Genomic DNA, 115,343 nt, shown 5'->3' with positions numbered 1-115,343 from the left:
GCGAGGAAGACGGCAAATTTTTCGACGCGGAAGGCACGCCGACCTTCAAGATCGAGAACGGAACCGTCGACTGGTATACGTTCAGCGGTTACCGGCGTTATCATTCGGACTGTCATGTCTGTCATGGCCCTGACGGGGTCGGTTCCAGCTACGCGCCTGCTCTGGCGGAGAGCATGAAGAACATGGACTATCCGACCTTCCTCTCGATCGTTGCCGAGGGAAGGCAGAACGTCGGAGGCGGCAAGGAAAACGTAATGCCGGCATTCGGCGACAACAAGAACGTCTACTGCTATCTCGACGACATCTACATCTATCTGCGGGCACGTGCCGTGGACGCGGCACCGCGGGGACGTCCACCCAACAAGGCGGACAAGCCTCAGGGGGCGAAGGATTATGAAGCGTCTTGCATGGGTGGGTGAGATGGCCAGTACGTCCTCCCCCAGCCTCCTGAAGCCAGTCCTCCTTGCCTGTGCCCTGCTTTTACCATTGCAGGCGCAGGCCCAGACCGCGGGACTGGGTGCCGCCGGCGAACTGGTCGACCCCGACGTCCTGCGCGTCTGTGCCGACCCGTCCAACATGCCCTTCACAGACCAGAGCGGCGAAGGCTTCGAGGACAAGCTTGCAAAAATGGTCGCGACCGCGACGGGACGAAGCTCGGTGGCCTATACCTGGTTTCCATCGATCACGGGCTTCGTGCGCAATACTCTGGGGGCCAATCGCTGCGACATCATCATGGGTTATGCGCAGGGGGATGAACTGGTCCAGAACACCAATGCCTATTACCGCTCCTCCTATGTACTGGTCTACAGGAAGGACGGAGACCTAGCGGGGGTCGAGACGCTGACAGACACTCGTCTCGCCGACAAGCGCATCGGGGTTGTGGAGGGGACGCCTCCCTCGGCGAACATGGCCGCTGCCAAGCTGATGCGCAAAGCCAAGGTCTATCCGCTGATGGTCGACACACGGATCGCCCCGTCCATGGCCGAAGTGATGATCGGCGACATGCTCAAGGGTGTGATCGACGCCGCAGTGATCTGGGGGCCGATGGCCGGCTACTATGTCGAGAAATCCGGTGCCGATCTGGCCGTGATCCCTCTCATCAAGGAGAGGGGCGGCCAGCGGATGACCTACCGGATCACCATGGGTGTGCGGCCATCGGATCAGGAGTGGAAGCGAACGCTGAATGCATTCATCCGCGAGCACCAGGCGGACATCAACAAGCTGTTGTGGGAATACGGCGTGCCGCTGCTCGATGAGAAGGATCATTCCATAACGCAATAACAGGACGGCGCCTCTGCAGAGGCTAGTCCGGTGCTGCTTGCATGGCGAGGCTTGAGGGTCGGTCAGATGGACCGGTACGAGCCACCCGATCGAAACATCAGGAGGGGATGAGATATGGACGTTCGCGCCGCCGTTGCCGTTCAAGCCGGCAAGCCGCTGGAGATCATGACGGTTCAGCTCGAGGGGCCTCGGGCGGGCGAGGTGCTGGTGGAGGTGAAGGCGACCGGCATCTGCCATACGGACGACTTCACCCTGTCGGGCGCCGATCCGGAAGGCCTGTTCCCGGCGATCCTCGGGCACGAGGGTGCAGGCGTGGTCGTCGACGTCGGCCCCGGCGTCACCTCGGTGAAAAAGGGCGACCACGTCATCCCGCTCTACACCCCCGAATGCCGCGAATGCCCCTCCTGCCTCTCGCGCAAGACCAACCTGTGCACCGCCATCCGCTCCACCCAGGGCCAGGGCGTCATGCCGGACGGCACCTCGCGCTTTTCCATCAACGGCGAGAAGCTGCACCACTACATGGGCTGCTCGACCTTCGCCAACTATACGGTCCTGCCGGAGATCGCCGTCGCCAAGGTCAATCCCGACGCCCCCTTCGACAAGATCTGCTATATCGGCTGCGGCGTGACGACCGGCATCGGCGCCGTCATCAACACCGCCAAGGTGGAGATCGGATCGACCGCGATCGTCTTCGGGCTTGGCGGCATCGGCCTCAACGTCATCCAGGGCCTGCGCCTTGCCGGCGCCGACATGATCATCGGCGTGGACCTCAACAACGACAAGAAGGAATGGGGCGAGCGCTTCGGCATGACCCATTTCGTCAACCCGAAGGAGGTGGGCGACGACATCGTCCCCTATCTCGTCAACATGACGAAGCGCGGTGCCGACCAGATCGGCGGGGCCGACTACACCTTCGACTGCACCGGCAATACGAAGGTCATGCGCCAGGCGCTGGAGGCCTCGCATCGTGGCTGGGGCAAGTCGGTCATCATCGGGGTGGCCGGTGCCGGCCAGGAGATCTCCACGCGACCCTTCCAGCTCGTCACCGGCCGTACCTGGATGGGCACGGCCTTCGGCGGCGCGCGCGGGCGAACCGACGTGCCGAAGATCGTCGACTGGTACATGGAGGGCAAGATCGAGATCGACCCGATGATCACCCACACCATGGGCCTGGAAGACATCAACAAGGGCTTCGAGCTCATGCATGGCGGACAGAGCATCAGGAGCGTCGTCGTCTATTGAGGAAGACGGCCGGCGCGCGACTTCAACGTCGAAGCAATCCTAGAAGGGGCTTGCTTCGGCTCAACAGGGGAGGTGGCATGCCATGGAAAGTGCAATCCGCATACATCCGGCCGTGGATAATGGTATCAAGCCGGCCGATCCCGGCTTTTCGGGCGGGACGCTCGTCTGCGCCTGCGCGGACCGGCCGGTCAAGGTGAAGATCGAGGGGCAGGTCGCACATAACCATGTGTGTGGCTGCACGAAATGCTGGAAGCCGAAAGGGGTCGTCTTCTCGGTCGTCGCTGTCGTACCGCACGACAAGGTGACCGTGCTCGAAAACGGCGACAAGCTGCAGGTCGTCGACAGCTCCGCGCTGATCCAGCGCCATGCCTGTCGGGAATGCGGCGTGCACATGTACGGGCCGGTCGAGAGGGAGCACGCCTTCCAGGGACTTGATTTCGTGCATCCGGAGCGTTTCCAGGAGTCGGGCTGGGCTCCACCGGAGTTCGCGGCTTTCGTGTCCTCGATCATCGAGGCTGGTGTCGATCCCAGCCAAATGGATGCGATCCGGGCGCGCCTGCGGGAGTTGGGGCTGGAGCCCTATGACTGCCTCTCGCCGGCGCTGATGGACTACGTCGCGAGCTGGGTGGCGAAGAAGTCCGGAGCGCTCGCAGCCTGAGAGCGTTCTCCGGCTGTCGAAACTATGTCGTATCGACAGCCGGGGCATTCGGTGTTCGCATCATCGAGTCGGTTGAGGTGGGAGCGGACGTGCCAAGGCTGCAGCGGCTTCGCGTGTTACTGAGGGGCGCCGGCGCCACCTTCGGGTCGAACGGGTCGGCGAATTTGTCTGATGTGCGACACTGCAACGGGTCCGACATCTCGGCGCAAGCTCGGCAGCGGGAAACGGTGCTACCCTGCTGCGGGCAGATGTGATATTTTAGTACATGCTGATCGAAGGGTTTGATCCTGTCGACTGTGCCGGACAGTCAGCCACCGCCGGGCGCTTCACACGCCGTGAAGCCCTGGCCCTGGGTCTCTGTCTGTGCTGTTTCCCCCGAATTGGGTTCGGCACTCAATTTGGGAGATTGAAGGAACTCGGTAACGGTGTCTTCATCCGTGAGGCGCCACATGAGGAAGCTTCGCCGATCAACAAGGGAGGCATTGCCAATATCGGGTTCATCATCGGACGCGACAGCGTGCTCGTAACCGATCCCGGCGGCAGCCTGGCGGATGGGGAGTGGCTCAAGGCGCGGATCAGGGAGCGAACCACCAAGCCGATCCGGCATGTGGTCCTGACACATGTCCATCCCGACCACTGCTTCGGCGCTGCTGCCTTTGTCGAGGAGCAGCCTCAGTTTGTCGGCCATCACACCCTGAAGACTGCCCTGGATGCGCGCGGAAGCTACTACCGGCAGCGCCTTGCAGAGGTCCTCGGAGCGGAGAATGTCGGCGACATCATCTATCCGACGCTGGAGGTCGACGACGTCGCGGAGATCGACCTCGGCGACCGCCGCCTGCAGATCAGGGCGCATCGGACGGCACATACCAATTGCGACCTGTCGATGCTCGACCTGTCGTCCGGTCTGCTCTTTCCGGCAGACCTGCTTTTCGTTGATCGTGTGCCTTCACTCGACGGCAGCCTGTCGGGATGGTTGGCGGAAGCGGAACGGTTGAAGGGGCTCGGCGCGGTTCGAGCCGTACCGGGCCACGGTCCGGCGATCGTGGAATTCGAGGCGGCCATGGACAGGCAGATTGGCTATCTGACAGCTCTCCATGAGGAGACCCGAAAGGCGATCGAGGAGGGGCTATCGATAGACGAGGCCAGCCGAAGCGTCGCTGCCGGGGAAGGAGCCGGTTGGGCGCTGTTCAGCGACTATCATGGCCGCAACGTGATCCAGGCCTACAAGGAACTTGAATGGGAATAGTCTCACCTAACGCAGGGAGGAGAATATGATGCCGATGATGCGACGAACCTTTGCGACGGGTCTGCTGACGATGTTCTGTGTCGGTTCTGCGCCCGGCGTACATGCGTCCGAAGCGGACGCCGAGCGCGAAGAACGCTGGCAGCAGATCGCCGACTACATTTTTGAGGACCGCGAGGTGGTCCCGACGGACTCGCTGATCAAGATCGATGCGCCGAAGCGTGCGCAGGATGCTGCACTCGTGCCGATCACCCTCACGATGCCGGAGAAGGACAAGATCAAGTCGGTCTATCTCGTGATTGACGAGAACCCGATTCCCTTGGCCGCCCATGTCACCTTTGGCCCGGGCGCCGATGCCGGCGCGCTACATCTGCGCGTGCGCGTCGACACCTATACCAACGTTCACGCCGTTGCCGAGACGACCGATGGAAAGCTGTTCTCCAACGCCGTCTTCGTGAAAGCGTCCGGTGGGTGCTCAGCCCCGTCAGGGCCGAGTGACGCCGAAGCGATGAAGGGCATGGGCGAGATGCGGATGAAGTTCGCGGAGAATGTCCAGCAGGGAAAGCCCACGGAAGCGACCCTGATGATCCGCCACCCGAACTTCAGCGGCATGCAGATGAACCAGCTCACCCGCCTCTACACGCCGCCGCGCTATGTGGAGAAGGTAACTGTCTCTCAGGGCGATCGAACCGTGATGGAAGTGACCGGGGACATTTCCCTCTCCACGAATCCAGCCATAGGTTTCAGCTTCGTGCCGGCAGACCAGGCGCCGATCCGGGTGGTTGCGTCCGACAACAAGGGTGGACAGTGGGAGGAGAGCTTCGACGTCCCGCTGGCAACCAACTAGGATCCGAAGACATGCGGGGAAGCTCACGGTTTTTCCTCTTACTTGCCGTCGCCGTGGCTCTGGCTGCCTCCGGTGGAGGCCGCATGTTCGCAGAGGTGATGGAGCCGGAAGGTTTGTGGTCGGGGCCGATGCGGAGCGAGACCCCCAGCACCCTGCAGGGCGCCGTGGTGATTGATCTGGCCGGTCTCGAGGCCCTGCTGCCAAGGGATCCGCTCCTGGTGGATGTTGGCCCTGCCGACAAGAAACCTGAGGGGTTCTCGGAGGATCGGCTCTGGTTGCCCACTCATCGTTCCATTCCGAAGGCCGTCTGGCTTCCCGGCGCGGGAGCGGCAACCCTGGAGGCGGCACAGGAAGAGGCTTTCTTCCGGCGCGTGGAAGAACTGACCCAAGGCGACCACACCAGGCCGATCGTGGTCTTCTGCCAGCCGCGATGCTGGGGGAGCTGGAATACCGGAAAGCGTTTGGTCACGAACGGCTATACCGGCGTCCACTGGTTCCCCGGCGGCGTCGACAGCTGGCAGGAAAAGCACGAGACGGTCGTGGTCGATGCCGATGAGGAGTGGCCGGTGGCCTCGGCGAAATGATTGGGGGGCTCTGACAAAAGGTGTTGTGGGTGGCCTGCGCCGCGCGTCGTTCCTGCTCGGACGGGCCGGCTCCATCGGCATGCACTTCTTGATGAAGATCAGAGTGAGGGAATCTCTGCAGATTTAGCAGCAACAATCTCCGTACATACTGTACTCGGTCGAAGCGCCATTGTACGTCCCAATCGTCGCGCGCTCTTAAAGCCGCGTGGAATAACGGGACTGCGTGTCACGCGACTGCAAGTTCCGGTGCGGTCAGATTCCGCAACCGATGACAGGCGGAACGAATCTCCTGCCCTCAGCGTCTTCCTTTCCAAATCAGCGCATTCACTCTATTTCATAGGCCGCGATGGAGGATGTATGACAGACAGTTCAAGCGCGAAAGCAAAGACCGGGGTGGAGGGACTGGACGACATTCTGTCCGGTGGGCTCTCCCGCGGTCACGTCTTTCTTCTCGAAGGGGCGCCAGGCTCGGGGAAGACGACGATCGCATTGCAGTTCCTTCTGGAAGGCGGAAGCATCGGCGAGCGCTGTATCTACATCACGCTTTCGGAGACCGAGGAAGAACTGCGTGACAGTGCGCTCTCGCATGGGAAGGATATTGGCGATCAGGTGGAGATCTTCGAGCTTGTTCCGCCGGAAAGCCTGCTCGATGCCGACCAGCAGCAGAGCCTCCTGTATTCTTCCGACCTGGAACTAGGCGAAACCACAAAACTCATCTTTGAAGCCTTCGAGCGCGTGAGGCCCCATCGGGTGGTGATTGACAGCCTCTCCGAAATCCGGCTGCTGGCGCAGAGCTCACTACGCTATCGCCGCCAGATCCTTGCAATGAAGCACTTCTTCTCCCGCTCCGATGCGACGGTGCTGCTGTTGGACGACATGACCTCCGAAGCGATGGACAAGACAGTCCACAGCGTCGTGCATGGTGTCATTCACCTGGAGCAGCTTGCCCCGGACTACGGCTCCGAGCGTCGACGGCTCCGGGTTCTCAAGTACCGCGGCCAGTCCTTTCGCGGTGGTTACCATGACTTCATCATCAAGACCGGCGGCGTCGCCGTTTTCCCGCGGCTGCGCGCTGTCGAGCACAGGTCGGGGTTCGAGCGCTCCTCGCTGGCGAGTGGCATCAGCGCATTCGACGCGCTTCTCGGCGGAGGCATCGCCCGCGGCTCCAGTACGCTGCTGATCGGCCCTGCCGGTACCGGCAAAAGCCTTTTCGCATTACAGTTCGTCGAAGCCGCCATCCGGCGTGGGGAGCGGGCCGCGATCTTCATTTTCGACGAGGAATTAGGCCTGCTGTTTTCCCGCACGAAGGAGATGGGGCTTGACCTTGAGGACTTGCTCGACAAGGGGCTGATCCACATCGAACAGGTTGACGCGGCCGAGTTGTCGCCCGGCGAATTTGCCCAGCGGGTAAGGGACAGGGTAGCGAGCTTCGACGCCAAGACCGTGGTGATCGACAGCATCAACGGCTATCAGGCTGCGATGCCCGAGGAAAACGCACTGATCCTGCACATGCACGAGCTGCTGCAATATTTGAACAGGCAGGGTGCCAACACCTTCATCACCGTGGCGCAGCACGGGCTCGTCGGCGACATGAAATCGCCGGTGGACGTGACATATCTTGCAGACACGGTCATCCTGCTGCGCTACTTCGAGGCCGAAGGTCGCGTCCGCCGAGCGATCTCGGTGATCAAGAAGCGGACCGGGCAGCACGAAGATACGATCCGCGAGTACACGATCGGCAGTAACGGACTAACGCTGGGCGAGCCGCTTTCAGGATTCCAGGGCATCCTGCGTGGTGTCCCTATCTTCGTGGGGGACCGACAGCCCCTTTTGCAGACACTCGATGAGGATGGCGCCAATTCCTGAGCGTGATGTCATTGGCCTGATCCATGCTCCGCTGGGCCGCGATGCGCAGATCGCCGCGGCGTTGCTACAGGAAGCGGAGCTGCCCGCACGGATTGCCTCGACACTGGACGCGCTGGTTGCGGGGCTGAACGAGAACGTCGCCTTCGCTGTGATGACCGAAGAGGCGTTGCGGTCGGTCGATCTTCGTCCATTTGTCTCGTGGATCGAGACCCAGCCGAGCTGGTCCGATCTTCCGTTTATCATTCTGACGGCCCGCGGCGGTGGTCCTGAACGCAACCCCGCCGCTGCCCGTCTGTCGGAAGTCCTAGGCAATGTCAGTTTTGTCGAGCGGCCCTTCCACCCGACGACATTCATCAGTGTCGTCCGTTCCGCAATGCGGGCGCGACGGCGCCAATACGAGGCCAGTGCCCGCATGGAGGCGCTGGACGAAGGGGAGCGTCGTCTGCAGACGGCCTTGGAGGCCGGCCGCCTCGGCGCCTGGGAGCTCGATCTCGCCACCAACGTCTTGACCACGTCGGCGACCTGCAGGGGGATCTTTGGCCGCGGCCCCGAAGACGGCTTCACCTACGAGGATTTGCTGCAATCGATCCATCCCGAAGATGTGACGCGTATGCAGGAGGCGGTGCGCAAGACGATCGAAACGGGTGCAGACTATGCCATCGCCTACCGTACGGTGTGGCCTGATGGTTCGGTCCATGGCGCTGAAATCCGTGCCCAGCTCCACCGGGACCGCACCGGCAAGCCGATCAAGCTGGTGGGGGTTTCGGCCGATATCACCGAGCGGCTGCAGGCGGAAGAACAGCAGCGTCATCTCAACGAGATGCTCGAGGAACGCGTGGCGGAGCGGACGCGTGAGCTGCAGGAGGCGCACAGGCTCGTGCTGGCCGAGGTCAGCCAGCGGGAACGGGCGGAGGAGCAGCTTCGCCAGGCCCAGAAGATGGAAGCGATCGGCCAGCTTACCGGCGGAGTGGCCCACGACTTCAACAATCTCCTGATGGCGGTGCTCGGCAACCTCGAGCTCCTGCGCAAGCATGTTGCCGGCGATGCGAAGGCAACGCGGCTGATCGACGGAGCCCTGCAGGGCGCCCAGCGCGGCGCGTCGCTCACCCAGCGGCTGCTGGCATTCGCCCGCAGGCAGGACCTGCAGGTGGGTCCGGTCAATCTTGCCGGGCTGGTGACGGAAATGGAGGATCTCCTGCAGCGGTCGGTCGGCTCCAGGATTGCCATAGAGGTGGCCGTTCCGGAACGCCTCCCGCCCGTCTCTGCCGATGCCAACCAGGTCGAGCTCGCCCTCCTCAACCTCGCCGTCAATGCCCGCGATGCAATGCCGGATGGCGGAACGATCCAGATCGCACTGAACGAGGCGGAGCAGCCGGCGGGCTCAGATACGCTTGCACCCGGCCGCTATGTCGTCCTCTCAGTGATCGACCAGGGGCTGGGCATGGACGCCGAAACGCTGCAGAAGGCGGTCGAGCCGTTCTTTTCCACCAAGGAACTCGGCAAGGGCACCGGCCTCGGCCTTTCCATGGTGCATGGGCTGGCACTTCAACTGGATGGCCGTTTGCAGCTGAAAAGCGCGCCGGGTCAAGGAACCACGGCGGAACTGTGGATCCCTGTGTCGACCACGGACGTCGAGGACCAGGCGCAGGATGTCGCGCCGGCGGGACCTCGCGATGATGCCGGGCCGAAGCGGATCCTTCTCGTCGACGATGATGTCCTGATAGCCATGAGTTCGGCTGACATGCTGAGCGATCTCGGCCACCAGGTCGTCGAAGCTCATTCCGGAAAGGAGGCGCTCGCCTTGATCGACGGGGGCGCCACCTTCGACCTGTTGATCACCGATTATTCCATGCCCGGCATGACGGGTGCGGAGCTGGCGAAGGCTGTCCGCGACCGCGTGCCGGGACTGCCGATCCTGCTGGCATCAGGCTACGCCGACCTGCCTTCGGGCGTGGAGATGGACGTCGCCAGGCTGGCAAAGCCCTATTCCCAGGACCAGTTGGCTTCGGTGCTCGACAAGATCTTATAGCTTCTGACGGGGCGAGACCGCCAAGAGCTAGTCTAAGAAGCCGAAACGAACGGTGTGCGCAACTTTTCTGCGTATCCGCATGGAGACGATTGGTCGGCATGCCCTATCAGAGCTGTGCCAATGTCCGCAGATCCTCGATGGCCCCGGGACCGGCGGCCAACACCGGCGCGCCCTTGGTCAGGCGCTCGCCTTCGACCGGAAAGGGCAAGAACCACCCTCCGGCCTCGCGCACCAGGCAATATCCGGCGAGGCAATCCCAGGCATGCATGTAGGGCTCGTAATAACCGACGAGACGTCCGGCGGCTACGTATGCGAGCATGAGTGCGCCGGATCCGTTGCGGATGAAGGTGCCGCCTTGCGTCAACAACGCCTCCACGAAATCGGCGACGGTGCGTGGAGGAACGTGATGGTTTGCGCCGACCCCGGTGACGGCATTGCGTATCGTCCGGGAGCCATCGATGCGGAGGGGCTTGCCGTTCAGTCGAGCGCCCAGTCCGTGGGCGGCCGAATACAATTCGTCCTGACAGGGAGCGGCAATCACGCCGACGACCGGCTCGCCTTCATGCAGCAGCGCAATCGATACGCACCAGGTCGGCATTCCGTTGACGAAGGGGCTCGTGCCATCGATGGGATCGATGACCCAGGTGAAGCCGGAACTGCTCTCCGCCATTCCATACTCTTCTCCAAGCACGCCGTCCTTGGGATAGGCCTCGGCGATCTGCTCTCGGATGAGCGTCTCCACGGCCCGGTCGGCGATCGAGACGACGTCCTGCGGGTCCTTCTTGGTTTCGATGACAAGCGTTTCTCTGCGCAAGAAGTAGTCGAGCGCCAGTGCGCCCGCCTTGCGGGCGACGTTCTCGGCAAATTTCTGCCGGACTTCATAGCCGGTCGTGGCATGGGAGGTCATGAGTTCCTCGTTCGGGTTGTGCCGCTGTCGGTCAGCGGGTGATGATGGCGATGCCACGGGACCTGAAGGCAACGGAGACGGGCGTAGACGCCGGCAGCATCCGATCCACGGCCGGATCCACGACGAACAGGCTACCGCCTTCCGTTTCCACCTCGTACTCGACATGGCCTCCTAGGTATGCCGCGTGGGTGATGACGCCCCCGAAGGGGGCATCATCGGCGGGTTCCAGAATGATGGCGTTGGGTCTCACCGCGAGCTTCGCCTCCCCCGGCTGGGCGACGTCGCGTCTCGGCACCCGCTGCGTCAACGCTCCCAGGCGGATCAGCGCGTCATCGCCTTCAATGCCAATGACATCGCATGACATGACGTTAGCCTCGCCCATGAAGTCGGCAATGAAGGAGGAAGCAGGTGCCTCATACAGGGCGCGGGGGGCACCTTCCTGTTCGACGCGACCGTCCTTCATGACGATGATGCGGTCGGAGACTGCAAGGGCCTCATCCTGATCGTGCGTGACATAGACGGCGGTGAAGCCGAGCCTCTGCTGCAGATCGCGAATTTCGGTCCTCACGCGACGGCGCAGCCGCGCATCCAGATTGGAGAGAGGCTCGTCGAGGAGCAGAACCTGTGGCTCGAGGACGAGCGCGCGGGCGACGGCAACCCGTTGCTGCTGGCCACCAGAGAGCTCGGCCGGTATCCGATCGCCCATTCCGGCGAGACCGACGAGCGCCAGCCCCTCTTCGGCCCGCTCTCGCGCTTCGTTTGGCTTAACGCCTGATGATCCGAGGCCGTAGGCGACATTCTGGAGAGCCGTCATATGCGGGAATAGCGCGTAGGACTGAAACACCATGGAGACGTCGCGCTCGTTCGCCGGCAGCATCGTCACGTCTTTCCCGCCAATCAAGATGCGGCCGGCGCTGGGATGCTCCAGGCCCGCCAGCATGCGAAGCGTCGTGGTCTTGCCGCAGCCCGAGGGGCCAAGCAGTGTCACCAGAGTGCCCGGCTCGATCGTGATCGACAGGTCGTGGATCGCGGTAAACGAACCGAAGCTCTTTTTGACGTTCTGGAATACCACCGAGCCTGGAGTCTTCATGCTGTTTTCTCCTTCGCGACCGAAAGGGGCATCGAGCCGGCGATGCGATTGGCACGGCGGAGGCGACGCTCGCCGACCAGGAGTTGGAAAACGGCGATGACGGCAATCATCACCACGATCAGGGCGGAGGAATAGGCGATGGCGACGCCGTATTCACCATTCTCCACCAGGCCGACGATGTAGGACGTCGCCATGTTGTGCTCGGCACTCACGAGGAAGATGACGGCACTGATCGACGTGATTGCGCGAACGAAGGAATAGACGAGCGCTGCCGTGATTGCCGGCCGCAGCAGCGGCAGGATCACCTTGCGCAGTGTGCGGAAGCTGTTGGCTCGCAAGGTCAGGGAGGCTTCGTCGAGGCTCTGGTCGAGCTGCTTCATGGCGGCCACTCCGCCGCGCACTCCGACCGGCATGTTGCGGAAGACGAAGCAGGCAATCAGGATTGCGGCCGTACCGGTCATCTCGAGCGGCGGCAGGTTGAATGCCATGATGTAGCTGATGCCGATTACGGTCCCCGGGATCGCAAAGCTCATCATAAGGGCGAACTCGAACAGCTCCCGGCCTGCGAACCGCTGGCGGACGATGAGATAGGCCGTCATCAAGCCGACTGCTGTCGTCAGGGGCGCGGAGATCAGGGCGATCCTCATGGTCGTCCAGAAGGAGTTCCACGCCACGCCGGTCCAGGCGATGCCATCCCCCGTGAAGCTGATGGAGAAGGCGCGGACATAGTGGTCGAGCGTGAAGCTGTTGTCCAAGCCCCAGGTCTTCATGAAGCCGCCGGCGATGATCATGCCGTAGACCACGATCGTGAACATCGCCCAGGGAATCACGATCGCGTGGACGCCGATCGCAACGGAACGGGGCAGGGCGGCGTGAACACCGTTGTCGCCCTTGCCCGTTACGGTGGCGAAGTTTCTCTTCCCGAGCCACAGGCGTTGGGCCAGGAAGGCCGACAGCGTGAAGCAGAGCAGGATGATCGCAAGCACCGCAGCGCGCGAGGGATCGTTCTGCGAGCCGACCACGGCGAAGAATATCTCGGTGGACAGCACCCCATGACTCCCGCCGAGCACCAGAGGGTTGCCGAAGTCAGCCATGCTCTCGATGAAGCCGATGAGGAAGGCGTTCGCGAGACCCGGCTTCATCAGCGGGAGCGAGACGTGCCAGAAGGTCCGCCAGCGGTCGGCGCGCAGCGTCTGTGACGCTTCCTCCATCGAGGGGGACACGCCTTCTACTACGCCGATCAGGACGAGGAAGGAGATCGGAGTGAAGGACAGGACCTGCGCGATCCAGATACCGGTCAGGCCGTAAAGCCAGCGACTGGGCTCGATCCCGAACAAGTCGGAGAGCCCGACGGTGACGAGCCCTGCGCGGCCGAACAGCAGCGTCAGCGCAAGGCCGACGACGAAGGGCGGCGTGATGATCGGCAGGATGGTGAGGAGCCGCAAGCCCTTCTTGAATCGGAACCCCGTCCGGGTTGCCACGAGAGCGAAGGCAAGACCGAGAAGCGTCGAGCCGGTCGCGGTCATGATCGCAAGGAAGAAGGTTCGCCACGCGACACCGCAGCGTCCTTCGCCGATCACGCAGTTCAGGCTCCAGATGGAGGGATCGACGATGTTTCCGAGAAAACCGTCCGGGTTAAAGGATCCGTCGAAATCCTGGAAGGCTCCGACAAACATACTGGCGATCGGATAGAAGACGAATACAGCGACCAGGAAGACCAGCAGCGCAATGGCGCCGACGACGAAGGCGTCGCCCTTCATCACCCCGCATTCCGCGCGGCCGAAGGAGAAGATCAGAATGAAGATGATCGAAAGGATGATCGCGCCGGTGCCCATGGAAGGCTGACCGGTCGAAAGCGTTCCGAAAATTGTCTCGGTCATTGTCCAGGACCAACCGGAAAAGCTGATCGCCAGACCCTGCAGGGCGAGGAAAAGGATGCCAAGCGCGCCGATCCATGTCAGCATCCGGCCGCGCTGTTCAGATTGGCGATAAAGGCTCCGCACCAGAATGGCAGCTACGAGCAGAAGAAGCGCGATGGCCAACCACCAGCGGCCGTGAAGAACGGCCTGAAGAAGGCCAGGGGCGACATCGGTGCCACCGGGGAAGTCGGACAGCCATGACAACCCAAAAAAGCCGCCTTCGATCCGGTACCAGGGAAGGAGGAGAAGGGCGACGGTACCAAGCCCCAGGGCCCAGTCCAGTCGACGATCACTAGTTGTCATGAGACTTCCTGCCGCGCCGATTTATGCGAGATTGCGTGCAGGTGGCCGGTTTCTCAACCGGCAACCTGCGGTTCACGCCGATGAGGCGGTAGAGGTCAGTTCGCCTTGGCGCCGATCTCCCTGTCCCAGCGCTCAAGTAGCGCCTTGCGCCGTTCGGGCTCGCCATAGGTCTTGAAGTCGTAGTCGATCAGCTTGATGTCCTCGAAGCGCGGTGCCTCCTTGGGGATGTCCGCGCTCTTGTTGGAGGGTAGCTGGAAGGATTTGGCGTCCTTCATTCGGGACTGCACCGGCGCAGAAAGTGCCCAGTCATACCACTTCTTGGCGTTCTCGACGTTCTTTGCGCCCTTCACCATCGACATGGAGCCGATCTCGTAGCCGGTACCTTCGCACGGAGCGACGGACTTGACGGGGAAGCCTTCTGCTGTCTGGGACACTGCGTCGTGCATGAAGACGATGCCGAGCCCGGTTTCGCCGCGCGCTGCCGCTTTCACCGGGGCGGATCCAGACTTGGTGTACTGGGAGATATTGGCGTTCAGCTTCTCCATGTAGCCGTAGGCCTCGTCCTCTCCCATGATCTGCACGAGCGAGGCGAGAGCCGTGTAGGCCGTTCCCGACGAATTGGGGTTCGCCATCTGGATCTCACCCTTCAGCGCGGGATCCAGCAGATCGGCCCAGCATTTCGGCTCCTTCCACCCCTTGGACGCGAAGATCTCCGTGTTGTATCCCCAGCCCAGCGCACCGGCATAGATGCCCACCGTCTTGTAGCCTGCGCTTTCTGCCTGCTTGACAGCCCAGGCCTGCAGTTCCCCAAGCATCGGCGACTTGTATTCCTCGGTCAGATTCTCGGCCGCAGCCTGGAGATGAGGGTCTCCCGTACCGCCCCACCAGATATCCGTCTTCGGATTGCGGGCTTCTGCCCGGATCTTGGCGTAGGTCTCTCCGGACGAGAGCCGGACCATGTTAACCGAGATCCCGGTTTCCTTCTGGAAGTCCCCCTGCATCTGTTCGCAGATCACGACGTCTGCCGAGCAGATCAGATTGAGACTGCCATCCGCCTTGGCGTTGAAGGCAATAAGCGATGCGCTCGCGGCAAGCCCTGCCGCGATCAACTTGATCGAGTTCATGTGGTCTCCTCCGGTGTACGGACGCCTCCACGTCCGCCGCTATGCAAGCGTGTGCAAATGCTGCATGATAATTTTCCTGCTGTCAAACCGTAACGCTCCGCGATTAAGGTTTGGCATGCTACGAGACCCGTGCACTCCCGTGCAAGAAGCAGATCGGAACGACGTTGAGCCGAAAAGTTTTCGTAAGTGCCCAGGAGGTGGCGGCCAAGGCTGGCGTTTCACGGTCGGCGGTGTCGCGTACCTTTACGCCGGGGGCCAGCGTTTCGAAGGAAACGCGGCTACGGGTCCTGCAGGCGGCAGAGGAACTCGGATATCACGTAAATCACCTCGCCCGGGGACTCACGCGCCGGGAAAGCGGCATCGTTTGCCTGATCGTTTCGGACCTCGCCACGCCCTATCGATCGAGCCTGCTACGCACATTGACCGACCGGCTTCAGAACTCCCGCCGGGTTGCCATGGTGATCAACACCGATCGCTCCGACGGAAGCGTCGACCGTGCGCTCCAGCAGGCGATACGCTACCGAGCCGAAGCATCGATCATCCTGTCCGGCATGCCGGACAGGTCCATCATCGACCTTTGCCTCAGGAATGGCCAGCGCCTCGTACTCATCAATCGGGACGAAGAGCAGGAAGGCATCCTGCGCATCAATCTCGACGACGCCGTGGCGGCGCAGACCGCCGTCCAGGCATTCTGGAGGGCGGGGTGCAGGCACCTCGCATTCGCCAACTCCGCCGCAGGCACACCCAGCCTGCTGGCGAGGGAAGCAGGGTTCGTGGCGGCAGCCGCGGCACGGGGGCTTCCGGTTCTGGTGGAACGGCAGGGCGCTACCGGATACGAATGCGGGCGTGCGATCGCGCGAAGAATGATGACCGGACGCCAACGCCCCGACGCAGTCTTTTGCGCCACGGATCTGATAGCCTGCGGGTTCATGGATGGCGTACGACACGAGTTCGGCCTCTCCATACCCGCTGATGTCTGTATTGTCGGCTTCGATGATATCGAGCAGGCCTCCTGGGGCTCCTATGATTTGACCACCTTCGCCCAGCCGGTTGATGAGATTGCTCTCGAAACCGTCAGTTGGCTCGGCGCCCACGACAATCTGGCCTCCGGTGAGCGGTCCCTGCTGACACTGCACGCCGAAATGATCTGGCGCAAAACGGTTCGCGCCGGCTGAAGGGCTTTACAGTCTCGACTCCGTTCCAGGCGCGGCCGCTCACGACGGATACGAATGCTGCTACCCCGGCAGGGGAGTACGGCAACGCCTAACGCAATTCAGGCGTCCCGTTTCGCGATCCAGTCATGGTTCGGATGGTTCTGGAAGCGCCATTTGCGGAGAGGGCCCGCCATGACATTGAGATAGTACATGTCGTAGCCGTAAGGAGCAGCGCAGGGGTGGTGGCCTTTCGGGACCAGCACGACATCGTGGTTGGAGACGCTCATCGTCTCGTCCAGCGTCCCGTCCTCGGTGAATACACGTTGATGGCCGTAGCCCTGTTCGGGGTTCAGGCGGTGGTAATAGGTCTCTTCAAGGTAGGTCATCTCCGGAAACCGGTCCTCGTCATGGCGATGCGGTGGGTAGGATGACCAGTTGCCGGCGGGCGTGAACACTTCCGTCACGAGCAGGCTGTCGGCGACATCCGATTCCTCCATGGCGATCGGAAAGATGTAGCGCGTATTGGCGCCCTTGCCGCGTGTCACAAGGTCGGGCACGTCGAGCACCCGAGCCTTGTAGCTTCCCCGTCCAGGTGCTGTGCAGACTGCGAAGGTGCAGTCGGTCACGGCAGTCGCGGTCCAGCTGCTGCCATTCGGTATGTAGGCGCAGGCAGGCTTCTTGCGCTCGAACACGTTCATCCGCTCGCCAAGGACCCCCAGGCTCGCGTCCGCTGCCGCGATCTCTGCCTTGCCTTCGACGAGCACGAGGATCACCTCCCTGTCACCCGTCGCTTCCTCGGCACGTTCCCCCGCCTTCAGTCGGTAGAGCCCGAAGCCGACATAGGACCAGTCCGGCGACTTTGCGCTTCTGGCCTTCTCCACCGTGATGTCGTGCAGCTTTCCGGCTGTGCCGCGTGGCTTGATCAAGAGTTCCGACATTCGTTCTTCCTTCCATCTGGCGATGTGAGCGGCGCTTCAGCGCGGTCGTGGAAGTCTGCTCAATCGCGATCGGCAACCGTGAGCCCGGCCTTGGTGCAAACCGCAAGGATGTGCTCGTAGCCCATTTTCGAATAGTCATAAGGGGGCGCCTTGGCCGGGTCCTGCTCGGCCTCCACGACGATCCAGCCGTGATAGTCCATGCCCTTCAGCCGCTGTGCGACGTCGAGGAAGTCGATCGCTCCATCCCCCGGCACGGTAAAGGCGCCGGCTACAACGGCGTCGAGGAAGCTCCGGTTGTTCTCCCTGACGTACCGGACGACGTCCGGGCGGATATCCTTGAAGTGAACATGATGGATGCGGTCGCCCCAGCGGTCTATGGTCTTGGCAATGTCGCCGCCGCCAAAGACGAGATGGCCGGTATCGAAGCAGAGGGTCACTTCAGGCCCGGAGGATTCCATCAGCCAGTCGATGTCCTCCTGGTCCTCGATGAAGGCGCCCATGTGGTGGTGATAGGAAAGGGTGACGCCCTGGCCGGCCGTCCATTTGGCAAGTTCCGTCAGCTTTCGACCATAGGCATGCACCTCATCGCGGGAGAGCTTGGGCCGGTCGTTGACGGGCACCCCGATCTGCCCCTGCACCGTGTTGGAGCATTCGGCATAGACGATGCAGGGCGCCTGCAACGCCGCGAACTGCTCGACCTGCGGGAAGATCCCCGCCTGTTCCGCGGCGACATCGGAGACCAGGAGATTGCCGGAACACCAGCCGCCGCAAAGGGCGATGTCGAACCGTTGGAGGAACAGCCTCAAACCTTCCGTGTCCTGCGGCATGCGGCGGCCACGCTCGACACCGGTATAGCCGATCTCGCGCGCCTCCTCGAGCGCCTGTTCCATTGTGTAGGCGGCGGTGAGATCCGGCAGGTCATCGTTCTGCCAGGCGATGGGGGAGATGCCGATCTTGACACTCATCTGCTTATCCTTTGCCGCGCGGGGTGGCGATGTTGTTGTGCTTCATGTTCACGGGAGATCGAGCCTCAGTTGACCCGCTGTCGCTTGAGGTTTTCCAGGTAGCGCTCCCGCGCCTTTCGTACGGGCTCGCGGGCCGAGACCTCCGGGACCGCGACGTCCCACCAACTGCCGCCTGCTTCCGTCGATGGATAGGGATCGGTGTCGATGACGACCACGAAGGGTCCGGGCGCCTCACGTGCTTCGACGAGCGCGGCCTCGAGTTCCGCGATCGTGGCGACCTTCCGTGTCTCGGCCCCCATGGAGGCGGCGTGGGCGGCAAAGTCGATGCGCGAGGGATTCACGTGCTGGGCGTGGTCGAGAAGATTGTTGAACTCCGCTCCGCCGGTGCTCATCTGCAGCCGGTTGATGCATCCGAAGCCGCGATTGTCCGTTAGCACCACCGTGATCTTGACGCCCATCATAACCGCGGTCGCCAGTTCGGAATTCGCCATCATGTAGGACCCGTCGCCGATCATGCACACGACATCCTGATCCGGCTCCGCCATCTTGATGCCGATCGCCCCAGCGATCTCGTAGCCCATGCAGGAGTAGCCATATTCCATGTGATAGGACATCGGCCGGCCGGCTTTCCAGAGCTTGTGCAGTTCTCCCGGCATGGTGCCGGCGGCGCACATCACCACGGTCTTCGGACCTGCCGAACGCTGTACGGCGCCGATCACCTGCATGTCGGTCGGCAGCGCGTTCTCTTCGGGGTCCGGCGCGTCTGTGACCCTGTCCGCTGCCGCGAACCAGTCCGCCTTCAGCGCAGGATCGGCTGCGGCGAAACGAGCGTCACCGAGAGCCTGCGCAAGGGCAGAGAGCCCGGCCGCCGCGTCGGCGCACAGCGGCTCGGCACCGTGCTTTGACGCATCATAGGCCTGGACGTTGAGGCTGATCAGCTTGCGGCCGGGATTGTTGAAGAGGGCCCAGGAGCCGGTGGTGAAATCCTGGAAGCGCGTTCCGACGCCCAGAACGACGTCAGCGTCAGCGCAGACGGCGTTGGCGCTGGATGCGCCGGTCACGCCGACGGGGCCGAAATTGAGCCGGTGATCCCAGGGAAGCGAAGACTTGCCCGCCTGCGTCTCCACGACCGGAATGTCGAAGCGTTCGGCAAATGCCTGCAGGTTGGCATGTGCCTGCCCATAGTGCACGCCGCCGCCTGCAATGATGACCGGGTTCCGGGCCGTCCTGAGGATGGCGGCAACCTGCCGGACTTCGACGAGATCCGGCTGAGGGCGGCGGATGCGCCATGTCTTCTGCGCGAAGAAGTCCTCCGACCAGTCGTATGCCTCGGCCTGCACGTCCTGACAGAAGGCGAGGGTAACCGGTCCGCAGTCGGCAGGATCCGTCATCGTACGGAAGGCCCGGGGCAGGGCCGTCAGCAATTGCTCCGGCCGCATGATCCGGTCGAAGTAGCGGCTCACAGGGCGGAAGCAGTCATTGGCTGAGACGGTGCCGTCATCGAAATCCTCGACCTGCTGCAGAACGGGATCCGGTCCGCGCCCGGCAAAGACATCGCCTGGCATGAGAAGAACGGGAAGCCGATTGACATGCGCCAGTGCCGCCGCGGTCACCATGTTCGTGGCACCGGGGCCGATGGAGGACGTAACCATCATCGCCCGACGTCGTCCAAGCTGCTTGGCGTAGGCGATTGCAGTATGCGCCATGGTCTGCTCATTGTGGCCGCGCCAGGTCTGGAGGCGTTCGCGCTCACTGTGCAGCGCCTCGCCGATGCCGGCCACGTTGCCGTGCCCGAAGATGGCCCAGCAGCCGGCGATGAAGGGCTCGCCGTCCTCGTTCAATTGGTTGGCGATATAGCGGATGGCGGCCTGTGCCGCAGTCAGTCGGATCGTCTTCATGCTGTCTCTCCGGCGTATGTGGAGCCTGTTTCCGTTGCTGCGGCCCGGGCCTCGTCCCAGATCCGGCAGAGGCGGCCGTAGCGCTCCTGCATCATGGCGATTGCTTCGGCGTCGCTGATCTCCCCCTTCAGCCAGCGTCGCGCAGCATCGGCGAAGATCGTGCGCCCGACGGCAAAGCCCTTGACGAGGTCGAACTGTGCAGCTGCCCGGAAGCTTTGCTGCAGGTCCGCCTCCGGTGCATCAAGGCCCAGGATCACGATGCCGCGGATATGCGGGTCGTTTTCCTCGATAGCCTGGCAGGCGGCTTGCCATGCGGCAGGCGAGTGCATCGGCTCCAGCTTCCACCAGTCGGGGTAAATCCCGATCTCATAGAAGCGGCGAATGAGATCGGCGGTTGTCCGATCATCTACCGGACCGGCCTTGGAGGGGATGATCTCCAGCAGGAACTCCAGGTCGTTGCGTCGGGCGGCGGCGAAGAGGCGAAGCAGTGTCTCCTCCTGCTGCTGGCGCAGTTCCGTGCTGTCGCCGGGATGGCAGAAGCACAGGACCTTCACCACGTGGTCCTTCGGCCAGTTTTCCAGTCCGCCGCAGTCCGGCCCGAGATACGGCTCCAGCGTCAGCGGTCGGGAGCCCGGCCATTCGGTCGGCCGGCCAATCCAGAGGCCGGTGCCAGTAGCTGCATGCAGCGCCTTGCGGCCCAGCCGGTCATCGCAAAGTATGCCGTAGCCATGGTGGCCACCTGCAACCTTCAAGGCAGATTGCAGGCAGAGGGTCTTGAACTGACCGATCCGGCTCATCTCCGCTCCCGCCTCCTTGGCGAGGGTTTCAAGTTGCATGCGGTGGTCGAAGGCGAAGATTCGCATCTGGGGCCAGTCGCCCTTGCGGTTGGTGGACCAATGGACCTGCTCCAGTGCCGCATCGTTGCGCAGGTCCGGGCGCTTGACACCTCGTTTCAGGAAGAACTGCAACTCCTCCCATGAGGGATAGGCGGGCGTGCAGCCATGGCGGGAAACGGCAAAGGCGCCGCAGGCATTGGCGTAAGTCAGCGCCGTCTCCCAGCTTTCGTTTCTCAACCAGCCGCGCAGCAGGCCGGACATGAAGCCATCCCCGGCGCCCAGCACGTTGAAGACCTCGATCGGGAAGCCGGGGCCCGATCGCCCATCGTCCAGCCGACCGCCGATCTCGGACTCGAACGCGACGGCACCCATGGGACCGCGCTTGCAGACGAGGGTGGCAGACGAGACCTTGCGCACGTTGCGCAGGGCCTCGATCGTATCGGTCGAGCCTCCGGCGATGTGGAACTCCTCTTCCGTTCCGACGATAAGGTCGAAGAGGTGGAGCGTGGATTGCAATTTTGCGGTCACCGCCCCGGATTCGATGAAACGGCTTTCGCCCGCCCCATGGCCGGCGAGGCCCCACAGGTTGGGGCGGTAGTCGATGTCGAGCGCCGTTCGGGCGCCATGCTTGCGGGCGAGGTCGAGGGCCTTCAGGACCGCGGCTTCCGTGCGCGGATGGGAGAGGTGCGTTCCGGTGGCGCAGACACAAGCCGCAGAGCCTATGAAGTCCTCGTCAATGTCATCCTCGCAGAGCGCCATGTCGGCGCAGTTCTCACGGTAGAAGATCAGCGGGAAACTGTGCTCGTCCCGGATACCCAGAAGCACCAGTGCCGTCAGCCGCTCGGGATCGGTCTTCACCCCCGTCACGTCGACGCCCTCCGCGACCAGCTGTTCGCGGATGAAACGCCCCATGTGCTCGTCGCCGACCCGGGTGATCACCGCCGACTTCAGGCCCAGCCGCGCCGAGCCCGCAGCGATGTTGGTGGGGCTGCCCCCGATATACTTGGAGAAGGAGCGCATGTCCTCAAGCCGCCCTCCGACCTGATCGCCGTAGAGATCGACCGATGAGCGACCTATGGTGATGAGGTCGAGCGGCTTCGTGCTTTGCTTCCGCATGACGTCGGTGTCTCCCTAGGTTCTCATTGCATGTGTCGGCGCCGCTCGGCGATCGCCACCGGCAAGGCGGAAACGATCGCCATGGATGCGGCGATCGAGCGGAAGCCCGCATAGTCGTTCTCTGCGATCTCGAGCCAGACCTTGGACAATGGAGCGAGAGGCGAGAGCGGAGAGTCCGTCAGCGATACGATCGGCACACCACGGTCGTGCAGGCGCGCTGCCAGGTCCACGGTGTCCGAGGCATAGGGCGCGAAGGAGCAGATGAAGGCCGTATCGTCGGCCTGCGCCATGTCGGCTATCTCCTCATCTATCCCGTTCGTGGAGCCGACCATGATGGCGCGGATGCCAAGCTTGCCGAACGCATAGGCAAGATGTGCGGCGAGCGGATAGGAGCGCCGACGGGCGATGAGATAGATGGTGCGAGCGCGTGCCAGCACCGTCACGACCTTGGCGAATTCCGCATCCGTCACCTGCGCGGAGAGCTTGTCCACGGAGTTTCGCGCCGCATCGATGAAGCCATGCATGACCGTGCCGTCGAACGTCCCGGGGGAGGCCTTTGCTTCAAGCCGGCTGAGGCGCTCTTCGTAGCTGGATGCGCGCTCCATCAGCCGCTCGCGGAAGACCTGCTGCAGGTCGGAGAAGCCTTCGTACCCGAGATGGTGTGCAAGCCGGACCAGCGTCGATGGTTGTACCTGCGCCGCCTTGGCAATGGAGGCTGTCGTGCCCAGCGCAATCTCGTCGGGATTGGCCAGGACATAGCCTGCCGCTTCCGCCAGGCGTTTGGGCAAGGTGTCCTGCGCACCGACGATGCGGCTGCGCAGGATCTCAAAACTGTTCTTGGCCTTGACCATAACATCCTCAGAGCACGACCACGACGCCCTGCTTTGCCGAACGCAGAGCCGCATCCGCGAGTTTGAGGGCGCGCAGGCCATCTTCGCCGCTCGGGGAGGGGGACGCCCCGTCCTTGAGTACGGAAACGAAGGCGGCAATCTCCGCCGCGTAGGCCTCCACATAGCGGGTCATGAAGAAGTCGTGCAGGGGAGGTCGGGTGAAGCCGTCGCCGGCCGCGAGTTCGATCGTCACGGGGCGCTGGTTCTCAACAGAGACGGCGCCCTTCGAGCCGTGCACCTCCACCCGCTGGTCATAGCCGTAGGTGGCGCGTCGCGAGTTCGAAATCGTGCAGTGCTTGCCCGACGCCGTGGTCAGAGTGACGGAGGCGCTGTCGTAATCGACGCCTTCGATCGTCTTGTCGGTCAGGACCGAGCCGGTGGCGTAGACGGTCGCGGGTTCCTCGCCCAGGAGGAAGCGGGCCATGTCGAAGTCGTGGATGGTCATGTCGCGAAAGATGCCGCCGGAGGTCTTGATGTAGTCCATCGGCGGGGCGCCCGGGTCACGCGAGACGATCTGGATCATCTCGACTTCACCAATGCGTCCATCGGAGATGGCCTTCTTGACCGCCGCGAAGTGCGGATCGTAGCGGCGCTGGAAGCCGAGCATGAGCTTTGCGCCGGTGTCGCGAACGACCTTGAGGCAAGATTCGGCACGGGCGACATCGAGGTCTACCGGCTTTTCGCAGAAGATCGCCTTTCCGGCGCGTGCGAACATCTCGATCAGGTCTGCATGGGTGTTCGTCGGCGTGCAGATGATCACCGCATCCACCGTCGGATCGGCGGCGATCTCGTCGATCGTCGAAACTCGGCAGCTATATTGCTCGGCTATCGCCCTGGCTGCGTCCGCGACGGGATCGGCAACGAAGGCGAGTTCTGCATCTGGATTGCCGGCAATGGCCCGCGCATGCACCTTGCCGATGCGACCAGCGCCGAGTAGGGCGAATGTTAGTGTCATGTTGTCCTCTTGTCTGGGAGATGAGCGGTTTACGCCGCCGTATCCTTAAATTCGGCGCCTGTCTTGGCGCCCGTGATGTATGCCACGACATCCTGACCGTCGGTCTCGTCCTTCTTCAGGTCGGCAACGATGCGCCCCCGCCGAAAGACGACAATACGATCGACAAGATCGAAGACCTGCCGCATGTTGTGGCTGATGAGGATCAGCGGTTCTCCCTGTTGCTTCAGGGTCCGGATGATGTTCTCCACCTGGGCGGTTTCCTGAACGCCCAGTGCTGCCGTCGGCTCGTCCATGATCGTCAACTTGGAATGAAAGGTGGCCGTGCGTGCGATGGCCACGCATTGCCGTTGGCCGCCCGACATGTTTCGGATCGTGTTCCTCAGATTGGGAATTTTCACCGCCGTCTTCTCCAGCGCCTCCAAGGTGCGCTGCCGCATGGCCTTGTAGTCAAGGATGGAGAAAGGCCCGAAACGGAAGCGGACCAGTTCGCGGCCAAGAAAGAGGTTGTCGGGAACGTCCAGTTCGTCCGCAAGCGCAAGCGACTGGAACACGGTTTCAATGCCCGCCTCGCGCGCCTCCATCGGATTCTCGAACGCCACAGGTTCGCCGTTGAAGATGATCTGGCCCCGGGTCGGCCGCTCGACACCGGTGATCTGCCTGACGAAGGTAGATTTGCCGGCACCATTGTCGCCCATGATGGCGACATGTTCGCCCGCGTGGATCCTGAAGTTGGCGCCCTCTAGCGCATGGACGCCGCCATAATGCTTCGTCAGGCCGACCGTTTCGAGGATGGTGTTGCTGCTAGTCATGACGTCCTCCCTCATGGACCCCAGGCGGCCCGGCGCTGGCGCCACTGGTCCAGCACCACTGCGGCGACGATGATCCCGCCCTTCACCATCTCCTGATAATAGGCATCGAGCCTCAGGAAGGTGAAGCCGGAGATGATAACGCCGAAGATGAGTGCACCGAGCACGGTGCCGACGATCGAGCCGCGGCCGCCTGACAACGAGACGCCGCCGATAACGGCCATGGCGATGGCGTCCAGCTCGTACATCACCCCCATTCCCGCCTGGGCAGTCAGGTTCTTCGAGGACAGGACGATCGCTGCCACGCCGGCGAGCATTCCGGCGATGGTGTAGACGAGAACCTTGTGTCGGCCCACCTTGATCCCCGACATGCGGGCGGCGTCTTCATTCGAGCCGATGGCGTAGGTGTGCTTCCCGTAAACGGTGTGGCGCAAGACCAGATGGAAGAGGATCGCGAGAGCCACGAATATGATGACAGGCATGAGCCCATCGCCGACGGCACGGTAACCTTCGGTCGGGAACGAGATCGGCCTGCCAGCGGTCCACCACTTGGCGATGCCGCGAGCCGTTACCATCATTCCCAATGTCGCGATGAAGGGCGGTATTCCGGTGTAGGCGATCAGCGCGCCGTTGATGATCCCTGCGAGGAGGCCGAACAGGAGTGCAACTGCAATCGGTACAAGGACAGGAAGGTCCGTGGCCCATGGGCCCAGTGCCAGCGTCGGGTTAGCATTGCCGTTTACTTCCGCGACCTGGGCAAAGCTCATTGCGATCATGGCGGCGGCACCCACCACCGAACCGGACGACAGGTCGATACCGCCAGAGATGATGACCTGCGTCACGCCGATGGCAATGATGCCGACGATCGACACTTGAAGGATGATGATGCGCAGCCGCTGCTCATTGAAGATCGAGCTGCTCCGGCCCGAGCTGTCGAACAGAAAGCTCTGTCCCATCATCAGGTGGCCGAGCAATTCGAAGATGCCGATGATGAGGATGAGCGCGATCAGCACGTTCATCTCGTTTGGCCATCGGCGCTTCGAGCCGTCGAAGGTAAGGCCGCCGACGCCGTGCAGGTTGGAAGTCGCCATCGCTCAGACTCCGAAGTTCAGCAGCAACAGATGGGGGGCTGGTCGTTGTGGCGAGGGCAGCCGAGACGACCCTCGCCAGTTTGGCGCGACACTCAGTTCTTTGACTTGTAGTCGGCGATGTTGTCGGGTGTGACCAACTGGAACGGGATGTAGACTTTCTGATCGACGCTTTCGCCCTTGGCGAGTTTCAGGGCGGCGTCGACTGCTCCCTTGCCTTGGCCGGCCGCATCCTGGAAGACGGTGACATCGAGGTCACCAGCTTCCATCGCAGCCAGTGCATCCTGGGTGGCGTCGACCCCGCCGACGATGACATCTTCCATCGACACGTTTGCGGCCTTCATTGCCTGGATTGCGCCGAGCGCCATCTCGTCGTTGTTGGAGATCACCGCGTCGAATTTCTCGCCCGTGGAGAGCCAGTTGGTCATCAGGTCCTGCGCCTCGTCGCGGGACCAGTTGGCGGTCTGCTCATCGATGATCTGCAGTTCAACCTGGCATTCGCCCGACTTCATCACGTCCTTTATATCCTGCGTCCGCATAACCGCGGCCTGGTTGGAAAGCTCGCCCATCATGACGTAGATGCGCGCGGGGTTCTTTCCCTTCCCGCTAAGCAGTCGGCAGACCTCCTTTGTCTCGAGCGTACCCGACTCCTGTTCGTTGGAAGCGACAAAGGCCTGGTTGTCCGGCAATGAGTCCACGTTGATCGGCTCGCGGTTGACATAAACCAGCGGCACACCGGCGGCTTCGGCCGCCTTGGTCATGGCTTCGGTCGCCGAGGTATCAACCGGATTGACAATGATGGCGTCGACGCCAGAGGCGACGAAGTTGTTGATCTGGTCGAGCTGCTTTGCGACGTCATTCTGAGCGTCCTCGATTTGCAGCTCTACCCCGTCCAGTGTCTTGACGTAGTCACTCATGCCGTTGCGCAGGACGGTCAGGAAATTGTCGTCGAACAGGGCCATCGATACGCCGATGTTCTCGGCATGGGCAGCAGTCGACATAAGGGCCGCCATTATAGCGCCCAGAACGAGCTTCTTCATGATCTTTCCTCCTCTGCGGGTGCCGGTTCACCCGTGATAGCCCGGATCGGCGGTCCTTGGTGGCCGCGCCTAATCTTCCCACCTCCCCGTGGAAAGTTTAGTCCTTCAATGCTTCACAATGAAATGATTATTCCATTTTTGCGCGGAGTCAACCCGTCTCTTCCAGCGTGAAAAGCATGCATTTCCCGGTTGAATTCTGATCAGGCAGTGACGGCGCGTCGCAGCCCCTGCCTGCGGCCTCTCAATTTTGCTTGACCCCCAGCCACTCATTCAGCTCGGCTTCGGCGCGTTCCAGCGCGCTGTAGTTGATCAGCTTGCGCAGCAAGGCGACGGCGACGGCCCGGCCGCGAAGGTTATAGCGACCCTCTTCCACGTCTTCGCCGACGCGTTGATAGACATTGAGCTTCTCGTAGAGCTGTTGCAGCCGATTCTGCACGCTTCTGAGGGACAGATTGTGACGGCGGGCAATCATGCGGTCCGTCAAGCCGAGTGCTATGTCGATCAGGATCTCGTATTCGACATCGGTAAAGCCGTTGACGTGGCCAAGGCTCTTCTGCTGCATGCCGCGGACTTCCCGGTCGATGACGCATTGCGCCTCCATGAAGATGCTGCGGAGCGCGAGCTTGAGCCGGTCATCGGAGGCCGACTTCAAGACATAGCCGTAGGCCGCACCTTCGGGCACGATGCGCGACACGCCTCGTACATAGGCTTCATCGGCATAGTTGGACCAGAAGAGTATGCGCGTATCCGGTCGCTCCTTCCAAATGGTCCGGGCAGCCTCGATGCCATTGCGCTCCGACATCTGCAGGTCCATGACGATGTGCGCCGAGCGGTGCTGCCGTGCCAGACCTTCCCCGACCCTGCCGTTTTCGGCTTCCAGCACCAGATCACATTCGGGCAAGGCAGCGCGAACCGCGTCGTGCAGATACGAACGGTGAAGCGGATCGTCTTCGACGATGAGAACTTCCATCATGTCCTTCCTGTCGGTTGCTGCCTCGGGTGTCCCAGTGGAAGCCAGAGCTTCACCTGTGTACCGGGGCCATCCGGCCTGCAGCCGATCTCGAAACGGGCGCCGATAAGGCGGGCCCTGGTGCGCATGTTGTCGATGCCGTGACCGACCTGTTCCTGCGGATGTCCGATGCCGACGCCGTCGTCGTTCACGATCACCCAAAGGCCGCTACCAACCTTCTGCAGGTTCACAACGATCTCCGAGGGCTGGCCGTGGCGCACCGCGTTGTTGATCGCCTCCTGCACGATGCGGAACAGCGCCGTCGCGACGGTTTCGTCGAGGGTCGCGAGGCTTGTGCAGCTGTCGTCGACAACCTGGCAGCGGATTTGCCCTCCCGTCTCCCGCACCGAGCGCTCGAGATGATTTTCTATGGCCTCGGTCACTCCGAAGAGTTGCAGCACCGACGGCTTGGCCTCTTCGATGATCTGGCGCAGGTCGTGCATACAGTGCTGCAGGCTTCGAAAAACCGGTTCCAGCGTCTCACCCGGCACGTCTGGCAGATGCGTTAGACGCTCCAGGCGTCTTGCGAGCCTTGTCAGGTCGGCAAGGGTCTGATCGTGAAGATCCATGCCGATCCTCTGGCGTTCGGCTTCGAGTGCTTCGGTGAGCTTAAGGGCTCCTAGACGAAGGCCCTCCTCCCGTGCACGCGCTTCCGTCTCGACGACAGCGGATCGCTTCGCCTGATCCGCTGCACGTAGGGCGAAGAAGTAGGGCGCCAGAAGATCCGCTATCGAACGGGCATTCTCCACATCTTCCAGGGTGTAGTGATCGAACCGGTGGCTGGAGCAACTGAGAGCTCCAATAATGTCTCCCTGGACCCGCAAGGGAACATGCAGCCGGCTGTGCAATGAAAGGGCGATGATCGGGCTGGAGAAGGCGCCATCGAAATGAAAGCGCGGGTCGGTGCAGGCGTCGCCGGAGAGAAGATAGTCGACTTCGCCCGAGAGCAGGCTGCGGATCGGGCTTCCGCTCAGCAGGGCCGGGGGATGCTGGCTCCAGGCTGTCTCAAGGCCGCTCTCGTAGGCAATATGGTACTTTCCGTCGATCATCTTGATACAGACGTCGAGATGGTCATGCGGAATGATGTGACCGATCTCGACCGCGACCGCCTGGATGATCGAGTTGAAGTCGAGCTGTCCCGCCAGTAGCCGCGAGATACCAAGGTAATGGTCGAAGAGCGCGTTTCTCGTCGGGTTCAGCATTGGCGACGTCCTCCCCGTCGGCATCGGCGCGCGCAAGGCGCCAGGTTCATTAAGCGCCGTCCGGCGACGCTTGTCTTGCGGGATCCCGCATATTTAACGCGATCCTCCGCATCAAGCTTGCTCGGATACGCCTTTGCAACGCCGATCTTCTCCTTCATTCTTTCCAAACTGACGCCTGGGCGCCAGTAGAAACATCAGCCGACGGGGCCGTTGAGGAGCGGGCCTGATAAATGAGCCCGCGGGGCACAGGGAGGAAATCATGACGATCAGGAAGATGCTTCTGGCATCGATCGCGCTTGCGGTCGTAGCCGTACCGGTCTCCGCTTCGGCCGAGACCGCTGACAAGAAGATTGCGCTGTCCAACAACTACGCCGGCAATTCCTGGCGCCAGGCAATGTTGACGAGCTGGGACAAGATCACCAAGGAGGCCGTCAGCCAAGGCACTGTCGCCGCGGCGGACGCCTTCACCACTGCAGAAAACCAGGCAACGGAGCAGGCGGCGCAGATCCAGAACCTCATCCTTCAGGGGTATGACGCTATCGTTCTGAATGCCGCATCTCCGACGGCCCTCAATGGCGCCGTCAAGGAAGCCTGTGATGCAGGGATCATCGTCGTCTCGTTCGATGGCATCGTCACCGAGCCGTGTGCATGGCGCATTGCGGTGGACTTCAAGGCGATGGGCGAGAGCCAGATCGAGTACCTCGCCGAAAAAATGCCCGACGGCGGAAACCTGCTGGAGATCCGCGGTCTCGCCGGGGTCTCGGTTGATGACGAGATTCACGCAGGCATCCAGGCGGGCGTCGAGAAGAACCCGCAGTTCAAGATTGCGGGCTCCGTCAATGGCGACTGGGCGCAGGACGTGGCCCAGCGTGCAGTCGCCGGCATCCTGCCGAGCCTGCCGGAGATTGCCGCAGTCGTGACCCAGGGTGGTGACGGCTACGGCGCCGCACAGGCCTTTGCCGCGGCCAACCGCCCGATGCCGACCATCATCATGGGCAACCGCGAGGACGAGCTGCGCTGGTGGAAGGAACAGAAGGACGCGAACGGCTACGAGACGATGTCCGTTTCGATCGCGCCGGGCGTATCCACGCTGGCGTTCTGGGTCGCGCAGCAGATCCTCGATGGCAAGGACGTGAAGAAGGATCTCGTCGTGCCATTCCTGCGGATCGACCAGGATAATCTCGAGAAGAACCTCGAGAACACCGAGAAGGGCGGCGTCGCAAACGTCGAGTACTCGCTGGAAGATGCGCAGAAGGTAATCAGCGCAGAGATGTAGGAGCGGAGCTCCTCCTCCCGGACCGGATGCGGCTGATCATCAGCCGCATCCGGTACTTGTGTCGCGAACGGCTGGCAAGACAGCATCTCCATGGATAACGCAGTGCTCAATCAAGAGGTCGTAGCGGCTCGCGGAGTCAAGGTGGCCTTCGGTGCGGTGAAGGCGCTGGACGGCGCCGACCTGGTCATCCGAAGCGGAGAGTGCGTCGGGTTGGTGGGGCATAACGGCGCTGGCAAGTCCACGATCGTCAACGTGATCAATGGAGCGCTTTCGCCCCAGGAGGGGACCCTGGCCTATGGCGGAGACACAGGATCTGCGGGCATTGCCGGTGCACGGGCGAATGGCGTGCGGTGCGTATTCCAGGAGCTGTCGTTGTGCCCCAACCTGACGATCGCTGAGAATGCGCGGATCATGCACGGTGACCTGGGAGGCGGTCGCTGGCGAAGACGCGGCATCGATCTCGTCAGCAAGCAATTGTCCGATATCTTCCCCGACCACCGCATTGACTGTGCCAGCGTTGTCGAGGACCTCAGCATCGCCGAGAGGCAGATGGTGGAGATCGCGATCAATTTCGCTGCCGTCTCTGCAGCGCCGAAGCTCGTTATCCTGGATGAGCCGACGTCGTCGCTAGATGCTGCTCTTGCGGGGCAGCTCATGGCCTACGTGCGGAGGTTCGTCGGCTCCGGGGGCTCCGTGCTGCTGATCTCACACATCCTGGGCGAAATTCTCTCAACCTCCGACCGGATCGTCGTGATGAAGGACGGCAAAGTGGTCGCCGACAGGGCTGCCCGGGAGTTCGATACGCGGCGTCTCGTTGAAACCATGGGGAGCGTCGTGCGGGAGCGCGCCGAAAGACGCGTCTTCGGTCGCGAACGGCGAACACCGATCCTGTCCGTTCCTGCGGCGTCTGCCTCCGACATCCGCCTCGAGGCGTTCGAGGGCGAGATCATCGGTCTGGCTGGCCTGGGCGGGCACGGACAGACGGAGGCACTCCTCGATCTCTATCTGTCGGCAAACAGCAACTGGCTGCCAGTGCGCGAGCCGAAGATGGCTTTCGTGGCAGGAGACCGTGGCCTGAACGGCACGTTCCCGCTCTGGAGCATATTGAAGAACCTCAGCATTTCCTCCCTCAAGACGCTCTCGTGGCGCTATCTGATCGACGCCGAACAGGAGGGTCGGGTCAGCGAAGGCTGGAAAAAGCGGATCGAGATACGTACCCCAACCATGCACAATCCAATCCTGTCTCTATCAGGCGGGAACCAGCAGAAGGTCCTCTTTGCCCGCGCCCTTGCCACCTCCGCCAAGGTGGTTCTCATGGACGATCCGATGCGCGGCGTCGACATCGGAACGAAGCAGGAGGTCTACGACATTCTGCGCGCGGAGGCCGAGAGCGGCCGGACCTTTATCTGGTACTCCACCGAAATGGACGAGATCTGCCTCTGTGATCGCGTCTATGTTTTCCGTGACGGCGCGATTGCGGCCCATCTCACCGGTGACGACGTCAGCGAGGAGAACGTGCTGGCAGCCTCCTTCGCAGGAGGTGAAGCAGCATGAAGCTCTCTTCGGGTGCCGTAAGGACGATACTGCCGGCGGCCTCGCTGGCTGTGCTCCTTGCGGCGGTCTTCTACATGCAGCCGCGGGCCATGAGCTATACGGGCCTGAACCTCCTGTTCAACCTGGCAGTACCCATCGCGCTCGCGACCGTGGCTCAGATGCTCGTCATGGCGGTCAACGACCTTGACCTTTCCATGGGGGCATTCGTCAGCTTCTGTGCCTGCGTTGCCGCCACCTTCCTGCAAGCCTCGCCCGCCGTCGGGATACTGATCCTGGCCGGTGCCATTGCCGTCTACGCCGCGCTTGGCGTGATCATCCACCTGCGGCAGCTACCGTCCATCGTGGTGACGCTGGGGATGAGCTTCGTCTGGGCAGGTCTCGCCGTCCTCATGCTGCCATCGCCGGGCGGCGCAGCGCCGGACTGGGCCCGCGCGTTGATGACCTCGAAGCCGCCTTACGTTCCGATGGCGATCATTGCCAGTCTGGTGATTGCCGCCCTGACGCATATCCTCGTCATGCGCTCCACATTCGGCGTGTTGATCCGGGGCGTTGGCGGCAACATGCGCTCGGTGGAAAGGGCGGGGTGGTCGGTCATCGGCATCCGCGCGGGAGCCTATGCGCTTGCGGGCTTCTTCGCCGTGCTGGCGGGGATTGCGCTCGTGGGGCTCACCACGTCCGCCGACGCGAACATTGCGCTTCGCTATACGCTGCTGTCCATCGCCGGGGTGATCCTCGGCGGCGGCGAATTCGTTGGCGGGCGCGTATCCCCGGTAGGCGCGGTGATTGGGGCTCTGACGCTGACGCTTGCCGGATCCTTCCTGTCCTTCATGCGCATATCTCCGGACTGGCAGATCGGTGCCCAAGGAGCGATCCTCATCATCGTGCTTGCGATGCGGCTTGCATTGAACCGGATGGAAAAGCGGGAGAAGGGGCGGTGATCATGTTGAACAGCCTCTCCGGCAGGCCGTGGATCTGGTCTTTTGCTGCGACAGTCATCGTTTGGGTCGTTACGGTCCTGTTCACGGGCGGCTCAAGTTCGCTGGGGCTGACGCAGGCCGCGCTGACCTTTGCCGCGTTTTCGATCGTGGTCGGGATCGGCCAGATGTTCGTGATCACGCTCGGGCCTGGCAATATCGACCTTTCCGTTCCCGCGACCATGACCCTGTCCGGAACCGTCGCTCTCAAGGTCATGGACGTCCAGGACAGCATGATCCTGCTTGGCCTGATCCTGGCGGTAGCCATCGGCGTTACGATCGGCGTCGCCAATTTTGCCCTCATCAAGCTGCTGCGGATCCCGCCGATCATTGCCACGCTGTCGATGAGTTTCATCGTGCAGTCTTCTGCAATCTGGACCAATCGCGGTTTGCGCATCAAGCCTCCGGAGGCGCTGGCGGATTTCAGCACCTCGTACACGCTCGGTGTTCCAAACGTGGCGATCGTTGCAGCAGCGCTGTCGGTCATTGCCTGGGTTCTGCTGGAGAAGACGATTTACGGCCGCTGGATTTCGGCGATCGGGCAGAGCCCGTTCGCAGCGAGGATGGCCGGCATTCCCGTCGATGGGACGCGCTTCGTCACCTATGTCCTCTGCGCCGTTCTCGCCTCGCTGTGCGGATACCTGCTGGCCAGTTTTTCGGGAGGGGCCGCCCTCAACATGGGTGCTGAGTATCTATTGATGTCCATTGCCGTCGTGGTCATCGGTGGCACGGCAGTCGCTGGAGGCAATTCGAACGTGCCGGGGATCTGGGGAGCCTCTCTCTTCATGTTTCTGGTGGTGTCGATGCTCAACACATACGGCTTCGGGGCCGGCGTTCGCCTCATCCTCACAGGACTCATCATCATCGGCGTGATACTCGCCGCAGGCGGCAAGCCGGCGGCGCGGTAACTGCTTCATCAAACCAACGGACGATACGCATGGGAAAGCCAGGGTCGATCTACGAAATCCATGACGAGCGCTTCCGCCAGCTGATAGTTGGAAGCTCTGATCTGGATCAGCTTTACTCCGGTTGCAGGTGGGCGGAAGGACCCGTGTGGTTTGCGGACCTGCAGTGCCTTATCTTCAGCGATATTCCCAATCAGAGGATGCTGCGGTGGGTGGAGGGAGGCGTTTCCGTCTTCAGATCGCCCTCCAATTTCGTCAACGGCAACACCCGTGACCGGCAGGGCCGGCTGGTTTCCTGCGAGCATGGTGGGCGTCGGGTAAGCCGCACGGAGATTGACGGATCCTTGACCGTCCTTGCCGACCGGTACGGTGGTCGCCGGCTGAACTCGCCCAACGACGTTGTCGTGCGTTCGGATGATACGATCTGGTTCACCGATCCCACCTACGGCATTCTCTCCGATTATGAAGGCTTCCAGGCGGAGCCAGAGCAGGCCACCCGCAATGTCTACCGGCTGGACCCGAAGAGCGGCGAACTGGCTGCGGTCGTGACAGATTTTGGCCAGCCGAACGGGCTCGCATTTTCTCCGGACGAGAGGATACTCTACGTGGCCGATTCCGCCTCAAGCCACGACCCGAACGCACCTCGACATATCAGGGCTTTCGATGTCGACGATAAGGGGGAACTCTCTCGCGGTCGGATCTTTTGCGAGATCGACAAGGGTCTACCGGACGGGTTCCGGGTCGATGTCCTGGGCAATGTCTGGACCAGTGCGGGCGACGGAGTTCACTGCTTCTCTCCCGAAGGTGACTTGCTCGGGAAGATTCTCGTGCCGGAGACGGTGGCGAATGTCGCCTTCGGCGGGCCGCGCCGGAACCGCCTCTTCATCACCGCCACCAAAAGCCTATATGCCGTCTATCTCGCTGTGCGCGGCATCTAGGCCTGGGTCATCTTCTTAGCGGCAGACTAGCTTCAGTCGGCGAAGAACGTGGTCTTCCGCTCGGCGAGCATTGGCAGGGACTTCAGGATCTCTCGAAGATGAGCATGCATGGCTTCTTCGGCGGCGGCCGGGGACCCATCTGCTATCGCATCGACGATCGCGACATGCTGATCAATGATGACCTCAAGCGGCGTCGCCTCGGGTAGCGACAGATACCGGACCCGATCCATCTGGGCCTTCAGACTGTCGAGAACACGCCAGGCGTCTTCGCAATCAACGCTTGCCGCGATTGCCTGATGGAATTGCTCGTCAAGCCGCAGGAAGCCAGAATGATCTTCTCTTGTCGCAGCAATGCGTTGCTGCTCGATGAGATCACGCAGGTGTTCCGGAGCCAGCGGTTGTGAAGCGGCCTTCCGGACGATCGCAACTTCAATAGCCTCCCTAAGGAACTGCGCATTTTCGACCTCCCGCTTCGAGATCAGCCGGACGAAGGTTCCCCGCTGCGGGCGAATCTCGACCAGACCTGCTTCGCTCAGCTTGATGAAGGCCTCCCGAACCGGCTGCCGCGAGACGCCCAACTGCCCGGCGATCTCGGCTTCCGACAGGCTGTGCCCCGGCCTCAATCGCAGTTGTACGATCGCCGAGCGAAGCGCGTCATAGACGCGACCGCCCACGCTCGTCTGGCGTGCAGATGAAGGGTCGTTCGGCAGGGCTTTCAGCTTGAAATCGCTCATGTTGACTTTCTGTATACTACCATACTAGTCTTGCACAGAGGGGGCTGGAGGGCCACCCGCTTCATCTAAGGGAGGGAATATCGTGAAACTCATTTCCATCACCACGCTTCTGACGACGGCGGCCCTGGCTATCGCGTCACCCGCATTGTCTGCCGACTATACGCTCAGCATCAACACCGCACTTACCACGGATGACCCGCTCTACAAGGGCCTCGAGAGCTTCCGCGATTCCGTCTCGGAACGAACGAATGGGGCGATCGAGGTCAAGCTTTTCCCAAATTCGCAGCTCGGTCCCGATGAGGATGTTCTCGAGCAGGCTCGCGCCGGTGCCCCGGTCGCCGTTGTCGTCGACGGGGGGCGCCTAGCCGTCTTCCAGAAGGAGTTCGGCGTGCTTGGTGCGCCCTATCTCGCCTCAGGCTATGACGGGATGCGCAAGATCGTGACCTCGCCCCTGTTCGAGGAGTGGGTGACGAGCCTCAAGTCGGCTTCGGGCCATCAGGTTCTGTCCTTCAACTGGTGGCAGGGAGAGCGCCAGCTGTGGACCAATACTAAGGTCACGAAGCCAGCGGATTTGGCCGGAAATCGCATGCGAACGCCCGGCGCTCCGGTCTGGGTCGAAACGATCAAGGCCATGGGCGCTACACCCACTCCCATGCCGTTCGCCGAGGTCTATTCGGCCCTGCAGCAGAACGTGATCGATTCGGTCGAAGCGCAGTTGCCGGCCGGGCAGGGGGCGAAGCTGTTCGAGGTCACCAAGGAACTGACGAAGACCGGTCACATCAATCTCATCACGGGACTGGTCACGAGCGCCGCCTGGTTCGACGGCCTTCCCGCCGAACTGCAGACCGCCCTGCGGGAGGAGGCCCTGAAGGCCGGTGATGTTGCGTCCTATGGCACGCGCGATGCGCTTGCGAAGATCGAGGAAGATCTCAAGGCCGCAGGCGTCAACATCGCTGAAATCGACGTCACGCCGTTCCAGGAGGCAACGGCAGGCGTCTATGAAACCCTGGGCTACGCCGATCTGCGCGAGAAGCTCCAGAAGATCGCAGCCGAGTAAGGCTGCCCAACGGGGGCGCCTCGGGTGCCCCCACCCATCTTACAAATTTAGGTCGGTCCCATGCTCAAACGCCTGGCGCAATTGGAGTTTGCCATTGCGGCGCTCCTTCTCGGCATCATCGTCGTGCTTGTTTTCCTCGCCGCCATCATGCGCTTCTTCGGCTATCCGCTGATCTGGTCCGTGGACATGGCGCAGCTCCTGTTCATCTGGCTCTGCTTCTTCGGAGCGGCCCGCGCGATGCGCGAAAAGGGGCATCTAGGAATCGACCTCCTCATCCGTTGGCTGAAACCTCGCCAGAGGTTGTGGCTTGAATACGTCATGTCGCTGATCATCCTGGTATTTCTGGGCTTCCTTGCGATCGAAGGTTACCGGCTGACGGTTCTCAACAGCCAGCGCCTATTCGGTGACAGCGGCCTCTCCTACGCTTGGGTCACCTCGGCGGTGCCGGTGGGCTGCCTGATGATCGGCGTGGCCCTGCTCACCAACATGGTCAGGACGTGGCGCCGCCGCGACGACGGCAGGACCCTCGTCTATTCGCGCACCGAGACCGATTTCAGCACTCCGACGGAACTTTGACATGGGCCTGATCACGCTTCTCTTCTTCGCCTTCATGATCGTCGGCATGCCCGTGGCCTTCGCCATCGGCATCTCCGGTTTCGTATTCTTCCTCAATGATCCGGTCATGCCGATCTCGATCGCCGTCCAGAAGATCGCGACGATGAGCCAGAGCTTCCCGTTGCTGGCGGTTCCGTTCTTCGTCTTTGCGGGTCACCTGATGAACGAGAGCGGCATCACTGACCGTCTCTTCAAGTTCTCCTATGTCGCGGTCGGCTGGATGGCAGGCGGACTTGCGCAGGTCGCCATCGTTCTCTCGACCGTCATGGGCGGTGTGTCCGGTTCGGCGGTCGCCGACGCAGCAATGGAAGCGCGCATCCTCGGCCCGACGATGATCGCGAAGGGATATGGCAAGGGCTTCTCTGCCGCGGCAATCGCCGTGGGATCGCTAATCACCGCCACCATACCGCCGAGCATCGGTCTCATCCTCTACGGCTATGTAGGCAATGTCTCGATTGGACGCCTCTTCATCGCCGGCATCATACCGGGATTGCTGATGATGATCGGGTTGATGACGACGACCTATCTCGTCGCGAAGCGTCGTGGTTACGTCGTCGCCAACACGGAACGACCGACCTTGAAGGCCTTGGCATCGGCCGTCTGGGGCGCGAAGTGGGCGCTGTTCTTCCCCGTTGCCCTCGTCCTGACGATCCGGGGCGGCGTGTTCACGCCATCCGAGGTTGGCGCCTTCGCCGTGGTCTACGCGTTTCTTGTCGGGTTCCTTGCGCACAAGGAGCTCGACTTCGAGAAGACGAAGCGCGCTTTCGCGCATGCCATCTCCGATATCGGCCTGATCATGATCATCATCCTGATGTCAGGCATGGTGGGCTTCGCGATCATCTATCTCCAGGTTCCGCAAGGCATCTCCTCATGGATGCTGGCCGGCATCGAAAGCCCGGCGATGATCGTCCTCGTCATCCTCGTGTTCCTGCTGATCGCCGGTTGCTTCATCGAGAGCACCGTTCTGGTGCTGCTCCTGACGCCGATCTTCGTGCCGATCATCACGCAGGTGGGCATCGACCCGGTACATTTCGGCATCCTGATGATGAGCATTGTCACGCTGGGCGGAATGACGCCGCCCGTAGGCGTGGCCATGTATGCGGTCTGCTCGCTCATGAACGTGAAGATCGAGGAATACACGGTCGAGGCGTTGCCGTTCGTCGCGACGATCATCGCACTGATCGTGGCCCTGCTCTTCATGCCGGGCCTTGTCCTCTGGCTGCCGAACCTCGCGTTCGGCTGATCATACAGGCTTTAGGGGAAAGACCATGAGACAGACATGGAGATGGTTCGGGCCAGTTGACAAGGTCACCATCAGGGATGCCCGTCAGGCAGGAGTAGAGGGTATCGTGTCCGCGCTCCATCATGTGCCGTACGGAGAGGTGTGGACAGACGCAGAGATAGCTAGGCGCCAGCGGGAGGTCGCGTACGACAGCTTTGGCGATCCGACCCTGCTCGCCTGGGAGGTCATCGAGAGCCTGCCGATCTCGGAAGAGATCAAGACCCAGACAGGGCCATGGCGGGAACACATTGCGAACTACATCCAGTCCCTGGAGAACCTTGCGAAGGCGGGGCTTCAGGTGATCTGCTACAACTTCATGCCCGTGCTGGACTGGACCCGCACCGATCTCGCATGGCGCGTGCCACACGGTGGAACCACCATGCGCTTCGAACTGGTGGATTTCATCGCCTACGATCTCTTCATCCTGCGTCGCGGAGGTGCGGCAGAGGAATACCCCGATGAACTGCGTGCTGAAGCACAAAGTCGTTTTGCCAACATGCCGGCAGAGCGACGTCTCCAGCTTTCGCGCAATGTCAATGCAGGACTGCCAGGCGCAGCCGGACAGCCCTCGCTGGACGACCTCAAGGTACAGCTTGCCCGCTACGGGGCCATCGACGAGGAGCGCCTGCGCGGCCATCTGATAGACTTCCTGACGGAGGTGGTGCCGCATGCAGAGCGACTCGGCCTGCGCCTCTGCTGCCATCCGGATGACCCACCGTTCCCGCTGCTGGGGTTGCCGCGGATAATGTCGACCGAAGCGCACTACGTGGCCGTGCTTGGGGCCGTCGAAAGCCCTGCAAGCGGGATCACCTTCTGTACTGGCTCATTGGGTGCCAGGGAGGATAACGATCTTCCGGGCATGGTGGAGCGCCTTGGCTCGCGTATCCACTTTGCCCATCTTCGCAACGTGAAGCGGGAAACGCGGGGCATCCCCTGCTCCTTCCACGAGGACGAGCATCTTTCAGGCGACACGAACATGGTGGCAATCGTGGCCGCTCTGCTGCGGGAGGAAGAACGGCGTCGCGCGGTGGGGCGCAGCGACAGTATCATTCCCTATCGGCCAGATCACGGACAGGACATCCTGAACGATCTGGAGCGTGGTGCGCAGCCCGGCTATCCGGCAATTGGCCGCCTCAAGGGCCTGGCCGAATTGCGGGGCGTCGCGGCGGCACTGGCTGACCGGGTGTAAATCCGACACTCCTGGACAGCCCGCAGCCATTGGCGAGTCTGGGACTCCAATGACGTTGCGCCGAACTAGTTATTCGGCTGCGACTGCGACCGGAGTGGCGGCCGACTCGACCTTCTGCTTCTTAGCGGCGGACATCGCGCGAGCCGGTGGGGCGTCGCTGGCGCTGGTCTCCTTCAGGAGCCTGACCAGCCAATCGACGAAGACGCGGACGCGGTTACCGAGGTGCCGGGTGCGAGGATAGACGATGTAGAGCGGCATCGGATCTCGCTGCCATTCCGTCATGACTTCCACCAGGTCGCCCCGCTCCACGGCTTCCCGAACCATGAATTGCGGCGCCTGTACCACGCCCATGCCGGACAGAGCGGCGGCAACGTAGCTGCGGCTGTCGTTGACCGAGACGGCATAGCGTGGCGTGATCTCCAAGGTTTCTTCCCCCCGCCGGAACTCCATCGGCAACACCTTTCCGGCCTGTGCGTTGAGATAGCCGACGGAGAAGAAGCGCGCTTCGAGATCCCTTGGATGTTCCGGCATGCCGAACATCTCGATGAAGCCGGGAGATGCATAGGTCTTGAGGCTCATCTCGCCGACCTTGCGGGCGATCAGCGACTGGTCGGTCGGCGTGCCTGCCCTCAATGCGCAGTCGACATTTTCGGCGATGTAGTCCACGAGCCGGTCGCCAACCCCTATGTCGAGCGAGATCTGCGGATACCTGCAGTAGAAGTCGCACAGCGATGGAATGACGATCAGGTCGGCAAAGGCCCCGGCCATCTCCACCCGCAGTCGGCCGGATGGCTGTGCCTGGGAGGAGGAAATGCTGCCGTCCAGTTCATCGAGGTCGGCCAAAAACTGGGCCGCGCGCTCATAGTAGAGGGCCCCTTCGGTCGTGACGGCGACCTGACGAGTGGTGCGGTTCAGGAGCTTTGCCTTGAGGTGTCCCTCCAGGTTCTGCACCATGTTGGTCACGGTTGTCTTGGACATGTCGAGCGAGCGGGCGGCGCGGGTGAAGTTCCCGGTTTCGACGACACGAACGAAGGCACGCATAGCAGAAAGTTGATCCATGGCACGATCTCGTTGCGAGGCAACATTGTCCCGATATAGTGGATAGTGAATTACGAACGGGAAACTTGTGCGGTTTCCACTGAACAATAATATCAGGTGGCATCAGGGAAACAAGAAGCTGCCTTGAGTAAAGAGCAGGCAGAGGTTTCGATGGAGATGCGATGGGAACAGGTCGAGTTGGGTTTGCCGGTCGCAACAACAATGCCGGTACGTTTCTATGAGCCGCCGGTAAAGGAAAAGGCTCCCCCGCTCGTCCTCTACCTGCGCGGCGGTGCTTTCCAGCAGGAAGGAACTGCCGAACGTGATACGCCCATCGCGCGGGCGCTTGCCAATGGCGGGGCGATTGTCGTCGAGGCGGACTACGGGAGCATCTCTCAGAACATGTTTCCGGGCGCCGTTGAATGCGGTCTTGCAGCCCTGCGCTGCCTTGCCGCGAGGCGACGCAAACTGGGCAGTGCCCGGTCTCTGATCCTCATTGCAGGCGAAGAGGCTGGTGGAAATGTGGCGGCTGGCATCGCTCTCAAGGCCCGGGACCAGATGCCGGGAGTCCTTGCAGGGCAGGTGCTCCTGTCGCCGCTGATCGACCCGACGATGAGTTCGGTGTCGATCCGCAAGGCGGACGCGATCGGCATGCGGGAACGCTGGTCCGATGGCTGGATGCATTATCTCCGCGGATTTTGCGGGTTCACGCATCCCTATGCAGCGCCTTGTATGTGTTCGCGCTTGGCCGCCGTTGCGCCTGCACTGGTGGTGACGGCGGAGGACGATCCGCTGAGGGATGAGACGCTCGGATACGCCGACCGTCTGTCCGAAGCAGGTGTGAAAGTACGCCGGCATGTCTTTCCTGCGGGAAGCGGCTGGTCGGGAATTTATAACGAGGAAGACGGGGCGTGGCTGTCGGAAATAAGCGCCCACTTTCGTCTTTTCGTTCAGGAGTTGCGTCGGTAACGGCTTGATTTGAGAAGGTGGCGGCCCGCCTCAGGGGCCGCAAGGAGATTGATATGACGAAGAAGCTAAGCTGGGCCCTCGCGGGCGCCGGAGCGATACTGGCCGTCTCGTTGTCAGGAGCTGCGGTCCATTTCGACTTTGACGGTTTCGATTTTGCGCGTGATGCCGAGGCGACCCAGGCGGAGGCTGCACCTGCGCCTGCTATTCCCGTGACGGTGACGGCCGTGGAGCCGCGCAGCATCACCACCTGGCAGGAATTTTCCGGCCGGCTCGAAGCTGTGGACCGCGTCCAGCTGCGGCCACGGGTGGCAGGAACCATTCAAGCGGTTCATTTTCGGGAGGGTGGGTTGGTCTCCGTCGGGGATCGGCTGATCACCATCGATCCGGCTCCTTATGCCGCGGCTGTGGCGCAGGCGGAAGGGCAGGTTGCCTCCGCGAAGGCCCGTCTTGACCTGGCAGCTACGGAACTGCGGCGGGGCAAGACCCTGCTGGAGAAGAAAACGATCTCGCAGAGTGAACTCGCCCAACGGCAAGGTGCCGAGCGGGAAGCCGCGGCGAGCCTGCGTTCGGCGGAAGCGGCTCTCGAACTCGCACAGATCAACCTCGGGTATACGGAGATCAAGGCGCCAATTTCGGGTCGCGTCGGCAGGCTAGAGATAACCGAAGGCAACCTCGTCGGTGCCGGAGATGCTGCCCAGGTTCTGACGACGCTCGTCTCCGTCGATCCGATCTATGCAAGTTTCGACGCCGGCGAGGATATCGTTGCCCGGATCCTGGCCGAATTGCCGTCGCAAGGCGGCGTTCGTGCGCTCGAACAGGTCCCGGTGGAGATCCAGACGCTTGGCGGCGAGGAAGCAGTCCGCGGCAGGCTGCAGCTGATCGACAACGAGGTGAGCGCCACGAGCGGCACGATCCGCCTGCGGGCGATCTTCGACAATCCGGACGGCCGGTTGATACCGGGCCAGTTCGTGCGGGTCCGACTGGGCGAGCCGAAGGAGAAGGAGCACCTGCTCGTCAGCGAGACGGCGGTAGGGTCTGACCAGGACAAGAAGTTCGTCTTCGTCGTGGATCAGGCTAATACGGTCGCCTATCGCCAGATCAAGCTCGGTGCTGCAGTCGAGGGCGAGCGGATCGTGGAAAGCGGTTTGCAGCCGGGCGACCGCGTGGTCGTCAATGGCCTGCAGCGCATTCGTCCGGGCGCGGTCGTCGAACCGCAGACTGCAGCGGAAGTCGCCAAAAAATAAAGCCGGCGAGAAATAAAGCCGGCGACCGCCGCGCTCTGAACCTGAAACGCACCTGATGCTCGCGACACTTCCTGTCGCGGGCACGGCTTTCCCATGCCTTGTTATCAGCCCTGGAGAGAGGGTACCGACATGAATATTTCCAGATTTTTTGTGGATCGCCCGGTCTTCGCGGCGGTCCTGTCAATCCTGATCGTGGTGGCGGGTCTGATCGGCCTGCGCGCCCTGCCGATTTCGGAATACCCGGAGGTCGTGCCGCCATCCATCGTCGTGCGGGCCACTTATCCCGGCGCCAACCCTACGGTCATTGCCGAGACGGTTGCGACACCCCTCGAAGAGCAGATCAACGGCGTCGAAGACATGCTCTACATGTCCAGCCAGGCGACGTCGGATGGTGTCCTTACCGTGACCGTGACCTTCAAGCTCGGCACGGATCCCGACAAGGCGCAGCAGCTTGTCCAGAACCGGGTGGCGCAGGCCGAACCGCGTCTGCCGGCCGAGGTACGGGCACTGGGCCTCACCACGGTGAAGAGTTCGCCGGACTTCATCATGGTCGTCAACCTGGTCTCGGAGGATGACGGCTACGACATCACCTATCTGCGCAACTATGCGACCCTCAACATCAAGGATCGCCTTGCCCGTATCGAGGGCGTCGGCCAGGTCCAGGTTTTCGGGGCTGGCGACTATTCGATGCGCGTCTGGATCGACCCGCAGAAGGCGGCGGAGCATGGGCTAGCCGCCAGCGATATCAGCAATGCCATCCGGGCGCAGAACGTCCAGGCGGCGGCAGGCATCATCGGCGCGTCGCCTAGCGTTCCCGAAACCGGCCTCCAACTGAACGTCAATGCGCAGGGACGTCTCGAAACGCCGGAGGAGTTCGGCGCCGTCATCGTCAAGAGCGGCGAGAATGGCGAGATCACCCGCCTGCGCGACGTCGCGCGCATCGAGTTGGGAGCTGCCGATTACACGCTGCGCTCGCTGCTGGACGGCCAGCCCGCGGTCGCCGTCGCCGTCCTGCAGGCACCGGGTTCGAACGCCATCGAGATCGCCGACAACGTCACGGCGACAATGGACCAGTTGCAGCTCGCAATGCCTGAAGGCGTGAAATACGAGATCGTCTATGACACCACCAAGTTCGTGCGCGCGTCGATCGAAAAGGTGGTGGAGACGCTTCTCGAGGCGGTGGCGCTGGTTGTCCTGGTGGTCATCCTCTTCTTGCAGACCTGGCGCGCCTCGATCATCCCGCTGATCGCTGTCCCGGTCTCCATCATCGGCACCTTCGCCGTTATGTATGCCTTCGGCTTCTCCATCAACGCGCTGACACTCTTCGGCCTTGTGCTCGCGATCGGTATCGTTGTGGATGATGCGATTGTGGTGGTCGAGAATGTCGAGCGAAACATCGAGAACGGCCTCTCGCCCCGCGATGCCACCTATCGGGCGATGCGGGAAGTGTCAGGACCGATCATCGCGATTGCCCTGGTGCTCGTCGCGGTTTTCGTTCCGCTCGCCTTCATCACCGGCCTGTCAGGCCAGTTCTACCGGCAGTTCGCGCTGACGATCGCGATCTCGACCGTGATCTCGGCTATCAACTCGCTGACGCTATCGCCGGCGCTGGCAGCCCTGCTTCTGAAGGGCCATCATGCGCCGAAGGACTGGCTGACGCGGTTGATGGACCGGCTGTTCGGGTGGTTCTTCCGCGGCTTCAACCGCGTCTTCGGCGCTGCGTCCAGCGGCTATGGGCGAACCGTGGGCGGACTGCTGTCCCACAAGAGCCTGGTCATGATCGTCTACCTGGCGCTGGTCGGAGCCACTTACAGCGTGTTCACGACCGTCCCCGGCGGTTTCGTGCCGGCACAGGACAAGCAGTACCTCATCGGCTTCGCCCAGCTCCCGGATGGCGCCACGCTCGACCGGACGGAAGAGGTCATTCGCAAGATGAGCGACATCGCGCTGGAGCAGCCGGGCGTGACGCATGCCATCGCCTTCCCCGGATTGTCCATCAACGGTTTCACCATCGGTTCGAATGCGGGCATCGTCTTCGCGGCGCTCGATGATTTCGAAAACCGCAAGACACCCGAGCTTTCGGGCGGCGCCATCGCCATGGCGCTGAACCAGAAATATGCCGGAATTCAGGAAGCCTTCATCGCCATGTTCCCGCCGCCGCCGGTCAACGGGCTTGGCCAGACGGGCGGCTTCAAGTTGCAGATCGAAGACCGCGCCGGCTATGGCAATCAGGTCCTGGACGAAGCCACCAAGGCCGTGCTTGCCAAGGCCTATCAGACACCGGAACTGGCCGGCATATTCTCAAGCTTCCAGATCAACGTGCCGCAACTCTTCGCGGACGTGGACCGGGCCAAGGCCGAACAGCTGGGTGTAGCGGTGACAGATGTCTTCGAAACGCTGCAGATCTACCTCGGCTCCCTCTATGTCAACGACTTCAACGCCTTCGGCCGTACCTACAGCGTACGCGTCCAGGCGGACGCGAAGTTCCGCGCGGAGGCGGAAGACATAGGCGAACTGAAGGTGCGCTCGCGCTCGGGAGAGATGATTCCGCTTTCGGCGCTCCTGAAGGTGGAGGAGACGACAGGTCCGGAGCGGACGACCCGCTACAACGGCTTCCTATCGGCGGACATCAACGGCGGCCCGGCGCCGGGCTACTCCTCGGGGCAGGCGCAGGCAGCGATCGAGAAGATCGTCCGGGAGACGGTGCCGCAAGGGATCGACTTCGAATGGACCGATCTCACCTATCAGGAAATCCTTGCCGGCAATTCCTCGATCGTCGTCTTCCCGCTGGCGCTTCTCCTCGTCTACCTCGTGCTCGCGGCGCAGTACGAGAGCCTGACGCTGCCGCTGTCGATCATCATGATCGTGCCCATGGGCGTCCTGGCGGCACTGACAGGCGTGTGGCTAACAGGCGGCGACAACAACATCTTCACCCAGATCGGTCTGGTGGTGCTGGTGGGATTGTCGGCGAAGAACGCGATCCTGATCGTGGAGTTCGCCCGCGAACTGGAGCTTGAAGGACGCACCCCGTTCGATGCTGCAGTCGAAGCAAGCCGCCTGCGCCTGCGTCCGATCCTGATGACGTCGATGGCCTTCATCATGGGGGTCGTGCCACTCGTGATCTCCACCGGAGCAGGAGCGGAAATGCGCTCGGCAATGGGCGTGGCGGTCTTCTCCGGCATGATCGGCGTGACCTTCTTCGGCATCTTCATGACGCCGGTCTTCTACCTGCTGGTGCGCATCCTAACGGGCCGCCGTCCCCTGCGGCGGTCCGGTATGCAGGAGGTCCCCGCTCTCTCTCCAGCGGAGTAGCGCCTCCTGTGCCGCGCGGGCCCGACCATCGGGCCTGCGCGGCTTCCGATCAGACGACGTCACGGATGCGTCGACAATCGATGGGTCATGCTCCCGCCGCGGCACGGCGAAAGAACAGCAGGCTTCCGACGAGATAGAGGGATCCGAAGACGAAAACGGCGAGTAGCTTCGGCCAAACGATGGAGAGGTCGGCGCCGCGGAAGGCAATTGCGGTCGCCATCTCCATGTAGTGTCGCGACGGCAGCATGTAGGTGATCGGCTGCAGCCAGATCGGTTGGCTTTCAATGGGACTCATGCCACCGGACAGGATCATCATCGGCATGATCACGAGCATGATCAGCAGCGCGAACTGTGCCATGGTGCGGGCAATCACACCGAGCAGGATGCCGATTGCGGCCGCTGCGAAGAGATAGATCAGCGTTCCGAACAAGAGCAGTCCGTCTGAGCCGGCGAAGGGGACGTCGAGCGCTGCCTTCACGACGACGTAGAGCCCGAAGACAAAGGCCAAGAAGACGACGGCGCTGTTCGCAAGCACTTTGGCTATTGCGATCTCGAAGGCGTTAAGGGGAAGAACCATGAGGTGCTCGAGCGTGCCGTGCTCGCGTTCGCGTATCAGGGCGGCGCCGGTCAGGACGATCGTCAGCATGGTCAGGTGGTCGAGCAGTCCGGAAATTGCGGAAAGCCAGACGTTGTCGCCGGTCGGATTGAACGCGCGGCGCAGCACCAGATCGATGCTCATGAGCCTCGCAGCGTCAGATCTGGCCAGGAAGCGGGTCACCTCGTCCGAGATGATCCTGGTCAGGTAGCCGGTACCCACCGTCGCCTGCATCGTCTTCGTTGCATCGATCAGGATCTGCACCTCGGTATGGCGTCCTGCCCTTAGATCAGCCTCGAAACCTGCCGGTATGGTGACGACGAAGGTGGTCTCGCCCCAGTCCAGCATGCGCTCCGCCGTATCCGGATCCGCCACGTCCGGCTCCAGGAAGTAGGGCGGGAAAAGCGCGGTCCTCAGTCCGCGGCTCAGCGCGCTTCCGTCGTCATCGACGAATGTGACATGGGCATTGCTGAGAAAGTCGCCACCGCCGGAGCTCTCGATGTAAAGCCCCGGGCCGAACGAATAGAGGACAAGCAGGAGCAGCAGAAGCTCGCGCCATAGAGAGATCAGTTCCTTCCAGCTCAGATAGAGGATATTGCCGATATGCCGCATGTCAGGCCTCCTGTTTGCGCAACAACAGTGTGGCAAAGATCAGAAAGGCCGGAGCAAAGGCCAGCAGTATCACGATATTCGGTGCAAGCTGGACGAAATCCATCGATTTGTTGAATGCGCCGAGGCTCATCTGCATGAAGTAGTTAGTTGGCCAAAGCTGGCCGATCATGCGCGCCGGACCCTCAAGCGTCGAAACCGGTTGCGTCAAGCCGGAGAACATGACCGTCGGCATCATCGCCAGGATCGTGGTGGCGAAGACCGCGGCCACCTGGGTCCTGGCGAAGCTTGCGACCACCAGTCCGAACCCGGTCGAGGCAAAGACGTAAGTCACGGCGCCGAGGGCGAGTGCGCCCTGGCTGCCCTTGAGGGGTACGTCGAACAGGAACACGGCCATCGCTGTCAGGATCAACCAGTTGGCAAAGCCGATGATCACATAGGCAAGCTGCTTTCCGAGGAGATATTCGACCCGTGTCGTGGGCGTGACATAGAAATTGGTGATGGTGCCGAGCTCCCGTTCGCGGGCAAGACTCACCGCCATCAGGATCGCGGGAAACAGCATGAGGAGGATGGCCGGCACGGCCGGAGCCATCGATGTCAGGCTGCGAAGGCTGGGATTGTAGCGATATCGCGGCTCGATCGAGAGTTGCGACACCAGAAGGTCGGCCATTCCCTCACGGATCGCCCGGTCGCTCAGGAAGGCGGCGTGGGCCCCCTCGACATAACCCTCGACAATCGAGGCGGTGATGGTGTTGGCACCATCCATCCAAGCCCCGACTTCCGTCGGTTCGCCTGCCGTGCCCGCCCGGCCGAAGCCTCGAGGGATTTCGATGGCAAGCGCAATGTCGCCGCTGCGCATTCGGGCGTGTAAATCATCGGCGCTATGCACCTCGGGGCGCTCGATGAAGATGTTCGACCCTTCGAAGCTTGCGAGATAAGCCCGGCTTTCGGGTGTCCGATCCTGATCGAATGCGGCGAAGGTCAGTCCCTCGGTGTCGATAGAGATGCCATAGGCAAAGAGAAGCATCAGGATCATGCTGCCGCAGAAGGCGAAGGCGAGGCGCACGGGATCGCGGATGACCTCCTGCAGTTCACGCCGGTTGATGGCAAGCATCCGGTAAGGCAGCCACCGCGTCAGCCAATGGCCTCGCTTTCGCCCGACGGGGTCCAACGCTGTCTCGGGGGCGGGCGCAGGTGGTTCAGCAAGGCTGCGGTCCGCTTCCGATATGTAGCGGATGAACGTCTCCTCCAGAGAATCTGATGCCGCCTCGTGCGCAAGCGTTTCCGGCGTGTCGCAGACCAGGACCCGCCCCGCATGCATCAGCGAAATGCGGTCGCAGCGCATGGCCTCGTTCATGAAATGCGTGGAAATGAATATCGTCACGCCGTCGTTCTGGGCCAGGCGGGTGAGCAGCTTCCAGAACTCGTCTCGCGCGACCGGGTCCACGCCCGATGTCGGCTCGTCGAGGATCAGCATCGGCGGTTCGTGCAGCACCGCGCAGGCCAGCGACACACGCTGCTTCAGCCCGAGAGGCAGTTTGCCGGTCCGCTCGTCGGCGTGTTCCGACAGGCCGAAATCCAGCAGCAACTCCCGCATCCGAGCGCGCGCATAGTCGGGTTCCAGATGGTAGAGGCGGGCATGCAGGCGCAGGTTCTCAACCACCGTCAGTTCGCCGTAGAGGGTGAAGCTCTGCGACATGAAGCCAACATCCTCGCGGCCCACCGTCCCACCGTGGCGGATCGGCCGACCGAAGACCTCGGCATCGCCTTCGGTAGGCGGCAAAAGTCCCGTCAGCATCTTCATCGTGGTGGTCTTGCCGCAGCCATTGGAGCCCAGGAAGCCGAAGATCTCGCCGCGACGGATCTCGAAGCTGACGTCGCGGACCGCGGTGAAGTCGCCAAAGCGTTTCGTGAGACCCTGTGCGACGATGACCGGAGCGCCACCGTCGAGCTCCCGCTTGGGAGTTGGTCCACCGTTGGACGCTGCGCCGCGCTTTTCCGGCGGCAGGAAGGAGACGTAGGCGGCTTCAAGGTTATCGGTCCCGCTTCGTTCCAGCAGTTCAGAGGGGCTGCCGGTCGCAAGGATGCGGCCGTCATCCATTGCCGCGAGCCAGTCGAAGCGGGCGGCCTCTTCCATGTAGGCGGTCGACACCAGCACACTCATCTCGCCGCTTTCCCGGCGCAGCTCATCGATCAGGTCCCAGAACTGGCGGCGGGACAGGGGATCGACACCGGTCGTGGGCTCGTCGAGAATAAGAAATTCGGGTTCGTGGATCAGCGAGCAGCAGAGGCCCAGCTTCTGCTTCATGCCTCCCGAGAGCTTTCCTGCCGGGCGGTCCTGGAATGGGTCTAGACCCGTGGCACGAAGCAACCGGGCGATCCGCAGCGCCCCATGTCGGTTGTCGCGGCCATGCAGCCGGGCGAAGAAGTCGATATTCTCGCGGACGGAGAGTTCCTTGTAGAGCGCCTTGCCTAGGCCCTGCGGCATGTAGGCGATGCGGGGCTGAACCATCCGCCGGTTGGCCGGCTGTCTGAACTCCCTGCCCAGTACTTCGAGGTAGCCGGTTTGCTGTCGCCTTACCCCGGCGAGCAGTCCCAGGAGTGTCGACTTTCCTACCGCGTCAGGACCGATCACGCCGAGCATCTTCCCGCGTGGCAGGTCGAGAATTACGTCGTTAAGCGCGATGGTCCGGCCGTAGCGGTGGGTGAGCCCCTGGAGGCGGGCAAGCGGGGCGGGACTTCCCTGCATGGCCTACTCCGCCTTGGGCAAGGCATCTTCCGGGATTGGCTTGCCGACGAACTCGGCAGGCCAGGGCTCGGTGTCATTGCCGGAGAGACGAATGGTGGCGACACCGCGAAGGCCGGTGCGAACGTGGTCGACATAGGTGCGCACCAGTTCTTCCGGCACGCGGACGCGGATCCGGAACATGAGATCGGCCCGCTCCTCGTATGTCTCCACGGTCCGGGGCGTAAACTGTGCCTCGGGAGAGACAAAACTGACCCGGGCAGGGATGGCGTAGTCGATATTGTCCAGCCGGATGCGGGCCTCCGCGCCGATCGGCGTACGCATAGTGTCGGCGGCCGGAAGGAAGATTTCCATATAGACCTGGGTGAGGTTGATGATCGTCACGACGCGGCCGCCAGCCGCGATCACCTCGCCCGGCTGGGCCAAGCGATACAGGATCCGCCCAAACACCGGTGCGGTCAGCGTTGAATCGGCGATCTGCGTCTCATAACGAGTGGCGAGTGCCCGCGCGGCTTCGACTGCGCGTTCGGCCGTGGACAATTGCGCCTGCGCTGCCTCGACCGCTGCTTCTGCGACGGCCAGCGTCGCCTTGGCGCGGTCGGCAAGCGCCTGCGACTGAACTCCACGCTCGGCCAGTTGCCCGGTTCGCTGGAACTCGATGCGCGCCAGGGCCAGGTCCGCCTCTCTCTGCTGGATGAGCGCACGCACCTCGTTGATTTGACTTTCCGCCCGCGCAGCGTCGGCCCGAGCGCTGCTTAGCAGTGCCTGGAGTTCCGATGTATCCATGACTGCGACGACATCGCCGGCATGCACGAGATCCCCTTCTGATACGCGGATTTCGGCGACGCGACCACCAAGTCGGGTCGCGAGATCGATCTGGTCGGCCTCCAACCTGCCATTTCCGGCAGCAAATCCTTCAGGCAGGCCGCGGTTATTCTGCTCGTTCACATACCATGCCGCCGCGCCGAGAAACGCGACCACCAGAAGGCCAATGATCGTCCATCGGACAATACCCTTGTCTCGCCAGGTCGTATCCATGGTATCTCGTCCCTGATGTCTCTCGCCTCCATCTCTAAACGATATGATGCGATGCGATAAGAGGTTCAGCGTGTCGCAGCCCTGGACAGACTACATCGAGTAAAGAACCTGCGCGGCCTTTACGGCAGCCGACGCGCGGTTCTCGACGCCGAGCTTTACGTAGATCTGCTCTAGGTGCTTGTTCACCGTCCGCGCGGAAAGGCCAAGGATCTCCCCGATGTCACGGTTTGACTTGCCCTTGGCGATCCATTCCAGCACCTCCGACTCCCGTGTAGTCAGGCCGAAATGCTGGCGCAGCATGCTCGAACCTGAGCGGCCGCCGGAGCCGCTGAGGCGGAACAGGAATTCGTCGGCGCCGATCGATCCAAGAAAGGTGAAGTTCAGGCTGGTTTCGCTCTCAGGCGCCAACAAGAAGGAAGCGTCTCGCGAGCCACCTCCATCGGCTCGTTCGGAGAGCCAGCCAGCGAGGTGAACTGCCACGGCCTCCAGTCCGGTGTCGCTGCCCGTCGCGGCGTCGACCAGGCGCATGGCTTGTGGCGTCGACCAATGGATGCTGCCGTTGCGGTGGATCGCGAGCAGGTGGCGGCCGGCCGCGTCGAGTGCCACGCGCGCGCTCTGAGCCGAGCGGGCGTTTGCGAGATGGACACGTATGCGTGCCCGCAATTCATCGATGTCGATAGGCTTGCTCAGGTAGTCGACACCGCCGGAATCGAGCGCATGCACGATGTGCTCCGTCTCCGTCAGCCCGGTCATGAAGATCACCGGGACCTGCGAGACAGAGGGATTGGCCTTCAGCTTCCGGCAGGTGGCGAAGCCATCCATGGCCGGCATCACGGCGTCGAGCAGGATCAGGTCGGGCGTGATGCGATCGACGATGTTGAGCGCCCCCTGGCCGGACGTGGCGATCAGCACGGAAAAGCCAGACTGCTCCAGAGCATTAGTGAGAAAACCGAGGGCCTCGGGACTGTCGTCCACCAGGAGAACGATGTCGCGGGGATGGGCGGCGTCAGCCATCTGTCGTGGTCTCTCCGATGAAGCGGTTCAGGAAGGTCATGTAGCCGTCGAAGTCAAAGGCCTGGACATAGGTGCCCAGTTCGGCCGCGAATGGCCGGTACTCCTCCGTATGCGCCAGATCGGCAAGCTTTGTCTCGATCCCCCGCACGTAGCCGATCTCGCCGAGCCGCAACAGGTCATGGAGGTGATTTTCCCCAGGGCTCACCAGTTTCGCCGGCGAGGGTGTGGCGGTGGCGGCAGCTTGATCGCTTTCGTAGATCCAGGTCAAGCCAAGATGAACGGCCAGCCGGTCGCTCAACTGGCGCATGTCGACTGGCTTGCCGATAGCATCATTGTGGCCTTCGGCAGTGGCGACCGAGCCATCGCCGATATTTGCAGACAGCATGATGATCGGTGCCGTCTGTCCACTGACGCGCAGCTTCGTCACCAGATGCCAGCCACTCATGCCAGGCATTGAAATATCCACAAGGAAGAGGTCGGGTCGCACCCCCTCGATCAGCGTCAGGCAGTCTGGCCCGCTTGCCGCGGTGAGGACCACAAAGTCCATCGGCACCAGCAGTTCCCGCATCAGGTCACGATGATCCTCGTTGTCGTCGACCACGACGATTGTGCGTCGCGGACCGCTGTAGGAAACGATGCGGCGCTCCGGGGCGGGCGCGGTGCTGGGGCGGTCTACGGCCGCGAGCATCAGCCGCACCCTGAAGGTCGAGCCCTCGCCCTGTGTGCTCGTGACGGAAATGTCGCCGCCCAGGGTGTTTGTGAGAAGGCGCGTGATGGTCAGGCCGAGACCAAGTCCCGGCATCGGTTTCACCGTGTCGGCCTCACCGCGCTGAAAGGGCTCGTAGATGCGAGTCTGGTCCTTCTCGGGAATACCGCGTCCGGTATCGCTGACGGTGAAGTTCGCCACCTGGCTCCTGTAGGCGACGTCGAAGCGAACGGTCCCGGCATCCGTGAACTTGATCGCGTTGGAGAGCAGGTTGACGAGGATCTGGCGCAGCCGCTTCTCGTCGGTGCGTACGTAGAGCGGCAGGCTGCGGGCGCGCTCGTGCTCGAACTGCAGTCCCTTCGCCTGCGCCTGAAGAGAGAACATCTCCACGATCTGGTCGAGGAAGTCCTGGATGTTGATCTCGTTCGAATAAACCTGTAACCGGCCTGCCTCGATCTTGGAGATGTCGAGCAGACCATCAATGAGGCCGGACAGGTGGTCGGCGGAGCGCTTGATGACCTTGATCGCCGACTGCCGAGGCGCGGGGATGGTTTCGTCGCGCTCGAGGATCTGTGCATAGCCCAGGACGGCGTTGAGCGGCGTGCGCAATTCGTGGGAGAGGCCGACGACGTAGCGGCTCTTCGCCCTGTTGGCCGCCTCCGCCGTCTCCTTTGCCTGCTGCAGGGCGGCATCCGTTTTCTTGTGGGCGGCGATCTCGCGCAGGAGCAGGGTGTTCTGGCGAGAAGATTCCTCTTCGGCCACGACCCGGCTGTCATGGGCGAGCACGTAGAACCAGGAGACGACCCCGGCGATGATGGCGAAGACGAAGAAGACGATGATGATCGTGCTGTAGATGACCTCGGCATTGGCCGGTGCCGCGAGCCCCACCTGATATGCGATCATGGCGAGGATGGCGCCGATCATCGAGATGGAGAGTGCCGCGGCCACGGCGTAGCGGCCGAGACGCGTGGTTAGCTTCGCGACGACCGTCTGCGGCAGCACCGCTTTCGCCACCGCGCCCACCTGCGCATGGAGCCGCGCCTTCGGCTTGCACATGTCGTGGCAGCGGCTGTCGAGCGAGCAGCAGAGCGAGCAGATCGGCGCCGCATAGGCCGGGCACCAAGCCATGTCCTCGGGCTCGAAGGGGTGCTCGCAAATGGAGCACGTAATGGAGCCGAGGCGCTTCCAGCTGTGACGGGGCTTGCGGGCGAGGTAGAACTTGCCGTTGGTCGCATAGGCGATGGCCGGCGACAACAGGAAGGCGATGAGCGTCAGATAAGTAGAGAGCGATGCCATCACCGAGCCGAACAAGCCAAGATGCGCCGCAAGCGCGATGGCAGCGGACCCTCCCATGGCGCCAAGGCCGACGGGGTTGATGTCGTAGAGATGCGCGCGCTTGAATTCGATGCCGGGCGGGGAGAGGCCAAGCGGCTTGTTGATGAAGAGGTCGGCGGAGATAGTGCAGAGCCAGGACATGGCGATGATGGAGAAGATGCCAAGCGTTGCTTCGAGCAACCTGTAGATTCCGAGTTCCATCAGGAGCAGGGCGATCGCCACGTTGAAGATAAGCCAGACCACACGGCCGGGGTGACTGTGTGTCAGGCGCGAGAAGAAGTTCGACCAGGCAAGCGAACCCGCATAGGCGTTCATCACGTTGATCTTCAGCTGTGATACGACGACGAATGCCGCCATCAGCAGGAGCGCGGCGGTGTTGTTCGGGATCATGTAGCCGAAGGCTGCGAGATACATATGCGCTGGGTCCGCGGCTTCTCCCACCGGAACACCGGTTGAAAGGGTAAGAACCGCAAGGAAAGATCCGGCCAGAAGCTTCGGAACGCCAACCACCACCCAGCCGGGACCAGCCAGGAAGACTGCCAGCCGGTGCCGCCATTTCCGCTGGCCCTCGGCCGGCAGGAAGCGCAGGAAGTCCACCTGCTCGCCGATCTGCGGCATCAGTGCCAGGATAACGGCGGACGCGGCCCCGAATTCCAGGAGGTTGAACGGCGCTGCACCTGCGACCTCGCCGTTGGAGTGATCGATGCCGGCAAAGGACCGCCACAGCTCGAACTTCTCCCAGTCAAGGAAGGCGATGAAGACGAAAGGCAGGATGTTGAGCACGATCCAGAAGGGTTGGGTCACCAATTGAAATCGCGAGATCAGCCGCACGCCGTAGATGACCAGAGGGATCACCACCACGGCGCTGATGATGTAACCGATCCAGGGCGGGATGCCAAAGGCGAGTTCCAGTGCGCCGGTCATGATCGATGCTTCGATCGCGAACAGCATGAAGGTGAAGCTCGCATAGATGAGGGAGGTTACCGTCGAACCGATATATCCGAAGCTCGCGCCGCGGGTCAGCAGGTCGATGTCAACGCCGTGGCGGATCGCATACCGGCTGATCGGCAGCCCAACCACCAGCATGGCGGTGGCGGCGGCGATGATGGCGAAGAAGGCATTGGTGGTGCCGTAGGAAAGGGTAATCGTGCCGCCGATTGCCTCCAGCGCCAGAAACGAGATGGCGCCGATTGCGGTATGGGAGATACGGGTGGACGAGAAGCGGCGGGCGCTCTTCGCCGTAAAGCGGAGCGCGTAATCTTCGAGCGTCTGGTCCGCCACCCAGCGGTTGTACTCCCGGCGAACCGGAATGATGCGTTGGCGTGCGGCCATGCCTAATATCTAGCGCCTAAGCTAATGTGATTGCAGATTAGGCACTCTTATGCGCGGTGAAGGGTTTGGCAAGCCCTCGGGAAGCAGGATCACAAGTGTCTGACGGCGAGCCTGCCGCCCCATTTGCCGTTGAGGTAATCGACGACCAGGCTCCGGTGGCACTGGTGCGGCTTGTCCTCCGAGCAGAGCAGGCAGCTACCGTCGAAGGCTTCCGCCTTGAACTGGCTCTCGATCTTCCGATCCGCCATCAGCCCCAGGAAGCTTTCCCTGAAGACGTTCCAGTCGCCCTTCTGCTTCTTGAACGCGGTCATGATCTCCTCCGTCGGCGCCAGAAGCGGCTCATGTACATAATCCGCGCCGCGAAGTTCTCTCAGGAAGAACCGAAGGTCGTCGGCCTTGGCGAAGCCCGCCAGTTGTGAGGTGTTGTGCAGCCGAACGTCGATCACCCTCTTCACGCCAGCTGTTTTCAACCGTCCGAAGAAGTTCTTGGCGTGGGTCTTCGTGAAGCCTATCGTCGTGACATCCATGGTGGTCCCTCCTTACGCCGAAATATCGCGACGGCACTTCGATGCTGTCAACATTATCGGGTTGCCGACGTGCTTCCCACTTCTCCCCCGTCTGTACGTCATTCTACGTATACGGGTTTGCGGTGCAGCATCGGATAGTCCCTCCAGCAACGGCGAAAGCGTCCTGCTTCCGGTTGCGAACGAACAAGAAGAGGGGTTCGATCATGAAGATTTCCGCAAAGCTTGGCGGAGCGCTGCTAGCCGCTGCGCTCTCCACCACGGCATTCCATGGCGCGTTGGCGCAGGAAGATACGATCAAGATCGGCGTGCTGCACTCCCTTTCGGGCACGATGGCCATTTCCGAGACCACGCTCAAGGACGCCATGCTGATGCTCGTCGAAGAGCAGAACAAGAAGGGCGGCGTTCTCGGCAAGAAGCTCGAAGCCGTTGTCGTCGATCCGGCCTCCGACTGGCCGCTGTTTGCCGAGAAGGCTCGCCAACTGATCAGCCAGGACAAGGTGGCGGCTGTGTTCGGCTGCTGGACATCCTCGTCACGCAAGTCTGTGTTGCCGGTCTTCGAAGAGCTCAACTCGATCCTGTTCTATCCGGTCCAGTACGAAGGTGAGGAATCCTCGCGCAATATCTTCTACACGGGTGCTGCTCCAAACCAGCAGGCCATCCCCGCCGTCGATTACCTTGCCGAAACTGAAGGCGTCGAGCGCTGGGTGCTCGCCGGCACCGACTACGTCTATCCGCAGACGACCAACAAGATCCTCAAGGCCTACCTGATGTCGAAGGGCGTGGCCGAGGACGACATCATGATCAACTATACGCCATTCGGTCACTCCGACTGGCAGACGATCGTGACGGACATCAAGAACTTCGGATCTGCCGGGAAAAAAACCGCCGTGGTCTCGACCATCAACGGCGACGCCAACGTGCCCTTCTATAAGGAACTCGCCAACCAGGGCATCAAGGCGGAAGACATCCCGGTTGTCGCCTTCTCCGTCGGCGAGGAAGAGCTGGCGGGTCTCGACACGGGTCCGTTGGTCGGCCATCTGGCTGCGTGGAACTACTTCCAGTCCGTTGAGAGCGAGGCCAATGCCGAGTTCATCGAGACCTGGCATGCCTTCACCAAGAACGACAAACGCGTGACCAACGACCCGATGGAAGCCGCCTATATCGGCTTCAATGCCTGGGTGAAGGCCGTCGAAGCGGCCGGCACAACCGATACCGACGCTGTTCTCGACTCGATCATCGGCGTGGCGGTGCCGAACCTGTCGGGAGGTTATTCTACGGTCATGCCGAACCACCACATCACCAAGCCGGTTCTGATCGGCGAAATCCAGGCTGGCGGCCAGTTCGAGGTCGTCCAGGAAACACCGGCCGTCGTGGGCGATGAATGGTCGGACTACCTGCCGGACTCGAAGGACCTGATTGCAGATTGGCGCAAGCCGATGGAGTGCGGCAATTTCAACGTCGCCACCGGCAAGTGCGGCGGCAAGGGCAGCTGATCAGACCACCCTCCAGCCCCGGCCCTCTTCCCGCCCTGGGGAGAGGGTCAGCGCCTCAACCGCCTTCTCGCCCATGCGGGAATGGCGCAGATGCTTCTTCTCCCGAGTGAGGGGGAAGGCGCCGGCAGGCGGATGAAGGGCGGATCGCGCCCGTCGCGCGCAGGCAACCGGGGAACAAGAGCATGGCAATCCGTTTCGTCAGTCTGATTTTTCTGATCCTTTCCTTCGCCACGCCGTCCCTGGCGCAGAGCGATCCCAAGCCTCTCATCGATCAATTGGCAGATGCCAATTTCCAGCAGGCGGAAGAGCTGATTGCGCAGATCGCCGCAACGGGTGATGCGCGCGTCGTACCGGCACTGGAAGCCTTCGCCGAGGGTGATCTCTACGCCCGCAAGTCCGATGACGCCGTGTTCACGACCAAGCCTGCCGGATCGAAGCTGGAACTGCTCGATCCACTGACCGGCGAAAGCGCTGGCGAGGTGGCGAAATCCGCCGTCAGCAAGGTCAAGGTCAACAACAACCTGCGTCGCGCCATCCGGGCCGCAATCGGCGGCCTGACGCTGATGAGTCCGAACGCCAAAGCCCGGCTGCAAGCGGCCAACACCATGCTTGCCGCACCGAGTGAAGACAATCTCGAGCTTATCGAAACCGCTCTTGCCAAGGAAACCGACGGCGAAGTGAGGGCCAGAATGGAGGAGGCACGCGCCGTATCGCTGCTCACCTCCGGCCGCTCCATAGACGCTAAGCGCGAGGCTATTGAGACGATCCGCAACTACGGCGGACGCGACGCGATCGGCGTGCTGCGCGGCGCCTATGGCTCCCTGGACGCCAGCCTTCAGCCGGACATCGACAGGGCGATCGGCGCGATCGAGAGCGACATCGCGCTTTGGGACATGGCGCAGAATGTCTGGTATGGCCTGTCGCTAGGCTCGGTGCTGCTGCTCGCGGCAATCGGGCTTGCCATCACCTTTGGGGTGATGGGCATCATCAACATGGCGCATGGCGAGATGGTGATGCTCGGCGCCTATTCCACGTTCGTCGTCCAAGACATCATCCGTTCCAGCGCGCCGCAGCTCTTCGACTGGTCGCTTGCCATCGCGCTGCCTGTCGCCTTCCTGGTGACGGCGGCGGTCGGACTGGCGATCGAGCGTGGCGTGATCCGCTTCCTTTACGGCCGCCCATTGGAAACCCTGCTCGCCACCTGGGGGATTTCGCTCATCCTGCAGCAGGCGATCCGGTCGATCTTCGGGCCGACGAACCAGGAGGTCGGCAACCCTTCCTGGATGTCCGGCTCGTTTCCGCTTGGCGGCATGACGGTCACCTGGAACCGCATGTGGATCATCATCTTCTCGCTTTCGATCTTCGTTGCGCTGCTGGTGCTGATGAAGAAATCGTCCTTTGGACTGCAGATGCGGGCGGTGACGCAGAACCGGCGCATGGCTTCTTCCATGGGCATCCGCACGCCTTGGGTTGACGCCTTTACCTTTGCGCTCGGCTCCGGGATTGCCGGTATCGCCGGCGTGGCGCTTTCGCAGATCGACAACGTCTCACCGAACCTCGGCCATAGTTACATCATCGACAGCTTCATGGTCGTCGTGTTCGGCGGCGTCGGAAACCTCTGGGGCACCTTGGTCGGCGCGCTGTCGCTCGGAGTCCTCAACAAGTTCCTCGAGCCATGGGCCGGCGCCGTGCTCGGCAAGATCCTCGTGCTGGTACTGATCATCCTCTTCATTCAGAAGCGACCGCGCGGCCTCTTCGCGCTCAAGGGAAGGGCGGTGGAAGCATGATCACCGGTTTCGTTCTTCGCGCGCTGGACGGCAAGATCGTCGTCGCCATCGGCATCCTGCTTGCGACTGCTCTGCTTGTGCCGGCATTGAACCTCCTGGTGCCGCCCGAAAGTGCCTTCCACGTTCCGACCTACGCGGTGTCGCTGTTCGGCAAGTATCTCTGCTACGCACTGCTGGCGCTCGCGCTCGATCTCGTCTGGGGCTATTGCGGCATCCTCTCGCTCGGCCACGGCGCCTTTTTCGCGCTCGGCGGCTATGCCATGGGTATGTATCTCATGCGCCAGATCGGTTCGCGCGGCGTCTACGGCAATCCGGTCCTGCCGGATTTCATGGTCTTCCTCAACTGGCAGGAACTGCCGTGGTTCTGGTACGGCTTCGACATGTTCCCCTTCGCCATGCTGATGGTGCTGGTGGTGCCGGGGCTGCTTGCTTTCCTGTTCGGCTGGTTTGCCTTCCGCAGCCGCGTCAACGGCGTCTATCTTTCGATCATCACGCAGGCGATGACCTATGCGCTGATGCTTGCCTTCTTCCGCAACGACATGGGCTTCGGCGGCAATAACGGACTGACGGACTACAAGGAGATCCTTGGCTTCTCCGTCCAGGCCGCCGGCACACGCAACGTGCTGTTTGCGATGTCGGCCATCATGCTGGCGCTCTGCCTGCTGATTGCATCGGCTATCGTGCGCTCGAAGTTCGGTAAGGTTCTGGTCGGGGTGCGCGATGCGGAAAGCCGTGTGCGCTTCCTCGGATTCCGGGTTGAGAACATCAAGCTCTTCACCTTTGTCGTCTCGGCCATGATGGCGGGCATTGCGGGTGCGCTTTTCGTGCCGCAGGTCGGCATCATCAATCCGGGCGAGTTCGCGCCGGCCAATTCTATCGAGGTGGTTGTCTGGACGGCCGTCGGCGGGCGCGGGACGCTTGTTGGACCAATCATTGGCGCAGTTCTCGTCAACGCCGGCAAGAGCTTCTTCACCGGCGCCTTTCCCGAGTTCTGGCTCTATGCGCTGGGCGGCCTGTTCATCGCGGTCACCCTGTTCCTTCCCAAGGGTATCGTCGGAACGATCCAGCATGGCTGGAACGCCCGCAAGCAACTGAGGGCGGCGGCGGAACGAGAAAAGGGCAGGGATGCCGATCTCCTGCCGCAAGCGGCGGAGTAGGATCATGACAACGGTTGCAGAAACACGTGCGAAGAGCCTGCTTTATCTCGACAACGTGTCAGTCTCCTTCGACGGCTTCAAGGCGTTGAACGCGCTTTCCTTCGTGGTCGAGCCGGGTGAGCTTCGGGCCATTATCGGTCCCAACGGCGCCGGCAAGACGACGATGATGGACATCATCACCGGCAAGACCCGGCCGGACAGCGGCACGGTCCTGTTCGAGGACACGATCGATCTCACCAAACGGGATGAAGCGGACATCGCCCAGCTCGGCATTGGCCGCAAGTTCCAGAAGCCGACGGTGTTCGAAAGCCATAGCGTCTGGGATAATCTGGAGCTCGCACTCAACCGTTCCCGCGGCGTCTTCGCCACGCTGTTCTATACGCTGACGGCCGAGGATCGCGCCCGCATCGAGGAGATCCTAGAGACGATCCGCCTCACGTACCGCAAGGACGAGCTCGCCGCCAATCTCTCGCATGGCCAGAAGCAGTGGCTCGAGATCGGCATGCTTCTGGCGCAGGAGCCGAAGCTTCTGCTTGTCGACGAGCCGGTGGCCGGCATGACCGACGCCGAGACCGCCGAGACGGCGATCCTCTTGCGGGAGATCGCCAAGACGCGTTCGGTCGTCGTCGTCGAGCACGACATGGGCTTCATCCGGGATCTCGGCGTGAAGGTGACGTGCCTCGCGGAGGGCTCAGTGCTGGCCGAAGGATCGATCGACTTCGTCTCGAGCGATCCGAAGGTCATCGAGAATTATCTGGGACGCTAATCATGCTGACGGTAGACAACATCAACCTGCATTACGGCGCGGCCCAGGCTCTTCGGGGCGTTTCGCTCAAGGCGGAGATGGGAAAGATAACTTGCGTGCTGGGCCGCAACGGCGTCGGCAAGAGCTCGCTTCTGCGCGCCATCACCGGACAGCACCCGGTGAGCGCCGGAACGATCCGCTTCAACGAGGCGCCGCTAAACGGGCTGGCACCTTATGCACGGGCGAAGCGCGGCGTCGGCTACGTGCCGCAGGGGCGGGAAATCTTTCCGCTGCTGACCGTTCAGGAGAACCTGGAAAGCGGCTTCGCACCGCTGCCGCGCAAGGAACGCTTCATTCCCGACGAGATCTTCAGCCTGTTTCCCGTTCTCGGCAGCATGCTGTCACGGCGTGGCGGGGACCTCTCCGGCGGGCAGCAGCAACAGCTGGCGATCGGCCGCGCCATGGTCATGCGGCCGAAGATCCTCGTCCTCGACGAGCCGACGGAAGGTATTCAACCGTCGATCATCAAGGATATCGGTCGCGCCATCCGCTACCTGAGGGATTCGACCGGCCTAGCGATCCTGCTGGTCGAACAATACCTGGATTTCTGCCGCGAGCTCGCGGACCAGGTCTACATCATGGACCGCGGCGAGATCGTCCACGAGGGTGAAGCCGAGTCCCTGGATACGGAAGAAGCTCGCCGGCATCTCACCGTATGAATCCCAACCCGAGTGAACTATTTTTCATCAACTCCATTCGGCGCATATTTTTTAGACAATGATGCTTGCCAGAATTGCTGCGCTGCGGCATCGTTAGCAGATGTCGCAGGCCGAACTCACTATCCTCGTGATCGATGAAAATGCCATTCGCGCCTCCATCATCGAGGAGGGACTGCGCGAGGCCGGGCATGATCGCGTCAACGTGATCCATGAGGTGAACGGGGTCGCGCGGACGATCGAAACGCTGCAGCCCGACGTCATCATCATCGACATCGAGAATCCGAACCGGGACATGATGGAGCACCTGTTCCAACTTACCCGAACCGTCGGGCGTCCGATTGCGATGTTCGTCGATCGGTCGGATACGGCGTCCATAGAAGCGGCCGTCGATGCCGGGGTCTCCGCCTATATCGTCGACGGGCTCAAGAAGGAGCGGGTGAAGTCGATACTGGACATGGCCGTCAGTCGCTTCAACGCCTTCAGCCGCCTGCAGCGTGAGTTGGCGGAGGCGCGCTCGGCGCTGGAAGAGCGGAAGGTGGTTGAGCGTGCGAAGGGAATTCTCATGAAGATGCGGGGTCTGTCGGAGGAGGAGGCATTCGCCCTCCTGCGCCAGTCCGCGATGAACGAAAAGAAGAAGATGGCGGACATCGCCCAGAGCATCGTAACGGCGGCACGGCTGCTCCTTTGAATGCGATCCAGGCGAGAAGGCCTTGAGGAAACTGGAATGAACATGGTGACCAGACGCAACCGCACTGGACCTAGTCTGCCTGCCCCCGCGACAGTGCCTTCGGAAGGCGCGCGTGTCCTCCGTGCGGGCTTCATACCGCTGGTCGATGCGTCTGTGCTGATTGCCGCATCCGATTTTGGCTTCGCGGAGCGGGAAGGCCTCAGGCTCGAACTTGTCCGGGATGTTTCCTGGGCCAATGTACGCGACCGTCTGGCTTTCCGTCAGTTCGACATCGCCCACATGCTGTCGCCCATGCCGGTGGCATCCATGCTTGGTCTCGGCTCAAACCCCTCGCCGACGATCACGCCATTCTCGCTCGGACGGGGCGGCAACGCGATCACGCTCTCGACGAGGCTATTTGCCCGCATGCAAGACACTGCCGACATTGGCGATGATGCCAGCGCGCTCGACCATGCACGTGCCCTTGCCTTGGTGGCCCGGACCATGAAAGCGGCGGGCGAGCAGCCGCCGACGCTGGGCATGACCTACCCTTTTTCTTCCCACAACTACGAGTTCCGCTATTGGCTGGCAGCGGGGGGGATTGATCCGGATGTGGACGTCAGGCTGGTTGTCGTGCCACCGCCGATGACCTCCGATGCGCTTGCGGCGGGCGCGATCGACGGCTTCTGCGTCGGCGCACCGTGGAACATGGTTGCCTCCCAGCGGGGCGTCGGCCGCATCGTGGCTGCCAAGCAGGATATTTGGCCCTCCGCGCCGGAAAAGGTGCTCGGCATGCGGCCGGACTGGGCCGAAAGCAACGCCGATACCGTCATGCGCCTGCTCGTAGCGCTCAATGCCGCAGCACAGTGGTGCGATCAGCCGGAAAACCATGATGCCCTGGCGGAAGCGCTGGCGGACCCGCGCCATGTTGGCGCTTCGGTCGAGATCATACGGCATGTGCTGTCGGGGGAATTCAGTCTGGACGCGCAGGGCACCCGCCGCGTCATCCCGAACTATTTCTCGTTCCACGCCCAACATGCCAGCTATCCCCGCCCGAGCCAGGCTCTGTGGATCTACAGCCAGATGATCCGCTGGGGTCAGGCCACCTATTCCGAAAAGAGAATGGCGGCTGCCGTGGCCTCTTTCCGGCCCGACATCTTCCGTTCGGCGCTAGGCGATGCTGCGGCCCCTGACGAGGACGACCTGCGGATGGAAGGTGAGCAGCCGGGAGACAGGTTTATGGATGGGTACGTCTTCGATCCACAAAGGCTCCAGGACTATGTCGGGCATTTTCCGATCGCGCGTCGCGGGCCCGGTGCCCGTACCGACGAGCACGAGATGTAGAACCTGCGTGCGATGCGCGGTCCGACGTTTTTAAGTCTGCGTCGTCGCTGCTCAATTGACCGGCATCAGAAATCGGCTGTTTCGCCCAAATGTTCGGCAACATCGCTGGGTGCTGCTCCCGGCAGCCGCGGCGGATTGAGGAAAATGTTTCTGGCTCGTCAATGAGTTAGACGCTTCCATCCAATCTGGCACAGGCCTTGCTTGGTATAGAGCGGGCCGATCAATGGAGATCGGACTTTAGGACGCAACAGCCGCGCCCGCCAAAGACATCGACGTCGCAAGGATTTTGCAGCACGGGCCCGTCCCGCAAGCGCGATCTCCGAGCGGCGTTTTTTCGTTTTTGACCCTCCACCAAGGAGAGCCCATGACTACCACGACCGAGAAGCTCGTCATCATCGGCAACGGAATGGCCCCCGGACGGATGCTGGAGCATCTCTTCGAGCAGGCGCCCGGCCGATTCGATGTGACCATCTTCAACGCGGAACCCCGTGTGAACTACGATCGCATCATGCTCTCGCCGGTGCTGTCTGGAGAGAAGAGCTACGAGCAGATCGTCATTCATGGCGATGGCTGGTACATCGACAACGGCATCACCCTCTACAAGGGGCATCGGATCGTCGCGATTGATCGGGGCGCCAAAACCGTCACTTCCGATCACGGCGTTACCGAGCCCTATGACAAGCTGGTGGTAGCAACCGGTTCCGTTCCATTCATCATTCCGGTGCCCGGAAACGATCTGCCGGGCGTCATCACCTACCGCGACCTGGACGATGTCAACGCCATGCTGCTTGCCGCACAAGCGCGCGAGAAGGCGGTGGTGATCGGTGGCGGGCTGCTCGGACTGGAAGCCGCAGCGGGTCTTGCTCAGCGCGGCATGGATGTCACCGTTCTCCATGTCATGCCGACCCTGATGGAGCGGCAGCTCGATCCGGCTGCGGGCTATCTCCTGCAGAAGGCGGTCGAGGAGCGGGGCATCAAGGTTATCTGCAATGCAAACACCAAGGCGATTGTCGGCGACGGTAGGGTTGAAGGCGTCGCGCTTGACGACGGCCGCGTCATCGACGCCTCGCTGGTCGTCATGGCGGTTGGCATCCGGCCGAACGTGGTGCTCGCCCGGGAGGCAGGCCTTGCCGTCAACCGAGGCATTGTCGTCGATGCCGGTATGCAGACGTCCGACGGCGACATTTTCGCCGTAGGTGAGTGTGCGGAAGTGGAGGGACAGGTTTACGGCCTCGTGGCCCCTCTCTACGAGATGGCGAGGATCGCCGCCTCGCACCTCGCCGGCGACCCCAGTCCGGCCTTCGTCCATTCCGACACCCCGACCAAGCTGAAGGTCACCGGGATCGATCTCTACTCCCTCGGCGATTTCGCCGAGGGAGACGGCCGCGAGGAAATCGTCCTACGAGATGCCACCGCAGGCGTCTACAAGCGGATCGTGCTGAAGGACAACCGCATCATCGGCACGGTCCTCTACGGCGACACGGCCGACGGCGCATGGTTCAACGACCTGAAGAAGAAGGGCACCGACATCTCCGTGATGCGGGACACACTGGTCTTCGGGCAGGCATACCAGGGCGGCTCGCCGCTCGATCCTCTGGCTGCTGTTGCCGCTCTTCCGGACGACGCGGAAATCTGCGGCTGCAATGGCGTGTGCAAGGGGAAGATAACCGGCGCTATCACCGCGCGGGGCTTGAGTTCGCTTGAGGAGGTTCGCGCCCACACGAAGGCATCCGCCTCCTGCGGCACCTGCACGGGCTTGGTCGAGCAGTTGATGACGCTGACGCTTGGCGATCGCTACAATCCCGCCCCCGTCACGCCGATGTGCCCATGCACCGATCTTGGTCACGACGACGTTCGCAGGCTGATCAAGGCGAAGGGCCTGAAGACCATCCCGGCCGTCATGCAGGAACTGGAGTGGAAGACCTCCTGCGGTTGCGCCAAGTGTCGGCCGGCGCTGAACTACTACCTCGTCTGCGACTGGCCGGACGAGTACGCCGACGACTACCAGTCGCGCTTCATCAACGAGCGCGTCCACGCCAACATCCAGAAGGACGGCACCTATTCCGTCGTCCCACGCATGTGGGGCGGAATGACGTCATCGAAGGAGTTGCGGGCGATCGCCGATGTCGTCGACAAGTTCGAGATTCCGGCGGTGAAGGTGACCGGCGGCCAGCGCATTGACCTGCTCGGGATCGAGAAGGAGGACCTGCCGGCTGTATGGGCAGATCTCGGCAAGGCCGGCTTCGTCTCCGGCCAGGCCTATGCCAAGGGCCTGAGGACCGTAAAGACTTGCGTCGGGTCTGACTGGTGCCGTTTCGGCACCCAGGATTCCACCGGCCTCGGCATCCGCATCGAGAAGTTCATGTGGGGATCCTGGACGCCCGCCAAGCTGAAGATGGCCGTCTCCGGCTGCCCCCGCAACTGCGCGGAGGCGACATGCAAGGATATCGGCGTCATCTGCGTCGATTCCGGCTTTGAGATCCATTTCGCGGGCGCTGCCGGGCTCGACATCAAGGGCACGGAAGTCCTCGGCCTCGTCAGGACGGAAGACGAGGCGCTCCAGCACATTGTGGCGCTGACGCAGATGTACCGGGAGCAGGGACGGTATCTCGAGCGCATCTACAAGTGGGCCAAGCGCATCGGCATCAACGAGATTCGCCGGCAGATCATGGAGGATGGCGACAAGCGCCAAGCCTACTACGACCGCTTCGTGCTCAGCCAGAAATACGCTCAGGTCGACCCGTGGTCGGAGCGCGTCTCCGGCAAGGACAAGCACGAATTCAACCCCATGGCCGTCATCCAGAAGGAAGCAGCGGAATGAACGCGCATATCACTTTTGCCGATGCTGCCTGGGCGCTTGTCGGAACGATCGACGACATCCCGCGCCAGGGATCCCGGCGCATCAAGGATGGTGCAAGACGGATCGCGGTCTTTAGGACTGCGGATGACCGCGTCTTCGCACTGGAAGACAAGTGCCCGCACAAGAACGGGCCGCTCAGCGAGGGGATCGTGCATGACGGCTGCGTCACATGCCCGCTCCACAACTGGGTGATTTCGCTTGAAACCGGGGAGGCCCAAGGCGCCGACGAGGGAAGGACATCAACCTTCCCCGTACGGATCGAAGGTCGCAACGTCTACCTCAACCTCACTGCAACCACCGCGGCTTGCTGAGCCGTCTCCTGCATCGCGAAAGGAAACTCGATGTCCTATGTAGCACCCCAGGAATTCGCCACGAAAATGATCGATGCGGGCGAGTCCAAAGTCTTCATGTCCACCAAGGACACTCTGATCAGGGCCTATATGGCCGGCGCCATACTGGCGCTCTCGGCAGCATTCGCAGTTACCGTCACCGTCAACACCGGAAACCCGCTCCTCGGCGCGCTCTTGTTCCCCGTGGGGTTCTGCATGCTCTACCTTATGGGATTTGACCTTCTCACCGGCGTTTTCACGCTTGCCCCGCTTGCCCTGATCGCCCGTCGACCAGGCGTAACCGTTGGCGGTATCCTGCGTAACTGGGGGCTGGTCTTCATCGGCAATTTTGCCGGTGCCATGACGACCGCAGTTTTCATGGCCATCATCTTCACCATGGGCTTTTCGGAGGCACCGAACGCGGTCGGCGAAAAACTGGGTGCGATCGGTGAATCGCGGACACTGGGCTACGCCGCTGCCGGCGCCTCGGGAATGCTGACGCTCTTCATCCGTGCGGTCATGTGCAACTGGATGGTGTCGACCGGGGTCATCGCTGCGATGATGTCGACCTCGGTGTCGGGCAAGGTGATTGCCATGTGGATGCCGATCCTCGTCTTCTTCTACCTTGGCTTCGAGCATTCCATCGTCAACATGTTCCTCTTCCCCTCGGGCATCATGCTGGGCGGCCAGTTCACCTGGGGGGACTACCTCATCTGGAACGAGATCCCGACTGTGGTCGGCAATCTCGTCGGGGGACTGACGTTCGTCGGCGGGATGATCTACGCCACCCATTACCGCACATCGCCGAGCCGCAAGGTGACCGAAAAGCCTGCGGCGCGCCTGGTCGCAGCAGAATAACAGAAAAAAACGAGGATCGGTCCCGCCGTGGGCGGGACCGATCCTATCTGGCTCCCGTGATGCTCAACATTCGCGACACCGCTGCGCTACGCGTCAGCATCGGGCAATACTCGTCGGCCGGGCGCAAGCCGTTGAACCAGGATTTTCATGGTGCCATCGTGCCGTCCGGCGTGGCGCTGACCATGAAGGGGGTAGCGCTCGCGATCGCCGACGGGATCTCTACCAGCCCCGTGGGGCATGTCGCGGCCGAGACGGCGGTGAAAAGCTTTCTGACCGACTATTACTGCACGTCCGATGCGTGGACCGTGAAGACGTCGGCGAGCCGCGTCATCGACGCCACCAACTCCTGGCTGCATGCGCAAAGCCGGCATGTGGAAGATCGCGACCGCGCCCATGTCACGACCTTTTCCGCGCTGGTGCTCAAAGGGGAGCGCGCCCACATCTTTCATGTCGGCGATAGTCGTATTGCGCGGGTTTCGGGCAGCGAGGTCGAGCCGCTGACGCGCGAACATCGCCTTGTCCTATCCGGGTCGGATACCCAAATCGCCAAAGCCCTTGGCCTGCTTCCGTCCCTTGAGATTGATTATCGGCACATCCCCTTGCAAGTAGGCGACGTCTTCGTCCTCACCACCGACGGTGTTCACGATCACCTGAGACCGAGGCAGATCGCAGCGGAGATTGCGGCGAACCCGGATCTGGATCGGGCGGCTGGCGAAATTGCCGCACGGGCTCTGGAAAACGGCAGTGACGACAACCTCACGATCCAGATCGTCCGCATCGATCAACTGCCGGAGCCGGGCTTCGAGCCTCTTCTCGACAGGATGGAGACACTGCCGCCCGCCTCGCTGCCGTCGGTTCCCGGCGAGTTCGAGGGCTACCGCGTCCACCGGCAGATCCATGCCAGCAGCCGTAGCCATGTCTTTCTTGCAAGCGATCCGCGAAACGGCGAGGCCGTGGTGCTGAAGTTTCCGTCGGCGGACCTGCAGCAGGATGAGGCCTATCTGCGGCGGTTCGCAATGGAGGAATGGGTCGCCCGCCGGGTTTCCAGCGTCCATGTCGTAAAATCCAGCGATACGATCATTCCGCGCCGGTCTCTGTATCTCGTCATGGATTATGTTGCTGGTGAAACGCTCTCGCAATGGATGAAGGATCATCCTCAAGCTGACCTGGCTTCGATGCGAGCGATCATCTCGCAGATCGCCGAAGGGCTCCGGGCCCTGCACCGCAAGGAGGTCATCCATCAGGACCTCAGGCCGGACAATGTGCTGATCGACAGCAATGGCACCGCCAAGATCATCGACCTCGGATCGGCCCGCGTCGAGGGGCTGGTCGAGGCGAAACATACGCCGGATGCGGAGGATATTCTTGGCACCTTTCAGTACACCGCGCCCGAATATTTCCTAGGAGAACGTGGAAACGAGCAGTCGGATCTGTTCTCGCTTGGGGTGATCGCCTACCAGATCCTGACGGGACGCCTCCCCTATGGAGCCGCTGTTGCAAGAACCGGCAATGCACGACAGCAAGCCCGACTGCGATACGCCTCCATCCGTGAGTGCCGGCCAGACGTACCGCAATGGATCGATGACGCTGTTCGCAAAGCCGTCCATCCGGACCCAGGGCGGCGCTATGAAGCCATTTCTGAATTCCTTTATGACCTGTCCCATCCGAAGCAGCACATCCTAAGAACGGCAAGAACGCCGCTGACGCAATGCAATCCGCTGCTGTTCTGGCAGGTGCTGTCGCTGATACTGGCGCTGCTGCTGGTGCTTCTGCTGCTGTGGCAGCAGCTGTATGCCTAAGTTTTGGGCGGCAATCACGAAAGATTAGATCTTGTGCAGCCAGATCAGGTCTGGCACTATGACATCAACGGCGCAGGCCGTTTCACACCCGATCGACTGCAATGGCGCAGTCCGGGTGGCCACAAATCAGGCACCAGCATCGACGCTGTGGACATCATCGCTGCCACTTGAGGGCAGGGTGGGGACGCAGCGTTTTTTGTGCCTGGCGAAGCGTTGGCCACGAACACAGGAGCATGATCGCATGTTGACCAAGCAGGACGTCACGGATCTGATCTATGAGCGCAAGCGCGCGAGCGGGCTTTCCTGGGCCAAAATCGCCGAAGACATCGGTATGAGCGAGGTCTTCGTGACGTCTGCCTGCCTCGGCATGAACACGCTGCCGCGGGAAAAGGCCGAGGCGCTGGTGCTTAACCTCGGTCTGCCGCAGGAGGCGGCTGTCGTCCTTTCGGAGTATCCGACGAAGGTCTTTCCTCAGGCAGTTCCGACCGATCCCTGCATCTACCGCTTCTACGAGATTATCGGCGTCTACGGTCAGACCCTGAAGGAGTTGATCCAGGAGAAGGGCGGCGACGGGATCATGAGTGCGATCGACTTCGACATGAGCGTGGAGAAGGTCCCCTATCCGAAGGGTGACCGCATCGAGATCAGGATGAGCGGCAAGTTCCTTTCATACAACGCCTGGTGAACGTCCATCCCCGACGCATTCTCGCCCGTCAATGGAGATTTGCATGTTTGAACTGGAACACCCCGATATCCAAGGCCGGACCGAGGCGCCCCGTCGGATCGAGCCGCTTGCCAAGCTTCCGATATTCTGGAGCCTCGCCGGCAAGCGAGTGGTGGTGGCAGGCGGTTCGGATGCCGCTGCCTGGAAGGCGGAGCTTCTGTGCGCTTGCGGTGGGGAAGTCTCCGTGTTCGCGCCGGTCAGCGAACTTTCCTCGACGTTCGAGGCACTGATCCGACGGGGTCCCCAGGATGGTGGCGGATGTTGCATCCACCACGACCGACCTTGGGCGGCCGATGTCTTCGAAGGTGCTGCAATGGCCATTGCCGATTGCGAGGACGACACCGATGCCGCCGCGTTCTTCGAAGCGGCGAAGGCGGCGGGGGTTCCGGTCAATGTCATCGACAAGCCGGAGTTTTGCCAGTTCCAGTTCGGCTCGATCGTTAACCGCTCACCTGTGATCGTATCCATCTCCACCGACGGCGCCGCGCCCATTCTGGCGCAGGCCATCCGCCGCCGCATCGAGACCCTGCTGCCCGCTGCTCTCAAGGGCTGGGCGATCCTCGCCCATAGGCTTCGTGACGTGGTGAGTGAGCGCCTGCAGCAGGGTGCGCCGCGCCGCGCCTTCTGGGAACGCTTCGTCGACCGTGCCTTTGCGGAGCAAGATGGGCCGGATGCCCAGGCAGAACTGGAACTGCTCTCACTCACGGCGGAAAATACAGCGGGACCGAAAATCGGTCGCGTGACTTTGGTGGGAGCCGGTCCGGGCGATCCGGAGTATCTGACCCTCAAGGCGGTTCGCGCGCTTCAATGCGCCGACGTGATCCTGTTCGACGATCTCGTTTCGGCTGAGGTTCTCGAACTGGCGCGTCGCGAGGCGAAGCGCATGCTGGTCGGCAAGCGCGGTGGAAGGGAGAGTTGCCGCCAGGATGACATCAACCGCATGATGATCGACTTTGCCAAAAGCGGCAGGCATGTCGTTCGGCTTAAGTCCGGTGACCCGATGATCTTTGGTCGCGCGGGCGAAGAGATCACGGTTCTGGACCGCGAGGGGATTGCGTTTGATGTGGTGCCGGGCATCACGGCGGCCAGCGCCATGGCCGCGCGTCTCGGCATCTCGCTGACCCATCGCGACCATGCTCAGTCAGTTCGTTTCGTGACCGGGCATGCCCGCGACGGCCGCTTGCCCGCAAACCTCGATTGGCGGAGCCTCGCCGAGCTTGGAACAACCAGTGTCTTCTATATGGGCGGCAGAACGGCCACCCAGATCCGAGATCACCTTCTGGGGGAGGGGATGCCGGGTGCGACCGCCGCGGTGATCGTCAGTTCCGTGGCGCGTCCGCAGGAGCGCCGGTGGATCGGAAAACTCATCGAGCTCGGGGCGGGTATTTCCGAAATCGGCTACGATGAGCCTGTTCTCATTGGTATCGGCGACGTTTTCTCGGGCGCATTGTCTGCAGAAGATCGCGGAGCGGGGAAAGGCGAGCAATATCTGAAGGTCGGCTGACTTCCGTGCAGCATGAGTAGGCGGCTGTCCGCATCCTGACTGGGCAAAATATTCCCAAGCCGCCCGCTGAGCGAGGGTGTTTGAGAATGGAATATCGCGGATTGCGCGTTGTTCGTTCCGTTTTTTCATGGACATCGCAATTCCGTTTCTTTAGACAGGATAGTGTCTCCTGATGGGATGACGTTTTGTCCGCTGGCGCTCAGCGCATCGCATCTCGATTGGGATCTGACGTTCTTCCGTCAAATCCCAATCGAGATGCGGTTAGAAATAGTATGAAACGACCTTGCGTAACTTGAGAAAATCTGCGCCTGGTCGTTCGTTTGCTGAGCGTATATTTTATACTGATGGAGGTTTGCCTCGTGTGGTGCGAGGCCGGTGCAAGATGAATGATTTTACTTCTTCCGTGGTGTCCGCTGGCGATGTCGCCGGCCCTGATGCCCCGCGAAAGATCACGCTGAGAAACGTGTTCAAGGTTTTCGGCGAGCGGCCGGAAAAAGCCATGGAGATGGTCCGGGCCGGCAAGTCGAAGCCGGAAATCCATGCAGCGACCGGCTGCGCCATTGGTGTCAACGATGCCAGCTTCGATATCCGAGAAGGCGAGATCTTCGTTATCATGGGCCTTTCCGGTTCCGGAAAATCCACGCTGTTGCGACTTCTCAATCGTCTGATCGAGCCGACCGCAGGGTCGATCGAGATTGACGGGCGGGACATCACCAAGATGTCGCGTCGCGAGCTCATCGATATCCGCCGCCGCGATATCAGCATGGTGTTCCAGTCTTTTGCGCTTCTGCCGAACCGGACCGTGCTGAACAATGCGGCGTTCGGGCTGGAGGTTGCCGGGATCGGCGAGCGGGAACGGAAAGAAAAGGCCATGGTCGCTCTGAAGGCCGTCGGCCTCGAGGGTTATGCCGACAGTCGGCCGAACCAGCTTTCCGGCGGCATGAAGCAGCGCGTGGGGCTCGCCCGGGCGCTTGCCAGCGAACCCACGATCTTGCTGATGGATGAAGCCTTTTCGGCGCTCGACCCGTTGATCCGCACGGAAATGCAGGACGAACTTGTCCGCCTTCAGGCGGAGCATAGCCGGACCATCGTCTTCGTCAGCCACGATCTCGACGAGGCGATGCGGATCGGTGACCGGATCTGCATCATGCAGAACGGCAGCGTGATCCAGGTCGGTACGCCGGACCAGATCGTCACCCGGCCCGCCAACGACTACGTCCGGTCCTTCTTCCGCAACGTGGACGTCACCCAAGTCTTCAAGGCCGGGGACATTGCCCGCAAGACGCAGGTGACGATTATCGATCGTCAGGGCGTATCAGCGGCCGCTGCGCTTGAGCGGATGCAGAACTTCGACCGGGAGTACGCGATCGTCGTCGGTCGCGACAAGAAGTACCAAGGCATCGTCAGCCAGACCTCGCTGGTGGAAAAGGTCAGGTCAAAGGCTGCCGATCCCTACCGAAGCGCATTTCTGACCGACATCGAGCCGATCGCGGCAACCGAGCCCCTGTCGGATCTTCTCGGCAGGGTGGCCGGCAGTCCCTGGCCGCTCCCCGTGGTCGATGACGAGGGCCGCTATCTCGGCTCTATCAGCAAATCAATGCTTCTCGAGACGCTTGATCGCGCCAGCTGAGCAGATCACGGATAGGATGCAATCATGAACTTCGACATTGGTGACGGCGTCGATACGATCGTCAACTATATCCTCGACAACTTCTCTCCTGCCCTCGACGCGATTGCTGTAGCGATCGGGCTAGTCACGGGGGGCATACAGGACACGCTGACGGCCCTTCCGATGATCGTTGGCCTTGCCATCTTCGTTGCACTCTCGCTGTGGCGGGTCGGCCTGGGTTTCGCCATCTTCACTGCCGTCGCACTCTGGCTCGTGGACCAGATGGGTCTTTGGCCGGCGATGATGGAGACATTGTCGCTCGTCATAGCCTCCACGATCATCGCCATGCTCTTTGGCCTGCCGCTCGGGATTGCCATGGCCGCCAAGGACTCGGCGGCATCCGCCGTGCGCCCGGTGCTGGACCTGATGCAGACGATGCCCGCCTTCGTCTACCTTATTCCCGCCGCCATGTTCTTCGGGCTCGGCGCCGTGCCTGGCACGATCGCCACGGTCATTTTCTCGATGCCGCCGGTCGTACGCCTGACGAATCTTGGGATACGTCAGGTCGACGTGGAGTTCGTCGAGGCGGGCCACGCCTTCGGTTGCACGGCATCGCAGCTGCTCTTCAAGGTACAGCTGCCGAATGCGCTACCCTCCATCATGGCTGGCATCAACCAGACCATCATGCTGGCGCTGTCGATGGTGGTGATTGCCTCCATGATTGGCGCTGGCGGCATTGGCAATACCGTGCTGACCGGGATCCAGCGTCTGGACGTTGGCACGGGTTTCGAGGGCGGCCTGGCCGTCGTCATCCTCGCCGTGGTGCTCGACCGCATCACGCAGAGCTTCGGGAAGGAGCGGCCGGCCTTCTGGCGCACCCTCTTCCCCGTCGTGGCGCGACAAGAGACCAAGCAGGCGAACGCCTGAACGTCGCGCAGACCACACTTGGGCATTCCGCCTTATGCGAACCTTCAAAAAAGGAGCAGACATGATCAAGAAACTCGTATCGCTGAGCCTCGCGGCCGTTATCGCCGGCAGCGTTTCCACAATCGCCCTGGCCCAGGATGCAAAACCGGTGAAGATCGGTTGGGCCGCATGGTCTGATGCGGAGTTCGTCACCAAGCTTGCCGCGAAACTGATCAAGGACGAACTCGGCCAGGAGGTCGAACTGGTGCAGACGGATGTCGCACCGCTCTACCAGGGCGTCAGCCGCGGCGATCTCGACGCAATGATGATGGCATGGCTTCCGCAGACGCATGCCGACTACTATGCGAAGATCAAGGACGACGTGGAAACGCTCGGCACCGTCTACGAGAACGCCAAACTGGGCTGGGTCGTGCCGAACTATATCCCGGAAGACGCCATCAGTTCGATGGAAGACCTTGCCAAGGACGAGGTCAAGGAGAAGCTTGGCAACACTGTCCAAGGTATCGACCCGGGCGCCGGACTGACGCGCCTGTCTCAGCAGGCGCTGAAGGATTATGGCCTCGACGACTACAAGCTGCAGATCTCCAGCGAGGCGGGCATGTTGACCACCGTCGACCGCGCCGTTCGCTCCGAGGACTGGTTCGTAGCAACGTCCTGGAGCCCACACTGGATGTTCGGCAAGTACGACATCCGCTATATCGAGGATCCGAAGACCTCCCTGGGCGAAGCTGAACATGTGGACGTTCTCGCTCGCAAGGGCTTCAAGGAAGACAATCCGGAAGTTGCCGGGTTCCTCTCGAGGATGCAACTGCCGATCGACGACCTGCAGGCGGGCATGTTCAACGCGCAGGAGACGTCCTACGAGGAGGCCGTGGCGAAGTATATCGAAGACCATCCGGACCAGGTAAACGCCTGGCTCGGCGAAGAGTGATATGCCCAGTGCCGGCCGGATTGTTCCGGCCGGCACTTTCCAGCCGGGGTCGGGAGCCCTTGAGGGACCTCAATCGAGCGACTTAGGGTAGCCCAGTCCAACGCGGCCTTTGCCGCGGACGGCACACAAGACTTTTGCGCCTAGCGCCTTTCGCGTGTTCCTGTGGAAAACTCGTCTTTCGAAGCCCAAAGTAATGGGCTTTCGACAACTACGACTATCGGAGAATGTACGCACCCTAACCGATTAGGTACTTCTTGACACTTGTCCATTCGTGTTGGGATTCGGTGAGCGTTTGGACAGGAGGTTGCGTCCTCAGGGGGACGCGAATTTTGGAGGAGGTACACGTGACGGACAAATCATCGTCCAATGCCTATTGGGCAGCAAATATTCGCATCATCACCATCTGCTTGGTGATCTGGGCGATCGTATCCTACGGCTTCGGCATCCTTTTGCGTCCCATGCTTTCGGGGATCCCGGTCGGGGGGACCGATCTGGGCTTCTGGTTCGCACAGCAGGGCTCGATCATCGTCTTCATCGCGCTGATTTTCTATTACTCAATCTACATGAACCGGCTCGATCGTGAGCACGGCGTAGAAGAGCAGTAAGGGACGGGGGAACAATGGACCAGTATACACTCAACCTGCTGATCGTGGGCGCGTCCTTCGCGCTCTATATCGGCATCGCGATCTGGGCCCGGGCGGGCTCTACCGCTGAATTCTACGCCGCCAACCGCGGTGTCAATCCGGTCATGAACGGGATGGCCACGGCTGCGGACTGGATGTCGGCCGCCTCCTTCATCTCCATGGCAGGTCTCATTGCCGGCGTCGGCTATGCCAACTCCACCTATCTCATGGGCTGGACCGGCGGCTACGTCCTGCTGGCTCTCCTGCTCGCTCCGTATCTGCGCAAATTCGGCAAGTACACCGTACCGCAGTTCATCGGCGACCGCTTCTACAGCCAGTCGGCTCGCCTTGTGGCTGTGATCTGCCTCATCATCATCTCGGTGACTTATGTTATCGGCCAGATGACCGGTGCCGGCGTCGCCTTCTCGCGCTTCCTCGAAGTCAACGTCTCGACCGGTCTGTGGATCGCGTCCGCCGTCGTCTTCGTGTATGCCGTTCTCGGCGGGATGAAGGGCATCACCTACACGCAGGTGGCCCAGTATATCGTCCTGATCATTGCCTACTCGATCCCGGCGATCTTCATTTCGCTGCAGCTGACGGGCAACCCGCTTCCCTGGCTAGGCCTGTTCTCGACCCATACGGAATCGGGACTGCCGCTTCTGCAGAAGCTCGATCAGGTGGTCACCGACCTCGGCTTCAACGCCTATACCGCCCAGGGCAGCATGCTGAACATGTTCCTGTTCACCCTGTCGCTGATGATCGGTACTGCCGGTCTTCCGCACGTCATCATCCGCTTCTTCACCGTTCCGAAGGTGGCTGATGCCCGCTGGTCGGCAGGCTGGGCGCTGGTGTTCATTGCGCTTCTCTACCTCACGGCTCCGGCTGTCGGTGCCATGGCGCGCCTCAACATCATCGACACCATCTTCCCGAACGGTCCGCAGGAACAGGCTGTCGAATACGAGCAGCGGCCTGACTGGATGCGCAACTGGGAGACCACCGGCCTTCTCAAGTTCGAGGACAAGAACGGCGATGGTCGCATCCAGTACTATAACGACGCGGCTGCCGGCTTTACCGAAACCGCAACGCAGCGTGGCTGGACCGGCAACGAACTGACCATCAACAACGACATCCTGGTTCTCGCAAATCCGGAAATCGCGCAGCTTCCGGGCTGGGTGATCGGCCTCATCGCAGCCGGCGGTCTCGCTGCCGCTCTGTCGACGGCGGCTGGCCTGTTGCTCGCCATCTCGTCGGCTATCAGCCACGACCTGGTGAAGGACTGGCTCGTTCCGAACATTTCGGAAAAGGGCGAGCTGCTGGTCGCGCGTATCTCGATGGCCGGTGCAATCCTGGTGGCAACTCTGCTGGGTCTAAACCCGCCGGGCTTTGCGGCCCAGACCGTTGCACTTGCCTTCGGTCTCGCCGCAGCGAGCATCTTCCCGGTCCTGATGATGGGCATCTTCTCGAAGCGCATCAACTCGGTCGGCGCCACCCTCGGCATGCTCGTCGGTCTGATCGTGACCTGCCTCTATCTGTTCGCCTACCTGGGTTGGTTCTTCATCCCCGGCACGAACATGGTAGAAAACGTACCGGCCAACTACCTGTTCGGCATCCCGCCGACGGCGTTCGGCCCGATCGGTGCGCTGCTCAACTTCGGCACCGCCTATGTCGTCTCGATGATGACGCAGGCACCGCCGCAGCACGTGCAGGATCTCGTCGAGTCGATCCGCGTACCTCGCGGTGCCGGTGCGGCGACCCACCACTAACAGCCAAGCTCTCGGAAGGCGGCAGTAATCCTGCCGCCTTCCTTCTTTCAGTCGAGGGTTGCCGATACGGCCATATGAGGGCTTCATGGGTGTGGAAACCCACGACATAGCGGGATTTCTGCATACAGTTCATCCTTATGATAGCCTGCCCCGGGACGAACTCGACAGACTGATACCACGCTTCGAATGCCGCCATGTATCTGGCGGAGGTCAAATTTATTCCCGCGGCGAACCGCTGCCCGGTCTCTTTCTCATCATGGAAGGTAGCGTCGAGGTTCGCGACGCGTCCGGTACGGTAATCTCGCAGCTTTTCCCTAGAAACTCCCTCGGCGAACGAGGTCTGATGGCCGACGGTCGCGCCGCGACGACCGCCAATGCGCTGTCAGATGCCATCCTGCTTGTTCTGCCCACGGCCGAGTTCAAGAGGCTGATGCTGGAGCAGCCGGTCTATGGCCGCTTCTTCACCCGCGGACGCACCACCGACCTTCGACGCGCTGACGTGACGATGCGAAAGGTCAGCGAACTGATGTCGGCGCCACCGCTCACCTGTTCGCCCGAAGACAGCGTACGCCACGCCGCCGAGATCATGCGGGACAGAAGGGTATCGAGCCTGGGCGTCGTTGATGGCGACCGCCTTGTCGGTCTGGTGACGACCCGCGACCTGACCTCTCGCGTCCTTGCCCAGGGGCTTGATCCGATCAGCACGAAGGTTGGCGCGATCATGACCGCGGAGCCGCTAACCCTCTCGGAAAACCACCTGGGGTCTGATGTTCTCAATCTGATGCTGGAGAAGAAGATCGGCCACCTTCCGATCGTCAGCGGTGAGCGCCTGAGGGGAATGATCACGCAGACGGACCTGACCCGTTTCCAGGCGCTCTCCTCCGCAATCCTTATCCGGGAGATTGCCAATGCGGAGGGCGTGGCCGAGCTTCGCGCGGTGACGGCGAAGATACCGCAGCTGCTGGTTCAGTTGGTTGGGGGCAACAATGCACATCACGTCGTCACGCGACTGATCACGGACATCACGGATGCGGTGACGCGCCGACTTGTAGCGCTCGCGGAAGCGGATCTCGGCCCACCCCCAGTCCCCTATCTGTGGCTTGCCTGTGGCAGCCAGGGCCGCCAGGAACAGACGGGCGTCAGCGACCAGGACAACTGCATCTTCATTGACGACCGTTTCCAGGAAAGCCAGCGACCGTGGTTCGAAAAGCTTGCCCGCTTCGTCAGCCATAACCTGGATGCCTGCGGCTATTTCTTCTGCCCCGGCGACATGATGGCCACCAATCGCCGGTGGTGCCAGCCGGTCAGCGTGTGGAGGGGATATTTCGGGAGTTGGATTCGGGAGCCGGAGCCGATGGCGCAGATGCTGGCGAGCGTCATGTTCGACCTGCGACCGATCGTTGGGGAAGCGAAGCTCTACCAGGAGCTGCAGGCCGAGACCCTGGCGCAGGCGAGCCGGAACTCGCTATTCGTCGCTCACATGATCAGTAACTCGCTGAAGCATGCGCCGCCGCTCGGCTTGTTGCGAGGATTTGCGACCGTCCGGGTGGGTGAGAATCGCAACCAGATCGACATGAAGCACAGTGGCGTCGTTCCAGTGATTGACCTTGCCCGTGTCTATGCGCTGACGGGACGGCTGACACCCGTCAACACCCGCGCGCGCCTGCTGGCGGCCGAGGAGGTGGGGATTATCTCCAGCGCCGGAGGGCGGGATCTGATTGCCGCCTATGATCTGATCGCCGACTTCAGGCTGCGCAACCAAGCAAACCAGATCAAGGCTGGCGAAAGGCCAAACAATTATCTCGGACCCTATGAGTTCGGAGATTTCGAGAGGTCGCACTTGCGAGACGCCTTCGTGGTGGTGCGGACCATGCAGTCTGCGCTCGCCAATTCTGGAAGCGCTCCGGTGTAAAGGAAGAAGTCGGAAATGTTGTTCGAGTTGATTGCCGCCGTGGTGGCTGGTGTGGCACTGGCCGGTATCGCCATGAGCGTGAGATGGATCAGCCGGGGACGGCTGCCGAAATGGATCGTCCCCGCCGCGGCTGGCCTCGGGATGATCTCCTACGCCATCTGGAGCGAGTATAGCTGGTTCGACCGGATGCGGAATTCTTTCCCGCAGTCCGTGGTGGTGACGTGGTCGAATACGGAGCGCGCCATCTGGAGGCCGTGGTCCTATATCCGCCCGCTGACAACGCGGTTCACCGCGGTCGAAACCTCCACCGCCAAGCGGCATCCCCAACAGCCCGGCCAGGTCATGGTGTCGATGATCCTGGCCGCACGCTGGCAGCAGACGACCGTGATCAAGGCTGTTTTCGACTGCGATAATAACCGCCGCGCCGACCTCGTCGGCAATGACGTATCGATCGCCGATGACGGCTCGGTTACGGGTGCGCAGTGGATCGACCTGCCGGCGGACGATGCAAATCTTGAGGCGGCTTGCCGTCAGCCGTAGGTGCACACTTCGCCTGAAGTGCCGGGCTGTGGTGAGACCGTTGCATCGTACCTAGGGAGCGAGCGCCTTGTGCGATCACTCCGCTGAAGTCATGCCCGCTACTGCAAGAGAAGCGGCAAGCTGAGAATGATGCCGGGAAAGGCTATCACCACCGCTACCACCAGGATGTCTGCCAACAGGAAGGGAACTATACCGCGGAAGATCTGGATCACGGTAACGTAGCTGGACGCGACGTTCCTGATGACAAAGACGTTCAGCCCCACGGGTGGCGTGATCATGCCGATCTCCAGCATCTTGACGACGAAGACGCCGAACCAGACAAGGCTGATCCCTTCCGCCTTCAGTAACGGCAGCAGAACCGGCAGCGTCACGAGCATGGCCCCGAACGGTTCCATGAACATGCCCAGAACGAGGTAGATCAGCACGATGATGCTCATCAGCTCGACGTAGCCGAGTTCAGATCCGGCAACCATGGAGCCGATGAAGCCGGACAGCCCCGTGATCCCGAGGAAACGGGTGAACATGGACGCGCCGATGCCGATGATGAAGAGCGAAGCGCAGGTCGTCAGCGTCTCGAGCAGTGATGTTCGCAGAACGTGCGTGGTGAGCTTGCCCGTCACCAGCGATAGAAGGATCGCGCCGCCGGCACCGACCGCGCCCGCCTCCGTCGCTGTGAAATAGCCGGAAAACAATCCGCCGAACACGAGAACCACGAGGATCGCGAGCGGCCAGATCCTCAAGATTGCCGGCAGCCCGCCGGCCTCGCGGAAGGTGCCGGCGCTGTTGCGTGGTACCACGTCAGGTCGCAGCCACCAGAAACCCAGCACCACCAGGCAATAGAACAAAGCGGTCAACAACCCGACGCCAATGCCGCCGATGAAGACCTGAGTTATCGAGGTCTCTGCAAAGACGCCGTAGATGATCATCAGGATGGACGGGGGGATCAGCGCGCCGATCGTTCCGCCCGCTGCAATCGAACCCGCCGCGAAGCTTGGCCTGTAGCCGGCCGCGACCATTTCCGGAATGGCGATCCGCCCCATGGCGGCCGCACAGGCGATCGAAGAGCCAGAGACGGTCGCAAACCCGGTGCAGGCGAAGATGGAGGAGATGGCCAGACCTCCCGGTACCCGCCAAAGGATCGCCTTGGCGGCGCCGAACAGGCTGGCGGTCAGCCCGGCGTGAAAGGCGACGAAGCCCATGAGCAGGAACATCGGGACGGCGCTCATCGTCCAACTGGCGACAAAGCTGTAAGGTGTCGAGGTGACGATGCCGAGCGCCGGCCTGATACCGAGGAGGCTGGCAATGCCGCCAAAGGAAACAGCGATCATGGCGAGCGCCACGGGTACGCGCAACAGCAGGAGCAGCAGCACGATGCCGACGCCGTAGAAACCAACCTCGACATTCATTCGGCGGCACCCCAGTCGGCATCTGTCTTGCCGTGAACGATCTTCAACAGCTGTACGATCATGATCAGCGCGGCGAGCGCGAATCCGATCGGTGGCAGGAAATAACCTGGCCAGGTGACGATCTTCGTCTGCAGTGCGATGACGAAGGTGCCGGTCTGGTAGTTCTTCACCGCAGTCAGCCAGCTGGCATAGGCAATGACTGCGTAGACGGTGATGGAGAAGAGGACGACGGCGAGGTCCGACACACGCCGCATGCGTGGCGTCAGCAGGAAGTCTAGAAGCTCTACAGAGATCATCCCCTCCTTCCGCTCCACCCAGGCCAGCGGAAGGAAGGCGACGAGCACCATGTAGTAATAGGACACGACCTCTACAGTTGCGGGCAGCGAGGCGCCGGTCATCGCGCGCGAGGCGACGTCGGCGCAGACATGCACCATCATCGCGAGCACGCCCGCTGCGCCAACGAAGGCGAGTATGCGCGCGAGCCTGTCAGTGAGCCTTGTGACGAGCAGCATCGCCGATCCATTTGAGAGTGGTCAGACGGGGGTGGGTCGCGGGGACGAGCCCCGCGACGGCGCGTTACATGCCGTAGGTCTCGAAGTCGACCTTGCTCCAGACTTCCTCGTCCAGGCGCTTGGCGATCTCCTGCGGATCGCTGTTGGCCTCCTTGACGATGCCTGTCCACTTCTCGACGAGGTCCGAGAAGCGAGCGACCCGCTCTGCGGCATCGGCGAAGCCGAAGCGTTCCTGAGACACTTTTGCGGCCGTCTCCTTGTCCGCTTCGGCGAAGGCCTCTACTGCCTCGACGAATGTCGGATCGGGCTCGACGAACTCAATGCCGGCCTTCTCGGCGGCGGCCTTTGCCTCGGCGGCCATCTCGTATCCCCACCTCTGGGTGAAGATGACGTTGGCCTCATTGGCGGCAGTCGCCAGTTGCTTGCGCTCCTCGGCGCTCAGGCTTTCCCAGGTCGTGTTGGCGACGGTGAAGTCAGAGGTGGCGTGGTAGGTGCCCAAAGGCACGAAGGTGATGTTCTTCACCAGTTCGACGAGCCGGAAAGACAGAAGGTCCCCGATCGACGCCATTGATCCGTCGATGACACCCTGTGACATGGATTCGAAGGTGTCGCCGACGCCGATGTTGGCGGGAACAGCACCGAAGTGCTCGGCCCACCGCGAGAACGGCGCTCCGCCGCTGCGCAGCCTCAGTCCCTTGACATCTTCTGCCGTCCGCACCGGCTTGTTGGTGAGCAGGGCATAGACATCCGACGATCCCGAGCCGAGATAGGTGACGCCGAATTTCTTCAGCTCTTCCTGGCATGTGTCGCAGGTGACCATGTATTCAGTCATCGCCGCTGCCATGGCATGCGGTTCGCGACCGGAGAGAGCCAGCTCGCCGGCAAGCGACATGTTCGGAAGATCGGCGGGGAAGTACAACGGCAACAGGTTGCCGATCTCGACGAGTTGGCTCTGGAGTCCATCCTTCATCTGGCCGAGGCCGACAACTTCGGGCCCCAGAACCTGAGCCGTAAGATTGCCGCCGGAAACCTCCGGAAGGAGTTCCGCCAGTTTCGAATAAAGGTGGCTGTGCGATGGATGCGCCGGCGGTGCGCCGGGTGCAATGCGAAGTTCACGGGCATCGGCGGTGGTTGCGGCAAGTGCCGCTATTCCCGCCAGTATTCCAAGCATGCGTCTCATGTTCGTTCCCTCCCAGTTGGAACATGTTGCAGATGGCAGTTCTAAAGCTTCAGCAGTTTGCGAGCATTCTCCTTGAGGATCAGCGGGCGAACTTCGTCGCGGATCTCAATCCCTTCGAAATCGGCGAGCCATCGGTCCGGTGTAATTGCCGGCCAGTCCGAGCCGAACAGCATCTTGTGCTTCAGCATGGTGTTGGCGTAGCGGACCAGGATCGGCGGAAAATACTTGGGGGACCAGCCTGACATGTCGATGTAAACGTTCGGCTTGTGTGTCGCGACGGACAGGGCCTCCTCCTGCCAGGGAAAGGATGGATGCGCCAGGATGATCGGCATGTCGGGAAAATCCGCCGCGACATCATCGAGATAGATCGGGTTCGAGTACTTCAGGCGCATGTTCATGCCGCCGCGCATGCCGGCACCAACGCCGGTCTGGCCGGTATGGAAGAGGGTAATCGCGCCTTCCTCGGCAATTGCCTCGTAAAGCGGATAGGCACTACGATCATTCGGATAGAAGGCCTGCATCGTCGGGTGAAACTTGAAACCCCGGACCCCGAATTCGCGCACGAGCCGCCGCGCCTCGCGGGCGCCAAGCCTTCCCTTTGCGGGGTCGATCGACGCGAATGGAATCATGATGTCAGCGTTCCGCGCGGCGATCTCGGCCACTTCCTCGTTCTCATAGCGTCGGAAGCCGGTCTCGCGTTCGGAATCGACCGGAAAGATGACGCAGCCGATCCTGCGCTCGCGGTAGTACGCAGCCGTCTCCTCGACCGTCGGCAGCATGCCCTTGGCGCCGGCAGGGTTCTTGAAGTATCGGGCCATCCCGGCCTGGAACTCGTCGTAACCGTCATCCCGCGGCCCACAACAGGGCTCCTCGGCATGGGTGTGGATGTCGATCGCGATCAGGTCATCGACGTTCATCGTGCCTCTCCCTCCCGCAGTCCAACATACTTCTGCAGAAGCGATATCAATTGCGTGCGCTCCCCGTTACTCAAAGGCTCGCCCGTCGTTTCCTCGTAGGAGAAGAACTCGGTGCTCGACGTCTCCACTGCCTGCCGGCCCTTGGCGGTGAGCGTAAGCTCCACGGCCCGGCGATCGGCCTCGGGTGTCCGGCGCGACACCAGTCCGAGATCCTCCAGGACGCGGATCAACTTCGTCATATGCGCCCGCTTGATCATCAGGCGCTGGCCGAGAAGGCTCTGCCGGATGCCGGGATTGCGCGCGATTACCCACAGGACCGAGAACTCCCCAGGCTTCAATCCGCGCGGGCCACGATCGGAGAAGAATTCCTCGAAGGCCCGCAACTGCGCAAGGCGCAGGAGGAAGCCGAGCGAGCCGGAAAGCTCATCAAGCTTCACCCTTTCGATGCGTCGCGAGGAGACATCCATGTCAGCCGCCTCCCGCCGCTCCGGGCGCCTTCACCCGCGCGGCCCGTTTATCGAGAAAGGCTCTAAGCCGTTCCTCCGCTTCCGGGCTGGTGGCGGTAAAGGAGGCGATGAAGGATTCGACGAACAGCCCGTCCTCCTTCGCCATGTCCTGAATGCGCGGAAGGGCGTTGATGACGGCATAGTTGGAGATCGTCGCATTGCTAGCTGCCGCCAAGGCAAGTTCCTGCGCTTTCCGGCGCGCTTCTCCCGTATCGACGACATACTGGACGAGGTTCCAGCGTTCGGCTTCCTCGGCAGTGGCGACGCGGCCCGTCAGCATCATGTCCGTCATCCGGGCGGCGCCCGCGAGGCGCGCCACGCGGACCGAGCCCCCACCACCAACGAAGATGCCTCGCTGTCCTTCCGGAAGCGCAAAGAAGGCAGACCGCTCGGCGACACGGATATGGGTCGAGGCAGCCAGTTCTAGGCCGCCGCCGACCACGGCTCCATGCAACGCCGAAATCCACGGGATGGTGCCATGCTCGATGGTGCCGAAGACGGCGTGCCAACGGCGAGAGCCGCGTATGCCTTCGATGGGCGTTTTCTTCACATGTTCGGCGAGGTCGAGGCCGGCGCAGAAGTGATCGCCGTGACCATAGAGCACTGCCGCCTTCGCCTCACTTTCGGCGCGTGCGACCGCATCTGCGATCATTTCCACGAAGCTGTCGCTGATCGCATTGCGCTTTTCGGGCCGGTTGAGGCCGATGTGCGCAATCTCGCCCTGAAGTTCGTAGCTGACGAAATTGCGTGCCGGCTGGTCGGCCATTCTGTCGCTTCTCCCTCGTCTCGGGCTCACCCGTTCCTCGTATAATTGTTTACGAGGAGATTGTTTCCTTGTAAACAAAAATTCGACAGCAATCTCTGGGAGGAGGTGTCATGGCCGGCAAAGCGGTGCGGGAGGCGCAGCTGTGGTCGCCCGTTCTTCGTTGGGAGAACCGTCCGAATGGCGAGATCCTGATCTGGCGGGAGGATCAGCTCGGTCCCTATCCGGCGAAGATGAACGAGCGGCTGGTCCACTGGGCCAGGACGGCGCCCGATCGCGTCTGGATGGCGGATCGCGAAGGAACGGACGAATGGCAGACCGTGAGCTATCGAGATGCGCTCAAGTGCGTTCGCAGCATCGGCCAATTCCTCCTGGATCTCGGCCTTTCCGTTGATCGACCACTGCTGATCCTCTCGGAGAACTCCATAGCGCATGCGCTGATGGCGCTCGGCGCCCAGCATGTCGGCGTGCCGTCGGCGGCGATCGCGCCGGCCTACGCAACCAGCGCAACAGGTCTGGCCAAGCTGGAGGATGTCGTCCGGCAGATCACGCCGGGGCTCGTGTTCGCCGAAAGCAATGATGCCTTCCGCAATGCCGTCGATACGGTTTTCGGTTCCGAGTTTCCCGTCGCAGGTGTCAGAGATCTTCCGGTCGAACGGGCGAACACCTACTCGTTCGAGGAAATACTCCGCACCCAGCCTGGGCCCGAGGTCGACCGTGCATTCGATGCCGTGGGGCCGGATACGGTGGCAAAATTCCTCTTCACCTCCGGGACGACCGGTTCACCCAAGGCCGTGATCCAGACCCAGAGAATGCTGTGCTCGAACCAGGAGATGGTCGCGGACTGCTATCAGTATTTCCGCGAGGAGCCGCCGGTCCTGGTCGACTGGGCGCCCTGGAACCACACCGCGGCAGGTAACAAGTGCTTCAATATCGCGATCTACAATGGGGGGACCTATTACATCGATCGCGGCAAGCCCGCTCCCGCGTTGATCGGCCAGACGATCGCCAACCTGCGTAACGTGTCGCCGACATGGTACTTCAACGTTCCGGCGGGCTTCGAGATGCTGGTTGAAGCCATGCGGCACGATGAACTGCTACGGAACAGCTTTTTCAAGGATCTCAAGATGCTGATGTATGCCGGCGCGGGAATGGCGCAGCATACCTGGGACGCACTCCTCGAGCTCTCCGAAAGCGCGATCCAGCAGCATGTACCCTTGTGCACTGGAATCGGATCGACAGAGACCGCACCCTTCGCGCTCTTCTGCACCGAGCCGCAGGATCGGCCGGGCAATATCGGGATACCGGCACAGGGCGTGACGATGAAGCTCGTTCCCTTCGACGACAAATATGAACTTCGGCTGAAGGGGCCGAACGTCACGCCCGGCTACTGGCGCAACGAAAAGCTTACCGCGGAGGCGTTCGATGAGGAAGGCTTCTATCGCATCGGCGACGCAGTCCGCTTCGCCTGCGCGGGTGATCCGCGCAAGGGCTTCTACTTTGACGGCCGGACGGCCGAGAATTTCAAGCTGCAGACCGGCATCTGGGTCGCGGTCGGCGTGTTGAGAGCCCAACTCGTCAACCAGTTCGGCGGCCTGGTCCGCGATGCGGTGATCGCAGGCGAAAACCGCCTGGAGCTGGGAGCGCTTCTCGTCCCGTTCATGCCGGCACTACGGGCCTTGGTCGAGGATGGGGCGAGCATGAGGGACGAGGAGATACTCGACCACCCCGCGGTGCGGAAGGCGATCGCCGGCAAGCTTGCCGAGCATCAGCGCGCCGCCAGCGGTTCGGCAACCCGTGTGATGCGCGTCATGCTGATGCGTGAGCCGCTGCGCTTCGACAAGGGCGAGGTGACAGACAAGGGGTCGATCAACCAGCGGGCGGTTCTTGCGCATCGTGGAGAGCTCGTCGAGGCTCTTTACGGCGATGGTCGAGACGTCATTCGGGTAGAAAAGGAGCTTGCGGCATGAAGATTGAAGGATCGAGCGCGATCGTCACCGGTGGCGGATCCGGGCTGGGCGAGGCGACCACCCGACTGCTCGCCTCTCAAGGAGCTATCGTTCATGTCTTCGACAGAAACGAAAAGGCGGCCCGGCAGGTTGCTGAGGATATCGGAGGCGTGCCGCTGGTTGGCGATGTCGCCAACGAAGACGATGGCAAGCGGGCTGTGGACACGGCTGCAAAGGCAGGGGACGGCCTGCGTATCCTCGTCAATTGTGCCGGTATTGCCGCTGCCGGACGGATATTGGGACGCGAGGGGACACTGCCCCTCGCGGATTTCGATAGGGTGATCCGCATCAACCTCGTCGGTACGTTCAACATGATGCGACTGGCGGCCGAGCGGATGGCGGCTGCCGACGAACGAGAGGACGGTGCGCGCGGCGTGATCGTCAATACGGCCTCGGTTGCCGCGTTCGAGGGGCAGGTCGGCCAGGTGGCCTATTCCGCTTCCAAGGGAGGCATAGTCTCGATGGCGCTGCCCGCCGCCCGTGAACTCGGGCGCTTCGGGATCCGGGTCAACACAGTTGCTCCCGGGATCTTCCTGACGCCCCTGCTACTGGCACTGCCGAAGGAAACGCAGGACAGCCTCGGTGCAGCCATCCCCTATCCCTCCCGACTCGGGAATCCCGCCGAATTCGCCGAGGCCGTTCGGTTTCTGATAGAGAATCAATACGTCAACGGCGAAGTCATCCGTCTCGACGGTGCCCTTCGGATGCAGCCGAAGTAGGCGCGGATGTCGTTTCGGGATCAGGTCGACAGGACGCTTGCCGCGCTCGCGGTGACGCCTGGCTGGCGGCAATTGCAGCAGCGCCGGCCAGACTGCGACGACGAGACCGTCGCCGAAATCCTCCGTCAGGCGGGGGGCTTCGCAGAGCGCGTGCTTGCGCCCCTCAACGCTCCCGGGGATCGCCAGGGAGCACAACTGCTTGAGGGCCGGGTGCAGACGCCCGCAGGATTCCGTGAGGCCTTCCGCAGCTATGGCAAGGCTGGTTGGCTTGCCATCGATCTTGCCGAGGCCGGTGGCGGGCAAGGACTGCCGCTGACGGTCCAGGCCGCATGCGGGCCTCTGTTCGAACGCGCCTGTGTCGCGCTCATGATGGTGGCAGGGTCGACCCGTGCCGCAGCCCACCTGATCTGGGAGGCCGGGGACGAACAGCTTATCCGGGAGTGGGTGCCGAAGCTTGCCACGGGAGAGCGCACCGCAACGATCTGCATCTCGGAAGCCGATGCCGGTTCAGATGTGGGACGGCTCCGGACAAAGGCGGAGAGGGTAGGGGACGACTGGCGGATCTCCGGCCGGAAAACCTGGATCTCCTTTGGCGACCACGACCTGACCGAGCGCATCGGTCACTGCCTACTGGCGCGGACGGGGAGCGAGCCCGGCACAAAGGGGCTAAGTCTCTTCCTGGTTCCGAACTTGATCGAAGGGCAACCGAACGGCATCACTGTAGAGCGGCTGGAGGACAAGATGGGGCTCCACGCCTCGCCGACCTGCACGCTGAACTTTGACCAAGCGCGCGGAACGTTGATCGGTAGTGAGGGACGAGGGCTCGTGCAACTCTTCCGCATGATCGAAGTGATGCGACTGCAGACGGCCTGCCAGGGGCTTGGACTGGCATCGGCCTCCGTAGATGTTGCAGAGCAATATGCGAAGGAAAGGCGTCAGGGAGGTTCGTCAAGCAGTCCTCCGGTTCCGATCGCAGAGCATCCGGATGTTCAGCGCCAGCTGGAGGAGATGCGTCGACGAACGGAGGTTCTACGGCTGGCAGTCCTTGAACTGGCGGCCACAATGGATCTTGTGGCCTACGCACCCAATGACGAGAGGCGCCGAGAGCTTGAAAGTTTCTGCGCCTGGATGCTGCCGCTGATCAAGAATTTCGGCGCGGATGCCGGCTTTAGCGTCGCCAATGCTGCAATCCAGGTGCTCGGCGGCGCGGGTTATACACGCGACTGGCCGCTCGAGCAGTATCTCCGCGATGCGCGTGTCATGACCATCTACGAAGGCACGACGGGCATGCAAGCGCTGGACTTCCTCACCCGCCGGCTCTGGCGGGACGATGGGAACGGTCTGCGACAGCTCAAGGTAAGATTGCAGGCCGATCTGTCGTCAGCTGTTGATCTTCATCCCCAGGAGGCGAAGGTCTCCCAGGAGAGACTCGATGCCTTCGACGACTTCAGCCAGCGGATGATGTCGTTGCAGGCCAAGCCCGAGAAGGCGCTCTATCATGCGCATGACTACTTCTTTTCCGGGTGGGAAGCCGTCTCGGCCTGGATGGATCTACGACTCTGCCGCATCGAGGACCGTCTTCGACGGTAATGGTGGACGCTCTCAAAAGCCTGGAGTTCTGTTGAGGGGCGGTCAGCCGCCATTGCAAGCGGCGCGATATCTTCCTATCAGCATCATCGGAAGCTATGGGAGACCACATGGGCGCCGCATTGGGGGACAGCAGACCGAGGATAGCCGCGGGTTTCGAACGCCTGTTCTCTCCCCCTGTCGTGCCTTACCCGAAAAGACGAGCGCCGCTGGAACGACCCATCCTGATCCTTGGCATTTTTCTGCTGCTTTCAGTTTCGCTGATGCTTTCGGCAGATCTCACTCTTGGCCGCTGGATGAAGGATTTTCCTGCGGAACTTCGCCCCTTCGCCCAGTGGATCACGGACCTGGGTGAAGGCGTTGAGATTCTGGTGACGAGCGGTATCGTGCTTATCCTCAGCGTTCTCGTCCCCTCCAGCCGATTGCGTCGACGGGTGGTGGTCGGCGCAAATTCCATCACTGCGGCAGCAGCCTTCATCTTTCTGTCAGTCGCCGGAGGCGGGCTGACGGCTGCGCTGGTCAAGAACGTGATCGGGCGTGCACGGCCCAAGCTTCTTGAAACCTACGGGCATCTACACTTCGAACCCTTCACGTTCGACTCCGACTTTGCTGCGTTTCCATCGGGACACTCGGCGACGGCCGGTGCGATGGCGATGTCGCTGGCGCTGGTCTTTCCCCGACTGCGCTCGCTTTTCATCCCCGTCGGCGTGTTGATCACGCTGTCACGACAGCTGGTCGGCGCCCATTGGCCCAGCGATACGCTAATGGGCTGGGCTGTCGGAGTGGCTTTCGCACTCTGGATGGCGCATGTGTTCGCCCGCCGCCGCATGATGTTCTTCTACGACAGGGACGGGTGCCTGCGGCGCAAAGAGGGTCGTCGGGTCATGCAGGCGCTCTGGAAGGCTGCGACCGGAGGCGCCGGAGTGGCGAAGCCAAGTTAAACCGAGCACGTGGTTTGGGACCGCGATCCGGTTACGGCGCCGGGAAAACCCTGCCATCGAACAGCTTGCGCGCCGTGCGGAGCGTCCCTACTCCGGTGATCTTCCCGTCCGGATCGCGATGAACGAGAACCTCGGCCGCACCGCTCGGATGCTCGACGAGAAATCGTTCGTCATCAGGCAGTTCGGCAATGCCGGCGGCGACCGAGCCGGGCAGCGTGCATGCAGTCGCGACGCTGACGGCTGCGAAGACTCCGATCGAAGCGTGGCAGCGATGCGGGATGAAGCTGCGGGTGCTGATCGTCCCACCCTGTTGGGGAGCCGAAACCAGTGTCATCTTGGGGACCGACTTTTCTGCAACGTCGCCTAGGTTCATCAGCGGTCCTACCGCAAGCCGTATCGTTTCCAACCTGCGCTTCAGGTCGGCATTGCCATCCAGATCCTCCCGGCTTTCGCTGCCTGTGAGGCCGAAGTCCGAAGCGCGGAGGATGACGATCGGCATGCCATTGTCGATCAGCGTGCACTCGACGCCTTCAATGATATCGCTGACGTTTCCGGAGGGCAGGAGCGCTCCGCACATGGAGCCTTCCGTGTTCTGAAACAGGAGGGGGATTGCCGCATGATGGCCGGGAACGCCGTCGATGCGCGCGTCGCCCTCGTAGCTCACCCTGCGACCGGGAGTGGAGACTCTTGCAAGCGACACTTCCCCGGTGTTGAGCATGTGCACGCGGACCGGTGTCACGCCATCTTCGGCAGATACAAGGCCCCGCTCGATGGCTGCGGGGGCTGTGGCTGCCAGGATATTGCCGCAACCCTGGGCATCCGTGACCACGGCCTGATCCACGAAGACCTGCAGGAAGAGGTAGTCGATGTCCGCGTCGGGTCGCGAAGAGGGGGAGAGTATGGCCACCTTCGACGTGAGCGGATCGGCTCCCCCTATGCCATCGATCTGCCGTGCGTCAGGAGATCCCATGATCTTCAGGAGCAGGTTGTCTCGTTCTTTCGAGTCGGAGGGTAGATCCGAGGCAAGGAAAACGGCTCCCTTCGACGTTCCACCCCGCATCCAGAGACACGGGATGCCGTCCGCGTAAGGATCAGACATATTTCAGTCCTTTCTCCGCAAGCCTTTCGCGCATGGAGTAGATGTCGAGACCAAGCTCGCCAGACGCCAGGCGCTGACGCTTGGCCTCTTCGGCAGCCAAGCGCTTCTCGGCGGCAATCGCTACAGTTTCGGCCTCGGCCCGCTTGACGACCACCACGCCATCGTCGTCCGCAACGATGATGTCACCGGCTTCGATGGCAGCGCCGGCGCAGACGATTGGAACGTTCACTGAGCCAAGTGTCTCCTTGATCGTACCCTCGGCCGAGATTGCCTTGGACCAGACAGGGAAGCCCATCGCGGTCAGGTCGCGAATGTCGCGCACGCCGGCGTCGATCACCAGGCCGCGGCAGCCACGGGCCTTGGCTGAGGTCGCCAGAAGATCACCGAAGTAGCCATTGTCGCAAGGCGAGGTCGGCGCGAGCACGAGGATATCCCCTTCGCGGAGCTGCTCGATTGCAACATGAACCATCCAGTTGTCGCCGGGAGGGGCAGAGATCGTCACCGCTGAACCGGCGACCTGTGCACCGGCGTAAATAGGACGCATGTAGGAGGCGAGGCAGCCGCGTCGGCCCTGCGCCTCATGAACCGTCGCCACGCCAGCTGTGGCAAGCCGGTCGATCACCGACGGGTCGGCGCGCTCGATGTTTTGAACCACGACAGCCACCTTAGTGCTCCTTCTTTACCGGCGGCGTCCCGTGCGTATGGAACGTCTCGATCGTCTTGAGACCCCAGGCCTGCCCCTTCTTGCGGTCAGCCTCCGTCCAGACGACGGGCTTCCAGTCCGGTGCGAGGATCAGCCGGGCCCCGGCATTTGCCAACTCTACCCGGTTTCCTGCGGGCTCCCAGACATAGAGGAAGAACGTGCCCTGGATGGCGTGCTTGTGCGGACCTGTCTCGATATGGACCCCGTTCTGCAGGAAGATGTCGGCTGCCCGAAGAATATCCTCGCGCTGGTCGGTTGCATAGGTGACGTGGTGCAGGCGTCCGCTGCCCCCCCCGTGTTCCTCAGTGCAGGCGAGGTCATAGGTCTTGTTGTTCACCGTGAACCAGCAGCCGCCGATACGGCCATTGTCGAGCTGGATCATCTCCGTCACGCGGGAGCCGAGGCAGGTCTCCATAAAGCGCCTGAATTCGGTCACGTCGCTGGACAGCAAGTTCAGGTGGTCGAGCCGACGCGGTGCGGCGCCGGTGAAGGCCGACGCCGTGTTCTTCAGGGCAGCCCGCTCCGCCACGATCTGCGGCTGGTACCAGTTGGTATCCCAGTAGATCTCGAAGATGTGGCCAAAGGGATCCTCGAAGCGGAACGCCCTGCCGTGACCGAGATCGCCGTCCGTCCAGCCATGGACTTTGTAGCCGGAGGCTTCGATCACCTCTACTCGCCGCTCAAGCGCTTCGGGTGAGGTCGCCCGGTAGGCAACGTGGCCTATGCCGGTTTGATGATGGCGCGTCAGCTTCAGCGAGTGGAACTCGTAGTCATCCCATGCCCGAAGATAGGCAGACGTCTCGTCCTCACCCGAAAGCTTCAAGCCATAGACGCGGGTGAAGAAGTCGAGGCTTTCTTCGTATCTGTCGGTGTACATTTCCACATGCGCGAGATGCGCGATGTCGTGGCAGGGCTCCATGCTCGCGCTCCTTACAGCTCATCCACTGTTCGCGGGAAGATCGACTGGAAGCCCTCTGCATACTTGCAGTCGCGGCCACCAGACTGGCCACCGGAGTTCCGCTTGAAGTGATTGGCGCGGTTGATGGCAACGCGCGTGTAATACTCCCAGAGGTGCTCCTGGCCCTCCATGCACTCGATTGCTGCCCGCTTCTTGGCCCAGACAGGGGTGATGTCGAGGAAGGTGTCCGGCTTCCAGCCCATCTGCTCAGTCTGGTGCGGCTCGAACAGATAGAGTTGCGGTGCGCCAAGAACCTTCTGGCCGGGATTGTGGCCCCAAGCCTGGGCAATCATCCGGCACTCAAGCGCGACCTGCGTCGCATACATGTGATCTGTGTTGTAGGGATCGTACTGCGAGTGGCTGAGCATAAAGCGCGGCTGGACCTGTCGAATGACATCAACCAGCGCGTTTTTGTTCTCGCGCGTCAGTTCCAGGGGATAGTCGCCAAGATCCATACATACCAGGTCGTGTACGCCAAGAGCCTCGGCAGCGCGCTCGGACTCTGCGCGCCGGGCATCCTTGACGCGATCGAGCGTCATGCCCTCCTGCTTCCAGAGCTTGGCGCTTTCACCGCGCTCTCCGAACGACAGGCAGACGACGGTGACGTTGTAGCCAAGTTCCGCATGAAGCGCGATCGCGCCACCGCACCGCCAGACAAAGTCGGCGGCATGGGCACTGATGACGAGGGCAGTCTTGTTCTCGCTGGGCATAAAGGCCTCCCTGATATTTCCTTTAGCCTAGGGTTGCTTCGTGTGCTCCTCCAGATCAAATGGAAAGGGGTCCGAAACGGATAAGTTTAAGCTATAGTCTCTGGATTTGCAGACTGTGCCTTGCCACACTCGCGCTCTGATCGAAGGAGATGGCTGATGACTGATACCGCAAGGAATTTCCCGAGAGTCACCTTCGTGGGCTTCGGCGAAGCAGCGCACGCCGTCGCCTCCGGCTGGCAACTCGCGCCCGAACGTAGTGTTCGCGCTTATGATCTGAAATTGCAGGATCCGGAAGCTGCCGAGCAGGTGACGATGCGCTGTGTAGCGGCAGGCGTGGAGCCAGTGGCAAGTCTTGAAGAGGCTTTGGACGGGACGGGCCTAATCTTCAGCCTCGTGACGGCGGACCAGGCGCTGGAAGCTGCCCGTGCAGCCGTGCGCTATCTAGCGCCGGGGGCTTACTGGCTGGATTGCAACTCGTGCGCGCCGCAGACGAAGCAGAAGGCGGCTGCGCTTATCGAGGAAGCCGGCGGCCGCTATGTAGATGTTGCCGTCATGGCGCCGGTCTATCCGAAAAGGCACCAGGCGCCGCTTCTGCTGGCAGGACCTCATGCAGGTGAAGTGGCTGGCCTGCTCGAACAATTGGACATGCGCCCGCGCCTCACGGGGGAAAAGGTGGGCGATGCGTCGAGCGTGAAGATGCTGCGCTCCGTGATCATCAAGGGCCTGGAGGCGCTGACCACCGAATGTCTGCTTGCGGCGCGAAGGGCTGGCGTCGAGGATGCGGTGCTTGCCTCGCTGCAAGCCTCCGATCCGGGCATAGACTGGCACGCCCGGGGATCCTATAACCTCGAACGGATGATCGTTCATGGCGCCCGGAGGGCCGCCGAGGTCGAGGAAGTCTGTGTGACTCTGCGTGAATTCGGGTTGCCCGATTGGATGAGCAGCGGCACGGTCAGGTGGCAGCGGACCATCTCCGATCTGCGTCTCGATCCGGGCGACGACGATTTGGCACAGCGCTGCGACGGCGTGCTCCGCACCCTATGATTCCCCGCAATCTCAGACATCTGAGGTTCTTCGCCGCCGTTGCGGAATTGAAGTCGCTGACGGCGACGTCGGAGAAATGGCATCTTTCCCAGCCGGCGGTCACCCAGGCGATCAACAAGCTGGAGCGGGAGGCGGGCGGGCCGCTGTTCGATCGAACCGGTCACGGGTTCTTTCCCACACCGCGCGGAGAGATCCTTCTCAAGCGCGTCGAGAGCGCATTCGCACTTCTCGACCCGATCCTTGGCGAAATCTCGCCGCGGCTGCGGATCTCCCTGACCTATGCTCAACTGCAGGCTCTGATCGCTGTCAGCGAAAGCGAGAACTTCACCCTTGCGGCGCGGCGCCTCGGTCTGGCCCAGCCAACCGTCCATCGCGCGGTGACGCAGATCGAACAGGAGGCCGCGCGAACCCTGTTCGAGCGGACATCCTTTGGAAGCCTGCCGACGCGCCTGTGCCAGGCGCTGGCGCAGGCAGCGCGTCTTGCCATCTACGAGTTCGATCAGGCCGATGCGGAACTCGCACAGTTCGATGGAAGCGAGGCTGGTGCGGTCGTGATCGGCGCAATGCCGCTAGCCAGATCGATCCTGCTGCCGCGCGCGCTTGCGCGGTTCCGCCAACAGTACCCCGCAATCGCTGTCCGCATTATCGACGGAACCTATGATGCCCTTCTGGGAGACCTGCGGCGAGGCTCGATCGACTTTCTCGTGGGCGCCCTGCGCGAGCCTGCTCCCATAGAGGATGTCGTTCAGGAAAGGCTGTTCAACGACCGACTTGCGCTTCTCGCCCGGCCGGACCATCCGCTCGCAAAACAGACCTCGGTGAGCATAGATGATCTTCTTGCCTATCCCTGGGTGGTGCCTCGGCTCGGGACGCCGACACGAACGCAGTTCGAGACGCTGTTCACATCAGAGGGCAAGGCGACGCCGCAGCAGCTGATTGAATCCGGATCGCTTCTCTTGATGCGGGGCCTTCTCAGTGAAAGCGATCATCTCGGCTGCATCTCCCGCCACCAGTCGATGCCGGAATGTGATCACGGGCTGCTGGCGCAAATCAATTTCTCCACCGATCACCTCATTCGTCCGATCGGGCTCACCTATCGCGGGAACTGGCAGCCGACCCGGATACAGCAGCAGATGATGGAGATCATCTCGGAGCTTTCGCCAGACGGCTGAAGTTCGTCAGGCTGCCGTCTTGCCGAGGTGAGCGAACTCCGAGACGACGCGCTCATAAACGTTGCGCTTGAACGGGATGATCAGGCCGGGAAGTTCGTCCATGGGCTTCCACTCCCAAGCATCGAATTCGGGGGCGTGGTCGCCCGGCGGCGGGTTGATCCGAATTTCGCGCTCGTCGCCTTCAAAGCGGAAGGCGAACCAGCGCTGTGTCTGGCCGCGGTACTTTCCTTTAAGTCCGATGCCGATCAGGTGGGGCGGGAGGTCGTAGTTGATCCAGTCCCGGCTCTGCCCGAGCAGAGAGACAGTCTCGATGCCGGTCTCCTCATAGAGTTCCCGATAGGCAGCCTCCAGCGGATCCTCATCCTTGTCGATGCCTCCCTGCGGCATCTGCCAGAGCTGCGGCGAGCCATCATACTCGGAATTGCCCTCGGCAATGCGACGTCCTGCCCAGACCAGCCCGTCGTGATTGAGGACCATCACGCCGACGCAGCGTCGGTAGGGGAGGTCGTCGGCGGTTTTGGAGAATTGACTCATTGGTTCACCTCTGCGCGGTAGCCGGTCGGGTCGTCGGCCAAAGCCGAGACGCCCACGATCTCGATCCCGCGGCGGCTCGCCTCCTGAACCCATTGGCGGATTGCCTGCACGGACTCGTCGAAGGCCGAAGCGACACCGATAGCACTTCCCTTTCGCAGCGCAAGACGTTCCAGGTCGTCAAGCTTGCGCAGGATCGCCGCGGTTTCCACCTGACCGTCCAGCGTCATGTCGGCAAAGGCATGGGGCAAGTCGATTGCCTTGGCGAGTGTGCCGCTTGTGGATCGTGCGGATGAGCCATCGTCAAGGAACAGCAGGCCGCGGGCGCTCACGTCGCGCAGAAGGGGTTCCAGGGCATCGACGTTGGAGAGCAACCGTCCCCCGAGATGGTTCATGATGCCCGTATAGCCTGTGATGCTTGCCATCGCTTCATGCAGCCGCTCCAGGTTCTTCGCCTGCGGTGCGTCGACGAGCAAGGTGTTGGGATCGCTTTCCGGATCCGAGGAGCCGAAAGGCTCCATGGGGACCTGAAGCAAGATTTCGTGGCCTTGTCTGCGAGATGCCTGCATCCACCGCTGGAGGCTGTTTCCGCTTGCGGCGAAGGCGAGGGTAATCTCCGACGGCAGTTCTTCAATTGCGCGCTGCGTCCCCGTCTGGCTCAACCCGAGTCCGCCGACGATAATGGCGATGCGAGTTCCGCGCGCACCCGACCACGGGCGCGCATAGTGATCCATGGGCCGCAGTCCATCAGGGCCGACCACGGGCAAGGGACCGTAGGGAGAATCCTCCAGAAGATCCTCATTGGGCGTCCCGGCCAGCCTTGGGTCCTGTCCGACACGTGGCGCCTGGAGGATGAGCGGCTCACTGCCGCTGCGCAAGCCGGGCGAATATTTGGTCACCACCGCTCCGTCGTCGGTGGTCAGCCGTTCGACGCCTGGCCCCGTTTCGGATCCGCTCCGACGAGCGTCCCCGGCTTGTGACGGGGCGGATCGCGCGATCTCGGATTGAGGTGTCTGCTGCTGTTCCGACGGGGTGCCGGGCGAGGATGCTCGAAAGCGGCTTCCCTCCGACATCGTGTAGAAGGAGAGGGCCAGAACCGCCGTCGTAAAGGCTGCGCCCCCGGCAAGCGAGGGTGTGAGGCGAATCCACCGTCTTCTTCCGGCCGGTCTGTTCTGTCCGAGCGGGGCGTGAAGGTCAGGGTCCAAGGGAAGGTCCGGGATGGATGCCGAAGGTGAAGAAGCCGGAGGTTTGCTCCGGCTTCAAAGATCTTACTGCTTTACTGCTGCAGCCTTGTCGGGGCTTGGCGGGAAGCTCGGGTCGGTCTTGTTGCCGCGCAACAGATCGAGGGCGTAGTTCAACTGCACGTCGTCCTTTGCCTCCGGCGGGACGTAGGCGACTGAGCCGGAGCCTTCATCCGTCTCGTTCTGACCCGGGATATGGCCGCGCAGGCTCGATTCACCCTCGGCACGCACCTTGCCCTGAAGCTCTTCGGGCAGTGGCTGCTCGACCTTGATGTCTGGGTTGATACCAGTGCCCTGGATCGAGGTTCCCGCAGGCGTGTAGTAAAGTGCTGTCGTCAGCCGGAGGGCGCCGCTTTCGCCCAGCGGAATGATCGTCTGGACCGAACCCTTGCCAAAGGAACGGGTGCCGAGCACTGTTGCCCGCTTCAGGTCCTGCAGGGCGCCGGCGACGATTTCCGATGCCGAGGCAGAGCCACCATTGATCAGCACCACGACCGGCTTGCCATCCGTAAGGTCGCCGGGGCCGGCATTGAACCGGCGGGTCTCGTCCGCATTGCGGCCGCGCGTGGAGACCACCTCGCCGCGCTCAAGAAAGGCGTCGGAGACGTTGATCGCCTGATCCAGGAGACCGCCCGGGTTAAGGCGCAGGTCGAGGACGTAGCCTTTCAGCTTGTCGGCCGGGACCTCCGCCTTAATCTTCTCGATCGCCTTCTCAAGGTCGTCATAGGTCTTCTCGGTGAACGAGATCACGCGGACATAGCCTACGTCTGCCTCGACGCGCGACTTGACGGCGCGAACCGCGATGATCTCGCGCGTGATGGTGATCTCCAGAGGCTTGTCGGCGCCCTCGCGAAGGATGGTCAGCTTAATCGGCGTGTTGACCGCGCCGCGCATCTTCTCGACCGCTTCCTCGAGCTTCAGGCCGCGAACGGCCTCACCGTCGATTTCCGCTATCAGGTCGCCGGCGAGGATGCCGGCACGGGATGCAGGCGTATCGTCGATGGGCGCAATGACCTTCACCAGTTCGTTTTCCATGGTGACTTCGATGCCGAGACCGCCGAACTCCCCGCGCGTCTGGGTCCGCATGTCCGCGGCGTCCTTCGCATTCAGGAAGCTCGAATGCGGGTCGAGGGAGGTGAGCATGCCGTTGATGGCGTTCTCGACGAGTTTGCTCTCGTCGGGTGGCGTCACGTACTGTGCCCGCACCCGCTCGAAGACGTCACCGAAAATGGACAATTCTTTATAGGTCGAAGGACCGGCAGCCTGCGCCGGCACTCCCGCCGAGTAGATGACGCTCATGGCCGTGGCACCCATCAGAGCGCCGACGATCACCAGAGAAGCCTTACGAATCATTTCGTGCCCTTCCAAGTTCCTTGGCGGTCCACCATGGCCTAGAATCGACCGGCGACCCACCCTTCCTGAATTCAATGTAAAGTGTCGGGCGATCCGTTTCCAGCGTCAATGCCGTAGCGCTCGCCACTCTTTTGTTACCCATGACGGCGATCGGTTCGCCGGCAACAACAAACCTGCCCTGTCGCGTACGAACCTCATCCATTCCCGCCAGAACAAGATGATAGCCCTCGCCTGCATTCAGGATGACCATCTGACCATAGCTTCGAAAAGCGCCGGCAAACACCACCCATCCATCAGACGGAGCTGTCACAACTGCACCAGGGTTTGAAGCCACGGTCATGCCCACCGCAGAATGTCCCGTCCCGTCTGGTTCACCAAAGCTCCGCAAGATGTCACCCGTCACCGGAAGATCGAGCTTCTGCCTCAGGCTGGAAAAGGCATATGCGGGCGCAATGCGGTTTTTGTCAGGCAGAATGCTCTCGGCCCGTTGCTTCGCCCGCTCCCGTTCCTCCTCGGAAAGGCGACGCTGGCGCTCTTCTTCGAGCCGTGCCTGCTCCATCGCCTCGCGTACAGAGGATATCTCGCCTTCGAGGGATTGGATCAGGCCTTCCAGTGAGGTCGCCCGTCCCGCCAGTTCCTCCGACCGGCGGTGTTCGGCTGCCAGTTCCTCGGCATTCTGCCGGCTGAGTTTTTCCTTCTCCGCCAGCAGCATGTCCATGCGCTTTTCCTCCTCGAGTCCTTCCGCGATGGTCTGGGACACCGAGGCCTTTTCAGCGGTCGCTTCTCCCTGCAGCTTCGCAAGCGCTTCCAGGTCCGCCACCAGTCGATCCGCCTCGGCCCGCATGCCCGGCACGACCGCTCCAAGCAGTATGGCGCTCCGCACCGAGGCGAGCGCGTCCTCCGGGGTAACGAGGAGGGCGGGTGGTGGATTGCGGCCCATGCGCTGCAAGGCCGCCAGGACTTCTGCCAGAAGAGCGCGCCTTTCCACAAGGGAACGGCGGATCTCTTCCTCCCGCAGGCGAAGCCGCGCCAGTCTTTCCTCGCTATCCTGGATATTCTGCTCCAGCGCCTTGCGGCGGCTCGCCGAGTCGACGAGCGCCTGGCGCAGGTTGGCCGTGGTTTTCTCCAATTCAGCTATTGTCTGCTCGATCGCGTCCGTCTTCTCGACCGAAAGGCTGATCGTGTTGCCGAGGACGTCCAGTTCCTGGCGCGCCTCGTCCCGCTTACGCTGGAGTTCCAGCGTCGGATCCTGAGGCGTCATCGGTTGCTCGAGAACCTGGGCACGTGGCGCAGATAAATGAAGCGCCGGCACCGTGAGAAGTGCCGTGGCGATCCCGGTTATTAGGACACGGCCCCCGCGCCGAATTGTCTGTCGTGACGTGAAGTTCATCTCTCTACCGTTCGCCGCGCAGTCAAGGTAAGCTGATTTGCGCGACATGACCACATGGCGGCCTAGGCCCTGTGATACGGGTGACCGGCGATAATCGTGACCGCCCGATAGAGTTGCTCGGCGATCAGGATGCGGACGAGCTGGTGCGGCCAGGTCATGATCCCAAGATTTACCACGGCGTCGGCCCTGGATTGGAGTTCCGGATCCAGTCCGTCCGCGCCGCCGATCGCGATCAACATGTCCCGTTTGCCGCTGTCGTTGAAGCGGCCGATCATCTGGGCGAAACTCTCGCTGTCCATTGATTTCCCGCGCTCGTCGAGCAGAACGAGGAGACCCCCTTCCGGCAAGGATTTCTGGAGGATGGCGGCTTCTTCCTTCTTGCGGGTGTCGGCATTTGATGCGCGGCTTTCCGGCACCTCGATCAACCGCGAAAATTCAAGTCCAACCGCAGGGCCGGCCTTGGAGAAACGATCGAGGTAGCGAGACGCAAGGTCTTTCTCGGGGCCGGATTTCAGCCGTCCCACGGCAAAGAGGCTGATGCGCATGTCCTGTCCTGCAATAAGGCCGGCCTAATGCTGGCGGCTAGCGGGTGAGCGCAGCCGCGTCACTACGGTCGGCTTTACCGGGTCAGGGCAGCCCTAACAACCGGTCAGTGAAGTGTTTCTTCCTCGAGATCGGGAGCGGCCCACATCTTTTCGATGTTGTAGAACTCCCGGACTTCCGGTCGGAACACATGGATGATGACGTCGCCCGTATCGATCAGAACCCAGTCGCCGCTCTCCAGGCCCTCCACCCGAGGGGTGCCGAGGCCTTCCGCCTTCAAATCGCGGATAAGGTGATCGGAGATCGCGCTGACGTGCCGGTTCGACCGCCCGGTGACTACGACCATGTAGTCTCCTAGCGCTGATTTTCCGGCGATGTCGATGGTGACGATGTCTTCTGCTTTGGAGTCCTCAAGGCTTGCGAGGACCAGTTCGAGAGCACGGGCCGCGGCATCGGCGCCACGTTCCAGTCTCTGCGGGAGGATGCCGGGCATCTTTCCCTTGGTGTGCACTGTTGTCAGGGTTCTTCCTTTCGTCCAAGTAACAGCTACAGCACTGTCAGCGAATCCGGACTCTCCGGCCGCTGTCTAAAGGTGGCATCGAAGGGGCTATCTTTCAAGCGACACGTGGGAAACATGATGAAGGGCTGGTGCGCGAGGTTAGGTTCCCGCCAGCCTCAAGCTCGTCGAACTGAGGGCGGAGCGGGGGCCATGGATGAAAGTCCATGCAGGAGCGGGTCTCCGCCACAGAACGCCAGCATCGTCTTCGTCAACACGCGCGTAGTCGAAGGTTCGCGTCAATCGTGACGAGAGGAAGGAAAGCGTGGAGCCGGGACGATCGATGATGGCGATCGGAAAGGTCTGGACGATCGAGCGCCACTTCTGCCACCGGTGGAACGTCCGAAGGCTGTCCGCGCCCATGATCCAGATGAAACAAATGCCCGGCCTGCGCCTTCTGACATGGGCGAGCGTGTGGGCAGTGTAAGGGCTCCCGAGGGCCTGCTCGAAGGCAGTAACCTTGATCCGCGGATCCTGCGCCAGCTTTTCGGAAAGGGCGATACGATCGGCAAGCGGCGCCAGTTCGGTTCGGCTCTTCAGCGGGTTCCCCGGCGTCACCATCCACCAGAGCTGGTCAAGGCCGAGGCGGCGAAGTGCAATCTCCGCCACCAGCAGATGGCCCTCATGAGGAGGGTTGAAGGAGCCGCCGAAGAGGCCAACGGCCATGCCGCGCTCCACATGCGGCATTGACAGATAGCGAGGGGCGATGGAGGCGCTCTCCACAGGCGGCTAGGGCCGGATCTGGCCGGTGCCGTGCACCAGGTATTTGAACGAGGTCAGCTGTTCGACGCCAACTGGTCCGCGCGCGTGCATCTTTCCGGTTGCGATCCCGATCTCGCCGCCCATTCCGAACTCGCCGCCATCCGCAAACTGGGTCGAGGCATTGTGCAGCAGGATCGCTGAGTCGATCTCGTTGAAAAACCGCTCTACGACCTTCGGATCCTCGGCAATCACTGCTTCCGTATGGTTGGAGGAATAGGTGTTTATATGGGCGATGGCGCCCGAAATGCCGTCAACGATGGCGACGGCGATGACTGCGTCCAGATATTCAGTCCGCCAGTCGTCCTGGGTTGCCGGCTTCAATCCGGGAAATACCTTCAGGACCGCAGCCGAAGCGCGGATCTCACAACCGGCAGCAGTCAGCGCCTCCAACAGAGGCATAAGATGGGTGCCGATTGCGGCACTATCGATCAGCAGTGTTTCGGCGGCCCCGCAGATGCCCGTGCGACGCATCTTGGCATTGACCACGATGCGCTTTGCCATCTCGAGGTCGGCTGAGGCGTCGACATAGACGTGGCAGAGGCCTTCGAGATGCGCAAACACCGGCACCCGGGCCTCGTTCTGCACGCGTGCCACGAGGCTCTTGCCGCCGCGTGGGACGATAACGTCGATTGCACCGTTGAGACCGGTCAGCATGGCGCCGACTGCGGCGCGGTCACCGGTCGGTACGATCTGGATTGCATCCTCTGGCAGCCCGGCTGAACGCAGGCCCTCGACGAGGCAGAGGTGAATGGCGCGCGAGGAATTCAGGGAGTCTGAGCCGCCGCGAAGGATGACTGCGTTGCCAGCCTTCAGGCATAACGCCCCGGCATCCGCCGTCACGTTCGGGCGGCTTTCATAGATCACACCAATCACGCCGAGCGGCGTCCGTACCCTTTCAATTCGCAGACCGTTCGGGCGCTCCCAGGCGGCGATCGTCTCGCCGACGGGATCACGCAGCTCTGCAATCTCCCGCAATCCCTGCGCCATGGCGGCAATGGATTTGTCGGAAAGCTTCAAGCGATCGATGAAGGATGCCTGGAGCCCCTTGCCTTCGACTGCGCGCAGGTCCTCTGCATTGGCGGCCAGGATCGCGTCCTGCGAAGCGAGCAGCGCATCCGCCATCGCATTCAGCGCCCGGTTCTTGGTCTCACCGGATGCCAGCGCAAGCTGCCTGGCAGCCGCCTTTGCATGGCGGCCGATTTCATCCATGAGGGCTGTCACGCCGTCGGTCTTCGCAGTGACGAGGTCAAGCATGGGCAGGGTCCTTAACATCACTTTGCTGATCCCCCAGGCTGCTGCCGGACAGGGTCATCACGAGGTCGTCGCGGTGAACCATGGCAGCGCGTCCCGGATAACCGAGGATGGCTTCGATCTCGCCAGACTTGCGACCGGCAATCTGTCGGGCTTCGTCGGCATCGTAGCTGGCGAGCCCGCGGGCAATCTCGCGCCCATCGGTTCCTATCACCGCCACCGTGTCTCCGCGGTGAAAATTCCCCGCGACCGAGACCACACCGGCAGGAAGCAGGCTTTTGCCCATCCCAAGAGCGGCCTGCGCACCGGCATCGACCACGAGTTTTCCCGCCGGCTGCAACTGGCCGGCGATCCACGTCTTGCGCGCGGCCACCGGGCTGCCCGAGGGCGCAAACCAAGAGGAGCGAGCGCCCTCGTCTATGGCGCCAAGGGGATGTTTGTCCTTTCCGGACGCAATGATCATTGCGCAACCGGCGCTCGTGGCGATCTTGCCGGCATCGATCTTGGTGCGCATGCCGCCCCGGGACAGTTCCGAAGCCGCGCCCCCCGCCATTGCCTCTATCTCCGGCGTGATTGCGAGGATTGAATCCAGGAAGCGCGCTTCGGGATCGAGATGTGGCGGTGCTGTGTACAAGCCGTCTATATCCGAAAGAAGCACAAGCAGATCGGCGCTGGTCATCGTCGCAACGCGGGCGGCGAGACGGTCGTTGTCGCCGTAGCGGATTTCGGACGTCGCGACAGTGTCGTTCTCGTTGATGATCGGAACGGCGCCGATCTTGAGCAACTGGTTGATTGTTGCGCGAGCATTGAGGTAGCGGCGTCGCTCTTCCGTATCCCCCAGGGTCAGGAGGATCTGCCCGGCTATCAGATTGTCGCGGGAAAGGCTTTCGGACCAGGCGCGTGCGAGCGCGATCTGCCCGACGGCCGCTGCTGCCTGGCTTTCCTCCAGCTTGAGCGCCCCGCCCGGCAGCCCAAGCACTGTGCGTCCGAGGGCAATTGCGCCTGAGGACACGACGAGGGTATCAATGCCGCGGGCCTTGAGTGCAGCGATATCCTTGCAAATGGAATCCAGCCATTCCGACTTGAGCCCCGTGTTCCTGTCGACGAGAAGCGCCGAGCCGATCTTGACGACAATGCGCCGGTGGCTCGTCAGCGGCTTGCGGGAAGTGCTCATTGCGTCTCCCCGTCCGCGTCACCGGCCGCCCAACGGGAACTCCGGTCAGGCAGTGCCGTGTTCTCGCCCGCCTCTTCGACGATGACATCGCGAAGCGCTCGCAGGACCTCGGTCATACCCTTGCCCGCGACAGCAGAGATTAGGAACGGCTGCGACCCGCAAGCCTTCGCCAGTTCCTTTGCCTTCTTCTTCAGTTCCTTGTCGTCCAGGACGTCGATTTGTGACAGCGCCACGATTTCTGGCTTGTCTTCAAGCCCACCATCATAGGCTTCCAGTTCATGCTTGACCGTCCGGTAGGCCTTGCCAACGTCTTCTTCCTGAGCCGAGATCAGGTGGAGCAGAACGCGGGTACGCTCGACATGGCCTAGGAAGCGATCGCCTATGCCGACGCCCTCGTGTGCACCTTCGATCAGGCCGGGGATGTCTGCCAACACGAACTCGCGACCGTCGATCGTGGCGACCCCAAGGTTAGGGTGGAGCGTCGTGAAGGGATAGTTTGCGATCTTGGGGCGGGCGCGGGTCACAGTGGCCAGGAAGGTCGATTTGCCCGCATTCGGCAGGCCGACAAGACCGGCGTCGGCAATCAGCTTCAGCCGCAGCCAGATCGTCTTTTCCTCCCCCTCGAGGCCGGGATTGGCCCAATTAGGTGCCTGGTTGGTGGAGGATTTGAAATGGGCGTTCCCAAAACCGCCATTGCCGCCCTTGGCGAGCCTGAAACGTTGCCCCTCCTGGGTCAGATCGATGATCAGCGTCTCGCCGTCCTCTTCCAGAACCTGGGTCCCCACCGGGACCTTGAGCGTCACGTCATCGCCGTTGGCACCGGTTCGGTTCCGACCCATGCCGTGCATGCCGACCTTCGCCTTGAAGTGCTGCTGATAGCGGAAGTCGATCAGCGTGTTCAGACCGTTGACGGCTTCCACCCAGACATCTCCGCCGCGACCGCCGTCGCCTCCGTCCGGACCTCCGAATTCAATGAATTTTTCCCGCCGGAACGATACTGCTCCCGCCCCGCCGTCGCCGGAGCGTATATAGACCTTCGTCTCGTCGAGAAATTTCATCGTGCTGCCATTCGTCTCGTGTTGGCGACGGTTCCACCGGGTGTGGAACATCGTGGGTTCGATATAGGCCGTTCAGGCGGAGGTCAAAACATATCACGCAGCCCGTCAATAACATACCGTCCGGAATGGACTGAACCGGTGGCGGGACAGGGACTCCGTAGCAAGGCGTAGCTGTTGCCGTGGCAGTCGATCTTATTGGTCAGCTGCTACGGCAGGAATTCATGGCCGGCGGAGATCTTCAGGTTGGAGAAGCGTATCTATGTGCGCGACGATGGCATTCCGTGAAAGGCTGTACATCTCGCTGCAACCTGTAATCCGAAAGCCGAGCTTCTGCTGGATCTTGAGGGATGCGGCGTTGTCGGCGAAGGCGCCGGATTCGATCGCAACGTCCGGCATGCGCCGGAAGAAGCGGTCCAGGAGGGCGCCGGTCGCCTCAGTCATGATCCCGCGTCCCCAGTAGTAGCGGTTGAGCCAATAGCCAAGGCGCCAGGCGCCTGCCCGCAGCTCGAGTGAAACGGTGCCGATATGGACATCGTCCCCCATCGTGATTGCAGCTGACCAATCGGCCACGGAGGGTGAGACCTGGATCTGCAACCAGTCGAGCGCATCCTGCCGATCGTAAGGCTGCGGGACCCGTGCCAACATTCGGGCCACCGAGAAATCGCTGAGCGATTCCGTGATGCTGTCGGCATCCGAAAGCCGGTGCGGGCGCAGGACGAGACGCGACGTGGCGACGACGGGGCGGGGCCCCGGCGTCCTTGCTTCCACGCGGTGGCGCTCGAGAAGGGCAGAGCTCATCTGAGTTCTCCCCAGCTTCTGAGGGACATCCACGTCTTTCGGTCAAGCCGGAACCACTCGACCGGAACCATGCCGCCCAGCGCCAGCGATCCGATCATACCGGAGCTCTGGAACTGGAAGCCGCACTTCTGGATCACCCTTCGTGACGCGACATTGGTCACCCGGCAGCGCGCGTCGATATGGTCGATGTCGCGGGTGCGGAACGCCATGTCGATCAGGACGTGGGCGGCCTCGGTCGCATAACCCTTGTTCCAGTGCGGCTCACCGAGCCAGTAGCCGATCTCGACCGTCCTCTCGTCTTCCTGCGGCTCCAAGCCGCAACAACCGAGGAACGCCCCATTATCGCCGCGCGTAATGGCATAGACGCACTTGCCGATCTCGCCGCTGTTCGTGCGTCGCACGAAGTCGGCTGCGTCTCTTGCCGTGTAGGGATGCGGCATGCGGGACACCATGGTGGCGATGTTCGCATTGTTGGCGAGATGGGCAAGGGCGTCGATGTCTTCCTCGTGAGGAGCGCGCAGAACCAGTCTCTGCGACAGTAAGACAGGGCAATCGCTTCTTGACCGCTCGGGTCTCAGCCGTTCCTCGGGTGGCCGTGATTGGCTCACCCTTATTAATTCGCCTTGCATGGTTCAGTCCTCCTTGTGGATCAAAAGAAAAAGGGAAGGTGGGTGGCGCCCCATCTTCCCTTTCTTCTGGACTGAAACCTGGTGGTGCCAGCCGGGTCGATGAGACGCCGGCTGTTTTAGAGCGCTACCGGCTTATTCCGCTGCTTCCGCTTTCGGCATTACAGACACGTACACGCGGCCATTGGCCTTCGTACGGTAGTTCACGTTGCCGGCGGTCAGCGCAAAAATGGTGTGGTCCTTGCCGAGGCCGACATTGGCGCCCGGATGCCACTGCGTACCGCGCTGGCGCACGATGATGTTGCCCGCGATGACGGCTTCGCCGCCGAACTTCTTCACGCCTAGGCGCTTGGACTGGGAGTCGCGACCGTTACGCGACGAGCCGCCGGCTTTCTTATGTGCCATTGGTGTTCTCCTTAAACCTTAGAAACCCTGATCGACTTAAGCCAAGATGTCCGTGATGCGGACAACCGTGTGGTGCTGGCGATGGCCGCGAATCCGCTTGGAATTCTGGCGGCGGCGCTTCTTGAAGGACAGGACCTTCTTGCCGCGGTTGTGCTCGACCACTTCGGCCTTGACCGTCGCACCCTTTACGAAGGGAGCGCCGAACTTGGCATCGGCGCCTTCGCCGACAACCAGGACTTCGTTGAATTCGATCGTCGAACCGGTTTCGGCGTCGAGCTTCTCGATGGTGACGACATCGTTTGCCGCGACGCGGTACTGCTTACCGCCGGTCTTGATGACTGCGAACATTTTTTATCCTTTCATGTTCGTTCCGGCTCTGCCCGAAGGCGGCCGTCTTTTTGTCAGTCGTTGAGCGGTCGGTCCTTGCCTTCCGCCGGTGGAAATCGGGCGCCTGCACATCAGCTTGCGCACAAAAGAAAGAGGCATGGAATCCATTCCACGCCCAGTCGCTAGCGGGCATAGGCGAGGGTATCGAAACTGTCAAGGAAAAAGCATGGCGAGAGGTGGATTTGCTGCTTGCCAGCCTCAGCTTTCATCGCTATGAGACAGCCCGCGCTTCAAGAGCGCCGACCAGCGAAGCGGAGAGGTGGCTGAGTGGTCGAAAGCACCGCACTCGAAATGCGGCATACGGGCAACCGTATCGTGGGTTCGAATCCCACCCTCTCCGCCATGCGCACCCGTGTCCGACCCGGACACATAGGTAACGGTTTGTACCTAAGACATGGGTGACAACCTCGTGCCGAACGGGTTGTCGATGGTTTGCAAAGTCCTCTGATCCAGGTCGATATATTCCAGATCATAGTGCATGAAGCTGACGAGCCAAATGCCGTGGTCGACCTCTTTTATCCCAAGCTTCTGTCCGGCTAGCACAGTGGAGATGTTGATCTTCTTGCGGCACATGCAGACGCGTCCGCAATGGGTGACGAGCACGTCGCGGTCGTGGAAAGGATAGTTGATCTCTGGCAGGCCCTCGTAGGGTCGTGAGGATGCGACGTAGAGATCCGCGGGCACTTTCATGTTCAACGCCTCGTGCGGCCGTTCTTCATTGAATTCGCTGACGAATGCACATGGCGTCCGTTCTGTTGCGGATGGCCAGGCCGGATGCGTTCAAGGCTGATCCCAATTGCAGCCACCACACCGACAGCTTAGACAGATTATAGAGGCCATTGGGACTGGCGAAAGGCAGGCCATTGTTTGAACGAATGGCGGCAGGCAAACCGAATTCAGAAAAGATCCTTCGCAAGGCGTCGAAGACACCTTGCTCGCGTGTCGACTCAAAGGCTTCGCAGCCAAGAAGATATCGTGACCTGATCTGTGACCGTCAGGGGGTAACAGTAGCGGCCATTGCTGAGCTTGAACTCGCCTTGAAGTCTACGCACCACAGGTCATTGGGTATAAGCGCTTGCGACAGCTGCGTGCCCTCGGCCTTGTTCGCCCGGCTCCTCTTGCGGGCCTGGCTCACAAGGCCGTGGCGATCGAGCACAGTATGCACCGTGCTCTTTGCTGGGATGCGAACATCGCCGGCAAGACGCTTGATGAGCAGCTCTCGGATCTTCCTGGCACCCCAGTGTGGCTTCTCTCGTTTGAGGCGAACAATCATGGCCTCAACCGGCTCCGGCAACTGATTGGCATAGCGCACTGGCCGTCGAGATCGATCGGTCAGCGCTTCCGGACCGTCGTCCTTGTAGCGGTTGAAGATCTTGTAGCCAGTCTTGCGGGAGATGCCAAACGCTCGGCACACCTCGCTCATGCCTTCGCCTTCAAGCAAGCGGGCGACAAAACGCAAGCGTTCCTCCACAACCGAAGTCTCTTTCCACGGCATCAACACCTCCCGCAAAAACGGAAAGCGTTACCCATGTCACCGGTACGTTTCGTTACCTATCTCTCAGGTCGGGCACCGTTGGGATGCAAAGGGTCTTCGTCGATCTAGTAATCTACTTCCATTTGATGTGTGGGTCCCGACGATGCGCATTATCGCTCCGCCGGCAGCTCCCCATGGCGCATCTTTCGCCTTCCTCTCGCGTTCGCGGGAGTGCAGTTTATCCCTCGAGCAAGATTTTCCTAAGGGGTACATGGGTTAAATCGCCCCAGGATCCGACAGGCCATTCAGGCAAGATCGGCGATGCCGTTGTCCTACACCTGAACCTGTGGGAATACCTGACGCGCTACACCGCAGACGGAAGAATGCCGATCGACAACAAACTCCTCAAACGCGATATCAGGATTTTTGCCACTGAAGAAAACCCTAGCTGCTCAGCGACATAGTGGACGCAGCAAGGGCCAATGCCGTCGTCTACGGCATCATGCTGACCTGTCGCGCCTGCGGCATCGAATCCTTGACCTACTTGCGCGGTTTCGTCATCTAACTGCCGCAAAGCACAACAGATGCCGACATCAGCGATCTGCTGCCATTCAACTTCGCCAAAGCCGCCGCTGCCTGACCCGATACCAATGGCTGAAAACCGCCCAGGTCTAACGGGACCCGTCAATGCGTATGGAAATGATCGCTCACATCGAGCCCGCAGTGTCTGCGGTTCGGCAGCCACAGCTACATGGTCTCGGGCGGGTGAAATGTAAGTTCGCGACCTGAGCTCGGCTTAGGATTCTAGGGTCGCGAAACGACGGGGATGGTATGCCCAGTTCGAGACTCAGGGCGACCCTGATCTGAGGTTTTATAAGAACGGATCGACAAATGGTGGAACGAGGTGGCGGAGCTGATACGTGACCAAGGGTCAAGCGTACAGCTTCGGGATGCGGTCAATGGTCCTGATTGCCTCATCGAAATCAATGTTGATCAACTGCGTGTACTCACGGATCGATTTCCATCGCGGTTGGTTGTCGCGTTCCACCAGTGCCAGCGCCTTCTCGCGGGTGATCTGGCCTTCGCGAATCTGATTTGATCGAAACGTATCGTGTTCGGAGAAGCCTGCAACCGACGTATAGATGTAATTGTAGAAGGCTGCGGTGCCGTCCCCGATGCGCCAGGTGCATGGAGTATCGTCCGCCAGTTCCCAGTCATACCCGTTGATGAGGGTGTCGTCGATTACCTCTTCTTTCCAGTCGACATAGTCGAACAGGTAGAGATGGTCTTGGTTGATCCCGTAGTAGGAGAGGAATGCCCACGCGGTGTCGGGGATGGATCGGTTCAGATACCGCGGATTCGACAGGTAGCGCTTACCGTACTCCGTCAACATCTTCGCCTTGCGCCCCATGCCGAAGGAGGAGGGTTGGTTGAACCCTTCCACCTGCGGCGGAACGTTTAGGAAGCCGAGCTTGAAATCTGTCTTTTCCAGTCTATTAGTGCAGAACACCATCAGCGGGATGCCCGTCTGCTTGATGAGCGAATTGGCATACCAGAAGAACTGCTTGTCGCCGGCCATGAAGAGCGGGATGATCCCCAAATCCGGCTTCTTCAGCCACGCCAGTACGTTTGCTCGGATGTTGGCGCGCTTCTGTTTAATATCCGCCGAAATCCAGATGTGCTCAATGCCGAGCTTTCCGCACATGCGCGCTTGGTTTCGTCGCCCCAGATCCGTCACCATGCCCCAGTCATAGGAGAAGGTGATCGGCTGCATGCCAAACTGCTCCTTCAGCAGGTGCAGACCATAGGAGGAGTCGCGACCTCCCGAGAATGCTACCACGCAGTCAGGGGCCTTGCCGTTCCCCCTGAACTTGGAAAGGTATTCCTCGATCTCGCGTTCCGGCTTCTTCTCCCAAGGCTCATAGGTATGACAATAGTTGCAAATGCCGTCCGCGTCGTATGCAATATACGGCATCGTCTCAGGTAGAAGACACTTCGTGCACCTGCGCATGTTTGCCTGGGCCTGGCGAAGGCGGTAGGATTTCTCCTCGATCTTTCGCTGGGTACCCAACAAGGGACTGACTTGAGGAGTAGCGAGAGCGGGATCGAACGAGAACGTTTTGGCCTCAAGGGTGGAGAGATCAAGAGTCATTCCCTGACCTGCGGCAAGCTGTTGGATCGCTGCTCCCTCGAACCCCGGAATGGCTTTCTGGCCCAGGGTAAGCTTCTGGCAAATCCATTTCTCCGAGGCAAAGAAGAACGCATCGCGGGCGTTGGAAACGCAGTAGTGTATTGAACCTGTGTTGGTCCCCAGAAGAAGTTCGTTTGAGCCACGTGTGAAGAAGGCGATAGATGTTTCACCGTATATTTCGTTGAAGGCACGGCTCATCGCGTGCGGAATGGAATCGCCTTCAGCTGAATACTTGTGGATGAGCGCCGCGATAACTTCAGTATCGACGTCAGCGCGCGGTGAAATGTCCGGATTTGCTGCCCACAGTTCAGCCCAGTTGGTAACGATGCCATTGTGTACGATGACGATGTCGTCGCGCCAGACGGGCTGATTGTTGGCATCGATTCCCTGCAGACCGTTGGTCACAAGCCTCGCGTGCCCAATGACAGCTAGCGGCCCCGCGCTCTCGCCGGCAAAGAAGCTTCTCGCCCCGCGCTCCACTGCAGCCTCATAGTCTGCAGTTTTCAACATGGCCTCGGCCGAAACCGAATCCTTGTGGACAACGATCTCCGTCGGATTGGCGATGGCGAGGCCAGCCGCTTCCTTGCCTCGGGACTGAGAAAGCAGGAAGAGATCCTTGACAGCCCGCTGCCATCTCTCGCGATCAAACGAGTGATTGGAGGACGTAACAAGGCCGAATATACCGCACATGGGGCTCTTTCCCGCAAATGAAAAACCAGGATTCACTCTGCCGTCGATGTCACGGCCGTATCACCCGCACTTACCTGCTCAAGGCGCGACAGTAAACGCTCTAAATGCTCAGGTCACGGTTGTGAGACCAGGGCACGGTATGCCCAGGCGGCGCTTTGTAACTCCCAGGGGGAGCTGACCCTGGCATAATGCCGCGCTACCCTCGGCGACAGGATAGGTTGTTCGCCCTGCCTTTGAAGCTCATAGTTGGCGAACGGATAGACGTGGCCGTTGTAAATCTGATGCCTGACAGAGCGCAGGAGATGGTGTCTGGTTGGTGCATCGAAGGTGTCGAGGTGCGCCAGGACAGCCATCAGATCCATGGTCCGAAATGAAATCCAGGCCTTGATCTTGTCTCCACCATATGACGGCATGTTGAGGGAGACCCCGTCGGTCGAATTCCAACCATCGTAGGCGGTGCCCCACCAATAATTCCAACTCCCGTCGTTCGGGAAGATGCCCATTGGCGCGATATGGCGCATAAAATGCGCGATGATCTCGGCACCTGCGTCCTTCGCTCCTGCACATTCGGGAACTGCTTCTGTTCGACGAACGGCATAGGCCCACTCATTCTGGTGATTGTAGGGCACAGCCAGACCGTCGAAATAGAAGCTGCTCCCCTTGGGCCAGCGTAAGCTGGCATTGCCGGGCTGCATCCACCAGACGGGTTCGCCGCCGCGTTGAAGCATGTCGATGTGACCTGTCAAACAATGCATGGCCTGTCGCGCAGACTGATAGCCTGGCAGCGGCAGGGGGTGAGCTAGTTCGGACAAATACCGATCCATCAACAGGACGAGCCTACTGCTCTGCACGGCAAAGAGTGCGGGACTGCGGTCGACCGTGAAGCCGCGCGTCTTGTAGCGTCCTTCTCGCCAGTGCCAGTCGATCAGGAGCATTTCCATATCGAGGCGTACGCGCATATCTTCGAGCAGATCAGCAAAGGCACGTCCGATCCCGGGCTCGTTTTGCGCGATCAGCAGAAAGTCCAGCATTCCGCTGAGATAGTAGATTTGAGACCAAGGGATACGGCCTTCATCATTATTGGTGCCGAACTCCATCCATCCGTTCTGTTGTATGCGCTGAAGGTCGAAACGTAACATGCGCGCATATCCGTCCGGGTCCGCCGCGAAGTCTACTTTCACTCCACCGCTCTTGAACCTGACGTCAAAAGGCACTGAATCCTCTCCGAGTTGGGGGAGGGGCTGGCCCTCGGGACCTACGAGAAAGAACTCCTTTCGTCCATCGACAGAAGTGCGCGCCTGGCAGAGTATGACTGGCCCCCTGGGTGCCGCCACTGCCTCAACCGCCCGAAGACAGTTATCAACTCGTTTTTCATGAAATCCTTCTTCAGAAGAGTAGCGCCCGTTCAACGTACCGCCCACCAGCGCGATTTCGCTGGTCCCGACAGGAAAGAGGAATACCCCCGGGATCATTTCGTAAGTTCCACCCGCCGGATCCTGCAGCAGGGGGAGCTTCAAGCTCTGTCCGACCTGGGTGACGTTTTGTGTCTGTACAGCATAGCGTGCGAGGTAGTTATTGAGCGAGATGTTGTCATAGTAGACGAGATAAACCTCGCCGTTTTGTACGGTCGACGCGCGAAAGATGGGTTGACTGTCCGACGAGTGCTGGATGGGGAAGCGTGTTGCCAGATTTCCTGCCTCGTCAGCGACGGCGAGGCTGAGTTCGTTGCCAGGCATGCTGCGCACGAATATCGCCCGCCTGGTTCCCAGATCGTGACTTGCGATTGGGATTTCACCCTTCCCGAACACGATTTCGGGACGATTGGGCTCACGGAGGGTCATGTTGAGCGGCAAGTCGCCCCGTGCGTTTACGGTGGAAGGTTTGCCTTCTGCAGGGGAGACGAATGGAACGGTTATACCGCCGTCGGCTCCTGCAGCCAGCATATGGCTAACGGAGGAATTGGGAGTTTCTGCCGATTGGGGACGAGTAGTAGACACCTCTTTCGGTACCCGCCGTTCCTCATAAAGGGTGCAATCGACAATACCCCGGTAGAGATAGGCCTCGTATTCGTTCACGACCAGCTCATCGGCGAAGTTCGTGCCTTTTGGATATTTAAGGAATCCATCAGCGTCCCGATATTTCGGAAGCTCGGCGGCAAGAACCGGTGAGAGGTCGGCCATACCAGGGGCGGCACATGTCAACGACATTGCGATGCCCAAGTCGTAGGTCCGGGCAGGTCGGTCAATGTTCTTTTGTAGCTTTGGCCAGGCTCGTACGTATCCTGCTTCCGTATCGGAAAACTCTCTTAGGTGCGAGAGAGCTGCCTCCATATCGATCCTGTTGCCCAGACGCCCGCCGTAATGCCGATACTTCATGAGTCCGTCGATAATGTAGTTCGCATGGGGGAGGTCGTTTGC

General features: G+C 61.6%; 97 protein-coding genes, 1 tRNA gene and 2 pseudogenes (2 of these 100 cut by a window edge). 50 read left to right on the top strand and 50 right to left on the bottom strand.

Annotation, left to right across the window (positions count from 1 at the left end; translation table 11 throughout):
• From FN060_RS18185 to FN060_RS18145, 9 genes are all read left to right on the top strand, one after another.
• Positions 1–419, top strand: partial view of a c-type cytochrome, methanol metabolism-related gene (locus FN060_RS18185; protein ID WP_142589353.1) — the 3' portion only. 103 nt of this gene lie to the left of the window's left edge; only the last 419 of its 522 coding nucleotides appear in the window; the start codon falls outside the window, past its left edge; it ends in the stop codon at positions 417–419.
• A gap of 1 nt (position 420) precedes the next feature.
• Positions 421–1,281 (top strand): substrate-binding domain-containing protein, encoded by an 861-nt coding sequence (locus FN060_RS18180; protein ID WP_142589351.1) that lies wholly within the window; start codon positions 421–423, stop codon positions 1,279–1,281.
• A gap of 114 nt (positions 1,282–1,395) precedes the next feature.
• Positions 1,396–2,523 (top strand): S-(hydroxymethyl)glutathione dehydrogenase/class III alcohol dehydrogenase, encoded by a 1,128-nt coding sequence (locus FN060_RS18175; RefSeq protein WP_142589350.1) that lies wholly within the window; start codon positions 1,396–1,398, stop codon positions 2,521–2,523.
• Between the two features lie 82 nt (positions 2,524–2,605).
• Positions 2,606–3,181, top strand: coding sequence for an S-(hydroxymethyl)glutathione synthase (gfa, locus tag FN060_RS18170; RefSeq protein ID WP_142589349.1), 576 nt, complete (start codon positions 2,606–2,608; stop codon positions 3,179–3,181).
• Positions 3,182–3,587: 406 nt separating this feature from the next.
• The gene (locus FN060_RS18165) at positions 3,588–4,427 is read left to right on the top strand and encodes a quinoprotein relay system zinc metallohydrolase 2 (RefSeq protein ID WP_244665849.1); all 840 of its coding nucleotides are present in this window, start codon (positions 3,588–3,590) and stop codon (positions 4,425–4,427) included.
• 37 nt (positions 4,428–4,464) lie between these two features.
• Complete coding sequence (locus tag FN060_RS18160) at positions 4,465–5,271, top strand: quinoprotein dehydrogenase-associated SoxYZ-like carrier (protein WP_425312194.1); 807 nt, start codon at positions 4,465–4,467, stop codon at positions 5,269–5,271.
• Positions 5,272–5,282: 11 nt separating this feature from the next.
• Entirely contained in the window at positions 5,283–5,855 is a 573-nt protein-coding gene (locus FN060_RS18155) for a rhodanese-like domain-containing protein (protein WP_142589346.1), read from the top strand.
• Positions 5,856–6,212: 357 nt separating this feature from the next.
• Positions 6,213–7,721: an ATPase domain-containing protein gene (locus tag FN060_RS18150; RefSeq protein ID WP_142589344.1), complete on the top strand. Its 1,509-nt coding sequence runs from the start codon at positions 6,213–6,215 to the stop codon at positions 7,719–7,721.
• Entirely contained in the window at positions 7,705–9,750 is a 2,046-nt protein-coding gene (locus FN060_RS18145; RefSeq protein ID WP_142589575.1) for a hybrid sensor histidine kinase/response regulator, read from the top strand. The genes FN060_RS18150 and FN060_RS18145 overlap by 17 nt, the downstream gene beginning before the upstream one ends.
• Before the next feature lie 106 nt (positions 9,751–9,856).
• Here FN060_RS18145 and FN060_RS18140 read toward each other — a convergent pair whose 3' ends face one another.
• The 4 genes from FN060_RS18140 to FN060_RS18125 form a co-directional block, all read right to left on the bottom strand.
• Positions 9,857–10,657 (bottom strand): inositol monophosphatase family protein, encoded by an 801-nt coding sequence (locus tag FN060_RS18140; protein WP_142589341.1) that lies wholly within the window; start codon positions 10,655–10,657, stop codon positions 9,857–9,859.
• 31 nt (positions 10,658–10,688) lie between these two features.
• Complete coding sequence (locus FN060_RS18135) at positions 10,689–11,747, bottom strand: ABC transporter ATP-binding protein (RefSeq protein ID WP_142589339.1); 1,059 nt, start codon at positions 11,745–11,747, stop codon at positions 10,689–10,691.
• Entirely contained in the window at positions 11,744–13,969 is a 2,226-nt protein-coding gene (locus FN060_RS18130; protein ID WP_142589337.1) for an ABC transporter permease, read from the bottom strand. The genes FN060_RS18135 and FN060_RS18130 overlap by 4 nt, the downstream gene beginning before the upstream one ends.
• A gap of 95 nt (positions 13,970–14,064) precedes the next feature.
• Positions 14,065–15,093 (bottom strand): ABC transporter substrate-binding protein, encoded by a 1,029-nt coding sequence (locus tag FN060_RS18125; RefSeq protein ID WP_142589335.1) that lies wholly within the window; start codon positions 15,091–15,093, stop codon positions 14,065–14,067.
• 164 nt (positions 15,094–15,257) lie between these two features.
• Here FN060_RS18125 and FN060_RS18120 point away from each other — a divergent pair, with 164 nt between their 5' ends.
• Positions 15,258–16,268, top strand: a complete 1,011-nt coding sequence (locus tag FN060_RS18120) for a LacI family DNA-binding transcriptional regulator (protein WP_142589333.1) — start codon at positions 15,258–15,260, stop codon at positions 16,266–16,268.
• 98 nt (positions 16,269–16,366) lie between these two features.
• Here the strand turns inward: FN060_RS18120 and iolB are convergent, their stop codons facing one another.
• The 11 genes from iolB to FN060_RS18065 form a co-directional block, all read right to left on the bottom strand.
• Positions 16,367–17,185: a 5-deoxy-glucuronate isomerase gene (gene iolB / locus FN060_RS18115; RefSeq protein WP_142589332.1), complete on the bottom strand. Its 819-nt coding sequence runs from the start codon at positions 17,183–17,185 to the stop codon at positions 16,367–16,369.
• Between the two features lie 59 nt (positions 17,186–17,244).
• Complete coding sequence (gene iolE / locus FN060_RS18110) at positions 17,245–18,150, bottom strand: myo-inosose-2 dehydratase (protein WP_142589330.1); 906 nt, start codon at positions 18,148–18,150, stop codon at positions 17,245–17,247.
• A gap of 65 nt (positions 18,151–18,215) precedes the next feature.
• Positions 18,216–20,048, bottom strand: a complete 1,833-nt coding sequence (gene iolD, locus FN060_RS18105) for a 3D-(3,5/4)-trihydroxycyclohexane-1,2-dione acylhydrolase (decyclizing) (RefSeq protein WP_142589328.1) — start codon at positions 20,046–20,048, stop codon at positions 18,216–18,218.
• Positions 20,045–22,000, bottom strand: coding sequence for a bifunctional 5-dehydro-2-deoxygluconokinase/5-dehydro-2-deoxyphosphogluconate aldolase (locus FN060_RS18100; protein ID WP_142589326.1), 1,956 nt, complete (start codon positions 21,998–22,000; stop codon positions 20,045–20,047). The genes iolD and FN060_RS18100 overlap by 4 nt, the downstream gene beginning before the upstream one ends.
• A 23-nt stretch (positions 22,001–22,023) precedes the next feature.
• Complete coding sequence (locus FN060_RS18095; RefSeq protein WP_077545971.1) at positions 22,024–22,851, bottom strand: MurR/RpiR family transcriptional regulator; 828 nt, start codon at positions 22,849–22,851, stop codon at positions 22,024–22,026.
• Between the two features lie 7 nt (positions 22,852–22,858).
• Positions 22,859–23,845, bottom strand: a complete 987-nt coding sequence (gene iolG / locus FN060_RS18090; RefSeq protein WP_142589324.1) for an inositol 2-dehydrogenase — start codon at positions 23,843–23,845, stop codon at positions 22,859–22,861.
• Between the two features lie 29 nt (positions 23,846–23,874).
• Positions 23,875–24,654: an ATP-binding cassette domain-containing protein gene (locus FN060_RS18085; protein WP_142589322.1), complete on the bottom strand. Its 780-nt coding sequence runs from the start codon at positions 24,652–24,654 to the stop codon at positions 23,875–23,877.
• 11 nt (positions 24,655–24,665) lie between these two features.
• Positions 24,666–25,742, bottom strand: a complete 1,077-nt coding sequence (locus FN060_RS18080; protein ID WP_142589320.1) for an ABC transporter permease — start codon at positions 25,740–25,742, stop codon at positions 24,666–24,668.
• A 92-nt stretch (positions 25,743–25,834) separates the two neighbouring features.
• Positions 25,835–26,779 (bottom strand): sugar ABC transporter substrate-binding protein, encoded by a 945-nt coding sequence (locus FN060_RS18075; RefSeq protein WP_142589318.1) that lies wholly within the window; start codon positions 26,777–26,779, stop codon positions 25,835–25,837.
• 241 nt (positions 26,780–27,020) lie between these two features.
• Positions 27,021–27,749, bottom strand: coding sequence for a response regulator transcription factor (locus FN060_RS18070; RefSeq protein ID WP_077545967.1), 729 nt, complete (start codon positions 27,747–27,749; stop codon positions 27,021–27,023).
• The gene (locus FN060_RS18065; RefSeq protein WP_142589316.1) at positions 27,749–28,990 is read right to left on the bottom strand and encodes a GAF domain-containing sensor histidine kinase; all 1,242 of its coding nucleotides are present in this window, start codon (positions 28,988–28,990) and stop codon (positions 27,749–27,751) included. The genes FN060_RS18070 and FN060_RS18065 overlap by 1 nt, the downstream gene beginning before the upstream one ends.
• A gap of 259 nt (positions 28,991–29,249) precedes the next feature.
• Between FN060_RS18065 and FN060_RS18060 the strand changes: the two genes are divergently transcribed.
• The 5 genes from FN060_RS18060 (at position 29,250) to FN060_RS18040 (ending at position 34,637) form a co-directional block, all read left to right on the top strand.
• Complete coding sequence (locus FN060_RS18060; RefSeq protein ID WP_142589314.1) at positions 29,250–30,266, top strand: ABC transporter substrate-binding protein; 1,017 nt, start codon at positions 29,250–29,252, stop codon at positions 30,264–30,266.
• A 90-nt stretch (positions 30,267–30,356) separates the two neighbouring features.
• Positions 30,357–31,820 (top strand): ATP-binding cassette domain-containing protein, encoded by a 1,464-nt coding sequence (locus FN060_RS18055; protein ID WP_142589312.1) that lies wholly within the window; start codon positions 30,357–30,359, stop codon positions 31,818–31,820.
• The gene (locus FN060_RS18050; RefSeq protein ID WP_142589310.1) at positions 31,817–32,758 is read left to right on the top strand and encodes an ABC transporter permease; all 942 of its coding nucleotides are present in this window, start codon (positions 31,817–31,819) and stop codon (positions 32,756–32,758) included. The genes FN060_RS18055 and FN060_RS18050 overlap by 4 nt, the downstream gene beginning before the upstream one ends.
• A 2-nt stretch (positions 32,759–32,760) precedes the next feature.
• Positions 32,761–33,702 carry an ABC transporter permease gene (locus FN060_RS18045; protein WP_183949812.1) on the top strand — a complete coding sequence of 314 codons (942 nt, stop codon included), beginning with the start codon at positions 32,761–32,763 and terminating at the stop codon, positions 33,700–33,702.
• Between the two features lie 29 nt (positions 33,703–33,731).
• Positions 33,732–34,637 (top strand): SMP-30/gluconolactonase/LRE family protein, encoded by a 906-nt coding sequence (locus FN060_RS18040; RefSeq protein ID WP_142589306.1) that lies wholly within the window; start codon positions 33,732–33,734, stop codon positions 34,635–34,637.
• Positions 34,638–34,669: 32 nt separating this feature from the next.
• Here the strand turns inward: FN060_RS18040 and FN060_RS18035 are convergent, their stop codons facing one another.
• Complete coding sequence (locus FN060_RS18035) at positions 34,670–35,371, bottom strand: GntR family transcriptional regulator (RefSeq protein WP_142589304.1); 702 nt, start codon at positions 35,369–35,371, stop codon at positions 34,670–34,672.
• Positions 35,372–35,453: 82 nt separating this feature from the next.
• Here FN060_RS18035 and FN060_RS18030 point away from each other — a divergent pair, with 82 nt between their 5' ends.
• The 4 genes from FN060_RS18030 to uxuA are packed head-to-tail and all read left to right on the top strand — an operon-like array spanning position 35,454 to position 39,514.
• A complete protein-coding gene (locus FN060_RS18030; RefSeq protein WP_142589302.1) occupies positions 35,454–36,428 on the top strand; it encodes a C4-dicarboxylate TRAP transporter substrate-binding protein in 975 nt (324 codons plus the stop codon).
• A gap of 60 nt (positions 36,429–36,488) precedes the next feature.
• Positions 36,489–37,004, top strand: a complete 516-nt coding sequence (locus FN060_RS18025) for a TRAP transporter small permease (RefSeq protein ID WP_142589300.1) — start codon at positions 36,489–36,491, stop codon at positions 37,002–37,004.
• A 1-nt stretch (position 37,005) separates the two neighbouring features.
• Entirely contained in the window at positions 37,006–38,286 is a 1,281-nt protein-coding gene (locus FN060_RS18020; protein WP_142589298.1) for a TRAP transporter large permease, read from the top strand.
• A 25-nt stretch (positions 38,287–38,311) separates the two neighbouring features.
• Positions 38,312–39,514, top strand: coding sequence for a mannonate dehydratase (uxuA, locus tag FN060_RS18015; RefSeq protein WP_142589297.1), 1,203 nt, complete (start codon positions 38,312–38,314; stop codon positions 39,512–39,514).
• A gap of 69 nt (positions 39,515–39,583) precedes the next feature.
• On the opposite strand, the gene FN060_RS18010 is transcribed toward uxuA, so the two are convergent.
• The gene (locus tag FN060_RS18010; RefSeq protein ID WP_142589294.1) at positions 39,584–40,573 is read right to left on the bottom strand and encodes a LysR family transcriptional regulator; all 990 of its coding nucleotides are present in this window, start codon (positions 40,571–40,573) and stop codon (positions 39,584–39,586) included.
• Positions 40,574–40,723: 150 nt separating this feature from the next.
• Between FN060_RS18010 and FN060_RS18005 the strand changes: the two genes are divergently transcribed.
• The 3 genes from FN060_RS18005 (at position 40,724) to FN060_RS17995 (ending at position 46,077) form a co-directional block, all read left to right on the top strand.
• A complete protein-coding gene (locus FN060_RS18005; protein WP_425312192.1) occupies positions 40,724–41,521 on the top strand; it encodes an alpha/beta hydrolase fold domain-containing protein in 798 nt (265 codons plus the stop codon).
• Between the two features lie 53 nt (positions 41,522–41,574).
• Entirely contained in the window at positions 41,575–42,765 is a 1,191-nt protein-coding gene (locus FN060_RS18000) for an efflux RND transporter periplasmic adaptor subunit (RefSeq protein ID WP_077545959.1), read from the top strand.
• A gap of 129 nt (positions 42,766–42,894) precedes the next feature.
• Positions 42,895–46,077, top strand: a complete 3,183-nt coding sequence (locus FN060_RS17995) for an efflux RND transporter permease subunit (RefSeq protein WP_142589292.1) — start codon at positions 42,895–42,897, stop codon at positions 46,075–46,077.
• Between the two features lie 85 nt (positions 46,078–46,162).
• Here FN060_RS17995 and FN060_RS17990 read toward each other — a convergent pair whose 3' ends face one another.
• The 6 genes from FN060_RS17990 to FN060_RS17965 all read right to left on the bottom strand — a co-directional run bounded on the left by FN060_RS17990 (position 46,163) and on the right by FN060_RS17965 (position 55,979).
• A complete protein-coding gene (locus FN060_RS17990; RefSeq protein ID WP_142589290.1) occupies positions 46,163–47,284 on the bottom strand; it encodes an ABC transporter permease in 1,122 nt (373 codons plus the stop codon).
• A 1-nt stretch (position 47,285) separates the two neighbouring features.
• Positions 47,286–50,030, bottom strand: a complete 2,745-nt coding sequence (gene rbbA / locus FN060_RS17985; RefSeq protein ID WP_142589288.1) for a ribosome-associated ATPase/putative transporter RbbA — start codon at positions 50,028–50,030, stop codon at positions 47,286–47,288.
• A gap of 3 nt (positions 50,031–50,033) precedes the next feature.
• Entirely contained in the window at positions 50,034–51,065 is a 1,032-nt protein-coding gene (locus tag FN060_RS17980) for an HlyD family secretion protein (RefSeq protein WP_142589287.1), read from the bottom strand.
• A gap of 90 nt (positions 51,066–51,155) precedes the next feature.
• Positions 51,156–52,079, bottom strand: a complete 924-nt coding sequence (locus FN060_RS17975) for a response regulator transcription factor (RefSeq protein WP_142589284.1) — start codon at positions 52,077–52,079, stop codon at positions 51,156–51,158.
• A complete protein-coding gene (locus FN060_RS17970) occupies positions 52,072–55,452 on the bottom strand; it encodes a hybrid sensor histidine kinase/response regulator (RefSeq protein ID WP_142589282.1) in 3,381 nt (1,126 codons plus the stop codon). The genes FN060_RS17975 and FN060_RS17970 overlap by 8 nt, the downstream gene beginning before the upstream one ends.
• Positions 55,453–55,541: 89 nt before the next feature.
• Positions 55,542–55,979: a DUF488 domain-containing protein gene (locus FN060_RS17965; protein ID WP_142589280.1), complete on the bottom strand. Its 438-nt coding sequence runs from the start codon at positions 55,977–55,979 to the stop codon at positions 55,542–55,544.
• Between the two features lie 203 nt (positions 55,980–56,182).
• Here FN060_RS17965 and urtA point away from each other — a divergent pair, with 203 nt between their 5' ends.
• The 20 genes from urtA (at position 56,183) to FN060_RS17865 (ending at position 80,270) form a co-directional block, all read left to right on the top strand.
• Positions 56,183–57,472, top strand: coding sequence for an urea ABC transporter substrate-binding protein (gene urtA, locus FN060_RS17960; protein ID WP_142589278.1), 1,290 nt, complete (start codon positions 56,183–56,185; stop codon positions 57,470–57,472).
• Positions 57,473–57,654: 182 nt separating this feature from the next.
• Complete coding sequence (gene urtB, locus FN060_RS17955; protein ID WP_142589276.1) at positions 57,655–59,259, top strand: urea ABC transporter permease subunit UrtB; 1,605 nt, start codon at positions 57,655–57,657, stop codon at positions 59,257–59,259.
• On the top strand, positions 59,256–60,416 hold the full coding sequence (gene urtC / locus FN060_RS17950) for an urea ABC transporter permease subunit UrtC (protein WP_142589274.1): 1,161 nt from the start codon (positions 59,256–59,258) through the stop codon (positions 60,414–60,416). Before urtB ends, urtC begins: the two co-directional genes overlap by 4 nt.
• A 4-nt stretch (positions 60,417–60,420) precedes the next feature.
• Positions 60,421–61,182 (top strand): urea ABC transporter ATP-binding protein UrtD, encoded by a 762-nt coding sequence (gene urtD, locus FN060_RS17945; RefSeq protein ID WP_142589272.1) that lies wholly within the window; start codon positions 60,421–60,423, stop codon positions 61,180–61,182.
• Positions 61,183–61,184: 2 nt separating this feature from the next.
• Positions 61,185–61,880 (top strand): urea ABC transporter ATP-binding subunit UrtE, encoded by a 696-nt coding sequence (gene urtE / locus FN060_RS17940; RefSeq protein WP_142589271.1) that lies wholly within the window; start codon positions 61,185–61,187, stop codon positions 61,878–61,880.
• A gap of 100 nt (positions 61,881–61,980) precedes the next feature.
• Positions 61,981–62,568 (top strand): ANTAR domain-containing response regulator, encoded by a 588-nt coding sequence (locus FN060_RS17935; protein WP_052640003.1) that lies wholly within the window; start codon positions 61,981–61,983, stop codon positions 62,566–62,568.
• Between the two features lie 36 nt (positions 62,569–62,604).
• Positions 62,605–63,891: a CmpA/NrtA family ABC transporter substrate-binding protein gene (locus FN060_RS17930; RefSeq protein WP_142589270.1), complete on the top strand. Its 1,287-nt coding sequence runs from the start codon at positions 62,605–62,607 to the stop codon at positions 63,889–63,891.
• A gap of 364 nt (positions 63,892–64,255) precedes the next feature.
• A complete protein-coding gene (nirB, locus tag FN060_RS17925; protein ID WP_142589269.1) occupies positions 64,256–66,712 on the top strand; it encodes a nitrite reductase large subunit NirB in 2,457 nt (818 codons plus the stop codon).
• Positions 66,709–67,062, top strand: a complete 354-nt coding sequence (nirD, locus tag FN060_RS17920) for a nitrite reductase small subunit NirD (protein WP_142589268.1) — start codon at positions 66,709–66,711, stop codon at positions 67,060–67,062. The genes nirB and nirD overlap by 4 nt, the downstream gene beginning before the upstream one ends.
• 30 nt (positions 67,063–67,092) lie before the next feature.
• On the top strand, positions 67,093–67,938 hold the full coding sequence (locus tag FN060_RS17915) for a formate/nitrite transporter family protein (RefSeq protein WP_142589267.1): 846 nt from the start codon (positions 67,093–67,095) through the stop codon (positions 67,936–67,938).
• Positions 67,939–67,997: 59 nt separating this feature from the next.
• Entirely contained in the window at positions 67,998–69,737 is a 1,740-nt protein-coding gene (locus FN060_RS17910; RefSeq protein ID WP_142589266.1) for a bifunctional protein-serine/threonine kinase/phosphatase, read from the top strand.
• A gap of 241 nt (positions 69,738–69,978) precedes the next feature.
• Complete coding sequence (gene cynS, locus FN060_RS17905) at positions 69,979–70,422, top strand: cyanase (protein ID WP_142589265.1); 444 nt, start codon at positions 69,979–69,981, stop codon at positions 70,420–70,422.
• A 43-nt stretch (positions 70,423–70,465) separates the two neighbouring features.
• The gene (gene cysG / locus FN060_RS17900; protein WP_142589264.1) at positions 70,466–71,965 is read left to right on the top strand and encodes a siroheme synthase CysG; all 1,500 of its coding nucleotides are present in this window, start codon (positions 70,466–70,468) and stop codon (positions 71,963–71,965) included.
• Between the two features lie 382 nt (positions 71,966–72,347).
• Entirely contained in the window at positions 72,348–73,595 is a 1,248-nt protein-coding gene (gene proV, locus FN060_RS17895; RefSeq protein WP_142589263.1) for a glycine betaine/L-proline ABC transporter ATP-binding protein ProV, read from the top strand.
• Between the two features lie 24 nt (positions 73,596–73,619).
• Complete coding sequence (locus FN060_RS17890) at positions 73,620–74,501, top strand: ABC transporter permease (RefSeq protein ID WP_077545941.1); 882 nt, start codon at positions 73,620–73,622, stop codon at positions 74,499–74,501.
• A gap of 61 nt (positions 74,502–74,562) precedes the next feature.
• Entirely contained in the window at positions 74,563–75,432 is an 870-nt protein-coding gene (locus FN060_RS17885; protein WP_077545940.1) for a glycine betaine ABC transporter substrate-binding protein, read from the top strand.
• Positions 75,433–75,776: 344 nt separating this feature from the next.
• Positions 75,777–76,037 (top strand): DUF4212 domain-containing protein, encoded by a 261-nt coding sequence (locus FN060_RS17880; protein WP_077545939.1) that lies wholly within the window; start codon positions 75,777–75,779, stop codon positions 76,035–76,037.
• A 14-nt stretch (positions 76,038–76,051) separates the two neighbouring features.
• A complete protein-coding gene (locus FN060_RS17875; RefSeq protein WP_077545938.1) occupies positions 76,052–77,818 on the top strand; it encodes a sodium:solute symporter family protein in 1,767 nt (588 codons plus the stop codon).
• Between the two features lie 85 nt (positions 77,819–77,903).
• Positions 77,904–79,730 carry a DUF294 nucleotidyltransferase-like domain-containing protein gene (locus FN060_RS17870; RefSeq protein WP_142589262.1) on the top strand — a complete coding sequence of 609 codons (1,827 nt, stop codon included), beginning with the start codon at positions 77,904–77,906 and terminating at the stop codon, positions 79,728–79,730.
• A 15-nt stretch (positions 79,731–79,745) separates the two neighbouring features.
• Positions 79,746–80,270 (top strand): hypothetical protein, encoded by a 525-nt coding sequence (locus tag FN060_RS17865; protein WP_142589261.1) that lies wholly within the window; start codon positions 79,746–79,748, stop codon positions 80,268–80,270.
• Positions 80,271–80,368: 98 nt separating this feature from the next.
• Here FN060_RS17865 and FN060_RS17860 read toward each other — a convergent pair whose 3' ends face one another.
• The 6 genes from FN060_RS17860 to FN060_RS17835 form a co-directional block, all read right to left on the bottom strand.
• Positions 80,369–81,676 carry a TRAP transporter large permease gene (locus FN060_RS17860; protein WP_142589260.1) on the bottom strand — a complete coding sequence of 436 codons (1,308 nt, stop codon included), beginning with the start codon at positions 81,674–81,676 and terminating at the stop codon, positions 80,369–80,371.
• Complete coding sequence (locus FN060_RS17855) at positions 81,673–82,188, bottom strand: TRAP transporter small permease (RefSeq protein WP_142589259.1); 516 nt, start codon at positions 82,186–82,188, stop codon at positions 81,673–81,675. Before FN060_RS17855 ends, FN060_RS17860 begins: the two co-directional genes overlap by 4 nt.
• A gap of 64 nt (positions 82,189–82,252) precedes the next feature.
• Positions 82,253–83,368, bottom strand: a complete 1,116-nt coding sequence (locus tag FN060_RS17850) for a C4-dicarboxylate TRAP transporter substrate-binding protein (protein ID WP_142589258.1) — start codon at positions 83,366–83,368, stop codon at positions 82,253–82,255.
• A gap of 41 nt (positions 83,369–83,409) precedes the next feature.
• A complete protein-coding gene (locus FN060_RS17845) occupies positions 83,410–84,285 on the bottom strand; it encodes an amidohydrolase family protein (RefSeq protein WP_052639960.1) in 876 nt (291 codons plus the stop codon).
• The gene (locus FN060_RS17840) at positions 84,282–84,752 is read right to left on the bottom strand and encodes a MarR family winged helix-turn-helix transcriptional regulator (protein WP_142589257.1); all 471 of its coding nucleotides are present in this window, start codon (positions 84,750–84,752) and stop codon (positions 84,282–84,284) included. Before FN060_RS17840 ends, FN060_RS17845 begins: the two co-directional genes overlap by 4 nt.
• 1 nt (position 84,753) lies before the next feature.
• Positions 84,754–85,557 (bottom strand): crotonase/enoyl-CoA hydratase family protein, encoded by an 804-nt coding sequence (locus FN060_RS17835; RefSeq protein ID WP_142589256.1) that lies wholly within the window; start codon positions 85,555–85,557, stop codon positions 84,754–84,756.
• Between the two features lie 110 nt (positions 85,558–85,667).
• On the opposite strand from FN060_RS17835, the gene FN060_RS17830 reads away from it, so the two are divergent.
• From FN060_RS17830 to FN060_RS17815, 4 genes are all read left to right on the top strand, one after another.
• Entirely contained in the window at positions 85,668–87,524 is a 1,857-nt protein-coding gene (locus tag FN060_RS17830) for a feruloyl-CoA synthase (protein WP_142589255.1), read from the top strand.
• Entirely contained in the window at positions 87,521–88,282 is a 762-nt protein-coding gene (locus FN060_RS17825) for an SDR family NAD(P)-dependent oxidoreductase (RefSeq protein ID WP_142589254.1), read from the top strand. Before FN060_RS17830 ends, FN060_RS17825 begins: the two co-directional genes overlap by 4 nt.
• Before the next feature lie 6 nt (positions 88,283–88,288).
• Complete coding sequence (locus FN060_RS17820) at positions 88,289–89,872, top strand: acyl-CoA dehydrogenase family protein (protein ID WP_142589253.1); 1,584 nt, start codon at positions 88,289–88,291, stop codon at positions 89,870–89,872.
• 107 nt (positions 89,873–89,979) lie between these two features.
• Entirely contained in the window at positions 89,980–90,810 is an 831-nt protein-coding gene (locus FN060_RS17815; protein ID WP_244665848.1) for a phosphatase PAP2 family protein, read from the top strand.
• A gap of 31 nt (positions 90,811–90,841) precedes the next feature.
• Here FN060_RS17815 and FN060_RS17810 read toward each other — a convergent pair whose 3' ends face one another.
• The 4 genes from FN060_RS17810 to FN060_RS17795 are packed head-to-tail and all read right to left on the bottom strand — an operon-like array spanning position 90,842 to position 94,280.
• Positions 90,842–91,909 (bottom strand): 4-oxalomesaconate tautomerase, encoded by a 1,068-nt coding sequence (locus tag FN060_RS17810; RefSeq protein ID WP_142589251.1) that lies wholly within the window; start codon positions 91,907–91,909, stop codon positions 90,842–90,844.
• Positions 91,902–92,573, bottom strand: a complete 672-nt coding sequence (locus FN060_RS17805; RefSeq protein WP_142589250.1) for a 4-carboxy-4-hydroxy-2-oxoadipate aldolase/oxaloacetate decarboxylase — start codon at positions 92,571–92,573, stop codon at positions 91,902–91,904. The genes FN060_RS17810 and FN060_RS17805 overlap by 8 nt, the downstream gene beginning before the upstream one ends.
• Position 92,574: 1 nt before the next feature.
• Entirely contained in the window at positions 92,575–93,531 is a 957-nt protein-coding gene (locus tag FN060_RS17800) for a VOC family protein (RefSeq protein ID WP_142589249.1), read from the bottom strand.
• 11 nt (positions 93,532–93,542) lie between these two features.
• Positions 93,543–94,280, bottom strand: coding sequence for a PIG-L deacetylase family protein (locus tag FN060_RS17795; protein ID WP_142589248.1), 738 nt, complete (start codon positions 94,278–94,280; stop codon positions 93,543–93,545).
• Between the two features lie 156 nt (positions 94,281–94,436).
• Here FN060_RS17795 and FN060_RS17790 point away from each other — a divergent pair, with 156 nt between their 5' ends.
• Both FN060_RS17790 and FN060_RS17785 read left to right on the top strand, forming a co-directional pair.
• On the top strand, positions 94,437–95,324 hold the full coding sequence (locus tag FN060_RS17790) for an NAD(P)-dependent oxidoreductase (protein WP_142589247.1): 888 nt from the start codon (positions 94,437–94,439) through the stop codon (positions 95,322–95,324).
• Positions 95,321–96,496: a LysR family transcriptional regulator gene (locus tag FN060_RS17785; RefSeq protein ID WP_142589246.1), complete on the top strand. Its 1,176-nt coding sequence runs from the start codon at positions 95,321–95,323 to the stop codon at positions 96,494–96,496. Before FN060_RS17790 ends, FN060_RS17785 begins: the two co-directional genes overlap by 4 nt.
• 6 nt (positions 96,497–96,502) lie before the next feature.
• Here the strand turns inward: FN060_RS17785 and FN060_RS17780 are convergent, their stop codons facing one another.
• The 14 genes from FN060_RS17780 to rplU form a co-directional block, all read right to left on the bottom strand.
• Positions 96,503–97,030, bottom strand: coding sequence for an RNA pyrophosphohydrolase (locus FN060_RS17780; protein WP_142589245.1), 528 nt, complete (start codon positions 97,028–97,030; stop codon positions 96,503–96,505).
• Positions 97,027–98,232: a divergent polysaccharide deacetylase family protein gene (locus tag FN060_RS17775; RefSeq protein WP_142589244.1), complete on the bottom strand. Its 1,206-nt coding sequence runs from the start codon at positions 98,230–98,232 to the stop codon at positions 97,027–97,029. The genes FN060_RS17780 and FN060_RS17775 overlap by 4 nt, the downstream gene beginning before the upstream one ends.
• Before the next feature lie 63 nt (positions 98,233–98,295).
• Positions 98,296–99,621, bottom strand: coding sequence for a S41 family peptidase (locus FN060_RS17770; RefSeq protein WP_142589243.1), 1,326 nt, complete (start codon positions 99,619–99,621; stop codon positions 98,296–98,298).
• The gene (locus FN060_RS17765) at positions 99,611–101,011 is read right to left on the bottom strand and encodes a murein hydrolase activator EnvC family protein (protein WP_142589242.1); all 1,401 of its coding nucleotides are present in this window, start codon (positions 101,009–101,011) and stop codon (positions 99,611–99,613) included. The genes FN060_RS17770 and FN060_RS17765 overlap by 11 nt, the downstream gene beginning before the upstream one ends.
• 62 nt (positions 101,012–101,073) lie before the next feature.
• On the bottom strand, positions 101,074–101,556 hold the full coding sequence (gene rlmH / locus FN060_RS17760; RefSeq protein WP_142589241.1) for a 23S rRNA (pseudouridine(1915)-N(3))-methyltransferase RlmH: 483 nt from the start codon (positions 101,554–101,556) through the stop codon (positions 101,074–101,076).
• A gap of 104 nt (positions 101,557–101,660) precedes the next feature.
• Entirely contained in the window at positions 101,661–102,047 is a 387-nt protein-coding gene (gene rsfS, locus FN060_RS17755) for a ribosome silencing factor (protein ID WP_142589240.1), read from the bottom strand.
• Between the two features lie 165 nt (positions 102,048–102,212).
• Entirely contained in the window at positions 102,213–102,797 is a 585-nt protein-coding gene (locus tag FN060_RS17750; protein WP_142589573.1) for a nicotinate-nucleotide adenylyltransferase, read from the bottom strand.
• A gap of 42 nt (positions 102,798–102,839) precedes the next feature.
• Entirely contained in the window at positions 102,840–104,126 is a 1,287-nt protein-coding gene (locus tag FN060_RS17745; protein WP_142589239.1) for a glutamate-5-semialdehyde dehydrogenase, read from the bottom strand.
• Positions 104,119–105,297 (bottom strand): glutamate 5-kinase, encoded by a 1,179-nt coding sequence (gene proB, locus FN060_RS17740; RefSeq protein ID WP_142589238.1) that lies wholly within the window; start codon positions 105,295–105,297, stop codon positions 104,119–104,121. Before proB ends, FN060_RS17745 begins: the two co-directional genes overlap by 8 nt.
• Complete coding sequence (obgE, locus tag FN060_RS17735) at positions 105,294–106,355, bottom strand: GTPase ObgE (RefSeq protein WP_142589237.1); 1,062 nt, start codon at positions 106,353–106,355, stop codon at positions 105,294–105,296. Before obgE ends, proB begins: the two co-directional genes overlap by 4 nt.
• Positions 106,356–106,574: 219 nt before the next feature.
• On the bottom strand, positions 106,575–107,153 hold the full coding sequence (locus FN060_RS17730; RefSeq protein WP_142589236.1) for a GNAT family N-acetyltransferase: 579 nt from the start codon (positions 107,151–107,153) through the stop codon (positions 106,575–106,577).
• On the bottom strand, positions 107,150–107,782 hold the full coding sequence (locus tag FN060_RS17725) for a GNAT family N-acetyltransferase (protein WP_142589235.1): 633 nt from the start codon (positions 107,780–107,782) through the stop codon (positions 107,150–107,152). The genes FN060_RS17730 and FN060_RS17725 overlap by 4 nt, the downstream gene beginning before the upstream one ends.
• 132 nt (positions 107,783–107,914) lie before the next feature.
• The gene (gene rpmA, locus FN060_RS17720; protein WP_052639912.1) at positions 107,915–108,184 is read right to left on the bottom strand and encodes a 50S ribosomal protein L27; all 270 of its coding nucleotides are present in this window, start codon (positions 108,182–108,184) and stop codon (positions 107,915–107,917) included.
• 36 nt (positions 108,185–108,220) lie between these two features.
• Complete coding sequence (gene rplU / locus FN060_RS17715) at positions 108,221–108,532, bottom strand: 50S ribosomal protein L21 (RefSeq protein ID WP_052639910.1); 312 nt, start codon at positions 108,530–108,532, stop codon at positions 108,221–108,223.
• A 292-nt stretch (positions 108,533–108,824) separates the two neighbouring features.
• Here rplU and FN060_RS17710 point away from each other — a divergent pair.
• A tRNA-Ser gene (locus FN060_RS17710) sits at positions 108,825–108,914 on the top strand.
• Positions 108,915–108,958: 44 nt separating this feature from the next.
• Here the strand turns inward: FN060_RS17710 and FN060_RS17705 are convergent.
• Positions 108,959–110,066, bottom strand: a pseudogene (locus FN060_RS17705) (helix-turn-helix domain-containing protein).
• 287 nt (positions 110,067–110,353) lie between these two features.
• Between FN060_RS17705 and FN060_RS17700 the strand changes: the two are divergent.
• Positions 110,354–110,685 (top strand): annotated as a pseudogene (locus FN060_RS17700) (IS66 family transposase); the annotation flags it as partial.
• A gap of 291 nt (positions 110,686–110,976) precedes the next feature.
• Here the strand turns inward: FN060_RS17700 and FN060_RS17695 are convergent.
• Together FN060_RS17695 and FN060_RS17690 are read right to left on the bottom strand one after the other, a co-directional pair.
• Complete coding sequence (locus FN060_RS17695) at positions 110,977–112,743, bottom strand: hypothetical protein (RefSeq protein WP_183949790.1); 1,767 nt, start codon at positions 112,741–112,743, stop codon at positions 110,977–110,979.
• A 296-nt stretch (positions 112,744–113,039) separates the two neighbouring features.
• A protein-coding gene (locus tag FN060_RS17690) for a hypothetical protein (RefSeq protein ID WP_142589233.1) crosses the window boundary here: on the bottom strand, positions 113,040–115,343 show its 3' portion. 789 nt of this gene lie beyond the right edge of the window; the window shows 2,304 of its 3,093 coding nt (coding positions 790–3,093); its start codon lies beyond the right edge, outside the window — the gene reads right to left on this strand; the stop codon is at positions 113,040–113,042.

The organism is Pseudorhizobium halotolerans (assembly GCF_902153235.2).
GTDB lineage: Bacteria > Pseudomonadota > Alphaproteobacteria > Rhizobiales > Rhizobiaceae > Neorhizobium > Neorhizobium flavum.
The sequence above is the reverse complement of the archived record's forward strand: the minus strand, read 5'-3'. Positions and strand labels throughout refer to the sequence as shown.

Excerpts from the sequence above, each read along its gene's own strand:
- FN060_RS17930 (WP_142589270.1), top strand. The coding sequence starts at position 62,605 with ATGAACATGGTGACCAGACGCAACCGCACTGGACCTAGTCTGCCTGCC.
- FN060_RS17965 (WP_142589280.1), bottom strand. The coding sequence starts at position 55,979 with ATGGATGTCACGACGATAGGCTTCACGAAGACCCACGCCAAGAACTTC.
- FN060_RS17850 (WP_142589258.1), bottom strand. The coding sequence starts at position 83,368 with ATGAGACGCATGCTTGGAATACTGGCGGGAATAGCGGCACTTGCCGCA.
- FN060_RS17980 (WP_142589287.1), bottom strand. The coding sequence starts at position 51,065 with ATGGATACGACCTGGCGAGACAAGGGTATTGTCCGATGGACGATCATT.
- urtA (WP_142589278.1), top strand. The coding sequence starts at position 56,183 with ATGAAGATTTCCGCAAAGCTTGGCGGAGCGCTGCTAGCCGCTGCGCTC.
- FN060_RS17990 (WP_142589290.1), bottom strand. The coding sequence starts at position 47,284 with ATGCGGCATATCGGCAATATCCTCTATCTGAGCTGGAAGGAACTGATC.
- FN060_RS17875 (WP_077545938.1), top strand. The coding sequence starts at position 76,052 with ATGGACCAGTATACACTCAACCTGCTGATCGTGGGCGCGTCCTTCGCG.
- FN060_RS17725 (WP_142589235.1), bottom strand. The coding sequence starts at position 107,782 with ATGCAAGGCGAATTAATAAGGGTGAGCCAATCACGGCCACCCGAGGAA.
- FN060_RS17870 (WP_142589262.1), top strand. The coding sequence starts at position 77,904 with ATGGGTGTGGAAACCCACGACATAGCGGGATTTCTGCATACAGTTCAT.
- FN060_RS18065 (WP_142589316.1), bottom strand. The coding sequence starts at position 28,990 with ATGCTGAACCCGACGAGAAACGCGCTCTTCGACCATTACCTTGGTATC.
- FN060_RS18095 (WP_077545971.1), bottom strand. The coding sequence starts at position 22,851 with ATGGTCAAGGCCAAGAACAGTTTTGAGATCCTGCGCAGCCGCATCGTC.
- rbbA (WP_142589288.1), bottom strand. The coding sequence starts at position 50,030 with ATGCAGGGAAGTCCCGCCCCGCTTGCCCGCCTCCAGGGGCTCACCCAC.
- FN060_RS18175 (WP_142589350.1), top strand. The coding sequence starts at position 1,396 with ATGGACGTTCGCGCCGCCGTTGCCGTTCAAGCCGGCAAGCCGCTGGAG.
- FN060_RS18085 (WP_142589322.1), bottom strand. The coding sequence starts at position 24,654 with ATGACTAGCAGCAACACCATCCTCGAAACGGTCGGCCTGACGAAGCAT.
- rlmH (WP_142589241.1), bottom strand. The coding sequence starts at position 101,556 with ATGCGCATCAGCCTCTTTGCCGTGGGACGGCTGAAATCCGGCCCCGAG.
- FN060_RS18160 (WP_425312194.1), top strand. The coding sequence starts at position 4,465 with ATGCGACGAACCTTTGCGACGGGTCTGCTGACGATGTTCTGTGTCGGT.
- FN060_RS17790 (WP_142589247.1), top strand. The coding sequence starts at position 94,437 with ATGACTGATACCGCAAGGAATTTCCCGAGAGTCACCTTCGTGGGCTTC.
- FN060_RS17825 (WP_142589254.1), top strand. The coding sequence starts at position 87,521 with ATGAAGATTGAAGGATCGAGCGCGATCGTCACCGGTGGCGGATCCGGG.
- cynS (WP_142589265.1), top strand. The coding sequence starts at position 69,979 with ATGTTGACCAAGCAGGACGTCACGGATCTGATCTATGAGCGCAAGCGC.
- FN060_RS18150 (WP_142589344.1), top strand. The coding sequence starts at position 6,213 with ATGACAGACAGTTCAAGCGCGAAAGCAAAGACCGGGGTGGAGGGACTG.
- FN060_RS17810 (WP_142589251.1), bottom strand. The coding sequence starts at position 91,909 with ATGTCTGATCCTTACGCGGACGGCATCCCGTGTCTCTGGATGCGGGGT.
- FN060_RS17915 (WP_142589267.1), top strand. The coding sequence starts at position 67,093 with ATGTCCTATGTAGCACCCCAGGAATTCGCCACGAAAATGATCGATGCG.
- FN060_RS18045 (WP_183949812.1), top strand. The coding sequence starts at position 32,761 with ATGTTGAACAGCCTCTCCGGCAGGCCGTGGATCTGGTCTTTTGCTGCG.
- iolB (WP_142589332.1), bottom strand. The coding sequence starts at position 17,185 with ATGTCGGAACTCTTGATCAAGCCACGCGGCACAGCCGGAAAGCTGCAC.
- obgE (WP_142589237.1), bottom strand. The coding sequence starts at position 106,355 with ATGAAATTTCTCGACGAGACGAAGGTCTATATACGCTCCGGCGACGGC.
- FN060_RS18010 (WP_142589294.1), bottom strand. The coding sequence starts at position 40,573 with ATGGATCAACTTTCTGCTATGCGTGCCTTCGTTCGTGTCGTCGAAACC.
- FN060_RS17885 (WP_077545940.1), top strand. The coding sequence starts at position 74,563 with ATGATCAAGAAACTCGTATCGCTGAGCCTCGCGGCCGTTATCGCCGGC.
- FN060_RS17855 (WP_142589259.1), bottom strand. The coding sequence starts at position 82,188 with ATGCTGCTCGTCACAAGGCTCACTGACAGGCTCGCGCGCATACTCGCC.
- rpmA (WP_052639912.1), bottom strand. The coding sequence starts at position 108,184 with ATGGCACATAAGAAAGCCGGCGGCTCGTCGCGTAACGGTCGCGACTCC.
- FN060_RS17750 (WP_142589573.1), bottom strand. The coding sequence starts at position 102,797 with ATGCCGCATGTGGAGCGCGGCATGGCCGTTGGCCTCTTCGGCGGCTCC.
- FN060_RS18180 (WP_142589351.1), top strand. The coding sequence starts at position 421 with ATGGCCAGTACGTCCTCCCCCAGCCTCCTGAAGCCAGTCCTCCTTGCC.
- FN060_RS18125 (WP_142589335.1), bottom strand. The coding sequence starts at position 15,093 with ATGAACTCGATCAAGTTGATCGCGGCAGGGCTTGCCGCGAGCGCATCG.
- FN060_RS17795 (WP_142589248.1), bottom strand. The coding sequence starts at position 94,280 with ATGCCCAGCGAGAACAAGACTGCCCTCGTCATCAGTGCCCATGCCGCC.
- FN060_RS17845 (WP_052639960.1), bottom strand. The coding sequence starts at position 84,285 with ATGAACGTCGATGACCTGATCGCGATCGACATCCACACCCATGCCGAG.
- nirD (WP_142589268.1), top strand. The coding sequence starts at position 66,709 with ATGAACGCGCATATCACTTTTGCCGATGCTGCCTGGGCGCTTGTCGGA.
- FN060_RS17820 (WP_142589253.1), top strand. The coding sequence starts at position 88,289 with ATGTCGTTTCGGGATCAGGTCGACAGGACGCTTGCCGCGCTCGCGGTG.
- FN060_RS18050 (WP_142589310.1), top strand. The coding sequence starts at position 31,817 with ATGAAGCTCTCTTCGGGTGCCGTAAGGACGATACTGCCGGCGGCCTCG.
- FN060_RS18145 (WP_142589575.1), top strand. The coding sequence starts at position 7,705 with ATGGCGCCAATTCCTGAGCGTGATGTCATTGGCCTGATCCATGCTCCG.
- FN060_RS18080 (WP_142589320.1), bottom strand. The coding sequence starts at position 25,742 with ATGGCGACTTCCAACCTGCACGGCGTCGGCGGCCTTACCTTCGACGGC.
- FN060_RS17935 (WP_052640003.1), top strand. The coding sequence starts at position 61,981 with ATGTCGCAGGCCGAACTCACTATCCTCGTGATCGATGAAAATGCCATT.
- FN060_RS17780 (WP_142589245.1), bottom strand. The coding sequence starts at position 97,030 with ATGAGTCAATTCTCCAAAACCGCCGACGACCTCCCCTACCGACGCTGC.
- FN060_RS18075 (WP_142589318.1), bottom strand. The coding sequence starts at position 26,779 with ATGAAGAAGCTCGTTCTGGGCGCTATAATGGCGGCCCTTATGTCGACT.
- FN060_RS17910 (WP_142589266.1), top strand. The coding sequence starts at position 67,998 with ATGCTCAACATTCGCGACACCGCTGCGCTACGCGTCAGCATCGGGCAA.
- urtC (WP_142589274.1), top strand. The coding sequence starts at position 59,256 with ATGATCACCGGTTTCGTTCTTCGCGCGCTGGACGGCAAGATCGTCGTC.
- FN060_RS18035 (WP_142589304.1), bottom strand. The coding sequence starts at position 35,371 with ATGAGCGATTTCAAGCTGAAAGCCCTGCCGAACGACCCTTCATCTGCA.
- proV (WP_142589263.1), top strand. The coding sequence starts at position 72,348 with ATGAATGATTTTACTTCTTCCGTGGTGTCCGCTGGCGATGTCGCCGGC.
- iolE (WP_142589330.1), bottom strand. The coding sequence starts at position 18,150 with ATGAGTGTCAAGATCGGCATCTCCCCCATCGCCTGGCAGAACGATGAC.
- FN060_RS18040 (WP_142589306.1), top strand. The coding sequence starts at position 33,732 with ATGGGAAAGCCAGGGTCGATCTACGAAATCCATGACGAGCGCTTCCGC.
- rsfS (WP_142589240.1), bottom strand. The coding sequence starts at position 102,047 with ATGCCCGGCATCCTCCCGCAGAGACTGGAACGTGGCGCCGATGCCGCG.
- FN060_RS18020 (WP_142589298.1), top strand. The coding sequence starts at position 37,006 with ATGGGCCTGATCACGCTTCTCTTCTTCGCCTTCATGATCGTCGGCATG.
- FN060_RS17745 (WP_142589239.1), bottom strand. The coding sequence starts at position 104,126 with ATGCTTGACCTCGTCACTGCGAAGACCGACGGCGTGACAGCCCTCATG.
- FN060_RS17815 (WP_244665848.1), top strand. The coding sequence starts at position 89,980 with ATGGGCGCCGCATTGGGGGACAGCAGACCGAGGATAGCCGCGGGTTTC.
- FN060_RS18140 (WP_142589341.1), bottom strand. The coding sequence starts at position 10,657 with ATGACCTCCCATGCCACGACCGGCTATGAAGTCCGGCAGAAATTTGCC.
- FN060_RS17840 (WP_142589257.1), bottom strand. The coding sequence starts at position 84,752 with ATGGATGTCTCCTCGCGACGCATCGAAAGGGTGAAGCTTGATGAGCTT.
- FN060_RS17890 (WP_077545941.1), top strand. The coding sequence starts at position 73,620 with ATGAACTTCGACATTGGTGACGGCGTCGATACGATCGTCAACTATATC.
- FN060_RS18060 (WP_142589314.1), top strand. The coding sequence starts at position 29,250 with ATGACGATCAGGAAGATGCTTCTGGCATCGATCGCGCTTGCGGTCGTA.
- nirB (WP_142589269.1), top strand. The coding sequence starts at position 64,256 with ATGACTACCACGACCGAGAAGCTCGTCATCATCGGCAACGGAATGGCC.
- FN060_RS17860 (WP_142589260.1), bottom strand. The coding sequence starts at position 81,676 with ATGAATGTCGAGGTTGGTTTCTACGGCGTCGGCATCGTGCTGCTGCTC.
- FN060_RS18070 (WP_077545967.1), bottom strand. The coding sequence starts at position 27,749 with ATGGAAGTTCTCATCGTCGAAGACGATCCGCTTCACCGTTCGTATCTG.
- iolD (WP_142589328.1), bottom strand. The coding sequence starts at position 20,048 with ATGAAGACGATCCGACTGACTGCGGCACAGGCCGCCATCCGCTATATC.
- FN060_RS17970 (WP_142589282.1), bottom strand. The coding sequence starts at position 55,452 with ATGGCCGCACGCCAACGCATCATTCCGGTTCGCCGGGAGTACAACCGC.
- urtE (WP_142589271.1), top strand. The coding sequence starts at position 61,185 with ATGCTGACGGTAGACAACATCAACCTGCATTACGGCGCGGCCCAGGCT.
- FN060_RS17770 (WP_142589243.1), bottom strand. The coding sequence starts at position 99,621 with ATGATTCGTAAGGCTTCTCTGGTGATCGTCGGCGCTCTGATGGGTGCC.
- FN060_RS17800 (WP_142589249.1), bottom strand. The coding sequence starts at position 93,531 with ATGGAGCCCTGCCACGACATCGCGCATCTCGCGCATGTGGAAATGTAC.
- FN060_RS17865 (WP_142589261.1), top strand. The coding sequence starts at position 79,746 with ATGTTGTTCGAGTTGATTGCCGCCGTGGTGGCTGGTGTGGCACTGGCC.
- cysG (WP_142589264.1), top strand. The coding sequence starts at position 70,466 with ATGTTTGAACTGGAACACCCCGATATCCAAGGCCGGACCGAGGCGCCC.
- FN060_RS18000 (WP_077545959.1), top strand. The coding sequence starts at position 41,575 with ATGACGAAGAAGCTAAGCTGGGCCCTCGCGGGCGCCGGAGCGATACTG.
- FN060_RS18130 (WP_142589337.1), bottom strand. The coding sequence starts at position 13,969 with ATGACAACTAGTGATCGTCGACTGGACTGGGCCCTGGGGCTTGGTACC.
- rplU (WP_052639910.1), bottom strand. The coding sequence starts at position 108,532 with ATGTTCGCAGTCATCAAGACCGGCGGTAAGCAGTACCGCGTCGCGGCA.
- FN060_RS17730 (WP_142589236.1), bottom strand. The coding sequence starts at position 107,153 with ATGAGCTCTGCCCTTCTCGAGCGCCACCGCGTGGAAGCAAGGACGCCG.
- FN060_RS18055 (WP_142589312.1), top strand. The coding sequence starts at position 30,357 with ATGGATAACGCAGTGCTCAATCAAGAGGTCGTAGCGGCTCGCGGAGTC.
- urtB (WP_142589276.1), top strand. The coding sequence starts at position 57,655 with ATGGCAATCCGTTTCGTCAGTCTGATTTTTCTGATCCTTTCCTTCGCC.
- FN060_RS17995 (WP_142589292.1), top strand. The coding sequence starts at position 42,895 with ATGAATATTTCCAGATTTTTTGTGGATCGCCCGGTCTTCGCGGCGGTC.
- FN060_RS18135 (WP_142589339.1), bottom strand. The coding sequence starts at position 11,747 with ATGAAGACTCCAGGCTCGGTGGTATTCCAGAACGTCAAAAAGAGCTTC.
- FN060_RS17765 (WP_142589242.1), bottom strand. The coding sequence starts at position 101,011 with ATGAACTTCACGTCACGACAGACAATTCGGCGCGGGGGCCGTGTCCTA.
- FN060_RS17830 (WP_142589255.1), top strand. The coding sequence starts at position 85,668 with ATGGCCGGCAAAGCGGTGCGGGAGGCGCAGCTGTGGTCGCCCGTTCTT.
- proB (WP_142589238.1), bottom strand. The coding sequence starts at position 105,297 with ATGAGCACTTCCCGCAAGCCGCTGACGAGCCACCGGCGCATTGTCGTC.
- FN060_RS17975 (WP_142589284.1), bottom strand. The coding sequence starts at position 52,079 with ATGGCTGACGCCGCCCATCCCCGCGACATCGTTCTCCTGGTGGACGAC.
- iolG (WP_142589324.1), bottom strand. The coding sequence starts at position 23,845 with ATGACACTAACATTCGCCCTACTCGGCGCTGGTCGCATCGGCAAGGTG.
- FN060_RS18025 (WP_142589300.1), top strand. The coding sequence starts at position 36,489 with ATGCTCAAACGCCTGGCGCAATTGGAGTTTGCCATTGCGGCGCTCCTT.
- FN060_RS18005 (WP_425312192.1), top strand. The coding sequence starts at position 40,724 with ATGGAGATGCGATGGGAACAGGTCGAGTTGGGTTTGCCGGTCGCAACA.
- urtD (WP_142589272.1), top strand. The coding sequence starts at position 60,421 with ATGACAACGGTTGCAGAAACACGTGCGAAGAGCCTGCTTTATCTCGAC.
- gfa (WP_142589349.1), top strand. The coding sequence starts at position 2,606 with ATGGAAAGTGCAATCCGCATACATCCGGCCGTGGATAATGGTATCAAG.
- uxuA (WP_142589297.1), top strand. The coding sequence starts at position 38,312 with ATGAGACAGACATGGAGATGGTTCGGGCCAGTTGACAAGGTCACCATC.
- FN060_RS18155 (WP_142589346.1), top strand. The coding sequence starts at position 5,283 with ATGCGGGGAAGCTCACGGTTTTTCCTCTTACTTGCCGTCGCCGTGGCT.
- FN060_RS18100 (WP_142589326.1), bottom strand. The coding sequence starts at position 22,000 with ATGCGGAAGCAAAGCACGAAGCCGCTCGACCTCATCACCATAGGTCGC.
- FN060_RS17785 (WP_142589246.1), top strand. The coding sequence starts at position 95,321 with ATGATTCCCCGCAATCTCAGACATCTGAGGTTCTTCGCCGCCGTTGCG.
- FN060_RS17835 (WP_142589256.1), bottom strand. The coding sequence starts at position 85,557 with ATGGCCGACCAGCCGGCACGCAATTTCGTCAGCTACGAACTTCAGGGC.